The sequence below is a fragment of the Arthrobacter sp. 131MFCol6.1 genome (assembly GCF_000374925.1).
Taxonomy (GTDB): domain Bacteria; phylum Actinomycetota; class Actinomycetes; order Actinomycetales; family Micrococcaceae; genus Arthrobacter.
Window position 1 is genome coordinate 1 of record NZ_KB895542.1, and the last position, 114,614, is coordinate 114,614.

A 114,614-nucleotide genomic window follows, 5' to 3' on the forward strand; every position below is an offset into this window, starting at 1 on the left:
CGGAGTGGTTCCTTGCAGCGCGTGGAGTAAACCCGCGATCCGCCTATGGGCAGCCGGCAACGGCCACGCCCGACATTGCTAGACCAGCGGTAGTCTCCAGCCGAACACCTCGTCCTGCGGTACTCAATCCGCGCATATCAGTCTGACCGCGCCGTCGCCTTTGACACGCTGACTACCCCGCCAGACCAACCGGCATCCCAAAAGGAAGCGGTCCCGGACAACCCAGTCCGGGACCGCTTCCCCACGCCCTTGACAGACGAACACCACATATCAGGCGGCGGCGCGGGCCCGTTTCCGGGTCACGGAGTTCTTCCGGGCCGTGTGCAGCATGTCCACGGTCAGTACCAGCAGCGCCAGCCAGACGACGCCGAAACCGGCCCAGCGGTCCGGTGTCATGGTTTCCTTGAACACCACGAGCGCCACAATGAACTGCAGGACGGGGGCGAAGTACTGCAGCAGGCCGATCGTCGTCATCGGCAGACGGCGCGCTGACGCGCCGAAGAACAGCAGCGGCACCGCGGTGATGACGCCTGATGCCACCAACAGCCAGAAATGTCCCGCACCGTGTGCGGCCAGAGTTGCCGCCCCGCTGACCGCGAGGAAGATCATGGTCGCGGCAGCTACGGGCGCCAGCACGATCGTCTCCACGGTGAGGCTCGTGATCGCCTCCGCCCGCGGGCCCACGCGCTTCTTGACGAATCCGTACAGGCCAAAGCTCAGCGCGAGCGTCAGCGCGATCCAGGGGAGCTTGCCGTAGGAGACCGTCAGCACCCCGACGGCCACGAAGCCGATGCCGACGGCGGCCCACTGGAGCGGCCGCAGCTTCTCCTTCAGGACGAAGACCCCCAGCAATACGGAGACCAGCGGGTTGATGAAGTAGCCCAGGGAGGCCTCGACGGCCTGGCCGGTGGTCACGCCGTAGGTATACGTCAGCCAGTTCACCGCGATCAGGGCAGCGGCGATGGACAGCGGCCCAATCACAGTGCGGTCCCGGAAAGCAGCAGCCAGAACCCGCCAGGACCGCGTGACGGTGATGAGCAGGACGCAGAACAGGAGCGACCAGACCACCCGGTTGGCGACGATCTCGACCGCGCCGGCCGGCTGCAGAACGTAGAAGTACAGGGGCAGCAGCCCCCAGAGCCCGTAGGCGCCGATACCAAACAGGATTCCCGCCGTCGTGTCCTTGTCCACCGGTGCCGGTCCGGCCGGCCGGACCGGCGCCGGCCCGGCTTCAACGGCTGGGCCGGGCGGCGCTGTCAGTGGGACGGGGGAGAAGGATCCTTCGGGCTTAGGCACAAGACCAATAACACCACCTGCGCGGCGCCTATTCCTGCCAATCGGAGCACGAGCGGGCGGGGCACATTTAGAATAGGGGCCTGTGCGCTGTATCTACTGGCGCTGTCCCTAAGACTCAGAAGGGCTCCCGGTGTCCAACTCGGCCGAATCCACATCCTCTCGTCCCCTCCGTGTCGCGATTGTCGGCGCCGGCCCGGCCGGCGTCTACGCCGCGGACATCCTGACGAAGTCCAATGAGGTCAAGGACGGCGACTTCCAGGTCAGCATCGACCTCTTCGAGGCATATCCGGCGCCCTACGGCCTCATCCGCTACGGGGTGGCTCCTGACCATCCGCGGATCAAGGGGATTGTCAACGCGCTCCACAAGGTCCTGGACCGCGGCGACATCCGGTTCCTCGGCAACGTCACTTATGGCCGGGACCTGACGCTGCATGACTTCCGTGCGTTCTACGACGCCGTCATCTTCTCCACCGGCGCCATCAAGGACGCGGACCTGGATATTCCCGGGATCGGCCTGGAGGGTTCCTTCGGCGGGGCTGACTTCGTCTCCTGGTACGACGGCCACCCGGACGTGCCGCGGGACTGGCCGCTGGAGGCCAAGGAGATTGCGGTGATCGGCAACGGCAACGTGGCCCTCGACGTGGCCCGCATGCTGGTCAAGCACGCCGATGAACTCCTGGTCACCGAAATCCCGGACAACGTCTACCGGGCGCTCAAGGATTCGCCGGTCACCGACGTCCACGTGTTTGGCCGCCGCGGCCCGGCCCAGGTGAAGTTCACGCCGCTGGAGCTGCGCGAACTCAGCCACGCCAAGGACGTGGACATCGTCCTGTATCCGGAGGACTTCGAATTCGACGAGGCCTCGGACGAGGCCATTCGCAGCAACAACCAGATCCGGACGATGGTCAACACCCTGACGAACTGGCTCGTCGAGGAGCACGCCGAGGCCGAGGAACCGTCCTCGCGCCGGCTGCACCTGCACTTCCTGCACAGTCCCGTGGAAATCTATGGAACAACAGATGACGCCGCGAACCCCGGCAAAGTCGCCGGCGTCAAGTTCGAACGCATGCAGCTGGACGGCACCGGGAACGTCAAGGGCACCGGTGAGTTCCTCGACTACCCGGTCCAGGCCGTCTACCGCGCGATCGGCTACCACGGGTCGCCGCTGGATGAGCTGGAATACGATGCCCGCCGCGGCGTCGTCCCGAATGAAGGCGGCCGCGTGCTCGACGCCGAGGGCAACGCCGTTCCCGGAATCTACGCGACGGGCTGGATCAAGCGCGGCCCCGTCGGGCTGATCGGCCACACCAAGGGCGACGCGCTGGAGACCATCGGCTTCCTGCTGGAGGACCGGCTGACGCTTCCGCCGGCGCAGAACCCGGACCCGCAGGCCATCATCGACCTGCTCCATGAGCGCGGCATCGAGTACACCACGTGGGAAGGGTGGATCAAGCTCGATGCCCACGAGCTCGCCCTCGGCGCCGAGTGGTCCGCGGCGGAGTCCGCCAACGGGATCGAACGGGAGCGCATCAAGGTGGTGCCGCGCGAGGACATGATCGAGATTTCCCGCGGATAGGCTGTGACCACCGGAAGCGGCAGGCCGGTGCGTATCCAAACGCCCCGCGCCGAACTAGACTGGGCCGGACGAGGCGGCCTCTGGCACGCCGTCGAGCCCGTCCGGTGGGAGTTCAATGAGGAAACTGGTCCATCCCGCAGCACTGTTCCCGCCGGCAGGCGGGGTCACCGCAGCGCTGCGCCAGCAGCATGCCAGCGCCGGGCACGAGGAACTCGACTCGCAGGGGCTCGTTTCCCCGGAAGACCTGCGCCTGCCCGGGCTTAGCAGCCTGATCCAGGAGTCGTGGCGGCGTTCGGCGCAGCTGCGCGCCAACCCGGACAACCCCGAGGCGCCGCTGGCCATGGACCGCGAGGAACTCGAGGAATACCGCCGCCAGCATCCGCTGGCCGCCATCATGCCCGTGATCCACAAGCTTCTGGTCCTGCCCAGCCACGACAGCGGAATGCTGGTAGCCGTTGGGGACGAAGTCGGCAGGCTGCTCTGGGTGGAAGGGGATGCCGCCCTGCAACGCCGGGCCGAGGGCATGATGTTCGTCCCGGGCGCCGACTGGTCCGAAGCGACAGTCGGCACCAGCGCCCCCGGCACCGCGCTGGCCCTGGGCCGGGGAATCCAGATCTCCGGCGCCGAGCACTTCAAGCGCTCCGTGCATCCGTGGAGCTGTACGGCCGTGCCGTTCCACGATCCTGATTCCGGTGCCCTGCTGGGAGTCGTGGACATCACCGGCACCGAGTCGGCCGTGGCCCCGCATACGTTGTCGCTCGTAGAGGCGACGGTCGCCGCGGCCCAGGCGCATCTGCGGGTGGAGCGGCTGCAGCTGGCTGCCGCGAGCCAGTCCGCGCCGTCCCGGCGGCGGAACTCGGGGCCGAAAACGGCCGGGGGCCCGGGCGCCAACAGCCTCTACCGCAACAGCCTCCAGCTGCTCGGCCGCGACCAGGCGCTGCTCAGCATCGACGGGCGCACCGTGGCCCTGTCCGCCCGGCACAGCGAGATCCTGGCCCTGCTCAGCACCCACCCCGCGGGGCTCAACGCCGAGGAGCTCTGCGCCCTCCTGTACCCCGGGGATGCCTCCACCATGACGCTGCGCGCGGAGATGGTGCGGCTGCGCAAGGTACTTCAGCAGCTCAACCCCGGCGCCGTCCCGCAATCACGCCCTTACCGGCTGCCGCTGGACCTGGTTCCCGACGCCGGCCAGGTGCTGGACTGCCTGCAGCGCGGCGCCCACCGGATAGCGCTGGAAATCTACCGCGGCGCCGTGCTGCCCCGCTCCGAGGCGCCCGGCATCGTGCAGCTGCGGGACAGGGTCTCCGCGCTGATGCGCGAGGCTCTGCTGACAGACGGCAGCGCCGAATCGCTGTTGAAGTACGCCGCTCTGCCCGAAGCAAAGGACGACGTCGACGTCCGCAGCGCCGCGTTGAAGCTGCTGGCGCCGCGCTCGCCCAAGCGCGCCGCCGTCGTCGCCGACCTGGAACGGCTGGACCGCGAGCTGAGCGCCTGACCGGCGCGGCCGCCGGAATGCACCGCCAGTGACCTGGCTCACTTCGGTTGCAACCTGACTGCAACCTTCGCGCGCCTACGCTGGGTGCAACGGGGGCCGGAAGCGCCTTGCTACCCCCCATCTTGCACAGCAAAGGAGCTAGCAATGACTGTTTACGCCCAGCCCGGAACCGAGGGCTCGAAGGTCACCTTCAAGGACCGCTACGAAAACTGGATCGGCGGCGAATGGGTTGCCCCGGTCAAGGGCCAGTACTTCGAGAACATCACCCCCGTGACCGGCAAGGCCTTCTGCGAGGTGGCGCGCGGCACCGCCGAGGACATCGAACTGGCGCTGGACGCCGCCCACAAGGTCGCGCCGTCCTGGGGCAAGACCTCCGTGGCCGAGCGCGCCGCGATCCTGAACAAGATTGCCGACCGGATCGATGAGAACCTCGAGATGCTCGCCGTCGCCGAATCCTGGGACAACGGCAAGCCGATCCGCGAAACCCTCAACGCCGACATTCCGCTCGCCGCTGACCACTTCCGCTACTTCGCGTCCGCCGTCCGCGCGCAGGAAGGCCGGCTGTCCCAGCTCGACGACGACACCACCGCCTACCACTACCACGAGCCCCTCGGCGTCGTCGGTCAGATCATCCCCTGGAACTTCCCCATCCTGATGGCCGTCTGGAAGCTCGCCCCGGCGCTCGCCGCCGGCAACGCCGTCGTCCTAAAGCCCGCCGAGCAGACCCCGTCCTCGATCCTGGTGCTGATGGAGCTCATCGGCGACCTGCTGCCGGCCGGTGTCCTCAATGTGGTCAACGGCTTCGGCGTCGAGGCCGGCAAGCCGCTGGCCTCCAGCCCCCGCATCCGCAAGATCGCGTTCACCGGTGAAACCTCCACGGGCCGCCTGATCAGCCAGTACGCCAGCCAGAACCTGATTCCGGTCACGCTGGAGCTCGGCGGCAAGAGCCCGAACATCTTCTTCAACGACGTCGCGGACTCCAATGACGCGTTCTACGACAAGGCCCAGGAGGGCTTCACGCTCTTTGCCTTCAACCAGGGTGAAGTCTGCACCTGCCCCTCCCGAGCCCTCGTCCAGGAAGACATCTACGATTCCTTCATGGCCGACGCCGTGGCGCGGGTGGAGAAAATCATCCAGGGCAATCCGCTGGACACCGAAACCCAGCTTGGTGCCCAGGCCTCCAACGACCAGTTGGAAAAGATCCTCTCCTACATCGACATTGGCAAGCAGGAGGGCGCCAAGGTGCTCACCGGCGGCGCCCGGGCCGAAATGCCCGGAGACCTGGCCGGCGGCTACTACGTCCAGCCGACCATCTTCGAGGGCCACAACAAGATGCGGATCTTCCAGGAGGAAATCTTCGGACCGGTGGTGTCCGTGACCCGTTTCAGCGACTACAACGACGCCATGGGCATCGCCAACGACACCCTGTACGGCCTCGGCGCCGGCGTCTGGTCCCGCAATGGCAACGTTGCCTACCGCGCAGGCCGCGAGATCCAGGCCGGCCGCGTGTGGGTCAACAACTACCACGCCTACCCGGCGGGGGCCGCGTTCGGCGGGTACAAGTCCTCCGGCATCGGCCGCGAGAACCACTCGATGATGCTGGACCACTACCAGCAGACCAAGAACCTCCTGGTCAGCTACAACGAGAACAAGCTCGGCTTCTTCTAAGCCGCACTGACCCGGGCGGGGCGGATCGTGCATGATCCGCCCCGCCCGCACCACTTGTGCACCTACACGGAGGGACGCCGGCTCACTGCACATGCCCTTAAGCCACACCCAAGTTTGATGACGCAAGGATTTCGCTATGACGACGACAACGACGACGACGACAATGCAAGCCGCGGTAGTTACCGAATTCGGCAAGGACCTCCAGATCCAGACCCTCCCCGTTCCCGTGCCGGGCCGCGGCGAGGCACTGGTCAAGGTCCTCACCACCGGGGTCTGCCACACCGACCTGCACGCCGCGGAGGGAGACTGGCCGGTCAAGCCCTCACCGCCGTTCATTCCCGGCCACGAAGGCGTCGGCGAGGTCCTTGCCCTCGGCGAGGGCGTCACGGATCTGGCCGTCGGCGATTTGGTCGGCAACGCGTGGCTCTGGTCGGCCTGCGGCGACTGCCAGTACTGCCGGACCGGCTGGGAAACCCTGTGCGAGGCGCAGCAGAACGCCGGCTACAGCGTCGACGGTTCCTTCGGCGAGTACATGCTGGTCGACAGCCGCTTCGCGGCCAGGATCCCGGCCGGCTCGGACCCCGTCGAGGTCGCACCTGTGCTCTGCGCCGGCGTGACGGTCTACAAGGGCCTGAAAATGACCGAGGCCCGGCCCGGCCAGTGGGTCACCATCTCCGGGATCGGCGGACTCGGCCATATCGCTGTCCAGTACGCCGTCGCCATGGGGCTGCGGGTCGCGGCGGTGGACATCGCCGATGACAAGCTCGCCCTGGCCAAGAAACACGGCGCCGAGCTGACCGTCAACGCCCTGCACGAGGACCCGGCCGAAGTCATCCAGCGCGAAACCGGAGGTTGCCATGGAGTCCTGGTCACGGCAGTGCACCCGTCAGCATTCGGCCAGGCGATCGGGATGGCCCGGCGCGGCGGAACGATCGTATTCAATGGGCTGCCGCCGGGGGACTTCCCGGCGCCGATCTTCGAGATTGTGCTCAAGGGCCTGACCGTCCGCGGCTCCATCGTCGGAACCCGGCAGGACCTGGAGGAAGCACTCGACTTCTACGCCCAGGGAAAGATCCACCCCACGGTATCCACGAGGGAACTCTCCGAAGTGAACGCCGTCCTCGACGAGATGAAGCACGCCAAGATCGACGGCCGTGTGGTCATCAAGTACTGACAAGGAAGGACGCTGATGCCTGACACCAAGCTCCATGCGGCAGTGACCCGCCCGGGCGAGGATTTCTCCCGGGTGGCGCTCACCCCGGAAGCGGTGGAGCTGCTGCGCAAGCTCTGGCTCCAGCACGGACCGCTGATGTTCCATCAGTCCGGCGGCTGCTGCGACGGTTCCTCGCCCATGTGTTATCCGGCGGGGGAGTTCATCACCGGGGACTCGGACGTGCAGCTGGGCCTGTTCGACATCTCCGACGGCCTGCAGCCGCAGCCGATCGACTTCTGGATGTCCAAGGAACAATTCAACTACTGGAGCCACACGCACCTGACCGTCGACGTCGTTCCCGGCCGGGGGAGCGGGTTCTCGGTGGAAGCGCCGGAAGGCAAGCGGTTCCTGATCCGCTCGACGCTGATGGAAAACTGGCCGGTCTAGGCGGTCCGGATGCTCTGATACGGAGCAGCTGCGCGCAAGCGGGCCGTGCAGGGGAAACCCGCACGGCCCGCTTTTGCGTCTCACTATGTGGGATAAAAATGGCCGTCCAGTGGATGGACACTACAATGGATAGGTCTGTTTCCAAACCAGTTATCGAGATTGCGGACTTTTCTAATGAACCTTTTCCGGACCAAATCCATCGAGCAGTCCATGTCCGACGCCGATGAACCCGGACGCAAGCTGAAGCGCTCGCTAAGCACGTGGGACCTCATGATCATGGGGGTCGCGGTAGCCGTGGGCGCCGGGATCTTCTCGGTCGGTGCCAAGGCCGCCGCGAACTTCGCCGGGCCCGCCGTCACCATCTCCTTCGCGATTGCTGCCGTCACCTGCGCGCTCGCCATCATGTGCTACGCCGAGTTCGCCACGGCCATCCCGGTGGCAGGCTCCGCCTACGTCTTCACGTACGCGACCATGGGTGAGATCCTGGCGTGGATCATCGGCTGGAACCTGATCCTCGAACTCTTCACGGCCGGCGCCGTGATCGCGAAGTACTGGGGCATCTACCTCAGCAAAGTCTTTGCGCTCATGGGCGTGGACATCCCGCCGTCGATTTCCCTGGGCGGCGTGGACCTCTACTGGGGCGCCTTCCTGATTGTTGCCATCTTCACCGTGCTGCTGGTCCTGGGGACCAAGCTTTCCGCCCGTGTCGGCAACATCTTCACGCTCATCAAAATCGCAGTGGTCCTCTTCGTGATCGTCGTCGGCTTCACGTACGTGAAGTTCGAGAACTACGCCCCGTTCGTCCCGGCCTCCGAGCCGACCGGGGGCACCGGAACCGCGGATGTCCTCAAGCAGTCCTTCTTCGGCTTCCTGACCGGCGCGGCCCCGGCCCAGTACGGAACCCTCGGGATCTTCGCCGGCGCCGCCCTGGTCTTCTTCGCCTTCATCGGCTTCGACGTCGTCGCCACCTCGGCCGAAGAGGTCAAGAACCCGCAGAAGACGCTGCCCCGCGGCATCTTCGGCGGCCTGGCAATCGTCACCGTGCTGTACATCCTGGTGTCCCTGGCCCTGACCGGCATGGTGTCCTACACCCAGCTCGCCGAGGCCAAGAACCCGACGCTCACCACCGCCTTCGAGGCCGTCGGCAACACCGACGCCGCCAAGGTCATCGCCTTCGGCTCCCTCGTGGGCCTTACCACCGTGATCATGGTGCTCCTCATGGGCCTCTCCCGCGTGGTCCTCGCGATGAGCCGCGACGGGCTGCTGCCGCGCTCCCTGTCCAAGACCAGCACCATTCGTGCGACGCCGGCCCGCCTGCAGATCATCTGCGGTGCCGGAGTGGCACTCGTCGCCGGCCTGACCAACGTGGACCTGCTCGAGGAAATGATCAACATCGGGACCCTGTCCGCCTTCGTCATGGTGAGCCTCGGCATCCTGGTGCTGCGCAAGAAGCGCCCGGACCTGAAGCCGGCCTTCCGTGTCCCGTTCGGCAAGGTGCTCCCGATCGTCTCCGCCGTCCTGTGCCTGTACCTCATGACGAACCTGGCCGTGGAAACCTGGATCTTCTTCGCCATCTGGCTCGTGATCGGTATTGCGATCTACTTCGCCTACGGCCAGCGCCACTCCCGGCTGAACGAAAAGTTCGCGGAGGCCCGCGCCTCGGTGAACGGCCCGGGCGCGGCAAGCGCTGCCGGAGTGTCCGCGGAGGACGACGAGGACGCGCTCACCCGCGCCTGACTCCTGAACGAGCGGCCCCGCCACATCGAAGTCGCCGGAGCAGTGCGGATTCGCTGGAAATTTCCGGCGTAGTCGCACGGCTCCGGCGACTTCGGCGTTCGGGCGGCGCTCCCTAAGATGGACACATGGCCCGCCCAGCAAGACCGGAACGCAAATCAGAGTTGCTGTCGGCAATTCTCGATTACCTCATGGACAAGACCCTGGCGGAGCTGACCTTTCGGAGCCTTGCCGACGGGCTGGGCGTCAGCAGCTACGTCCTGGTGTACCACTTCGGGCACCGCGAACAGCTGATCAACGAGATCATCCGCGGCATCGAATCCCGGCTCGACAGCATCCGCGCCACCGACGTCAGGGACATCGACCGGGACGCGTGGCGGGCCTTCCTGCTTGACTCCTGGCAGTGGACCATGGCGCAGCGCAACCGGCACCTGGCCCGGCTTGAATTTGAGGCCACGGCGCAGGACATTGTGGCGGCGGTGCCGCGCGGCACTGCGCAGGAGCACTTCCGGATGCTGCACGAGAAGGCCCGGGACTGGCTGGTCATCCAGGGCATCCAGCCGGAATTTGCAGACACGGACGCCCGCCTGTTCACGGCCGCGTTCTACGGGCTGCAGTTCGATTTCGTCGTCAACAACCAGCCCGAGGAAGCCAGCAAGGCCTTTGAGCTGATGATGCTGGTCTTCTTCAACAACCTCGACAGGCGCCTCGCCACCGACGGCCAGCACATCTGAGCTGAACCTCAGGGAGCGGCGTAGCGGCCCTCCCATTCCACGAGGGGACGCAGTTCCTCCCAGCGCCGGGCTATTTCCTCGACCGCCCCGGGCCCGGCAAGCCAGCCGGGCTGGCCCACGTTGACCCCGGCCGTGAGGGATTTGTGCTTGAGCAGCCCGGCCCTCGGATGGTCCTTGTCGAAGCCCCGCGGCACCGTCTTCAGCCGTTCGCCCTCCACCGCGAACCCTGCCGCCTCGACGTTCCGCACGATCGCCTGCAGGGCATCGCCGCTGTCGGGATCGTCCACGGCCAGGCGAAAGCGTGCCAGCTGGGCCGGAGTGTGGGTGTGGCAGCCGCCGCCGATCAGGAGGCCGTCGGCGCTGAGCTGGATATAGAAGCCCACGCCCTCGTCCACCGCAGCGAAGGCCCCCTGCGCGGTCTTATAGGGTGACTTGTCGGGCGAGAACCGGACATCCCGGTTGGGGCGAAAGAGCTTGGCCGGGCCGAATCGTGGCTCCAACTCGGCCAGCAGCTGGGTCAGTGGCCCCTTCACCGCGGCATCGTAGACAGGCTTGTGTTCCAGCCACCAGTCCCGGTTGTTGTTCTGTTCAAGATCGGCGTAGAACCGGAAGGCGTCACTTGGAATGCCTGCGAATGGAATGCCTGCGGATGGAATGCCTGCGGATGCGGTCATGCCCAAATCCTACGGAGCCGCGGCGCACGGTGGCGAGGGGCACGAGCACCCATGTGGATAACGGCAAAACGCCCCGCCACGGAAATCCGTGGCGGGGCGTCCTGTTGGCTCCAACGGTCACTGACGGCCGGTCACTGAAGGCCGGTCACCGAAAGCCGGTCACTGAAGGCCGGTCACTGGCCGCCAAAGCGGCCGTCAAGGCCGGCCAGTCAGGCAACCTTCGACGCAACGATCAGACCTTGTTGGCGGCCTCGGCGTCGGACTCAACCTGGCCGGCACCGAGGTTGGCGCGCAGCTTGGCGCCGAATTCGGCGTCGACGTTGGTCCAGTACTGGATGGCGCGTTCCTTGATGTCGGCGTTCTTGACGCCGCTGACGGCGCCGGTGACGGTCTCCAGCAGGCGGGCCTTCTCGCCGTCGTTGTACACCTCGCGGTACAGCGTGCCGGCCTGGCCGAAGTCGCCGTCCTCGGCGTGCAGGGAGTGCGCGGAGAGCGTGAGCTCGCCGTCGTTCTCCCAGCCGCCGCCTGCAACGCCGGGCTCAACGGCAGCCGGGCCGCCCACGGAGTTCGGTGCGTACACGGGAACTGACGGGGCGTTGAAGTGGTAACGCCCGGCGCCGTCCTGGCTGTAGTTGTTGACCTGGCTCTTGGGCAGGTTCACCGGGAGCTGGGCGTGGTTGGTGCCGACGCGGTAGCGGTGCGCGTCCGCGTAGGAGAAGATGCGGGCCTGCAGCATCTTGTCCGGGGAGGCGGCGATGCCGGGCACGAAGTTCGACGGCGCGAAGGTGGCCTGCTCGATCTGCGCGAAGTAGTTCTCCGGGTTCTTGTTCAGCTCCATGGTGCCGACCTTGATCAGCGGGTAGTCCGCGTGCGGCCACACCTTGGTGAGGTCGAAGGGGTTGAAGCGGTACGTCTTGGCGTCCTCGTACGGCATGACCTGGACGTGGAGGTCCCAGGAGGGGAAGTTGCCGGCGGCAATGTTTTCCTGGAGGTCGCGGATGTAGAAGTCGCCGTCGGCGCCGGCGAGGGCCTCGGCCTCGTCACCGGTCATGGACTTGACGCCCTGGTTGGACTTGAAGTGGTACTTGACCCAGAACCGCTCGCCCTCGGCGTTGATCCACTGGTAGGTGTGCGAGCCGTAGCCCTGCATTTCACGCCAGGAGGCCGGCAGGCCACGGTCACCCATGAGCCAGGTGACCTGGTGGGCGGACTCGGGGGAGAGGGTCCAGAAGTCCCACTGCATGTCGGCGTCGCGCAGGTGGCTGCCGGGGAGGCGCTTCTGGGAGTGGATGAAGTCCGGGAACTTGATGCCGTCGCGGATGAAGAACACCGGAGTGTTGTTGCCGACGAGGTCATAGTTGCCCTCGGTGGTGTAGAACTTCACGGCGAAACCGCGGGGGTCGCGCCACGTGTCGGGGGAGCCTGCCTCGCCGGCAACGGAGGAGAAACGGATGAGCATGTCCGTCTCAACACCGGGCTGGAACAGTGCGGCCTTGGTGTACTTCGAGACGTCCTCTGTGGTCTTGAAGGTACCGAAGGCGCCACCGCCCTTGGCGTGCACGACGCGCTCCGGGACGCGCTCGCGGTTGAACTGCGCGAGCTTCTCGATCAGGTAGTGATCGGTCAGGATGATCGCGCCGTCGGCGCCGACGGACTTGGAGTGGGCGTCGGAAGTGACGGGAGCCCCGGACTGTGTCGTGGACACGGCGGGCGCAGAGATGATCTCAGTCATAGTTCTCCTTGGGTTGGGTTTCTTAGTTTCGTTCGGAGGGAAGCTGTTGGGTGCGCTGGCAGTCCTGGCAGATGCCCTGGTACAGCACGTCCGCGATCTGGATGGTCATGGGCTTGGCGTCCGGGTTCCAGTGCGGGGTCAGGCAGGGCGCGTGGCCGACGGCGCATTCGACGTCCTCCACCCGGCCGCAGCTGATGCACACGGCATGGTGGTGGTTGTCCCCGACCCGTGTCTCGTACAGCGCGGGCGAGTGCGGGGGCTCAAAACGGCGCAACATGTGCAGATCGGTGAGATCACCGAGGACCACATAGACCGACTGGGCGGTCAGGTCCGGCAATTCCTGCCGGGCGGCGGCAAGGATTGCCTCCGCCGGCGAATGCGGGTGATGTTCGACGGCGGCCAGCACGGCCAGGCGCTGCTTGGTCACCCGGCGGCCGTGGGCACGCAGGGCGGCTGCCCATGCGTCGTGGGTGCCCGAGGAATCCGTCATACCCTCATTCAAGCACTTATTATGACTGCCTCACAATAAGGCGGGGCTAATAATGTCCGGCCGTGTCACAAGGTACTCCCGGTTCGCCACTAGAGTTGCCCGGTGGGGACATTGTTGGCGGACATTGCGCCGTTGCGTGAAAGTCCGGCCTTCCGCCGTCTGTGGCTGGGGTCCGCCGTCTCCGCCCTGGGCAGCCAGCTGACCCTGGTGGCGGTCAGCCTGGAGGTCTACCGGCTGACCCAGGACAGCCTCTACGTGGGGCTGCTGAGCCTCTTCGCCCTGGTGCCGCTGGTCTTTGGAGGCCTCCTGGGCGGTTCGATCGCCGACGCCCACGACCGCCGCACGGTAGCCCTCCTGGCCTCGTCCGTCCTCTGGCTGACCACCGCCGCGCTGGCCCTTCAGGCATGGCTGCAGCTGGGCAACGTGTGGCTGCTCTATGCGCTCGTGGCGGTGCAGAGCGGTGCCCAGGCCATCAACCAGCCGGCCCGCAGCGCCATCATCCCGGTGCTGGTGCGCAAGGAGTTGCTGCCGGCGGCGAATGCCCTGAGCATGATGATTTTCGGGCTGACCATGACCGCCGGCCCGCTGCTGGCCGGCGTGCTCGTGGCGTCGGTCGGGTTCGGCTGGACGTACACGATCGACGTCGTCAGCTTTGCGTTTGCGTTCTGGGCTCTCCTGAAACTGCCTTCCATGCCGCCGGGCGAGCACGCCAGACCGGCCGGGCTGCGTTCCGTGGTGGAGGGTTTCCGTTTCCTGGGCACCCGGCCCAACCTCCGCATGACGTTCGTGATCGACCTCGTGGCCATGGTCTTTGCCCAGCCCCGGGCGCTCCTGCCGGCCATCGGCGCGTTGATGATCGGCGGCGGTGAGGCCACGGTGGGGATCCTGTTGGCCTCGATGGCCGTGGGGGCGTTCCTGGCCGGCCTGTTCTCGGGGCCGCTGGGCGGCGTCCGCCGGCAGGGCGCCGCGGTGGTGTGGTCCGTGATGGGCTGGGGCGGCTCGGTGGCGGCCTTCGGCCTGGTGGTGGTCCTGGCCGGTCATTCCGGCGACGACGGCGTGGGTGTGTGGCTTTTGCCGGCCGCCCTGTGCTGCGCGCTGGCCGGCATCGCGGATTCCGTGAGCGCCGTCTTCCGGACCACCATCCTGCAGGCCTCCACCCCGGACCACCTGCGCGGGCGGCTGCAGGGCGTCTTTGTGGTGGTGGTTGCCGGCGGACCCCGGATCGGGGACATGCTGGCAGGCGGCGCGACTAAACTTTTGAACGAGGGCTGGGTCCTGCTGCTCGGCGGCATGTTGTGCATAGCCGTGGCCTGGACATTGGCCCGCCAGCAGTGCGGATTCCTGCGGTACGACGCGCGGAACCCGGTACCGTAGCGGTTCGTTTTCCTTGGTAGGTCAGTGAAATACAGGGCATCAGCTTGCAGTACACGGATCAGGAGGACCAGTGCACAAGCATCACAACGGACTGAAGACCGCGGCGCTGTTCGGCGTGCTGTGGGCGGTCCTGCTGGGCCTGGGGGCGTTCATCGCCGCGGGGACCCGCAGTGCCGCGCCGATCTGGATCATGGCCCTGATCGGCGTCGCCACCACGGCCTACGGGTACTGGAACAGCGACAAGCTCGCCATCCGTGCCATGCAGGCCTACCCCGTCACGGAGGCCGAGGCGCCCCAGCTGTACCAGATCGTCCGCGAGCTGTCCGGCCGGGCCAATCAGCCGATGCCGCGCATCTACGTCTCGCCCACCATGGCGCCGAATGCCTTCGCCACCGGCCGGAACCCGCAGAACGCGGCCGTCTGCTGCACCGAAGGCATCATGCGGCTGCTGGATGCCCGCGAACTGCGCGGCGTCCTCGGCCATGAACTGATGCACGTCTACAACCGGGACATCCTGACGGCGTCGGTGGCCGCCGCCGTCGCCGGCGTCATCACCTCGGTGGCGCAGATGATGCTGCTGTTCGGCGGCGGGGACCGCCGCAACGCGAACCCCTTCGCCGCCATCGCCATGGCACTGCTGGCCCCGTTCGCCGCGTCCCTGATCCAGATGGCCATCTCGCGTACACGGGAGTACGACGCCGACGAGGACGGCTCGTCGCTGACCGGAGATCCGCTGGCGCTCGCCTCCGCCCTGCGCAAGATCGAGCAGGGCGTGCAGCTGGCCCCGCTGCCGCAGGATCAGCGGCTGGTCAACGCCTCGCACATGATGATCGCCAATCCGTTCAAAGGCGGAGGCGTGGCCAAGATGTTCTCCACCCACCCGCCGATGGCCGAACGGATCGGGCGGCTGGAGCGGATGGCCGGCCGGCAGCTCCACTGAAGCTGGCTGCGGGTCTGGCGATGCGCGAATAATTCCGTGACACGCAAAAGGGCTGGCGACACCGGAATACCGGTGTCGCCAGCCCTTTTGCGCGTCGTGCGGAACTTTGCGCCGCGGACGGGCAGCTAGCTGCGGAAGTTCACGAACTGCAGGTCGGCCTCGTCGAAGCCCTTCAGCAGGTTCATGGTCTCCTGCAGGTCATCGCGGGACTTCGACGTCACGCGGAGCTCGTCGCCCTGGATCTGTGACTTGACGGACTTGGGGGCCTCGTCCCGGATCAGCTTGTTGATCTTCTTCGCGAGGTCCTGGGCGATGCCCTCCTTGATGGAGGCCTCGAGCCGGAATTCCTTACCGGAGGCGTAGGGCTCGCCGGTGTCGAGGGATTTGAGCGAAATGCCGCGTCGGATGAGCTTGGACTGCAGCACATCGAGCACTGCGAGCACGCGTTCCTCGGAGTTGGCCTTCATCAGGATCTTCTCGCCGCTGAAATCGACCTCGGCGCCGACGCCCTTGAAGTCGTAGCGCTGGGCAATTTCCTTCTGCGCCTGGTTCAGCGCGTTGGCGACTTCCTGCTTGTCTACCTTGCTGACGACGTCGAACGTGGATTCGCCTGCCATGACTTTCCTCCTGATGGTTGCCGGGTGCCTGCGTGGGGCCGGGATGTCTGCATTCCAGACTAGTACGGATGCCCCCGAAGTGGCGGCCGGGCTTGCGTCCCGGGTTTCACAGTCCGCTCATGGCTCAATCACGGCGGGAACGAAGCCGGGCTGGCCAGAGTTGCAAGAGTTGGAACCGCTGCTGAAAGGCAAGAACATGCACCAAAAGGCCGTCCGCTACGTAAACCGCACCACCGCCGCCGCTGCCAGCACCCTGGCCGCGACGGCGAGCTCCGTTGCCGCCGCCGCGCTGGCGGCGTCCATCATCCTGAGCCCGGCTGCCGACGCATCAGTCCGCATGGACGGGGTCCACACGGACCTGGCCCGTGCCGTCCAGCTGAACCAGGTCACCGCCGAGCAGGCGGCCCGATTCGAGGCAAGGCTGGCGGGGCGGATTCTCGGCGAGGCCTGAAATTCCGCGGATTTTGGCCCATTTTTGGCCCTTTTTTGATCCACTGAAGCGCCGATTCGATTCTTCGGCGGAAGTTCTGTAAAGTTGTCTTGCCCGCGGGTGCTGGAAGCGGAACGGACTGGAAACAGGCGTTCCGGGACTGGAAACCGCGAGTGATCTTCTTTTGAAGTTCGGCAGATTACCCGAGCGGCCAAAGGGGGCTGACTGTAAATCAGCTGGCAACGCCTACGGGGGTTCGAATCCCTCATCTGCCACCCTTGGAAAAGCCTCCGGAACCATTAGGTTCCGGAGGCTTTTTCTTTGTCCCCGGCTCAATGGCCCGGCTCCACGGTGCAAAGGCCTGTCTCAAGGCCCTGCTCAGTCGATCGGTGGATTTGGAATGGCCACCGTCGCACCGGCGGGCGGAATCCATTCGCCGCCCGTCAACAGGTCCAGGTTGGCTATCCGCAGGGCATAAAGCGGAACGCCGTAGCGGCTCGCGATGCCCGCGGGAGTGTCTCCGGCGCTCGCCCGGTACAGGAGCCGTCCCTGTCCGTCCTGCCCGGTCACGCTGCCGCCGGCCCCCAACTGGGGCACGTCCACCCCTCTGAGGTCGATGATCGCTCCGGCGGCAACGGACTCCGCTTCGTTGAAGCTCCTGAGGATCTCCGGAGTCATCCGGAAGTGGGCGGCGATGCCCTCCCAGGTGTCGCCGTCGACGGCCGTGTAGCGCATCGGCTGGAGGAATCCGTTCAATTCGGTCGTCCCCTGCAGGCCTCCGGACGCCGGGGATGTTGCGGGGGCGGACACCGCCGGCCGCCCCGCCGACACTCCGCCCGGGGCATCCGTGCCGGAAGAACAGGCTGCCAACAGAATGGCGAGAGCCGCCGCGAGAACCGCGGCAAGAAGAACTGCGGCGGCCGGCCGGACCCGATGTGCACCGGAATCGAGATTCACCCTGGGTGTCCTGACGCTCGGGGCCTCCCCCCGAGGCCCGTTGCGCCAATTATTCCACACGTTTTATGAAACCTCGCGTACCGGCAGGCAGCGCCCGCACGTTCGGTATAGTGCCGGTCATGGACGACAAAGCGATCTTGCACACCTACCTGCGCACCCGGCGCCAAGACCTCCTCGGGAAGCTCGAAGGCCTCAGCGAGTACGACGTGCGCCGGCCCCTCACACCCACGGGCACCAACCTGCTGGGACTGGTCAAGCACGTGGCCAGCGTCGAACTCGGCTACTTTGGCGAGGTCTTCGGCCGTCCCAGCGAGCTGAAGCTGCCGTGGTTCGCCGACGACGCGGAGCCGGATGCCGACATGTGGGCAGCCCCCGGCGAGACGCGGGAGCAGATCACTGAGCTGCACCGGCTCTCGGCGGCCCACAGCGATGCCACCATCGAGGACCTTCCGCTCGACGCGCCCGGTGTGGTTCCCTGGTGGCCGGACGAGCGCAAGCACGTGACCCTGCAGCAGATCCTCGTGCACATGTGCGTGGAGACCGCCCACCACCTTGGACACGCCGACATCCTGCGCGAACTCATCGACGGCAGCGCAGGCCAGCGTCCGGGGGATCCGAACCTTTCGTCGCGCACCGCCGAGGGGTGGGCCGTGCACCGGGCCCGCATCGAGGCAGCCGCCGTCGCTGCCGAAGCGGGAGCGGCAGGCCGCTAGTAAGGCCGCTAAAACGGGCACGTAGCGGCAGCCAACAGCAGCCGGCGAACACGGCCGCGACGGATTGCCGCCGACGCCGCATCGTTTCTGCAAGCAAAATCTCAGTTTTCGGTGCGGAGCCATCGTAGTGTAGTCCGGTCCGCTGTTGAAGAAGAAGGAGCATTCGTGAAGTCGTTTGCCTGTGGTGATGTGGTTCCCGGTTGTGACGCCCGCTGGGTGTGCAGCACCGACGATGAAATTCTGGTCAATGTGGCCGCCCACGCGGCGTCCGCACATGGGCTGGAGGAGCTGCCGGCCGACGTCGTGCAGTCGATCCACAGAGCCATCGTTCCCGTTAGTTGATTCACGAGGCAGGCGGCCTCCCGCCCGACGCCGGGGCCGCACCGGGCCCGGACTGGGAGGAGCAGCTGGCGGCCGCCTGCCGGGGTGTCGGCCTTTCCGCGGCCTACCAGCCCATTGTTGATACCGCGCGCGGCACAGTGGTGGGCTATGAGGCCCTCGCCCGGTTTCCGGGTTTCGCCGAAAAAAATCCTGAGGTGTGGTTCGCCGCCGCGCACACGCATGGCCTGGCGGCCGAGCTCGAGGCCGCAGCCTTGCGGGCGGCGCTCGCGGCGCGCCCCACCCTGCCGCCGAACTGCTTCCTGACCCTCAACGTCTCACCGGAGCTGCTGCTGACGGAGGAGATCCGTGGCATCTGGCGCGGCCAGGGCAATCTCGGCGGGCTGGTGGTCGAGCTGACGGAGCAGACCCCGATCAACTCCTATCTGGAGCTCGAGCCCGACCTCAACCAGCTGCGCGCCGCCGGCGCGCTGATCGCCGTCGACGACGCCGGTGCCGGCTACGCCGGGCTCCGGCACCTCCTGGCCTTGCGGCCCTCGCTGATCAAGCTCGATCGTGAGCTGATCCAGGATGTTGACCGGGACGAGGCCAAGCGTGCCCTGATCTCCATGCTCGGAACCTTCGCCAGCCGCGTCGATGCCTGGATCCTGGCCGAGGGAGTGGAGCGCGTTGAGGAACTGGACGCCCTCGTTGCCCTCGGCGTGCCCCTGGTTCAGGGGTACTGCCTGGCCCGGCCCGGTCCGGCGTGGGAACAGATCGATCTTGACGTTGCCCACCGTCTGGCGTCCAAACCCCCGGCCACGCAGCGGAGCATCATCCGGGACATCGTGGAACCCGCGACGACGGCCGCCACCACTGCGACGGCGGCGGCCGCGTTTGATGACAACCCCGCCCTGCAGTCAGTGGTGCTGATGGGCGAGCATTTGCGGCCCGTTGCGGTGCTCGACCCCTCCGCGGCGGCCCTGGGCGTGGTGAGCCCGGGAATGCGGGTCAACCTGGACACGCCGCTCAGCGAGGCCCTGGCGCGTTCCATGACGCGGACCCAGGCCAGCCGGTTTGACCCCCTGCTGGTGACCGACAACGCCGGCCGCTTTGCCGGCGTCGCGCGCATGGAACGGATGATTACGGCGCTGGCAGCTCACAGCTAGCCCGTCGGGCCCGGACCGCCGGGTTCTCCTTCCAGCGGCTGGTATTCCAGCAGCTGGTCTGTGGCGGGATCGGGCAGGCCATCGAAGTAGCGGTCCAAGACGTCCCGGAACACGGGTTCGCCGGGCGCGGCGCGCCGGAACAGCGTCATGGACGAGTGCAGCTTCCGGGTGTCGATGCCGCCGAAAATTTGCACCGCGGACCGCCCCTGAAGGTCGGCCACTGCGGCGGCAGCCTCCCGGAGCCGCGGGCCAAGGACGCCGTGCCGGCAATAGGCACGGGCCTCGGCCAGGGAGGAGATGGCGTACTTGCGGGCGGTTTCGCTGCGGCCCAGGCCCGCGAGCTGGGGGAAAACGAACCACATCCAGTGACTCCTCTTCATGCCCGACCGCAACTCCGCCAGGGCGTGCCCGTAGGTTCCGCCGGCATCTTGGGCCGCCACGAACCGTTCAAGATCGTAAGGGTCTTCCATGCCCGCTAGGCTACGTCCCCCGGTGCCGGAGTGACAGCACCGCGACAGGCCGCCCGCGGGCGAAGGGGTCATTCGGCCGGGCCTAATGTGCCGGTCCCGGGCGTATCGTGTCCCCCATGGCGAATGTCTTGGAGATGGTCGGCGTTGTGAAGCGGTTCGGGCCCGTGGTCGCCCTGAACGGGTTGGATTTTTCAGTCGAGGCGGGCGAGGTCCACGGCTTCCTTGGACCGAACGGTTCGGGTAAGTCGACAACGATTCGCCTGCTGCTGGGCATGCTTCGCGCCAGCGCGGGCTCCATCCGGGTGCTGGGCCTGGACCCGTGGCACGACGTCGCGAGCCTCCACCGGCGCCTGGCGTACGTCCCCGGGGATGTGGCGTTGTGGCCCAACCTGACCGGAGGGGAGGTCATCGACCTCCTCGGCCGCCTCCAGGGCGGCCAGGACCTGGCCCGGCGGGCCCAGCTGTTGGACCTCTTCGACCTCGATCCCACGAAGAAGTCCCGGGCCTACTCCAAAGGCAACCGGCAGAAGGTGGCCCTGGTCGCTGCGCTGGCCACCGACGCTGAGCTGTTCCTGCTGGACGAGCCCACCAGCGGCCTGGACCCCCTGATGGAGGAGGCCTTCCGCGGCTGTGTCCGGGAACTGCGGAACCAGGGCCGCACGGTACTGCTCAGCAGCCATATCCTCAGCGAGGCCGAGGCGCTTTCGGACCGCGTGAGCATCATCCGTGAGGGCCGGGTGGTGGAGACCGGGCGGCTTGATGAACTCAGGCACCTGACCCGTACCTCCGTCACTGCCGATCTCGCGGCGGTACCGGCAGGCCTGGATGCCCTGCCAGGCGTCCACGATGTCGTCGTCACGAACCACCGCGTCAGCGCCCAAGTGGAACCGTCCGGCCTGGCCCCGTTCATGCGGGCGCTGACCGATGCGGGACTCGTCGCGCTGACCAGCCAGCCGCCCACCCTGGAGGATCTCTTCCTGCGCCACTACGGCGCGGCGGTGCCCGTGGCCGCGGCAGGGTCGAGCAGCGGGGGCACCGCTGATGCGTGAAACGCTGGCGGGGACCGGAGTCCTGATCAGGCTCGGGCTCCGGCGCGACCGATGGCTGTTGCCGGCGTGGATCGCCGGATTCGCCGCGACAACGTATTCAACCGCGGTGGCCGGCGCCGAGCTCTACCCCGATGTCGGGAGCCGGGTCGAGGCCGCGACGGCCCTGAATGCCACGGCCTCGCTAGTAGCCCTCTTCGGCAGGGTCTACGACCCCTCATCCCTCGGTGCGCTGTCCCTCATCAAGTACACGGCGTTCATGGCTGCCATCCTGGCCGTCCTCATGGTGTTCATCACCGTCCGCCATACCCGCAGCGACGAAGAGTCCGGGCGGCTCGAGCTCCTGGGCGGCGGCCGGCTGGGCCGGGACGCGCCGCTCGCGGCCGCCCTCGCCATCAGCTTCGGAGCCAGCATTGTCCTGGGGCTGGTCACGGCGGTGTCTTTGGCAGCCGGCGGGCTTCCGGCCGCCGGCTCGATCGCGTTCGGACTGGGCTGGGCCGCCACCGGCATGGCGTTCAGCGCCGTGGCCGGGGTCACCGCCCAGCTGACGGCCAGCGCGCGGGCGGCCACGGGAATGAGCCTCGGCGTCGTTGCCGTGACCTATGCGCTGCGGGCGGTGGGGGACCTCGCCGAACCGGGGCCCTCCGCCCTGTCCTGGCTTTCGCCGATCGGCTGGAACCAGCAGATCCGGGCCTTCGCCGGGGACCAGTGGTGGGTGCTCGCCCTGCCACTGGCACTGTGCGCCGCACTCGTGCCCGTGGCGCTGGCCCTCCGCGCCCGCCGGGACCTCGGCTCCGGCCTGCGCCAGGAGCGCCCCGGCCCGGCACGCGGCTCGCTCCGCGGGGTCGGGGACCTCGCCGTGCGGCTCCAGTTCCGGCTGTTGGCGGCCTGGGCGGTCGCCTTCGTGGTGTTCGGCGTGGTGATCGGATCGCTGGCCGGCAACGTCACGGATTTGCTGAGTTCGCCCAACGCTCAGGACCTGATCAGGATGCTGGGCGGAACCCAGGCCATGACGGATGCCTTCATTGCCGCGGAGATCAGCATCATGGGACTGCTGGCCGCTGCCTACGGACTGTCCGCGGCCAGCCGGCTCCGTGACGAGGAGACGGACGGCCACGTCGAGGCGCTGCTGGGCACCGCCACCACCCGGCCGCGGTGGGCCACCAGCCATTTCGCCCTGGCGCTGGCCGGCGTCGCCGTGCTCATGCTGCTGGCCGGAGTGTCCGTCGGGGCCGGCGCAGCCACCGTCCTGGCCGATGCCAATCAACTCGGCCGCGTCACCCTGGCCGCTGCCGCCCAGATCCCCGCTGCCTGGGTCATGACCGCAGTGGTGCTGGCGGTGTTTGGCTGGGCGCCCCGGCTCACGGGGACGGTCTGGGCTCTGCTGCTGCTGTTTGTTGCCCTGGGAGAGTTCGGCGTGCTGTGGAACGCCCCGGAGTGGCTGATGGAGCTCTCCCCATTCCGGCATTCGCCGCTGCTGCCCTTGGATTCCGGCGCAGTCGGCCCGTTGCTGGGACTCACTGTGACGGCCGCTGCGCTCGCTGCGCTGGGATACGCCGGCTGGCGCCGCCGGGATCTGGCCCCGTGAGCGGAACAGACCCACCACTACTCGCCAATAGAGGGCAGCGGTAATATCAGATTCGAGAGTTCCTGGCGCATTCCGGCACTGACCGGACGCCACTCTCGGGCCGGGTCGGAGGGCGGGATGCAGGACGCATACGGGCTATACACCCCGACCACGCTGGTGGAAATCGGGCTTCTGCTGGCGACATTTATCCTCTGCTCCCTGATTGGCACCGAGCGGCAGGTCCGGCAAAAGGTCGCTGGCTACCGCACCCACGTCCTGGTCGGGCTCGGATCGTGCACGTTCACCCTGATCTCCGCCTACGGCTTCGCCGCCGTCCAGACCGGGGGCACCGTGGACCCGTCCCGTATTGCAGCCCAAATCGTCAGCGGCATCGGTTTCCTCGGCGCCGGGGTGATTTTCAAGGGACGGAACGTTGTCCGCGGCCTGACGACGGCCGCCAGCATTTGGGTTTCTGCCGCCGTCGGCATGGCGTGCGGGGCCGGAATGCTGTCCCTGGCTGTTTCGCTGACCGCTTTCCACCTCATCACGTTGTACGTCGTCTCTCCGGTGATCAGGAAGATCCCGACCCCTGACGCGCACCGGGTCCTGCACCTGGGCTATGCCGACAACAAGGGCGTGCTGCGGCAAGTGCTGGAGATCGCCACCAACATGGGGTTCAGCTCCTCAATCCTGAGCATCAATAAGGCGGGCGATGAACAAAAGCCAATCGTCCTCATGGACATCCGCTTCCATGGTCATCTTCCGCTGCGGGAACTCGTCCCCTACCTCCTGGATGTGCCCGGCGTGCAGAGTGTGAACGTTCGCGACACCGACCCGAACGAGGACGACGATGACGCCAGCGCTTGAGAATCCGCCGCCACGCACACCACCGAAACTCCCGTGACTGCCGCACGCTGATTGAAGCCGATCGGGGATGACCGTTAGAGTCTGCGGATGACCGAGAACACCGTCGCTTTGACGGATACCGTGGGCGTGCGGGTGCTGCGCAGGTCCGACGCCGGACCTTTGGCCGACGCCTACCTGCGGAACCGGGAGCACCTGGCGCCCTGGGAACCGCTGCGGTTTGAGGAATTCTTCACCGCCGAGGGACAGGCGGCCAGCATTGAATCCAAGCTCGGGTTGTTCATCGCGGGAACGGACGTGCCCTGGGTCCTCGTGGAAGGTTCCCGCATCATCGGGGTGATCAACCTCAGCGGGATTGTCCGGGGGCCATTCCTCAGCGCCCACCTCGGCTACTGGGTGGACAAGGACATGACGGGGCGGGGAATTGGCTCGGCCGCGGTGGAGTTCGCCCTCCAAACCGCGCGCAACGAACTGGGACTGCACCGGCTGCAGGCCTCTACCCTCCCGCACAACGCCGCGTCCCAGCGGATCCTGAAGCGGGCTGGCTTTGCGGAGATCGGTTTGGCAGCCCAGTACCTGCGGATCGCCGGATCCTGGCAGGACCACGTCCTGTTCCAGCGGATACTGTTCTGATGGCTGATATTCCGGTTACACCTGGTCCGGTTGCACCAGTTCCAATTGCGCCGGCGGACTTTGGTGCCCTGCACCATGTAGAACTCTGGGTGCCGGACCTGCAGCGGGCCAGGGACCAGTGGGGCTGGCTGCTGGCCCGGCTGGGCTACGAGGCCTACCAGGACTGGGCCCACGGGTGCAGCTGGCGCCGCGGGGCGACGTACATCGTCGTCGAGCAGTCCCCGGCACTGACCGGAACCGCGCACGACCGCAAAGCACCGGGCCTGAACCACCTCGCGTTCAGCGCGGGGACCCGGGCAGACGTGGACGCCATAGCGGCGGAGGGCCCGAGCCACGGTTGGGCGGAGTTATTTCCGGACAAGTATCCGCACGCGGGCGGCCCCGATCACTTCGCCGCCTACCTCGTGAATGCGGACGGCTATGAAGTGGAGCTGATCGCGGCCGCCTGATCGCGTCGGTGCCCTACGGGTTGGTTGTCGGCGGTGCCTGTTCAGCCTTGAGTTCCTCGCCGTGGGCGATGATCGCGTAGATGATCAGCACGTCCATGGCGATGACGATGACGGACCACCACGGCTGCGCCGGAATGAGCATCAGTTGAACGACCGCGCTGAAGCCGGCAACGACGACACCGACGACTCGAGCCCACGTTGCACCGGAGAAGAGCCCGACGGCGGTGAGGATCAGGAGCACCCCGAGGGCGACATTCCACCAGCCCCAGCCCTTCGCATCGAAGAGGAACAGGGTTCCCGGGGTCGACAAATAGTAGGTGTCGGGACCGGTGAGAGCGACGAGGCCTTGAAGGCCGCTGAAAACGCCGTTGATGATCAGAATCACTCCGGCGAAACGGACCCAGCCGGTCCAGCCAGTCGAAGCAACAGGATGATGGGCAGTAGTCATAGTGCCGACCGCTTTCCGTTGAATGCTCTGCCGTCGGCCTCATGGTCGGCGCAGTCGTGTCGTGAAACTAGTACCGATTCCGATTATGTTCCTCAGCCTCCGCGGCGGTCAATCGGCACAGGAACTTTGGCGCCGCCGCGGCCGTCGCATTGCGATTGCCCTGGATCCGGGTACGTTGAAGCATGACCATCCTGCTTGTTGGCGGCGGCCCTGACACCGTGACCGTTCCTGCCGTCTTCGACCGGTTCGTCAAGGAACTCCGGCGCCGGGCCCCCGGCAGGATTTCCCGCGTCGCTATGGTTCTCTTTGACCATGAGGGCAGCTCTGAATATTTCCTGCCTGCCTATGTGGAGCCGCTGGAGTCCCGGACAGCCTGCGAGGTCGTCCCGGTCCTCCTCGGCTTCAACCGGGGCGCGGACCCCGCCGCGTTCGACGACGTCGACGGCATCGTCGTCGGGGGCGGGCCGACGCCGGGCTATCTGGAAGGCCTGCTGCCGTCCGCGCACCCCATCCGCAGTCTGGTCTCTGACGGTGTGCCGTATATGGGATTCTCAGCCGGCGCGATGGTGGCGCCAGTACGGGCGATCGTGGGCGGCTACCGAATCCGCGGCACCGAGGTCTGCCCGGCGGATTGGTCGGAGGGTCTGGATGAAGTGGAGATCCGCGACGGGCTGGGCCTGGTGCCCTTCGCCGTCGACGTGCACGCCGCGCAGGCGGGGACCCTCGGCCGGGCCGTTGGGGCGGTGGCAAAAGGTCTCGTGGACCGCGCGGTCGCCGTGGATGAGAACACTGCCCTGGTCCTGCACCAGGCGGACCTGGAGGAGCTGGACGTGATCGGCGCCGGGAACTGCTGGACGATTCGCGGCGCCGGCGCCAAAGCCACCGTCTCGGTTCTGTCAGCGCACAGCTAAGTTCCGAAACCACCCCTTGGCACGCTTGTTACTCGCGGGTAACATATGATTCATGCATCTCCTGTTCCGGACCCTCCTGCTGCTGTTCACGTCCTCACGCCGCCCACCGCTGAGCATCTGGGACAGCTCCTCGCTGCCGCTGCGGGTACTGCCCACGGACATCGACATCGCCATGCACGTCAACAACGGCATGTACTTCTCGCTCATGGACCTCGGGCGCTTCGACCTCATGGCCCGCAGCGGCACCTGGAAAAAGATGCGCCGCCGGGGCTGGACCCCGGTCGCGGCGGGGGAGACCATCGCGTTCCGCCGTTCGCTGCAGCTCTGGCAGCAGTACACGATCGAATCCCGGATTATCGGCCTGGACTCGAAAGCCATCTACTTCGAGCAGCGGATGGTGGTGGACGGCGAGGTCTACGCGCGCGCCTATATCGCCACCCGGCTTCTGAGCAAGGGCAAGCCCGTCAGTCAGGAGGACATCATCCGCGAGTTCGGCGCCCCGCCGGCGGATCTGGAGCTGCCCCAGTGGATCCACGAATGGCGCGAAACCAACGCCCTGCCCGGCGCCAGGCGTCCGGCCCCGCACGCCTGGGCGTGACCCGCGGCCGCCCCCGCCCGGATGTGCCAACAGCGAAATGCCGGGGACAATCCACGGCTGCTCCCGTACCGTTGACTCATGGCTACCGTAGACATCACAGGTGAACAGTTCGCATCGACAGTCGAGGATAACGACATTGTCCTCGTCGATTTCTGGGCCGAATGGTGCGGCCCATGCAAGCAGTTCGGCCCCACATACTCGGCGATCTCCGAGAAGCACCCGGACGTCGTCTTCTCCAAGGTCGACACCGAAGCCGAGCAGCAGCTCGCCGCCGAGGCCGGCATCACGTCGATTCCCACGCTGATGGCCTTCCGCGAAAAGGTCCTGGTGTTCTCGCAGCCTGGCGCCCTGAACGCGCAGCAGCTCGAGCAGGTGGTCGACGCCGTCAAGGCCCTGGACATGGAAGAAGTCCACGCCCACGTGGCCCGGTCCCAGGCCGAGGCCGCCGCAGCCGCGGCCAAGCAGGACGGCACCCAGATCCCGGAAGCCTGAACCTCCACGGCTTAATCCCACGGCTTTAAAGCAACGCGGGGTCACTCCGCGCCCATAAATCCCTTAGGGATGGGCGCGGAGTGACCCCGCGTTGTGGTTGGAAGGGCGGGTTAGAGCTTTTCCAGCTTGACCGGCTCTGCCAGCAGTGCGCTGAGGGATTCGTTCAGGTCCTGGACGGCCGTGCCCTTGGAGTGCTTGTCCAGGTCCGCCTGGCTGGCCCACCGCTCGGTCAGGACGAGCTTGTCCTCGCTGGCCTCGGTGAGCTCGTAGCGGATGCAGCCGGGCTCGTTGACCACCTCGTCAATCGCGATGTCCAGGGCGAGCTTCACGCGGAAGAATTCGCCGTCGTTGGGGATGAAAATGGCCTGAAGGTCAACGGGTGCACTCATGGCAATCACCCTACCGGGCCGCCGCGCAGGCGCAGGAACATGACCCAAGATTTCATAGGACTTCCAAGCTTTGCTCTTCTTTTGCCTCCGCACTGTTGGTAGCGTCACACCATGCTTGCTTACACAGCCGGGGACACTGACGTCCCGCTGCTCGAGGAAACCGTTGGCGCGAACTTCGAACGGATCGCGGCGCGGTTCCCGTACCACGATGCCCTGATCGAGGCGGCCGCGGTGCCCGGCGAAGAGGCCCGGCGGTGGAGCTACACCAAGCTCAACGACGACGTCGACCGCCTGGCGCGTGCGCTCCTCGCCTTGGGCGTGACGAAGGGCGAGCGGATCGGCATCTGGAGCCCCAACTGCGCCGAATGGACCATCCTGCAGTACGCCACCGCGAAGGTCGGGGCGATCCTGGTCAACGTCAACCCCGCCTACCGCAGCCATGAGCTCGAGTTCGTGGTCACGCAGAACGGCATGCGCATGCTGGTCACCGCGCCGTCGGACAGGAACAGCGACTACACCGTGATGGCGCGGCAGGCGCTGGCGGCGTGCCCGGACCTGCGCGAGCTGGTCTTCCTCCCGGACGCCGGCTTGGACGGGCTGACCGCCGGCGAGCCCGGCACGGAGGCGGAGCGCACCTATGCCGAGCTGCTCAAGCGGGCCGACGACGTCGGGCACTCCGAGCTGAAGGCGCGGATGGCGGAACTGGACCCGCATGATCCCATCAATCTGCAGTACACCTCCGGCACCACGGGGTTCCCGAAGGGCGCCACGCTGACGCACCACAACATCCTTAACAACGGCTCTTCGATCGGCGAGCAGCTGGGCTACACGGAACACGACCGCGTGGTGATCCCGGTGCCCTTCTATCACTGCTTCGGCATGGTGATCGGGAACCTCGCGGCGCTCAGCCACGGGGCCGCCACCATCATTCCCGGCCGGTCGTTCTCGCCGGCCGCGGCGCTGGAGGCTGTGCAGGACTTCGGCGGAACCTCGCTGTACGGCGTGCCCACCATGTTCATCGCCGAGCTCGCCCTGCCGGACTTCGCCTCCTACGACCTCTCGACACTGCGCACGGGCGTCATGGCCGGCTCGCTGTGTCCCATCGAGGTGATGAATCGGGTCATCACGGAAATGAACATGAAAGACGTCGCGATTTGCTACGGCATGACGGAGACCTCGCCGGTGTCCACGATGACCCGGAGCGTGGACACCATGGCCCAGCGCACCGAGACCGTGGGCCGGACCATGCCGAACCTGGAGAGCCGGGTCGTGGATCCGGTCACGGGCGAGGTGCTGGAGCGCGGCGGGATCGGCGAACTCTGCACGCGCGGCTACGCCGTGATGCGCGGGTACTGGAACCAGCCGGACAAGACAGCCGAGGCGATCGATGCCGACGCCTGGATGCACACCGGGGACCTCGCCCGGATGGACGCGGACGGGTACATCGTGATCGAAGGCCGGATCAAGGACATGGTGATCCGCGGCGGCGAGAACGTCTATCCGCGCGAAATCGAGGAATTCCTCTACACCCACCCGGACATCCAGGACGTGCAGGTGATCGGTGTCCCGGACGCGAAGTACGGCGAGGAGCTGATGGCCTGCGTCATTTTGAAGCCGGGGGCCGCGCCGATGGACGCCGCCAGCCTCGCCGAGTTCTGCCGCGGCAAGCTGGCGCACTACAAGATCCCGCGCTACGTGGATGTCCGGGAGAGCTTCCCGATGACCGTCTCCGGCAAGATCCGCAAGGTGGACATGCGCCAGGAGGCCGCGGCCCGGCTGGGCCTCCAGGCCGACGCTTAACCACATCGCGGGGTCACTTACGGCCCATCCGGCGGCTCCGGAAGGGCCGTAAGTGACCCCGCGATGCGGCGATTCCTGAGGGCCTGTGGATAACCTCAGCGCCGAGGATGATCTGCGGTCACAATGGTGCGCATGGTCCGCATCGTGCCTCTCCCCGGAAGCCTCGTCCAGACACCGTTCACCGTGTATGAGTCACGCGCGCTGGGCGTCCGGCCCAAACGTCTGCGGGCCCATGATTTGTCCGACGGCGGCCGCCTCATCTATCTGCCCGCCGGCCGGCACCTCGAGATCGCCGAACGCGCCCGGGTCCTCGCCGCCGCCACCCCTGGCGCCTGGGTTTCCCACGAAACCGCGGCAGTGCTGACCAGCCTCGGACTGCCACCGTGGATGGGCGAATGCCCGACCATCCACCTCAGCAAGCCCCATGAACTGCCCAGGGTCCGCCGGGCCGGGGTCACAGGCCACCGCGTGCGGTGCATCCCCGGCGAGCTGACCGAGGTCGACGGCATCCCGGTCACCGCACCACCCCGGACCTGGCTGGATCTGGCGGCGGAACTGCCGCTCAACTACCTCATTGCCTTGGGCGACCAGCTCATCCGGCAGCCCCGGCCCAGCCTCGAACTGAGGTCGGAACCTTACGCCTACAAGGACGGCCTGCGGCTGCTGATCCGCCAGCATCCCAACATGAAGGGCGTCGAGAAGGCCCGGCTGGCCCTGGCGGAGATGCGGGTGGGAGCAGACTCCTTCCCGGAGACCTTCCTGCGGCTGGCGCTGCTGGATGCGCGGCTGCCGGAACCGGAGCTGCAACTGAGGCTTGATCCGGATGACCGGCGCTCGCCGGCTGCTGACTTGGGGTACCGGAGATTCCGGCTCGCCGTCCAGTACGACGGCGCTCCTCACCTCACCCGCGAACAGCAGTCGAAGGATAACCGTCGCGACGAGGCCTTCCGCAGCGCGGGTTGGGCGTACTTCAAAGCCAACGCCGATGACCTCGCAGAGGGTTTCGAGTCCATGATCGCCAGGATCAAGCGGTCGCGAATCCGCCCGGTCTGAGACAACGCGGGGTCACTTAGCGCCCATGAAAGCGCGGCGGATAGGCCGTAAGTGACCCCGCGCTGCTTTCAGTGGCCGCGGTGGTCCTGGATGGTCATGCGCGGGCCGAAGGTCGGTTTCCGGAAGCCGCTCAGCCCGAGCATCCTGACCACCCGCTGCCGGTGCCCCGCCCAGGGGGCCAGCAGCCTGAGCATGCCGGCGTCGTCCGTCCTGCGGCCGGTCAGGGCGGCGCCCACGTAGGCCGCAAGGTGGTAGTCGCCCACCGAAATGGAGTCCGGGCAGCCGTGCGTGCGCTGCACCACCTCCGCCGCCGTCCACACCCCGATTCCGGGCAGGGTCTGCAGCTTGGCCGCCGCCTCCGCGGCGGGAAGTGCGGCGAGCCGTTCCAGCGCGACGGCGGAACGCAGCGCCCGCATGACGGTGCCCGAACGCTGCGGGCCCACGCCGGCCTTGTGCCATTCCCAGGACGGGATGTGCAGCCACTGCGCTGCCGTCGGCTGGACCAGGAGATTGGCGGGCGCGACGGTGCCGGCACCCGGAGCCGCCGTCCCGAAGCGGTACATCAGGTAGCGGTACCCGCGGCGGGCCTCGATAACGGTGACCTTCTGCTCGAGGATGGTCGGCACCAGTGAGTCGATCATCCGCCCGGTTGCAGGCAGCCGGATCGCGAGGTTCCGGCGGCGGGCTTCGACCACCATGCGCGGGAGGGTGGCGTGGAATGCGGGCTCGTCGAAGCCGGACCAGTCGTCCTGGTTCCCGAGCATGCGCGGGACGGAATCGACGGCGTCCCCCGCTCCGGGACCCCAGGCCTGCGCGTCCACGGCAGGGTCCGCCCGCGTCCCGGCCGTTGCCAGGCGCACGGTGGCCGGACCGTGCGGCGTCGTGAACGCGAACCAGATCCCGTCCGGGGCGGTGCGGATGGACGGGTCGCCGTGGCCGCGCAGCAGCGGGCCGATGGTTTGCCTCAAGTCGAACGGGCCGCCCGGGTGCCACCGCAACGAGGCGTCCGCCGCGGCGGCAATGCCTGCGGGGGCGTCTGCAAGGCTCATTCGAATATGTTCCCACGGCCCGCTGACAGGGGAGGCATCCGCGGCACGGACGCCCGGGCCGTAGGGCCCTTAACCTCCGGCGCTGCCGGGGCTAAAATCCGGCTGTGGCGTGGTGTGTCCGCGCCCGCCTCTTGGCCCCGAATCCTTGTTCTTAGGAGAGTGTGATGGCTGGTGGAGTGGTACATTTCGAAATCCCTGCAGACGACGAGGGCCGCGCACGGGACTTCTACAGTTCGGCGTTCGGCTGGGAGCTAAGCCAGGTGCCGGAGATGAGCTACGCCATGATCAAGACGACGCCGACGGATGCCAACGGCATGCCCTCCGTACCGGGCTCCATCAACGGCGGCATGTTCCGCCGCGAAGGCGACCTCACATCCCCCGTGGTCACGGTGGACGTCGATGACATTGACGCGGCGTTGGAGAAGATCAAGTCCCTGGGCGGCAGCACCGTCTTGCCGCGGGAGGCGATCGGCACCATGGGCTGGGCCGCCTACTTCCGGGACACCGAAGGCAATGTGGTCGGTCTCTGGCAGAGCGCCCCGCGTGAGGGCGGCGCCGGAGTAGCGAACGCCGGGAACGACATCGGCGCCTGACGCGGCGGCGCACGGCAGCCGGGCCTCAGTACGTCCACCTCACTGCATCCCGGTGGTGAGCCACAGCGCCACGACCGCCAAGGGGACGGTGAGGACGACGGCGGCCACACCGGCCAGGGCGAAGCCTCCCCAGCGGATCTCGACGTTCAGGGAGCGGAGCCGTTCGTGCCACAGCAGCGTGGCCAGGGACGCCCACGGGGTCACCAGCGGGCCCAGGTTCACGCCGATCAGCAGGGCCGCCAGCCGGGCCGGGGAGCCGCCCACGGGTTCCAGAGCCAGATAGGCGGGGAGGTTGTTGACCGCATTGGCTGCCCCGGCGCCCAGGCCGGCGAGCTGCAGGAGCGCCGGCAGGCTCTCGCCCGTGCCGGCGATCCCGGTCAGGAACTGGGTGAGCCCGTTGGCGTGCAGGGTCTCCACCACCATGAACAGTCCGGACGTGAGCATCAGCGGGCGCCACGGAATCATGGACCAGCGCAGGGCGGAGCGCCGCCGCCAGAGGAAAAGCAGGAGCAGGGCCGCAGCCGCCGCGAGCGCCGGGATCTGCACCGGCACCCCGGACACAAGCGCCGGCAGCAGGACCACCATGACCCCCGATGCCGCGTACAGCAGGACCCGGTCCCGGACCTTATGGACCGGCTGGGGGCCGTATTTGCCGCGCAGGTCCTTCCGGAATGCCAGCCACAGGAGCACCAGCGGCACGAGGATGCCCACGAGGGCCGGGGCCCACACGAGCGAGGCGAACGCGGCGGGGCTGAGGTTGAGCCGCTCCTGCGCGAGCAGGTTGGTCAGGTTGGAGACCGGCAGCAGCAGCGAGGCCGTGTTCGCCAGCCACACCGTGGTCAGCGCGAACGGGAGCGGCGGAATGCGGGCGTGAATGGCCAGCAGCACGACGACGGGAGTCACCAGCACCGCCGTCGTATCCAGCGACAGGAACACCGTGGAAACGGTGGCGAGGGCGATCGCGAGGAACCACAGCAAGAGGACCCGGCCGCGGCCCAGGGCGGCCAGCCGCTCCGTGGCGACGCGGAAGAGCCCGGCCTCATCCACCAGCTCGGTGACAAGGGACATCGCGACCACGAACGCCAGTATCGGCACGGTGCGTGCTGCCAGCGCCTGGAAGGCGGGGACCGGCAGCAGCCCGGACGCCAGCGCCGCGCACCCGGCCAGCAGCATGCCCGCGGGCAGCGCATAGCTCCTGAACTTCTTCAGCCGGGCGATCCTCTTCACGGCCATATCCTCGCACCTGCCGGGACCGCGGCCGCGCCGACGTGCCCGCCGCGCCGGAGACGGTAACTTTGTACCTATGAAGTACGCCCAGTCCGTCCTGGACCTCATTGGCCATACGCCGCTCGTCAAACTCAACCACGTGACCGATGGCATCGCAGCCACGGTCCTGGTGAAGCTCGAATACCTGAACCCCGGCGGTTCGATCAAGGACCGCATTGCGGTCAAGATGATCGAGGAGGCCGAACGAACGGGCCAGCTCCTGCCCGGCGGCACGATCGTGGAGCCCACCTCGGGCAACACCGGCGTCGGTTTGGCGCTCGTGGCGCAGCAGAAGGGCTACCGCTGCATCTTCGTCGTGCCGGACAAGGTCGGCGAGGACAAGAGGGCGGTGCTCCAGGCCTACGGCGCGGAAGTGGTGGTCACGCCCACCGCCGTCCCGCCGGACAGCCCGCAAAGCTACTATGGCGTCTCCGACCGGCTCGTGACCGAAATCCCGGGGGCCTACAAGCCGGACCAGTTCTCCAACCCCGCCGCCCCGGCCAGCCACTACGAAACCACCGGCCCTGAGATCTGGCACGACACCGACGGCCGCATCACGCACTGTGTGATCGGCGCCGGGACCGGCGGCACGATCACCGGCACCGGCCGGTACCTCAAGGAAGTCTCCGCCGGGCGGACCGGGGCCGAGGGCGGCGTCGTGAAGATCATCGGCGCGGATCCCGCCGGCTCTGTGTACTCCGGCGGCACGGGACGCCCGTACTTTGTCGAGGGCGTCGGGGAGGACATGTGGCCGGCCAACTATGACAAGTCCGTCCCGGACGACGTCATTGCCGTCAGCGACGCTGACTCCTTCGCCATGACGCGCCGGCTGGCGCGCGAGGAAGGCCTGCTGGTGGGCGGTTCCTCGGGCATGGCCGTCGTGGCCGCCATGGAGGTCGCCAAGGACCTGCCGGCCGACGCCGTCGTCGTGGTCATCCTGCCGGACTCCGGCCGCGGCTACCTGGCGAAGATCTTCAACGACCAGTGGATGCGCTCCTACGGCTTCCTGGCCGGCGGGGACGAAGCGTCGGTGGGCGAGATCCTCAAGGCCAAGACCGGTGAACTCCCGGACCTCGTGCACATCCACCCGAACGAGTCCGTCCGCGATGTCATCAACATCATGAACGAGTACGGCGTCTCGCACATCCCCGTCCTGTCGCAGGAACCGCCCGTCGTCATGGGCGAGGTGCTGGGCGCCGTGGACGAGCGCACCCTCACGGCCAAGCTCTTCCGCGGCGAGGCCAAACTCTCGGACAAGATTTCCGAACACATGGAGGCCCGGCTCCCCGTGATCGGCTCGCTCGAATCGATCTCGACCGCCCGCGAACTCCTCTCCGATGCCGACACCCTCATGGTGACGTTTGTCGGCGCTCCGGTGGGGATCCTTACCCGCCACGACCTCCTCGCGTACCTCAGCAACTGACCAGTTCAAGGAGTCCCATGTCTGTGCCTGAAAGCCCGTCCTCGAAAAACCAGGGTTTCAACACCCGCGCCATCCACGCCGGCCAGGCGTTTGAGCCCCGCACCGGGGCGGTGGTGCCCCCCGTGCACTTCTCCTCGACCTATGCCCAGGACGGCATCGGCGGGCTGCGGGCCGGTTACGAATACGGCCGGGGCACCAACCCCACCCGTGACTCGCTGCAGGAGCAGCTGGCGGCCCTGGAAGGCGGGAGCGCCGCGTTCTCCTTTGGCTCCGGCCTGGCCGCCGAGGACTCGATGATCCGCGCCCTCACCCGCCCCGGTGACCACATTGTGCTCGGCAACGACGCCTACGGCGGCACGTACCGGCTCATCAGCCGGGTCCTGGGGGAGTGGGGCATCGGTAACACCCCGGTGGACATGTCCGACCTCGACGCCGTCGCAGCCGCCGTCGCGGCAGGCGGCAGCGCCGACGGCGGCGGCAAGACCCGCCTGGTGTGGGTGGAGACCCCGTCGAACCCGATGATGAAGATCACCGACATCGAGGCGCTCGCGAAGGTGGCGCACGACGCCGGCGCGCTCCTCGTGGTGGACAACACCTTCGCCTCCCCGTACCTGCAGACCCCGCTCGCCCTCGGCGCCGATGTGGTGGTGCATTCCACCACCAAGTACATCGGAGGCCACTCCGACGTCGTCGGCGGCGCGATCGTGGTCAACGACCCGGACCTCGCGGAGAAGATCGGCTTCGTACAGTTCGCCGTCGGCGCCGTGTCCGGGCCGATGGACGCCTTCCTCACCACCCGCGGCCTGAAGACCCTCGGGGTGCGCATGGACCGGCACAGCGACAACGCCCAGGCCGTGGCCGAATGGCTGCTGCAGCGCCCCGAGGTCGAGGCCGTGCTCTACCCGGGCCTGCCCTCCCACCCGGGCCACGAGCTGGCCAGGAAGCAGATGAAGAAGTTCGGCGGCATGATCTCCGTGCAGTTCAAGGGCGGCGAGGCCGCGGCGCGCAAGGTGGCCGAGTCGACCTCCGTGTTCACCTTGGCCGAGTCCCTGGGCGGGATCGAATCGCTGATGAACTACCCGTCCGAAATGACCCACGCCTCGGTCAAGGGCACCGAACTGGCGGTCCCGGTCAACCTGATCCGGCTCTCGTGCGGCATCGAGGACGTGGAGGACCTGATCGCCGACCTCGACGCCGCGATCTCCTCCCTGGCCTCCGGCAGCTAGCTGCACCCGCAGCTGATGCGCAGCTGACCTGGCGCCCGCATCCTTCCGCCGGCCCACCCTAGCTTTCTCTAAGAGAGTCAGCTAGGGTGGGCCGCATGGCACTTCGATCAGACTGGTCCCAGCGGACCTGCAGCATGGCCCGCGGCCTCGACATCCTGGGCGATCCCTGGAGCGTGCTCGTCCTGCGCGAGGTGTTCTTCGGCAACGGCCGCTTCGAGGCCATGAAGGCCCGGCTGGGGGCGGCGGATTCCGTGCTCACCAAGCGGCTCGCCGGGCTCGTCGCCGCCGGGCTGCTCACCCGGCGGCCCTACGACGACGGCGGCCGCACCCGCCAGGAATACGTCCTCACCGCCATGGGCGAAGACGCCCTGCCGGTGCTTAACGCCGTCGTGATCTGGGCCGAAAAGCATCTCCCGGCCCCGTCCGGGCAGGCCCACATGTTCGTCATCCACAGCGGCTGCGGGGAGAGGACCTCCTCGGCTGACACGTGCACGGCCTGCGGGGAACCGCTGACGGCCGCCAACACGAGCTGGCACAGCCTTTCCCGCACCACGGACCCCGTGCCGCTGGCCTCGGCCGGCACCGGGACCCCTGTCCAGAACGGAACCGCCGCATGAGTGCCCCCGAAACCACCCTGACCCCGGCGCCGGTCCGCCGCCGCATCCACCCAGCATGGATCGTTGCCGCCGTGGCTTTCCTCGCGCTCGTCGGCGCGGCAGGGTTCCGGGCAGCCCCGGGTGTGCTGATGGTGCCGCTGCAGAACGAGTTCGGCTGGTCCACCACCGTGCTCTCCGCCGCGGTCAGCATCAACCTGGTGCTTTTCGGGCTCACGGCGCCGTTCGCGGCAGCGCTCATGGAACGCTTCGGCATCCGCGCCGTCACGGCCGTGGCCCTGGTGCTGATCGGCGCCGGCAGCGCGCTGACAGTGCTCGTGACCCAGTCCTGGCAGATCCTGCTGACGTGGGGGCTGCTGATCGGGCTCGGCACCGGGTCCATGGCGCTGGTCTTCGCCGCGACCATCGCCAACACCTGGTTCGCCAAGAGCCGCGGCCTGGTAATCGGCATCCTCACCGCCGGCAGCGCCGCCGGACAGCTTGTGTTCCTGCCCTTTATCGCGGCCCTGGCCCAGGACCCGGGCTGGCGGCAGGCTTCGCTCCTCATCGGTGCCGGCGCGCTGGCCGTGGTGCCGCTGGTGCTGATGTTCCTGAAGAACTCCCCGGCCGAGGTTGGCGTGCTGCCCTACGGGGCGACGCCGCCGGCCGCCGACCCGAACGCCGCCAAGGAGTCCAGCGGGCCCGAACCGACGGGACCGGCCGCCGGGCAGGACGCGCAGGAGCCCCGCCGGAACGCCGCGGTCCGTGCCCTGCAGGTCCTCAAACGGGCCAGCAAAGTGCGTACCTTCTGGGCCCTGGTGGCCGGCTTCGCGATCTGCGGCGCGACGACCAACGGGCTGATCGGCACCCACTTCATCCCCTCCGCCCACGACCACGGCATGCCCGAAACCACCGCGGCGGGCCTGCTCGCCGTCGTCGGCCTCTTCGACATCATCGGCACCATCGCCTCCGGGTGGCTGACGGACCGCTTCAACCCCCGGATCCTGCTTGCCGTGTACTACCAGTTCCGCGGGATCGGGCTGCTGGTCCTGCCGCTGCTGCTCAGCGCCACCGTCCAGCCCAGCATGATTGTGTTCGTGGTCATCTACGGCCTGGACTGGGTCGCCACGGTCCCGCCGACCGCCGCGATCTGCCGCCAGGTGTTCGGTGCCGACGGGAGCGTCGTGTTCGGCTGGGTGTTCGCTGCCCACCAGCTCGGCGCGGCCGCCGCGGCCCTGGCGGCCGGGGCGGTCCGGGACGCCACCGGCCAGTACACGTATGCCTGGTTTGCCGCCGCTGCCATGTGTACCATCGCCGCCGTCATCAGCGCCACCATCCGCAAGGACGCCCGGAAGCCGGAGTCCGTCCCGGTTCCGGCGTAGCTGTTCTGTAGACTGACCCGACAGCGAGGGCGCGTTTGCGCCGCCCTGGACGGAACCGACCAAACGGCCAGCGTCTACATCAGCAGCCCGATGGGGGAATTCATGTCAGTGCCCGCTTCAGACCACCGCCCGGCGCGGCACTCACCCGTCGTGCACCTGTTACGGCTCTCCGTCATCCTGGCCATCGCCGCGGTGGGGTACTTCATCTGGATCTCGCTCGGAGTCTGGGGCAAGCACGGCCTGGACTTCAGCGTCTACTGGTACGGCGGCAAAATCCTCAACGACGCCGGCGCGGCACCCTCAGCCCTATATGCGGGCAACGTGGACTGGGCCGGCGGACCGACGCTGATGTTTACCTACCCGCCATTCGCCGCCATCCTCTTCGGCCTTTTGGCCCGGCTGCCCCTGGCGGCGGCGCTGACCCTGTTCAACGCCGCCGGCGCCGGCGTGGCGGTCCTGGCCGCGGTCCGTACGGTCCGGTACTGGAACGCTAAAGCCTCCTGGCGCGACACCTTCCGGGCTCCGGGCAACGGATGGGCCGCCGCCGTCCTGGTCCTGGCGGTCCTGAACCTGGGACCCTGGCGCGAGACCCTGGTGTTCGGTCAAATCAACGCCCTGCTGATGGGCCTGATCGCCGTGGACCTGCTGGCCCGCAACCGGCGCTGGGCCCGCGGTTTCCCCGGCAGCGGCTTCCTGGTGGGCGTCGCGGCCGGCATCAAGCTGACGCCCCTGGTGTTCGGGCTCTACTACCTGGTCCGCAAGGACTGGCGCGGGCTGGGCAATATGGCCGCCGGCTTCTCCGCCACCGTGGTGGCCGGCTGGCTGCTCCGGCCCGCCGAATCCCTGCAGTTCTGGCTCCAGATGCTGCCGGACACCTCCCGGATGGGCGGAGCGGGCTATGTGGACAACCTGTCCATTAAGGGCGCCCTGCTGCACTTCGGGGTCCCGGAAGCACACGTCACCGTGCCATGGCTGCTGCTGAGCCTGGCGGTTGTGGCCGTGGGTGCCGCCGTGATCAAGGCCGCCAGCGATCAGGGCGCCCGCGTCGTGGCCGTATCGGCGACGGCGCTCACCATGCTGCTGATCAGCCCGGTTTCGTGGTCCCACCACTGGGTGTGGGTCGCGGCGGTCTTTCCGGCTTTCGCCTGGACCCTGCGGGAAGCTCCGCGCCGGTACGTCGGGATGCGCTGGACCATGGGAGGCGTGCTGGGCCTGTCGATCCTCGTGTTCCTGTTCTCGCCCAAGACCATCGGCACGGCCCTCGGCGCCGAAAACCTCGACATCCAGACGCCCGGGATGTGGATCATGGCCTCCAGCGCCGGCGTCTTCTGCGCCCTGGCCCTGCTGGTGTGCTGGCTTGTGGCCCTCCGGCGGGACCCGCTGGGACCGGAGACCGACCTTGCCCCCGAACCGGTTGCTGAACGCGACGTCCGGGCCGCCGTCCCCACTTCCCCAGTCTCCTCGTAGGCGCCGCGCTTAGTAGGCCGCGCTGAGTACACGCCACGCCGGCTGCCGCCGCTAGGCTGTTCGGCATGAGCTCCCCTGACGCACGTAAGACGGCCCTGGTCACCGGGGTCGGCCGCCTTGCCGGAATCGGCGCAGGCATCGCGCGCCGCCTCGCTGCGGACGGCTGGGACCTCGTGCTGACGTACTGGCAGGACTACGACGCCCGGATGCCGTGGGGAGTCCAGCCGGACGACGTCGAACGCCTCGCCGCCGAGCTCCAGGCGACCGGCGCCGCCGTCGTGGCTCTGCCGGCGGATTTCCAGGACCCGCGCGCCGTGGACCGGCTGATGTCCGCTGCCGCGGCGGAGGCCGGAACCCTGCAGGGACTGGTGCTCAGCCACGCCGAATCCGTGGACACGTCCATCCTGGACACATCCTTGGAGAGCTTCGAGCGGCACTTTGCGGTCAACACCCGGGCCAGCTGGCAGTTGATTGCCGCATTCGCCCGGCAGGCCGGTCCCGACGGCGGGGCCATCGTGGCCCTGACCAGCGACCACACCGCCTTCAACCTGCCCTACGGGGCATCAAAGGGCGCCCTGGACCGGATCGTGATTGCCGCCGCCCGGGAGCTCGGCCCGCTCGGGATCAGCGCCAACGTCCTGAACCCGGGACCGGTGGATACCGGTTGGATGGATGAGCCGCTCCGTGACGAACTGGCCCGGCGGCACCCTGGCGGCCGGCTGGGCACACCGGCGGACGTGGCCGGCACCGTCGCGTTCCTGCTCTCGCCCGAGGGCCGCTGGATGTCCGGGCAGCTGGTCAAAGCCGACGGCGGATTCTCCGCCTGAGCCGCTGGGACCGCGGTGACGCTCTGATTCATGGAGCGTGTGTGGTGTTGGGACAGCGTCCCGTGGCGGCCGGATCCGGTCAGCCGGCGCTCAGCCGGGCGAGGGCTGTTGCCAGTTCCGTGGCGCCTCCCTGGAGGAGGCAGGCCGTCTCCCCTGCCCGGGCGTTGCGTCCGGACCGGAGGTCGGCATCAATGAGGTCGGCGATGAGTTCGAGCCGGCACGCACCGGCTTTGGATGCGGACCAGGACAGGCTTTGGGCGGCGAGGCGCGCGTCCTCCCAGTCCCCGACGGCCAAGGCCTGGTGGATCTTTTCGACCCGGTGGGGAAGCATGAGTTGGAATGTGCTGACGAAGTCGTGGAACCTCCAGGACTGGCGCGTCCCTGTGCTCTCCTGAAGTCGGTTGCGGTCCAGGACGAGTGCCGCGCTGATGCGGGCGCGGTACCGGCGGGGTCCCTGGCCAGCGGCGGAAATGTCCCGGTCGTTCACGTCCGCGCTGGCCGTGGCGTGACGTGCCGGAAGGAGCCGAAGCGTCCACGCGGCTGGCTTTGCATTGAGACTCATGATGTCCCCCTTTACTTGGCAGCCTGCCCGACCCGCCGGGCATTTGGCTGCCTCCGGTCCGGTGGCGATGGCACCACTGTACGAATGCGCCCCAGGGAGAACACGAGTGCTGGCTACCCGAAAACCCGGCAGTCACCACTTGTTTCCCTTGCCTCATCCGTATCGCGCGACCGGTCGGACCAGGAAACACTGCCGTGGCACGCCCCCGGGCTTAGCGGAAGGCGGGGAGACCCGTAATGTGCTGGCCCAGGATCAGGGTGTGGACCTCGTCGGTGCCTTCGTAGGTGCGGACGGATTCCAGATTGGCGGCGTGCCGCAGCGGGGAATGGTCCAGCGTGATGCCGTTGCCGCCCAGAATGGTGCGCGCCTCCCGGGCAATGGCGAGCGCTTCCCGCACGTTGTTCAGCTTGCCGAGCGAGATCTGCTCCGGACGCAGCCTGCCGGCGTCCTTGAGCCGGCCCAGGTGCAGGGCCAGGAGCGTGCCCTTCTGGATCTCCAGGACCATGTTCACGAGTTTCTCCTGCGTCAGTTGGTACCCGGCCAGCGGCTTGCCGAACTGCAGCCGCTCCTGGGAGTAGGCCAGGGCAGCCTCGTAGGAATCCCGGGCGGCACCCATCGCACCCCACGCGATCCCGTACCGGGCCTCGTTGAGGCAGGAGAACGGGCCGCGCAGCCCGCGCGCCGCCGGCAGCAGCGCCTCCGGGCCCAGCCGGACGGCGTCGAACGTGATGTCGCACTGGATGGAGGCGCGCATCGAGAGCTTCTGACCGATCGGTGTCGCGGTGACGCCCGCGGTGCCGGCGGGGACGAGGAAGCCGCGCACGCCGTCGTCGGTCATGGCCCACACCACCAGCACGCCGGCCACGGAGGCGAGCCCGATCCAGCGTTTGGCGCCGTCCAGGATCCAGCCGGCGTCGTCGCCGGAGCCGTCGCGGCGGGCGAAGGTCTTCATCGAGGCAGGGTCCGAGCCGGCCGTGGGTTCGGTCAGGGCAAACGCGCCGATCAGCTCGCCGGCGGCCATCCGGGGGAGCCACTCCTGCTTTTGGTCCTCGGAACCCCACTTGTGGATGGCCGTCATGGCGAGGGAGCCCTGCACGGAGACGAACGTGCGGACGCCGGAATCGCCGGCCTCGAGTTCCATGGCCGCGAGGCCATATTCGACGGCGGAGCGGCCGGGGCAGCCGTAGCCCTCCAGGTGCATGCCGAGCACGCCGAGCTCGCCAAGTTCCGGGGCGAGCTCGAGGGGGAACACGGCGTCCTCGTACCAGCCGGCGATACCCGGCCGGATCCGCTGGTTCGTGAAATCGCGGACGCGCTCGCGCACGGTGCGCTCCTCGGCGCTCAGCAGGGAATCGATGGCCAGGACATCGGAGACGTCGGAAAGGTTGGCCTCAGTGCTCATGCCAGCTTCGTTGCTCATGCCAGCATCCTACGGCCGCACCTGCAGTGGCGTGCCGGCGGCGGGCTGGTGCTGGAGAAAGTAGCCCCGCGTGGACGGCGCGAAACGGCAGACGGCGGCCAGCGCCACGCCCAGCCCCAGGAGCAGCACGCCACTGATGAAGGCCCCGCCGACGCCGAAGATCTGCGTGTCACCGTAGTCCGGATCCCACATCTGCACCGCCGAGACGAAGAATGCCGCAGTCAGCATAAGAGCGCCGAGCAGGGGCATGACGCCGCGGAACCAGAAGTTCCGGGCCGAGCCGCGCAGGGTCGCGCGGAAGTACCAGACGCAGGCGAAACCGGTCAGGGCGTAGTAGAACGCGATGAACAAGCTGATCGAACTGATGGAGTCGGCGAGCAGGTTCTCGCTCAGGACGCTCATCAGGACGTAATAGGCGACGGCCGCGGCACCCATAACCTTGGTGGAATACCCCGGCGTCTGGTGGCGCGGGTGGACCTCGCCGAACCTGCGCGGCAAGGCTCCGTGCACGCCCATCGACAAGGTGCCGCGGGCCGTGGGAAGGATGGTGGTCTGGGTTGAGGACAGCACCGACGCCAGGACGGCGACGACGATCAGCCAGCCCCAGGGGCCCAGCACCACGTCCTTCATGGCGAGGAAGACATCGTCCTGGTTGGCCTCGTTGCCCAGCCCTATGCCTTCCGTGCCCACCGTGGCATACATCATCACCAGGAGGGCCACAGAGACGTAGATCGCCACGAGGACTAGCGCCGAAATGACGGCGCCGCGGCCGGGCGTGGTGGCAGGGTTCTCGGTCTCCTCGTTCACCGCAAGGCAGGTGTCCCAGCCCCAGTAGATGAACAGGGCCAGCAGGGCTCCGTGCACCACCGCGCCGGGATCGACGAACGCACCGGCGGGGTTGAACCACTCAAGGTCGAAGGCTTGGCCGGTGGCCCCGCCGGGCACCCCTCCCGCGATCCGGAAGATGATTGCCATCGCGAAGATGCCCAGCGAGAGGTACTGCACGTAAGTCAGGACCCGCTGGACATGTTCCCCGAGGCGGATGCCGCGGTAGTTCACAAGGGTCATGAACACGATGAACAGCACGCCGGTGGCGGTTACCACGAGGCTGTTTCCGGCCAGCGAACCGTCGCCGATCAGCAGCCACAGGTACTGCCCGGCGACCTGGGCGAGATTGGCCAGGACCACGACGCCGGCCAGGGCCACGCCCCACCCGCCCAGCCAGCCGGCCCAGGGACCGAACGCCCGGCCGGCCCAGATGAAGGTGGTCCCGCAGTCCGGCATGGCGCTGTTGAGCTCACGGAAGGCGAAGGCGATGAAGAGCACGGGCACGAAGCCCAGCAGCAGGATCAACGGAGTGTAGTTGCCGCTCACAGCCACGATCAGTCCCAAGGTCGCCGCGAGCGAATAGACCGGCGCGGTGGAGGCCAGCCCCAACATGACGGAGTCGCCGAGATCCAGGATCCCGGCGCGCAGTCCCTTGGCGGGAACTGCCGCCTGACCCCCGGTACCGCCGGCCGTCGTCGTGGTTCCGGTGCTCATAGGGCAATACCTGCCTTGCTGGAGTGGGCCTGGTTCGAGGTCGGGGCGGGCGCGTCAATCGTGTTGGGCACGAAGCGGCAGAAGTAGTCGGTGATGGGCCCGTCCGATTCGCGGATGCCGCAACCGACGGATTCGCCGTCGACCACCCAGAGGCCGAGCACCGGGCGGTTGCCGTCGAAATCGGGAAGGGCGTGGAACTGCTGGTAGCACCAGCCTTCCCGGCCATAGCCGCCGGGCTGTTCGAGGTCGATGCCGGCGGCGTGGATCCTGATGTTGTCCCCTTCGCGGCCGTGCAGCGGCTTGGCCACCCACTCCTTGAGCGGCCCGGGGCCGTCAAGATAGGCCGGAAGCAGGTTGGGGTGGTCCGGGTAGAGGTGCCAGAGCGCCGCGAGCAGGGCCTTGTTGGACAGAAGCATCTTCCAGGCCGGCTCCACCCAGCGCGGATTGTGGGCGCGCTGCAGCAGCCGCTGCCCGAACGGCTCCTTCATCATCAGTTCCCAGGGGTAGAGCTTGAACATGGTGCTGATCATGAAGTTGTCCAGGTCCACGAAACGGTTAAGGTTCGGATCCCAGCCGATGTCGGACATGTTGATCCCGATGGTGGTCCAGCCGGCCTGGCTCGCGACGTCCCGCATGTAGGCCGCCGTCATCCAGTCTTCTCCCGATTCTTCCGCCTCGGAGTGGGCGACGTGGAGCGTGCTCATGCCGGTGCGGTACTGCAGCCTCTTCCACTGCCGGATGAGGGCTTCATGGATGCCGTTCCACTGGTCCTTATCGGGAAAGACGTCCTGCAGCCAGAACCACTGGGCGACGGCGGCCTCAATGAGTCCGGTAGGGGTGTCCGCGTTGTACTCCAGCATCTTGGCCGGGCCGCCCCGGCCGTCGTAGACGAAGTCGAAGCGGCCGTAGACGTCCACATCGCCGGCCTGCAGCGATGCGGCCGCGAGTTCCAGCGCCTGCGGCCCGATCCCGATGTTGCCCATGGCGCCGGTGGCGAGGAACTTCGCGGCCTCGAGGCACATGCGGTGCATGTCCTCCGCGGCCTGTTCGAGGGTCTCCACTTCGTCCATGGTGAATTCGTAGTAGGCGCCTTCGTGCCAGTACTCGACGTTCGTGCCGTCGGGCAGGGCCGTGGTGGAGAAAACCAGGCCCTGTGCTTCAATCCGCTCTTTCCAGTCCGGCCGCGGCGCGGATCCCAGTCGTTTCATCCCTAGCCTCCTGTGCTTCCGCCCTTGGCGCTGCCGCCGAAGCCGCCCCTGCTGACCGTGCCGCCGGTGGGGCTGTACCCCGTGGACGCCTTGGCCCCGGTGGGAACGGTCCTGCTGTAGCTGGGGTAGCCCGACCGGTTCTGGCCCAACCCGGGCACGCTGGCGCCGCGGGAGTAGAAGTACCAGGCGTAGATGCCGGAGCTGCGGCCGTCCGTGCTGCTGTTGTTGCACTGGGCATCATCGACCCGCTCGCCGGTGTCGTCGTTGAAGCACACCTGCGCGTAGTCGGCCTCGTCCTCGTTGCTGGCCACCATGGCGGTGATCGTGCCGGCCAGGAGCGCCGTGACGCCCAGCCCGACGACGACGGTACGGCGCTGCAGGCGCTTCTTCCGCGCCGCCGCGCCGGCCAGGCCGCGCTCGCGTTCCATGGCGAAGGGGTCAATGACGGCGGGGGCCGTGGCGTCTGCCGGAAGTCCCGGCGCGGGCTGGCCGGACTGGTTCTGCAGCTCGGGCCGGAGCTCAGGCTGTGGAATCTGCCACGGAGGCTGCTTCCGGTCCGGCCGCGGCGCGTCCGGGTGCTCGTCGTTTCGGCCCAAATGTGTCCCCTCACGTCTGGCCGCAGGATATCCCGCGGAAGGCTTGCCTTCTTTTCCCGACGCCAGCCTAACCGGCCTCCGGATCGTGGGCGATGGAAAGGGCCAGCCGTGTCTGCAGCGGGCGCGGGGGAAGCGTACCGGCGCTGGGTCCCGGGCCGCGGGCGCGCCGCGGGCCTACACTGGTGCCATGGAAACCGCATCCGTGCTTGCTGTCTGCAGGGTTCACCAGCTGCTCGATGATCCCGGCAGCGTCGGGGTCACCGCGATCGACAAGCGCCCGGTTGATGGACCGGTGAAAGTCCACAAACTTGGCCTGCGCGGTGATGTCCAGGCCAGCAGGATCCACCACGGCGGCGAGGACCAGGCACTCTACGCGTATTCGCAGGACGACGCCGACTACTGGGCCGGCGAGCTCGGGCGGGATATGCCGGCGGGCATCTTCGGTGAAAACCTGCGGATCACGGGCCTCAACGCCTCCAATGCCGTAATCGGCGAACGGTGGAAGATCGGACTGGACGTCGAGGTGGAAGTCACCTCCCCGCGCATCCCCTGCGCCACCTTCCAGCGGCGGATGGGCGAGCCGCACTGGGTCCAGCGGTTCACCGAGGCGGGCCGGGTGGGCACCTACCTCCGGGTGGTCCGGACCGGCAGCATTGAAGCCGGAGACCACATCCACAGGCTCTTTGTCCCCGCCCACGGCGTGACGATCGCCAAGTGGTTCACCGATCCCACCCTGGAGGACATGGAGGCACTGCGCGACGCCGACGCCGACGGCCAGATCCGCCTGCAGCCCGAGTACCACCAGAGGTTCGAGCAGCTGCAGCGCCGTCTGGGGGTCTAGGCGTGGGGGCCGGTGTGCGCAAGCTCACCAGCCGCCGTCGGCCTCTCAATTACCACTGTTCTGTTCGATGCCCTACACTTGAAATATCCCCCACTCCGGAAATCCCTTATTCCTGCCCAATTCTTGAGGCAGGACTGGCAAGTGTTGGGGCCCGCAAATGTGATGCGGGCATTTTCATAGGGAGAGCCGGCAAAAGAAAACGCTGTACAGACTGCTGGGATAGCAGCCAAGAGATGCAGCGGGAAGTCCTGCCACGGGATTGCGAAAGCGCCGGACTTCTGTGACCCGCCGGTCAACCGTACGCCCGGCACTCGTGTCACGCGTACTGCGGCTCCGCTCACCTCGGGTTGTGCCGCTTGGCCCCTATGGATGAGGAAATTTCACCTATGCCCGAAAATCAGAACAACTCCGTCGACACCGAACTCGCCACCGCGACTAGCCAGGGCGACGTCGAGACTTCTGAAACGGCTGCCCCCGCAGCCGGCTCCGCCCCGGAATTCACCGAGGCTCCTGCGAACTTTGTAGCACCGGCCGCCGAGACTGCCGAAGCTGCCCCGCAGGCTGAGACCAAGACCGAGGCCACCTCCGCCCCGGCAAAGGACGAGGACGCCGAGGAAGAAGGCGTCAAGTTCGTAGACCTCGGAATCGATGGCCGTGTCCTCGCCGCCCTGCAGGACGTCGGCTACGAGAAGCCGTCCCCGATCCAGGCAGCAACCATCCCGCTGCTGCTCGAAGGCCGCGACGTCGTGGGCCTGGCCCAGACGGGCACCGGTAAGACTGCAGCATTCGCAGTACCGGCGCTGTCCCGCCTGGCCGAGCTCCACGACCTCAACGGCCCGTCGCGCAAGACCCAGGCCCTGGTGCTGGCTCCCACCCGCGAGCTCGCGCTCCAGGTTGCCGAGGCCTTCACCTCCTACGCCAAGCACATTGACGACTTCACCGTCCTCCCGGTGTACGGCGGCTCCGCCTACGGCCCCCAGCTCGCCGGCCTGCGCCGCGGCGCCCAGGTTGTTGTCGGTACCCCCGGCCGCGTCATCGACCACATCGCCAAGGGTTCCCTGGACCTGTCCGAACTCCAGTACCTCGTCCTGGATGAGGCCGACGAGATGCTCCGCATGGGCTTCGCCGAAGACGTTGAGCAGATCTTCCAGCAGACCCCCGCGGGCCGCCAGGTTGCGCTGTTCTCCGCCACGATGCCGAGCCAGATCCGCCGGCTCTCCAAGCAGTACCTGAACAACCCGGCCGAGGTGCAGGTCAAGTCCAAGACCACCACGGGCGCCAACACCCGCCAGCGCTACCTGCAGGTCATGGGCCCGCACAAGCTCGATGCACTGACCCGCATCCTCGAGGTCGAAGAGTTCGAGGGCGTCATCGCCTTCGTCCGCACCAAGATGGCCACCGAGGACCTCGCCGACAAGCTGCGCTCGCGCGGCTTCCAGGCTGCCGCCATCAACGGCGACATCCCGCAGCAGCAGCGTGAGCGCACGGTCGAGGCCCTGCGTGACGGCAAGATCGACATCCTGGTCGCCACCGACGTTGCCGCCCGCGGCCTGGACGTCGAGCGCGTCAGCCACGTGGTCAACTACGACATCCCGCACGACACCGAGTCCTACGTCCACCGCATCGGCCGCACCGGCCGCGCAGGCCGTTCCGGCGACGCGATCCTGTTCATGACGCCGCGCGAGAAGTACCTGCTGCGTTCCATTGAGAAGGCAACCCGCCAGCCGGTGGAGCAGATGCACCTGCCCACGGCCGAGACCGTCAACACGCTGCGCCTGGGCAAGTTCGCCGAGCGCATCACGGAGACCCTCGCGTCCGAGGACGTTGCAGCGTTCCGCGACCTGATCTCCTCCTACGAGGAAGAGCACAACGTGCCGGCCTCGGAGATCGCCGCCGCACTGGCCGTCATGGCCCAGGGCGGGCAGCCGCTGCTGGTCAAGGAACTGCCGGCAGCGCCCGAGTTCCAGAAGCGCGAGCGCTCCAAGGACGGCTTCGGCTCACGCGGCCCGACCCGCACCCTGACCGAGGGCAACGCCACTTACCGGATCGCCGTCGGACGCCGCCAGCGCGTCATGCCGGGTTCCATCGTTGGCGCCATTGCCAACGAAGGCGGCATCTCCTCGGCCCAGATCGGCGGCATCGACATCCGCTCGGACCACTCCCTCGTGGAGCTCCCGGCGGACCTGAGCGCCGATCAGCTCAAGGCACTGTCCCGCACCCGGATCGGCGGCGAGCTGATCCACCTCGAGCTCGACAACGGCCGCAAGCCGGCCGGGGACCGCGGCTCCTACCAGGGCAACCGTGGCGGCGACCGCGGCGGAGACCGTGGCGGCTACTCCGGCGGCAGCGGCAACTTCAAGGGCAACGGCGGCTTCAAGCGCGAATTCCGCAAGGGCGACGGCGAGCGGTCCTCCGCTGACCGTGGCGGCCGCTCCTTCAGCGAGCGTTCCGAGCAGCGCACCTTCGGCGCGGACACCCGCAAGCCCCGCACCGAGGGCGGCTTCAAGCCCCGCAACAAGTGGTAACCACTAGCGCCATCTGAGAACGGGCCGGCTCCCTGAGCCGGCCCGTTTTTGTTTAAGCCTTCCGCCCCCGTGTTCGCTTGGTCACAGCCGCGGCCGCCGGCCGGTCCCGGGACCCGATCCGGGCTCCCCGGACCGCGCTGGGCGCCCGGATTTCCGCTGTTTCCGGCCGGTCCGACGTCGTTCGGCCGCCGATTTGTTGGTGGGCGAATCTTCCGGTAGAGTATTTACTCGTTGCCCCCCTAGCTCAGTGGTAGAGCGCGTTCTTGGTAAGAACGAGGTCACCGGATCGATTCCGGTGGGGGGCTCTGAATGAGGGCCTGTGTCAAGGCGGTTTTTGACCGGCTTAGCGCAGGTTTTCCTCATTTACGGCGGTGTAGCTCAGTTGGTTAGAGCGCACGACTCATAATCGTGAGGTCGGGAGATCGAGCCTCCCCACCGCTACAGACAAAACCCCCGGAATCCTTGAGATTCCGGGGGTTTTTCTGTCTCTCCGAGCGGACAAGGGTCAGGCACAAGGCGCGGCACCACCGCTTGGCGCGGTGCCGGTGGATGCCGGCTGCACCGCACATGACGCCAAAGTGAACAGGATGAGGGCCAGTACTCCGGCTATCCCGACGTTCTTCCTCATGGCCGCGTCATACGGCTGGTGGCCAGTCATGCCTACGGCAGACGTATGCCTCCCGTGGCGGGCAGATACACCCAAACCGGTCATGATTGAGAGCCCCACCCACGGTCCGTTACGCCCCGCTGGTACAGTCAGCGGCACTGAACAGATTTGGGGGAACTGATGAGGCTAGAGGGCTACCACGTAGTGCTGATGTTAGGGACGGTGTTGACGGTGGCCGCTGTCGTCGTCGGCGTGACGCTCCTCATTCGGTGGGCCTTGCGCAAGAGATGATCACTTCAAGTCCGCCCAGGTGTAGCCTCACCGTACCTGTGCAGCATCTGACGGTTGGGGATATCAGTGGACCTTATTGGCACCATCATGGCCCCGTTCAAATGGCTGGTCTCAGCCATGATGGCGGGCTTCCATGACGGACTCAGCGCCATCGGCATGCTGGCGGCCAGCGGCTGGACGTGGACGCTGTCCATCATCGGGCTCGTGCTGGTCATCCGCGCCGCCCTGATCCCGGTGTTCCTCAAGCAGGTCAACGTCCAGCAGCGCATGAGGCGGTTGCAGCCTGACCTGAAGAAGCTCCAGGACAAGTACCGGGGCAAGACCGATCCGGTTTCCCGCCAGGCCATGGCGCAGGAACAGATGGCCCTCTACAAGGCGCACGGCACCAACCCGTTCTCGGCCTGCCTGCCCCTGCTGATCCAGATGCCCTTCTTCTTCGCGCTGTTCCAGATGCTGTCCGGCATCAGCGCCGCGGCCGGCCAGGGCGAAGGCGTCGGAGCCATGAGCGCCGAGCAGGTCGTGCAGTTCGACCAGTCCACGATCTTCGGCGCCCCGCTCTCGGCCTCGCTGCTGCACGGCGGCGGCAGTCCACTCTCGGTGTGGGTCCTCTCCATTGCGATGATCCTGGCCATGACGGCTTCGCAGCTGATCACGCAGCGGCAGATCATGGCCAGGAGCTTGTCCGACGAGGCCGTTGCGACTCCGCTCATGGCCCAGCAAAAGGTGCTGCTGTACAGCCTGCCGGTCGTCTTCGGGGTGGGCGGAATCGTGTTCCCCATCGGCGTCCTGATCTACTGGACCACCACCAACCTGTGGACCATGGCGCAGCAGTTCGCTGTCCGGTGGGACAGAATGGGACCATGACGCGCATCGCAATCATCGGCGGCCACGGCAAGGTGGCTTTGGAACTGTCCAGGATCCTCGCGGCGGAAGGGCACGGGGTCACCTCCTTTATCCGCAACCCGGACCATGCGTCCGACGTCGCGGCCACGGGCGCCACGCCAGTGCTGCTGGACGTGGAGAACGCGACGACGGCGCAGATCGCCGAGGCACTCCGCGGACACGACGCCGTGGTGTGGTCGGCCGGCGCCGGCGGCGGCAGCCCCGAGCGGACCTACGCCGTGGACCGCGACGCCGCGATCCGTTCCATGGACGCCGCGGCGGAAGCGGGCGTCAACAGGTACGTCATGGTGTCTTATTTCGGTGCCGGGCCGGACCACGGCGTCCCCGCGGACAACGGCTTCTTCGCCTACGCCGAGGCCAAGGCCGCAGCGGATGAGTACCTGCGCGGTTCAGGCTTGGACTGGACCGTCCTGGGCCCCGGAACGCTGACCGCGGGACCCGGCAACGGGATGATCGACGTCGACCCCGCCGATACGTCGGACGGCACCGAAACCGCCCGGGCCAACGTCGCCCTGGTGGCGGCGGCGGTCCTCGGACTGCCGGCCACGATCGGGCGCACCATCGAGTTCCGGGACGGCACACTCCCGCTCGCGGCAGCGCTGGACCCGTTGGACTAATCCGGCGGGCCAGCCCGCGAAGAGAACGAGCCGGACCCGACCCGTCAGGCCGGGGCGGGGAGGGCCAGCTCCAGGGCATGCGCCTCGACGTAGTCCAGGGCGTGCCGGACCGCGCCCGCCGTGACGATCGCGTCGCCCAGCGGTGAGACCGTCACCCGCGGGGGAGTCGCGGTGAAACGGGGGAGCAGCGCTGTGATGCCCGGCAGGAGCGCCCCGGCGGACTCGGCGACGGCGCCGCCGATCACCACCTGCTCGGGGTTGATCAGGCTCGCGATCGAGGCGATGACCCGTGCCATGCGCTCCGAAATCCGGTCCAGGATGGCCAGGGCCGCCGCATCACCCGCGGCCGCGTCCGCGAAGACGCGCGGCGCGCTGGCCGGACCGCCCGCGGAGGGTCCGCCGCCGGCCGCCGACCACTGCCGCACCAGGGCGGCGATGCCGTCGCTGGAGCCAACGCCCTCCACCATGTCCAGATAACCCATCTCGCCGGCGGCCCCGCCGCGGCCGTGGAGCAGGCGGCCGGATTCCATCACGCCGGCGCCCAGGCGTTCGCCCGCCAGGAGCACCACCAGATCATCCACGCCCACGCCGGACCCGCGCCAGCGCTCACCGAGCGCGGCCAGGTTGGCGTCGTTCTCCAGGAGCACCGTCCAGCCGTGCAGCTCCTTCAGCGCGGAGCGGAGCCCGACGTCGAACAGGCTCCAAAACCGCTGCGTCACCAGAACGTTGCCATCGCGGTCCACCGGCGCGGCGATTCCGGCGCCGACGGCCAGAACCCTGCCCGGGTCCGCCCCCGCTGCTTCCAAGGCCTGGCGGCAGGCGAGGTCGACGACGCCGATCCGCTCCTGCGCGGGGATGTCCGCCGCGCGGAAGCTCCCGCTGGAACGGCCGATCACCGTGCCGCGGAGGTCGGCCACGGCGGCGGTGGTGGTCGCGGCACCAATGTCCAGGCCCAGCACAAAGCCCGCTTCCCGGTTGAAGGCAAACCGCCGGGCCGGCCGGCCCTTCCGCGGATTGCCGGGGTCTGTGGGCTGGTCCTGCTCCACGATCCAGCCCCGGCTGATCAGGTCCTCGCAGACGGCGATGACCGAGGCCCGGGTCAGTCCGGTCAGGGCCATCAGCTCGGTTCCGGTGGCAACCTCGGCGCCGCGGATGTGGCGCAGCACGGCCTGGGCATTGACGCGGCGCAGCAGCTGCGGCGTGGCGGCGGCTGCGTGCGGCATCACTTCTTGACCTCTTCTGTCCCCGGACCCATAATTGTTCAGGCAATATATTTAGCTTGTATCTAAATTACCAGAAGCCCTCCCAGACCCGAAGGAATCTCCTTTGACCAACACCGCCACGCTGGCCACCCTGTCCGGTTCCGACCTCGCCGCCGACCCCAACTGGTGGCGCCAGGCATCGGTGTACCAGATCTACCCCCGGAGCTTTTCGGACTCCAACGGTGATGGTTTGGGCGACATCAAGGGGATCACCGCCAAGGTCCCGTACCTGAAGGAACTCGGGATCGACGCCGTCTGGCTCTCCCCGTTCTACCCCTCGGCCCTCGCCGACGGCGGCTACGACGTCGACGACTACCGCGACGTGGACCCCAAGCTCGGCACCCTGGCGGACTTCGACGAGATGTCCGCCGCGCTGCACGCCGCCGGCATCAAGCTCATCGCCGACATCGTCCCCAACCACTCCTCGAACCGGCACGAATGGTTCCGGGAGGCCCTGGCCTCCCCGCGCGGCTCCGCCGCCCGCGACCGCTACATTTTCCGCGACGGTCTCGGCGAGAACGGCGAGCTCGCGCCGTCGGACTGGGAATCCGTCTTCGGCGGCCCCGCCTGGGAGCGGATCACCGAGCCCGACGGCACGCCCGGCCAGTGGTACATGCACATCTTCGCGAAGGAACAGCCGGACCTGAACTGGGCCAACCGGGAAATCCGCGACGACTTCCTCAAGACGCTCCGCTTCTGGTCCGACCGCGGTGTGGACGGCTTCCGCGTCGACGTCGCCCACGCGCTGACCAAGGACCTCACCGAGCCGCTGATCTCCAAGGTGGAGCTCAGCGCCGCCAACACCGGAACGGACGGCTTCCCGGACGGCTCGCACCCGTTCTGGGACCGCGATGAAGTCCACGAGATCTACGCCGAATGGCGCGAGGTGTTCAACGAGTACAACCCGCCGCGCACCGCCGTCGCCGAGGCCTGGGTGCACGCCACCCGCCGCGCCCGTTACGCCAGCCCGGAAGGCCTGGGCCAGGCGTTCAACTTCGACCTCCTGCAGGCCGACTTCGACGCCGGCGAGTTCCGCGAAATCATCGCCCGGAACCTTGCCGAGGCCACGGAATCCGGTGCCTCCTCCACCTGGGTCTTCTCCAACCACGACGTCGTCCGCCACGCCACCCGCTACGGCCTGCCCCAGGGCGGCGGCAAGCACGCCCAGGGCCAGGACGGCAAGGGCTGGCTGCTGGCCGGCGCCCCCGTTGAGGAACTCGACGTCGAACTCGGCCTGCGCCGGGCCCGTGCCGCCACCTTGCTGATGCTGGCCCTGCCGGGCTCGGCCTACCTGTACCAGGGCGAGGAACTGGGACTGCAGGAAGTCGCGGAGATCCCCGACGCCGAGCGCCAGGACCCCACCTTCTTCCGGAACAAGGGCGTGGAGATCGGCCGCGACGGCTGCCGCGTGCCGCTGCCCTGGGCCCCGGAGGGCACCTCGTTCGGCTTCGGCGCCGGCGGCGCACACCTGCCGCAGCCGGCCTGGTTCAGCCGCTACGCGGTGGCGGTCCAGGACGGCGTGGAGGGCTCCACCCTCGAGCTCTACCGCAAGGCCCTGAAGCTGCGCCGCGAACTGCAGACCTCCGAGGAACTGCAGTGGCAGGAATCCGGCAGCGCCGACGTCCTGCGCTTCAGCCGCCCCGGCGGCTGGCAGACGGTGACCAACTTCGGCGACGCGCCGGTTGATCTGCCGACCGGCGAGGTGCTGGTCAGCAGCGGCCCGCTGGACGGCGGACAGCTGCCGGCCAACACCACCGTCTGGCTGCGGTGATCCCCGCACCGCAGGCTTCGTCCGGCACGGCCGCCGACGCCGGGAACCTCCCCCAAGAACTCGTCTACGGCTGCATGGGCCTGGGCGGCGACTGGTCGGCCGAGCCGTACTCCTCCGCGCACGTGGACGAGGCGGCCGCGGCCGTCGAAGCCGCCATGAACGCGGGCATCACGCTGTTCGACCATGCGGACATCTACACCAACGGCAAGGCCGAAGCCGTCTTTGGCGAGGTCCTGGCCCGGACCCCCGGGCTGCGGGAGAAGATCCGGCTGCAGACCAAGTGCGGCATCCGGCTCAATGAGCAGGGCCTGGAGGCCTACTACGACCTCAGCCGGGACGGCATCCTGGAGCGGGTCAACGAAAGCCTGGCCCGGCTCCGGACGGACTACGTCGACGTGCTCATGCTGCACCGCCCCGATCCCCTGATGGACCCGGCGGAGGTGGCCTCCGCCGTCGGGCAGCTCATGGCCGAAGGCAAGGTGCGGGCCGTGGGCGTGTCCAACATGTCGGGCCCGCAGATCGAGATGCTGCAGGACCGGCTCGAGGTGCCCGTGGTGGGCAACCAGCTCGAAATGAGCCTGCTGAAGCGGGCGTGGCTGGAAAGCACGGTGCTGGTCAACCATGCGGAGGGCACGGACTACAGTTTCCCGCACGGGACCGTGGAGCATTGCGTCCGGAACGGCATCCGGCTGCAGGCGTACGGGTCGCTGGCCCGCGGCCTCTACACCGGGGCGCCGGCGGCCGCGCGGACGCCGGGCGAGGAGGCCGCCACCTCTCTCGTGGCCGCCCTGGCCGCCGAGAAGGGGACCACGGGGGAGGCGATCGTGCTGGGCTGGCTCATGAGGCACCCTGCCGGGATTGCGCCCGTGATCGGCACCGCGAACCCGGACAGGATCCTCGCCTGCGCCGGTGCCGCCGAGGCCGCCGCGGCGATGACCCGCGCCGAGTGGTACGGCCTCTGGGTCGCGGCCCGGGGAAGCAACATCCCCTAGCCAGTCCCGCCCCCTCCCGCCCCACCCAACTGGCCGGCCGCCTGGCCGTTGTGAGCCCTGAAAACGGCTTCTGCTGCCGGCCAGTTGGGCAGGGATGTGATTTTGGTCGTAATGGTCGCCCCTGAGGGCCGGATCGCTTAGCGGCAAGTGCCCCCGGGCGACTAGCGTAGATGCATGACCTCTACGACCACCGCCGAATCACTTCGGCCCCAACGCAACATCCCGGCCGACATCGCCCGCTCCTGGCTGCTGGTTAATGCGATGAAGACCGACCTCTTCGACCAGTCCGCCGTCTCCCGGGCCGATGCGATCATCCTTGACATCGAAGACGCGGTGGACCCCTCCCAGAAGGACACCGCCCGCGCCAACGTCGTGAACTGGCTGACCGCCGGCGGCAGCGCGTGGGTCCGGATCAACGACGCCACCAGCCCGTTCTGGGCCGACGACCTCGCCGGCCTGCGCGGCACCCCCGGCCTGCTGGGCATCATGCTGGCCAAGACCGAATCGGCCGACCAGGTGACCGAGAGCTTCCACCGGATGGACGGCAAGACCCCGGTGATTCCCCTGGTCGAGTCCGCCGTCGGCATCGAGGAAGCCAACAACATCGCCAAGGCCCAGGGCGCGTTCCGCCTGGCCTTCGGCTCGGGCGACTTCCGCCGCGACACCGGCATGGCGGCCACCGCGGAAGCCATGGCCTACCCACGTGCCAAGCTGGTTGTGGCCAGCCGCGTGGGCAACCTGCCCGGCCCCATCGACGGACCGACCGTCGGCACGAACCACCCGATCCTGCGCGAACAGACCGGCATCACCGTGATGATGGGGATGACCGGGAAGCTCTGCCTCGCGATCGACCAGACCCCGGTCATCAACGAGGTCATCAGCCCCACGCCGTCCGACGTCGCGTGGGCCACGGACTTCATGGCCGACTTCGAAGCCAGCGGCCGCGTCATCCGGGACGGCTCCGACCTGCCGCGCCTGGGCCGCGCCGAAAAGATCATGAAGCTCGCCGTGGCCTTTGGCGTGCAGCCGGCCCTGTAACCGCCACACCACTTCAGGAGACCCCGTGACTGATACCCGCTATCTGGTTCACGGGGTCTTTTGGGATTCTCCGGCGCCCGGGCCCGTCGCGGCGCCCGGCGGCAGGCCTCCGGCGATGCGCCTGCAGGACCCGGACGGCACCATCACCGCACTGCCGCTCGACGCCGGCACCCGCCTCGGTTTCCGGCTCGCCGCCGCGGGGAAACATTGCCTTGGGCATCACTTGGTGCACGGACCCGCGGACCGGGACCACGTCCTGTGCCCCGACCAGGCAGCCGCCGCCAAGGGCAGCCAGTGCGGGCGGTGCTTCGTCCTGGACGACTCCCGGCTGATCCACGACTTCCACCGCGGCGGCCGGGTCCCGCCGGGCCTTCGCGCGTACCTGATGCAGCCGCACTGGCTCTACGTCGCCACCTTCGCCAACGGGGCCAGCAAGGTCGGCACCGCGTCCCACCTGCGCAAATGGAACCGGCTCGCCGAGCAGGGCGCCGTCGTCGCCCGGTACGTTGCCCGTGCCGAGGACGGCCGCGTGGTCCGTCTCCTTGAGGACATGATCACGCGCGAGGCCGGGCTGCCGCAGCAGGTCCGCGCTGCCGCCAAGGCCGCTGCGCTGCTCGCCCCGGCAGCCGCCGTCGACCTCGACGCCCTGAACGGACGGCTGGCGGGGGAGGTCCGGACCCTGCTCGCCGGTGCCGGCGGGGAGGGCTTCGCGGTGGTGGATGAGCGGTGGGTCCGGCCGGAACTCTCCGCGAAGGCCTGCGCCCCGGCCGCCCGGCATGCCTATCCGCACGATCTGGGGGCCGGAGCGCACGGATTCCGGATCGACTCGCTGAGCGGCGGCATCGCGGTCGCGACGCTGGATGGGAGCGGACTGGAATTCGTGGTGAACCTGGGCCAGCTCAAGGCCCGGGTGATCGAACTCGGTGACCACGGCTCGGACGTCCCGGCCGTGCAGGAATCCCTGTTCTGACGCCGGAATTGCCCCGTGACGCGCAAATTACCGGACGCGCCCGCATTCCGGCGTCGCCAGGCAATGTGAGTGTCGCCAGGAATTGTGCGGCTCGCGGCGTTGCCCGCCCGCCCCGGTAGACTGGCACGGTGCTGAATGAATTCTGGGCCACCGCGTCAACCGCCTACAAGGTGCTCGTCTTCGGCGCCATGGGCCTGATCGGCGTCGGCATCATCCTCAGCGTGGTGGGCAACAGCACCGGCAACCAGGCGCTGGCCCTCGCCTCACTGGCAGTGATCGGGCTGGGCCTGATCCTGCACATTGCCGGGCTTGTGGTCCGAGGCCAGGCGATCCGGAAGAACCTCAAGCGCTAGCGGCCGCGTTCCGCACCACGTGGCTCCGGGCATGTTCGACGGAGTCCGGGAGGGATGTGAACAGGTGCTTGTGATGCCGCAGTGAGCGGATGACCCCCACATTGGTCACGAGCTCCAGGTGCTGCGGCTGGACCCCCTTGAGCAGGACCGTGACCCCGCGCAGCTCCAGCGCGGAGACTACTTCGACGAGCATGTGGGCGCCGGTGGCGTCCAGCATCCGCAGTTGGGACAGCCGGATGATGGCCACCTGGATGTCCCTGACCTGGCTGATCTCCTGCAGGACCCGCTCCGCGGCGCCGAAGAACATGGCACCATCCAGCCGGAAGATTGCGATGTGCTCGTCGCCCGGAACCGGCGGCCCCGGGATGTCCTCGCGCCGGACCCCGCTCAGGGAAGCGAACGTCCGCAGCGTGAACACGGCTGCCGCGGCGAGTCCGATCTGGATGGCCACGATGAGATCGAAGGCGACGGTGATGAGGGCTGTGATGACGAACACTGCGGCGTCGGCCCGGGTGGAGCGCAGGATCGCCGTCACGGTGTGCCGCGAGACCATGCGGGTGGCCGTGACCATGAGGATGCCGGCCAGCGCCGCCAGCGGGATCCTGCCGACGAGCCCCGCCGCCAGGTAGATGATGGCCAGCAGGACCAGGGCGTGCACCACCGCGGAGAGCCGGGTCTTGGCCCCGGAACGGACGTTCACGGCGGTCCGGGCGATCGCGCCGGTGGCGGGCATGCCGCCGAAGAATCCGGCAGCGATCGAGGCCAGCCCCTGCCCGGTGAGCTCCCGGTCCGGGCTGTACGCGCCGGACGGACGGCCGTCGGGGCCGACCATGCCGGCGGCCACCCGGGCCGAGAGCAGGGATTCGATGGCCGCAAGCGTCGCGATGGACACGGCAGGCATCAGCAGTCCGCCCAGCGCGGCCGGATCGACCGAGGGCATCGACGGCGCCGGCAGGGAGTGCGGAAGCGCGCCGATCCGAGGTATGTCCAGCGCCAGCATCTCCGACACCGCGGTGGTGAGCAACACCGCAATCAGGCTCGCGGGCAGGGACCTGTTGAGCTTGGGCAGCAGGTACATCACGGCCGCGACACCCGCCACCACCGCGAGCGTCTGCAGCACAGTGGGCATCGTAGCCTGTGACGCGCTCTCGACCGCGGCCAGGAGGGTGTTGTGACCCGGCGTTCCCTCGGTGCCCGTGGCCAGCGGAACCTGCTGGAGGAAAATGATGGCGGCGATGCCGAGCGTGAAACCCTCCACGACCGGCCACGGGATGAACGCGACGGCCCGGCCCAGCCCGCTGGCTCCCAGGATCATGACGAGCAGCCCGGCCAGTACAGAGACCAGGGCTATGCTGCCGACGCCGTGGGCGGCGACCACCGGGGCCAGGACTACCACCATGGCGCCGGTCGGGCCGGAGACCTGGACATTGGATCCGCCCATGACGGCGGCGACAAGTCCTGCCACCACCGCGGTGATCAGTCCGGCCTCCGCCCCGACGCCGGAACTCACCCCGAAGGCCAGCGCCAGGGGGAGCGCCACAATGCCCACCGTGATGCCGGCGAACAGGTCCGTCTTCCAGGCAGACCGCAAGAGCTCGTAGTCGCGGCGGGACGGCAGAAACCGGGCGAGGCGTCCCCGTGCCGTGCGGGATGTCGTGGACGGGTCTGCTGCCTGCGCCGCGCTCACGGTGCTGTGTTGTCGAGGGGGGCGGCACTGTCGACGCCGCCCGCACGGTCGAGGTGGCCTGCCGGCAGCTCCTGCGCTATCCGGAGCTGTTCGCTGGAACCGGCCAGCGTGTCTAGCAGGAAGACCCGGGCGATCGCGAGCAGCTCCTTGATCTTGGGATGAGCCAGCCGGTAGGTCACCACATTCGCCGTCCGGACCGACGTCACCACACCGTTCCGGCGCAGCGTCCCCAGATGCTGGGACAGGTGCGAGGGCTCCAGCCCCGTCTCGGCGAGCAGGTAACTGACCGGCGCTGACGTGTCCGGTGCCGCCGCCAGGAGCTCGAGGATCCGGATTCGGGCCGGGTGGGCCAGGGCCTTGAACAGGTTGGCCTTGATTTCGTACAGGGGGGTCTGCGCGGCGGAGATCATGGCAGGAGGACACTTTCTCGCATCCGTCCGCGGCGCGGCCCGGCGGGACAGCGCGGCCGAACGGATTGATGGATTGATGTTTTCATCATATCGCCCGCGTCAAGACCCGCCGGAGCGCCCGGCAGTACCGCCCGGGCCCCGGCACGCACCCCGTCACGAAGCCGGACGGCCCCGGGCGTGGCGATAGGCTGGAACCATGACAATCAATCCGGACCTGCAGGGGCGCAGCTACCCTGCCGCAGAGGTGTATGACGTCGGCCGCGAGAAGATCCGCGAGTTCGCGCGCGCGGTCAAGGCCACCCACCCCGCCCACTTCGATGTTGCCGCCGCCGAGGGGCTGGGTCACAGCGACCTCGTCGCGCCGCCGACCTTCGCCATCATCGTCGCGCAGCGCGCCGACGCGCAGCTGATCGAGGATCCGGAGTCCGGGATCGACTTCTCCCGCGTGGTCCACGCCGACCAGCGGTTCACCCACCACCGCCCGATCGTCGCGGGCGACCGGCTGGTCGCCGAACTGCACGTCGACGGCGTCCGCGCCATGGGCGGCGGAGCCATGATCACCACCCGCTCGGAAATCTTCGCCCTTGCCCCCGGCGATGCCACCGACGCCGCCGGCGTCCGGGAGCCGGTCGCCACCGCCACCTCGTCCATCCTGGTCCGCGGAGAGGGACAGTAGCCATGAGCACAGCATCTTTTGCTCCCAAGTTCGCGGAACTCACGGTCGGCCAGGACATCGGCAGCCGCAGCATTACCGTCACCCGCACCGACCTCGTCAAGTACGCCGGCGCATCCGGTGACTTCAACCCGATCCACTGGAACGAGGCCTTCGCCACCGGCGTCGGCCTGCCGGGCGTGATCGCCCACGGCATGTTCACCATGGGCGCGGCCGTCCAGCTCGTGACCGACTGGGCCGGGGATCCCGCCGCCGTCGTCGACTTCCAGACCCGTTTCACCAAGCCGGTGCCCGTCGCTGACACGACGGGAACGCCGGAGGCCGGTGCCGTGATCGAGGTCAGCGGGGCCATCGGGGCGCTCGACGCCGACGCCGGCACCGCCCGCGTCGACCTCACGGTCGTCTCGGCCGCCCAGAAGGTCCTCGTCAAGGCCCAGGCCGTCGTCAGGCTGGCCTAGCCGATGCCGTTTCTGTGAATCTGGCTGCAGTGACCAAGGAAGTCTTCGTCCCGCCCGCCGAGATCACGCACTGGCGGAACGCCGTGGTGGTCGCCTACGCCGCGAGCGGTATCGCCTTTTCCACGTGGGTGTCCCGGCTGCCGGCCATCCGCGACGGCCTGGACCTGACGCCCGGCACGATCGGGCTGCTCCTGCTCTGCATGACGGCGGGATCTTTCGTGTCCGTGTCCGCCTCGGGCCTGATTGTCCTTCGCCTTGGCTCCAAGCGCACCATCCGGATTGGCAGCATCATGGTCGGGTTCGGGCTGGCGCTGGCAGGCTTCGGCACCTCCGTGCTCGCCAGCCCGGTGGCGGTGGCCGCGGGACTGGCCATCATCGGGCTGGGCACCGCCAGCTGGAATACCGCGTCCAATGTCGAAGGTGCCGCGGTGGAACGCGCCGTCCGGCGGCACATCATGCCCCGGCTGCACGGTTCCTTCAGCCTGGGCACAGTGGCGGGCGCCGGGCTGGGCGCCTGGGCTGCCGCCGCCGGGATCCCCGTCTTCCTGCACCTGGCCGCGGCGGGCCTGCTGGTGGCCGGCTCGGTGACCACCGCGGCGGCCTGGTTCCGGGCGGACATCACGCCGGTCGAGGGGGAGCAGCCCTTCAAGGCATCCGGGACAGATACCTTCGAGGACCCCTCCACCGGGCCCATCCCGATCGTCCGGCAGACTGACGCGGTCCCGGAGCCGCCGCTGGACAACAAACGCCTCATCGCCCAGGCCTGGCGTGACCGGCGCACACTGCTGCTGGGCGTGCTGGTCCTCGGGCTGGCCCTGGCCGAAGGAGCGGCGGGGGACTGGGTGGCGCTGGCGCTGGCCGACGGCCACGGCCAGACCGACGCCGCCGGAGCCGCCGGGTACGGGCTGTTCGTCACCTTCATGACCATCGGCCGGTTCGCCGGCACCCTGGTCCTGGACCGCTTCGGCCGGGTCCCGGTGATGCGCTGGTGCGCCGCACTGGCGGTTCTGGGCCTCGGCCTGTTCGTCTTCGCCCCGGTACCGTGGCTGGCCTACGTGGCCTTGGCCATCTGGGGACTCGGCGCCTCACTTGGCTTCCCGGTCGGCATGTCCGCCGCAGCCGACGATCCCGTCAAGGCCGCCGCACGGGTGTCCGTGGTGTCCACGATCGGCTACGGAGCGTTCCTGTGCGGGCCGCCGCTGCTGGGGCTACTGGCCGAGCACGTCGGGATCCTCCACTCGCTGCTGGCGGTCATGGTGATGCTGATCGTCAGCTTCATGCTCTCCCCAGTGGCCCGCAAACTCCCCGCGCCCGCGCCCGTGCCGGGACAGTAGAGCTAGCCAAGTGCGGCCGGCACCGGCTTAGGCGAGCGGATGATCCCGGCTAGGCTGGTCAGGTGACCCAGATCCAACTCTCCGCCCTGACCACCTCCGCCGTCGGCGGCCCTGCCGGCAGCTACATCGAGGCCCGCAGCGAGGCCGGGATTATCGACGCCGTGCGCACGGCGGACGCCGCAGGCGAGTCCCTGCTGATCATCGGCGGCGGCTCCAACCTGCTGGTGTCCGACGACGGGTTCCCCGGCACGGTGCTGAAGATCGCCTCGGAGGGTTTCACCGTGGACGCCGAGGACTCTTGCGGCGGCGTGGCAGTGGTGGTCCAGGCCGGCCACAACTGGGACGCCTTCGTTGAACACGCCGTGAAGCATGCCTGGTCCGGCGTCGAGGCGCTCTCCGGGATCCCCGGCGCCACGGGCGCCACCCCCGTGCAGAACGTCGGCGCCTACGGGGCCGACGTCTCCCAGACGATCGCCGCGGTGCGCACCTGGGACCGGGAACGCAACGCGGTGAAGACTTTCACGAATTCCGAACTCAAGTTCGGCTACCGGGACTCCATCCTGAAGCAGACCACCGTCAACGGCTCACCGCGCTACGTGGTGCTCACCGTGGAATTCCAACTCCCGCTCGGCCGGATGAGCGCCCCGGTCCGCTACGCCGAACTCGCCCGGGTGCTCGGCGTCGAGCAGGGCCGGCGGGCCTACTCCACCGACGTCCGCCGCGAAGTGCTGCGGCTCCGGGCGTCCAAGGGCATGGTCTGGGACGCGAACGACCGTGACACGTACTCCACGGGCTCCTTTTTCACGAACCCGATCGTGGCCGAGGACGTCGCGGCACGGCTGCCGCAGGAGGCCCCGCGGTACCCCGCCGGTGCGGACGGGCTGACCAAGCTCTCGGCGGCCTGGCTGATCGACCAGGCCGGGTTCGCCAAGGGCTTCGGCCTGGACCCGGACAGCGTCTCGGGCGGCCGGGCCTCGCTGTCCACCAAGCACACCCTCGCCATCACCAACCGGGGAGGGGCGAGCGCGGCGGACATGCTGGCCGTCGCGCGGGAGGTCCGCCACGGCGTCGTCGAACGTTTCGGCATTGAACTGCACCCGGAGCCGCTGCTGATCGGCGTCGATCTCTAGGGAAAGACCCGCCCCAAGAACTCTAGGGAAAGACCGGCCACAAGAAAACGGCCGCAGGCCGGGCCACCGCCGGCGGGGCGCCTCAGCGCTCCGGCTACGGTTCCGTGTGGCGGGGGGCCACCTTGCTAAAAAGCATGAAGGTAAAACCGGAGGCTGCGGCCCCGAGCAGGAAGACTTGGCAGAACGCCACGGACTGGACGCTAGGCCCGCTTTGCAGCACCAGTCCGGCGCACGCAAATGCCACGGCGCCGGCGAGGAATGCCAGGGAGCCGAGCAGGAAGGCCTGTACGGTGGCCGGAAATTCGCTGCCGTAGTCGAGCTGGAGCTCCCGGCTCTGCGGGGCGATCCTTCCGTGCTTCACGGCCGCCTGCACCCGTGCCTGAGACCGTGCCTGAGACCGTGCCCGAGACCGCGCCTGAGACCGTGCCCGCGGCTGCAACGCCGCAGCCGTGACGAAGCTGGCCACGGACAAAGCCATGGACAACGTGGCCACCAACTGCAGGGTGCTCATCATGGGCGAAAGCCGGGTACCGCTGGCGATGGCGACGGCGAGCCCGGCAGCCATGCCGGCGGCGCTGGAGGCCCAGCCCAGCAGGGCCAGCTTCCGGCACAGGGGCCGAAGCAGCGGCCACACCTCACTCATAGTCATGATTCAAGGGTAGGGAAGCCTGCTGGATGGCGGCTGGGAGCAGCCGGGCAACAACCCGACAGCCAGCGCATGCGACATACCATGGTTCCATGGCAGCAGTGACGGGCATCCGCCGGCTTACCCCCGGGATTATCGGCAGGTTGCGGCTGGCCGCCCAGGGACTGCTGGGACCAGGGTTCCAGTCCGTCCCGCAAGCCGTCCGCGGCATGACAGCGATGCAGGCCCAGGACCTGCAGGCCGTTCTCTGGGCCGTCGGCCAGCGTGTGCCGGGTTCCCGCACCGCGGACGTCCGCGGCGCGCTGGACCGGGCGGAGATCGTCCGTTCGTGGCCGATGCGCGGCACCTTGCACGTGCTGGCGCCCGAGGACTTGAAATGGATGCTGGCCATCACCTCGGAACGGCTGATCCAGGGCCTGGCCCGGCGCCACCGGGAGCTCGAGATCACTGACACGGACGTGGATGCCGCGGCGGGGTCCGCGTTGCGGCTGGTCTCCGCGGGGGCGGCCAGCCGGGCGGAGCTGTTCGAGGCCTTCGAACGGGCCGGCCAGTCCACCGCGGGCCAGCGCGGCATCCATCTGCTCGGGGTCCTGTGCCAGCGGGGTTTGCTGGTGCAGGGGCCGCTGTCAGGCAACCAGCAACTGGTCGTGGCGTTCGGCGACTGGATCACCGAGTCGCGGATCCTGGACCGCCAGGACGGCATCGCCGAGTGGCTGCTGCGCTACTTTCGCAGTCACGGCCCCGCTACGGAACGTGATTTTGCCTGGTGGGCCGGCATTCCGCTGACGGAAACCCGGGCTGCCCTGGCGCGGGTGTCGGACCAGTTGGCGGAGCTGGAGTTTGAGGGGACCAGCTACTGGCTCTCTCCAGAGACAGCCGCGCTGCTCGACGACGGCGTCCCCGGTCAGCGCACGGTTCTGGCGCTGCCGGGGTTCGACGAATTCCTGCTCGGCTACGCGGACCGGTCCCTCGTGCTGCCGCCGGAGCACGCCGACAAGATCGTCCCTGGCGGCAACGGCGTGTTCAAGAAGACCATCGCGGCCGGCGGCGGCGTGATCGGCACCTGGGTCGGGCCGCCGGGCGGCCGGGGAGCCGGCGTCGTGCCCGAACCCTTCGACGCCGTTAACGGGCTGCGGCCTGCCGCCCAAAAATCTTTTGGGCTGCAGGCCGCGAAATACCGCAGATTCCTGGGTGCCTGAACAGGCGACTGAACCGGTGCCTGAAGGCGTGTCTGAGCGTCCGCCTGAAGGCGTGTCCCGGACGGTCCCTAGAGGTTTCCGGTGGCGATGCGGAGCATGCGCCGCAGCGGTTCCGCGGCGCCCCACAGCAGCTGGTCGCCCACCGTGAACGCGCTGATGTACTGCGGGCCCATCTCGAGCTTGCGGATCCGGCCCACCGGAATGTCCAGGGTGCCCGATGCCGCCACGGGCGTGAGCTCGGCCATCGAGGCTTCCTTGGTGTTCGGCACCACGCGGGCCCACTGGTTGTCGGCGTCCACGAGCTTCTCGATCTCGGCGACCGAGAGGTCCTCGCGCAGCTTCAGTGTCAGGGCCTGGGAGTGCGAGCGCATCGCACCGATCCGGACGCACAGGCCGTCCATGATCACGCGGTTCCCGGCGGAGGTGCCCAGGATCTTGTTCGTCTCCACCCCGGCCTTCCATTCCTCCTTGGACTGGCCGTTGCCGAGGTCCGCGTCGATCCAGGGGATCAGCGAACCGGCGAGCGGGACGCCGAACTGTGTGGCGTCGATGCCGGTGCGCTGGTGCGCCAGGACCTTCCGGTCGATCTCCAGGATCGCCGACGCCGGGTCGTCCAGTTCGGTGCTCACCTCGGCGTTGAGGCTGCCGAACTGGTTCAGCAGTTCACGCATGTGGCGCGCCCCGCCGCCGGATGCCGCCTGGTACGTCATGGACGTGCCCCATTCGACGAGGTCGTTCTTGAACAGCCCGCCCAGACCCATCAGCATGCAGGACACGGTGCAGTTGCCGCCGATGTAGTCCTTCACCCCGCCGGAGAGGCCGGCGTCGATGACGTCCCGGTTGATGGGGTCCAGCACGATGATGGAGTCCTCATTCATGCGCAGCGTGGAGGCGGCGTCGATCCAGAGGCCGTCCCAGCCGCGGCTGCGGAGCTCGCCGTGGACCTGCTTGGTGTAGTCCCCGCCCTGGGCGGTGACAATAATGGGCAGCTTCGCCAGCGTCTCGAGGTCGAACGCGTCCTCGAGCTTGCCGGCTGTGCCCGCAGCGGCGCCGGCTATGGCCGGTGCGGCACCGCCCGCGTTCGAGGTGGAGAAGAAGACCGGGTTGATGTTGGCGAAGTCGCCCTCGTCCTGCATGCGCTGCATCAGGACGGAACCGACCATGCCACGCCAACCGACCAGGCCGACGGACGGGGTAGCTGCTGTAGTCATGGGCCCAGTTTAGACTTCACCGGCGCCCGGGCGCAGTCGGTTACGTCACGCGTTCTAGTCGCCGCGCGGCTCTTCCAGCAGCGCCGCCTTGCGCCGGCGCAGCGCGAAGACCGCCCCGAATGTGAAGACCTGGGTCACCACCACCAGCACGATCGCCCCGAGGATCTTGTTGCCGCCCAGGATCATGGTCAGCCCCACGATCGCCGAGAGCAGGGCGAGCAGGGGCAGGAGCATGTACCCCAGGACAAAGAGTGTCTCGGGTTTGCGGAGCATTACTTGGCCTCCGTCCGGCGCCACAGCGTGATCCGGTAGCGGGTGCCGTTGGCGGAGGTCAGCCAGCCGTTGGCCGGGAGGCTGGCGGAGGCGGTCCAGTCGTAGCCGAGGTCGGGAGCGAAGGTGTCCCCTTCGGCGGTGGTGTCGATGGTGGTGACGACGGCGACGTCGGCAAGGTCCAGGGCCTGGGCAAAGATTTCGCCGCCGCCAATGATCCACACGGTCTCGTGGCCGTCCACGAACTGGGATTCAAGCAGGGCGTCATCGAGCGAGGCGACCGCGACGGCGCCCTCCGCGCCCGGGGTGTCCCGCCAGGTGGCCTGGCGGGTGATGACGATGTTCGTCCGGCCGGGCAGCGGGCGGTACTTGTCCGGGAATGACTCCCAGGTCTTGCGTCCCATGATGACCGGGTGGCCGGTGGTGAGGCGGCTGAAGTGCGACAGGTCCTCGGGCAGGTGCCACGGCATGGCGCCGGCCTTGCCGATCACCCCGGTGCTGGTCTGGGCCCAGACCAGCCCTAGGCCGGTGGTGGACGCGCGGAGTTGCTCGGTGAAATCGCCGGGCTGCAGGTGCGGGGTGTTTTCGTTGCTCATACGGCTATCGGGGCCTTAATCGTCGGGTGGTGCCGGTAGCCGACCACCTCGAAGTCCTCGAGGGTGTAGTCGAAGATGGAGTCCGGCTTGCGGGTGATGTTCAGCTGGGGGTAGTCGTAGGGCTCGCGGGCGAGCTGCTTGAGGACCTGGTCCATGTGGTTGTCATAAATGTGCACATCCCCGCCCGTCCAGACGAATTCTCCCGGTTCCAGGCCGGTCTGCTGCGCGATCATGCGTGTCAGCAGGGCGTAGGACGCGATGTTGAACGGGACGCCCAGGAACGTATCCGCCGACCGCTGGTACAGCTGGCAGGAGAGCTTGCCGTCGGCCACGTAGAACTGGAAGAACGCGTGGCACGGGGGCAGGGCCATGTCCTTGAGTTCGGAGACGTTCCAGGCCGAGACGATGTGCCGGCGCGAGTCCGGGTTGGACTTCAGGTTCTCGATGAGTTCGGCGATCTGGTCGATGTGGCCGCCGTCGGGCGTGGGCCAGGAACGCCACTGGACCCCGTAGACGGGACCGAGTTCGCCGTCGGCGTCGGCCCATTCGTCCCAGATGGTGACGCCCTGGTCCTGCATCCATTTGACGTTCGTGTCGCCGCGGAGGAACCAGAGCAGCTCCACGGCCACGGACTTGAAGTGCACCCGCTTGGTGGTGATGAGCGGGAAGCTCTTGCTCAGGTCAAAGCGGAGCTGGCGGCCAAAAACGCTGAGGGTGCCGGTGCCGGTGCGGTCCGATTTGTGCGTGCCGTGCTCGAGGACGTCGCGCAGGAGGTCTTCATAGGGCGTAGGGATGCTCACCGTCCCAGTCTACTGAGAACTCGCCGGCTCTCCTTATTTGTGTGACCGTCCCTGCCTCGCCCGGAGGACCGCCAGCAGTGCCGCGTCGTCGAGCCCGGCAGCACGGGCTATCACCCACCGCAGAACGGCGTAGACCAGCAGGGCGGCGATTGCGGGCCGAGCAGCAGTAGCGGCGGCACGTTCCACAGGACCGGCATGGAATCCCCCAAGATTCAGCAGTAATGTACCAAGCTATTGATACAAACTAGGCTTGGGGCCCCCGGGGTCAAGAACCATCAGTCGTCGAACGGCTTGAACCGCTCCACGGCAACCACTTTTTTCTTGCTCCCGCGCGCGACGTGGCAGACCACAATCTCGCCCGGCGCCAGGAACGGGTCCGAGGACGGCAGCAGATCCCGCAGCCGGGAGCTCATGTGTTTTGCCAGCTGCTTCAGGACGGTCGGCAGGGCCGGGCGGTGCGTACACAGAGCCACGGCCCGCTGCTTGTCGAACAGCCCCTCGACGACGGCTGCCGTCTTGTGCGGGCTGCGGCCGTGCCGGTGCTCGGTAAGGGCCTCGTTGAGCTTGACCTTGGCGTCGGCCGCCTTGGCGTAGGGAGCGATGGTGGCCACGCACCGCAGCCACGGGCTTGAAACGATCCGCGCGGGCTTCCACGCCTGCAGGAGCCGCCCCACCGCCTGCGCCTGCCGCATGCCGGTGGCGGCCAGCGGGCGGTCGCCCTCGGCCTTGGTCCAGGAGGAACGGGGCTTGGCCTTGGCGTGGCGCACGATCAGCAGCGGCCAGGTCTCCAGCTCCCCGCGGTCGTGGGCGTTCACCAGGTGCTGCAACGGTTCGATGTCACCCGGGTTGCTCAGCAGACGGGCGGCCTTCTCGGGCGGGCACCACATGACGCTGTCGACTTCGGTGCCGTCCGGTATCAAGACGGCGCCGTCGACGTCGACCGCCCAATAGTGGACCACCTTCAGCCCGGCCGCCACGTGGTAGTGGATGGGCGGAAGCGGGATCCCCAGCGGAGCGGAGAGCCCGATCTCCTCCTCCACCTCGCGCACGGCGCACTCCGGGATGGTCTCGCCGGGGTCGATTTTGCCCTTCGGCCAGGACCAGTCGTCATAGCGCGGACGGTGGATCAGCAGGACCTCGAGCTGGTCATTGTTTACCGAATTGAGGCGCCACGGGATGGCGCCCGCCGCCGTGACGGAAATCTCTTCGCCGGGTTGGTCAGCCTGGTCCGCAACCAGTGCATCGCTGCTCACACTCACGATCCCTACCGCAGGCTGGTCGAGCGCTGGCGCGAGCGGGAAGCGAGCAGCCAGGACTGCACGTCCTTGAGGTCCTGGCCGTCTTCCGCCAGGTGGTGGCGGGTCCATTCGCCCTGCTTGTCCAAATGCCAGCTGGCGGTTTCGGGCACCATGTAGCGGTTGAGCAAGTCCAGGACATAACTCGTGTCGTCGCCGCTCGTCAGCTGCACGAGGGCCTCCACCCGGCGGTCTAGGTTGCGGTGCATCATGTCGGCCGAGCCGATGTAGACCACCGGGTCGCCGCCATTTGCGAAGGCGAAGACGCGGGAGTGCTCCAGGAAGCGGCCCAGCACGGAGCGGACCGTGATGTTCTCGCTCAGCCCGGGAACGCCGGGCCGCAGGGAGCAGATGCCGCGGACAATGACGTCCACCTGCACCCCGGCCTGGGACGCGCGGTACAGGGAATCGATGATGGCCTCGTCCACCATCGAATTGACCTTGATCTGGACACGGGCGGGGATGCCGGCCCGGGCGTTCCTGATCTCGGTTTCGATCCTGTCGATCAGCCCGGAACGGACCGAGCGCGGCGCAACGAGCAGCCTCTTGAACGTGGACTTCGGCGCGTAGCCGGAGAGCTGGTTGAACAGCTTGGACAGGTCCTCGCCGACCTGTTCGTTCGCCGTCAGTAGGCCCAGGTCCTCGTAGTAGCGGGCCGTGCGCGGGTGGTAGTTGCCGGTGCCGATGTGGCAGTAGCGGCGCAGGCCGTCCACTTCCTGGCGGACCACGAGGGAGAGCTTGCAGTGGGTCTTGAGCCCCACGATGCCGTACACCACATGGACGCCGGCCTGTTCTAGTTTCCGGGCCCAGGAGATATTCGCCTGCTCGTCAAAGCGCGCCTTGATCTCCACGAGCGCCAGGACCTGCTTGCCGGCCTCGGCGGCGTCGATCAGAGCATCGACAATCGGGGAGTCACCGGAGGTGCGGTACAGGGTCTGCTTGATGGCCTGGACTTTGGGGTCCGCAGCCGCCTGTTCCAGGAACGCCTGGACGGACGTGGAGAAGGAGTCGTACGGGTGGTGCAGGAGGATGTCCCGGCGCCGCATGGCGGCAAAGACGTTGGCCGCCTTGGACGTTTCCGATTCGTTGAGGTAGCGCGAGGTGTGCGGGACGTGCTTGGGGTAGTGCAGGTCCGCCCGGTCGATCCCGGCAATCACCGAGAGCCCGCGCAGGTCCAGCGGCGCCGGGACGGAGTACACCTCGGATTCCTCGACGCCGAGCTCGCGGATCAGCAGGGCACGGATGTTCGGGTTGATGTCATTGGTGACCTCAAGCCGGACGGGCGGGCCGAACCGGCGGCGCAGGAGTTCCTTCTCCAACGCCTGCAGCAGGTTTTCGGCGTCGTCCTCTTCAACCTCGACGTCCTCGTTGCGGGTCACGCGGAAGATGTGGTGTTCCAGGACCTCCATGCCGGCGAACAGCTGGTCCAGGTGCACGGCGATCACTTCTTCGAGCGCGATGAACCGTGCCACCCGGCCGGGAACGGAGCCGGCGCGGGCGCCGTCGATGGAGATCAGGCGCGGGAGCTGGTCAGGGACCTTGACGCGGGCGAAGAGCTCCTTGTCGCTGACCGGGTTGCGGACCACCACGGCCAGGTTCAGGGACAGCCCGGAGATGTAGGGGAACGGGTGCGCCGGGTCCACGGCCAGCGGGGTCAGGATCGGGAAAACCTTTTCCGCGAACATGGCGCTGAGCTGGTCCTTGGCCTGCGAGTCGAGTTCCTCCCAGTGCATCAGGTGGATGTGCTCATAGGCCAGCGCCGGGCGGATCTGTTCGGCGTAGACCCGGGCGTGGCGCTGCTGCAGCCGGTGGGCCTCCTCGCCGATCTGCTCCAGGACCTGCATCGGGCTCAGCCCGGCAGGGGAGGGGACGGCAAGCCCCGTCGCGATCCGCCGCTTCAGTCCGGCCACCCGGACCATGAAGAACTCGTCCAGGTTGGAGGCGAAGATGGACAGGAAGCTGACCCGCTCCAGCAGGTACAGGTTGGGGTCCTCGGCCAATTCCAGGACCCGGGCGTTGAAGGCAAGCCAGCTCAGTTCCCGGTCCAGGAACCGGTCGGGGCTGATGTCGCCTTCCGGCTCCAGGTTCGGCGCGAACTCCGGAATGTCGATCCGGTCCTGCGTGGCGCGTGAGGCCGGCACTTCGGAGGAGCCAAAGCGGGCACGTACCGGACGCGCCCCCTTTTCCGGCGTTGCTGGTTCAGACGTGGATGTCCGGGCGGTATCCCGTGGCATGGTGTCTCCTCAATGCTGGCGCGATGTAGCTTCAACCTTACAAGCAATCACGGCCGGATGACCCCAGATTTCGGCCCGGCCGGGGCGGTCATCCGCCGACTTGACTAACGCCGTCCGGCGCGGGAGTGGCGGCCGGTGTTTGCGGCTGCGGCAGCGGCGCGTACATCACATCGACATCCCAGCGGGTGAATCCGAGCCGGCGGTAGAGTGCGACGGCGGGTGTGTTGTCGGCGTCGACGTAGAGCATGACGGCGCGGAGCCCCAGGCCCTGCAGATGCCGGATGCCGGCGACCGTGAGGGCCTTGCCCAGCCCGGACCCCTGGGCATCGGGGGTCACGCCCACCACATAGACCTCGCCCATGGCGGGGTGATCGCCGTGCCGGGGGTGCACCTTGGTCCAATGGAATCCCAGGAGCCGGTCCGCCGGGCCGACGGCCAGCAGGAAGCCTGCGGGATCAAACCACGGTTCGGCCATCCGGGCGTCCAGATCGGCCCGCGTCATGTTGCCCTGCTCCGGGTGGTGGGCGAAGGCGGCCTTGTTGGCGGCCAGCCAGGCGTCCTCGTCCCGGCCGGGCACGAAGGCGCGGAGCTGTACGCCCTCCGGGAGGTGGACCTCCGGCAGGGCCGCCGCTGCTGTCATCAGCCGCATTTTCCACAGCTCACGGACGGCGCCGTAGCCGTAGCGGGCTGCGAGGTCGGCCGCGGCCTGGTGGTTTCCATGGGACCAGGCTTTCAGGCCGGCGAAGCCGCGGACGCTTTTCAGTTCGCCCACCAGGCGGTCGCCCACGCCCTGGTTGCGATAGCTGGGGTGGACGGCGACCTCCAAGACCCCGGTGCCGTCGGGCTCCTCGATGACGACGGCGACGCCGGCGAGGTCCTGCGCCGTCGCGGGATCCGACTTGTCGTCCGGGGCGTAGAGGGCCAGGGCAAGCACCGAGTGCTCGCCCGCATCGGCGGCGCGCAGCGTGACAAGGGTCTGTTCGGACAGTGGCGGATTGCCGTCGGACTCTTCCGCCGCGGCGACAAGGGCAGCGACGTCCCGCAGCAGCGCGCCGTCCACGGTTCCTTTGACAGTATGTACGGGCCAGTTTTCCGGGTGCGCAGGGCTCATGGTGCAAGGCTATCGGGTGCATGGCGGTCGGCGGCCGATTTTGATGAACTCCGGACGGCCGCGTATAGTCGTTTCTCGTCCGGCGTTGAGCCAGATGCGAGGGGGATCCACCACTGGGGTGGCCTCGATACGTTCGACCCGTATGTCCTCCACTCAGAAGTACTGAGAAGTACTGATAAATACTGAGAAGTTCCGTGCCGAGGGATCGGTGCACCAAGAAAGCCCCGGACTCTGGATTCCAGAGTCCGGGGCTTTCTGCGTTCAGTGCTTTGGGCACCGGCGCCTGCTTACCGGCGCTGCCGGGTCCTGGCGGCTGCAGTGCGCTCAGGCCTCGGTGAGTTCGTCCTCGGGCTGGCGGACCAGGGTCAGGCGGTAGCCGACGTTGCGGACGGTGCTGATCAGGTTCTCGTGGTCGGCGCCCAGTTTGGCCCGCAGCCGCCGGACGTGGACATCCACGGTGCGGGTGCCGCCGTAGTAGTCGTAGCCCCAGACTTCGGTCAGCAGCTGCTGGCGGGTGAATACCCGGCCGGGGTGCTGGGCCAGGTATTTCAGCAGTTCAAATTCCTTGAAGGTCAGGTTGAGCGCGGCGCCGTTGACCCGTGCGGTGTAGCTGGCCTCGTCAATCACGACGCCGGCGGCCCGGATTTCGGTCGGCACGTCCTCTTTCTCCGGGACGGCGCGCGCGATCCCGAGCCGGATCCTGGCTTCGACTTCTGCCGGGCCCGCCGATTCCAGGAGGATGTCGTCCACGGCCCACGCCGAGGAGACCGCGGCCATGCCGCCCTCGGTGAGAATCAGCATCAAAGGGGCGCTGAGGCCGGTGGCCTTGAGCAGCTGGGTGAGGGAACGTGCGCCGACCAGGTCCTTGCGGGCATCCAGCAGGACGATGTCGCAAGGGTCGGTCTCGAGCAGGGCAGTGGGCTCGGCCGGAAGGATGTGCACCCGGTGGTTCAGCAGTTCCAGAGCAGGCAGGACGTCCACGGATGTTCCCGTGCTGTTCGTCAATAGCAGGATGTGCGACATTGTTCCTCCAAGGGGTGTCCGCGCATCATTGAGCGTCTTGTTGCTGATGCTGAGTATACCTAAAGGCCCCATTCCGGCCATGGTCCCGTCACCTCCAGCCCCTCCTTTTGCGACACATACCGGTCACATAGGGCAGGATTGAACCGTCAGGGCCCGCGGCCCGTCGAAATTGAGCCGAGTCGAATTGGGGTCCGCAGTGAGCGAAGGTCTGGCCATGGTGGGTCTGCCGATGGCGAGCAGACAGTGAAGCCGTGGAGCGTCGGGATCATCGGCCTGGCAGGTCTCGCGGCTATTGTCGCCGGCGCCTATTCCTCGCCGGAGGTCCTCCTGGCAGTCGCGGCGCTCGCCGCCGCAGGCATCGGTATCGGCTGGCCCTACTTTCTCGGCATCCCCGCCAAGAAGACCCTCGCGGTCCTGATTGGCCTGCCCGGTGTGGGGTCGGCGGTGGCTGCGACGTATCTCCCGGCTCCCGGCTTCCTGGACTGGACGCCGTCGTTCATGGCCGTCGGGGTCATAGCAATCTTCGTCATGCAGCTGATCCGGGGCACCGGCCAGGCCCAGCGCCTCGAATCCACCCTGGGCTCGTGCGCGGGTGTCCTGCTCTCCTGCCTCGGCGCCGGCTGGATTGCGAGTTCGCGCTTCAATGGGGTCCGCGAAATGATCCTCGTGGCAGCCATCAGCGCTGCGATCGCCCTGCTGGCGGGGCTGATCCGCTGGCCGGACCGGATCGTGGCGCCGCTGGGCATCGTGAGCGCCGGCCTTGCCGGGCCGCTCGCCGGCCTGGTGTTCTCCGACATCGCCGTGCTGCCGGCCGCGCTCGTCGGCGTCGTCGTGGGGGCGGTGCTGGTGAGTTTCCGCCGCCTCGTCATCCTCAACGGCGAGGGCCTGAATATTTTGGCGGCCGTGGGCATGGGGCTCGGGCCGGTGTCTGCGGTCGGTTCCCTGGCCTACTTCATAGACAAACTACTCATCTACTAAGCGTTAGGATGGCATCATGTCCGTACTTGCATATGAGATCTTTTTCCTTGTCCTGCTTGGCGTGGCCAGCCTGTCCATGGCGTGGTTTGCCGGCTTTGTCGTGTACCGCCTCTTCAAAGGCCAGAAGTAACACGTTCCAGACCCCGTAGCTTCCAGAGGTAGATGCTGTGCCGATTGAAATCCCTACTGATCTGACCCCCGAAATCGTTCCGCTGTCCTGGCTCATTGGTGAGTGGGAGGGCAGCGGCCGGCTGGGGGCCGGGGACGAGGACTCCGAGCACTTCCTGCAACACGTCTCGTTCACGCACAACGGCCTGCCGTACCTGCAGTACCGGGCCGAGAGCTGGCTGACCGACGACGAGGGCACCAAGCTGCGTCCCCTCACCGTCGAGACCGGCTTCTGGGCGCTGGAACGTAAGCAGCGTGACGAGGACGGCGGCCCCGGCCTGATCCCGGCGGACATCGTCCCCGTGCTCAAGAGCGCCGACGAGGTGGAGGCCCTGCGCAACAGCGACGGCGGTTTCGACATCTCGGTCTCCATCGCCCACCCCGGCGGAATCTCGGAGCTGTACTACGGCCAGATCAAGGGGCCCCAGATCCAGCTCAGCACCGACATGGTGATGCGCGGCAGCCACTCCAAGGAGTACACGGCGGCCACCCGGATCTTCGGGCTCGTGGAAGGGAACCTGCTGTGGCGCTGGGACGTGGCCACCGGCAAGAATTCGACGTCGGGCGGCGGCCTGGAGGCCCACGCATCGGCCATCCTCGCCAAAGTAGGCTAATTACCCGGTCTCACTGATTTTTCCGTTGTCAGCATCGACCCAGGAGAAATGCCGTGAACGACGCAGTCACCACAACAGCCGCCAGCACAGCCCCCAGTAACGCCAGCTACGCCGACCTCAAAGCCGTGTTCTTCAACGGCACGCTCAAGAGGTCCCCGGACGTGTCCAACACCCAGGGCCTGATCGAGGTCAGCCGCCGGATCATGGAGAAGCAGGGCGTCACCACCCGCGTGATCCGCACGGTGGACCACGACATCGCCAGCGGCGTCTACCCGGACATGCGCGAACACGGCTGGGCCACTGATGAATGGCCGGAACTCTACCCGGCCGTCCAGGAAGCGGACATCGTCGTCGTCGCCGGGCCCATCTGGCTGGGGGACAACTCCTCGCAGACCAAGAAGCTCATCGAGCGCCTCTACGCCCACTCCGGGCAGCTGAACGCGAAGGGCCAGTGGGCCTACTATCCGAAGGTGGGCGGCTGCCTCATCACCGGCAATGAGGACGGCATCAAGCATTGCGCCATGAACGTCCTGTACAGCCTCCAGCACATCGGCTTCACCATCCCGCCGCAGGCCGACGCCGGCTGGATCGGCCCCGTCGGGCCAGGACCGAGCTACCTTGACGAGGGGTCCGGGGGGCCGGAGAGCGATTTCACCAACCGCAACACCACCTTCATGACCTGGAACATGCTGCACCTGGCGCGGATGCTCAAGGACGCGGGCGGCATTCCCGCCTACGGAAACCTGCCCGACGCCTGGAAAGCCGGCACCCGCTTCGACTTCGAAAATCCGGAATACCGCTAGGGCCGGCCTGCCCCGCAGTGGGGCCGGAATACGCACAGAGCTAAGGACGTTCCTTTCAATATGACTATCAAAAGCCCCCTGTTGTCGCGCCCGGCCGCGGTTGAGGCCGGCGGCGCCGACTCCGGCGTCGCCGCCCACTACGGCGAGCCGCTCCGGGAGCAGCGGGCGCTGGCCGCCGGCACCGCCGTCGTCGATCTCTCACACCGCGGCGTGGTGACGGTCAGCGGCCCGGACCGCCTGAGCTGGCTCAACACCCTGTCCTCCCAGCAGCTCACCTCCCTGGCCCCGGGCCAGTCCACCGAACTGCTGTTGCTGAGCGTGCAGGGCCGGATCGAATTCGACGCCCGGGTGGTGGACGACGGCGCGACCACCTGGCTGATTGTCGAGGCGGCCGAGGCGGCCCCGCTCGCCGAATGGCTGAACGAGATGAAGTTCATGCTCCGGGTCGAGATCGCGGACGTCTCCGCGGACTGGGCCGTACTCGGCTCCACCCACCGCATCCCGGAATGGGCTGCGCTGCAGGTCTGGGAAGACCCGTGGCCGCACGTCGGTGCCGGCGGCTACTCCTACGCGGTGGTGGGCGAGGGCGCCCATCCAGGACTGGAACGGCCGTGGTTTGAGTACCTGGTCCCCGCGGACGAGCTGGTCGCGACCGTGGGCGACCGTGCCCTCGCCGGCACCATGGCGTCCGAGGCGCTGCGGATTGCGGCGTGGCGGCCCCGGTGGGGCGCGGAAACGGACGACAAGACCATCCCGCATGAGCTCGATCTCCTGCGCACTGCCGTGCACCTGGCCAAGGGCTGCTACAAGGGCCAGGAGACGATCGCGCGCGTCCACAACCTGGGCCACCCGCCGCGCCGTCTCGTGTTCCTCCAGCTCGACGGTTCCCAGCACACCCTGCCCGCGGCCGGCAGCGAGGTGCGTGCGGGCGAGCGCAAGGTGGGCGCCGTGACCTCCGTGGCGCAGCACTACGAGATGGGCCCCGTGGCCCTGGCCGTGATCAAACGCTCCGTCGCCCCGGACGAGGTCCTGACCGTCGTGGACGGGGACGAGCCCTACTCCGCGGCCCAGGAAGTCATTGTGGCTCCCGACGCCGGCCAGGTGGTGGGACGCCAGACCGGCTTCCTGCGGGGCACCCGATGAGCGGCGGAGGCGCCGCGCCCGACGACGAGACACTCGCGCTGGCCCACGCGCTCTTCGACGCTGCCCGCGAGGGCAACTCCGCGCTGCTGGGCAGCTACCTGGCCGCCGGCGCCCCGGCCACGCTGACCACTTCCTCCGGCGACTCGCTGGTGATGCTGGCGGCCTACCACGGCCACGCCGGCACTGTCCGGCTGATCCTGGACCACGGCGGCGACGCCAACACGCCGAACGACCGCGGCCAGACCCCGCTGGCCGGTGCTGTCTTCAAGGGCTACACAGACGTGGCCCGGGAACTGCTGGAGGCCGGGGCCGACCCTGACGCCGGTACCCCCACCGCGCGGGCCGCCGCGCAGATGTTCGCCCGGACGGACATCCTGGCCCTCCTCGGCTGACCAAACCCTGGCCGGAACCGTTGCCCGGCCCGCCCGGGGCCGGAAGGATTGCCGCCAAATACTCCACGTGGAATAATCTTCAGTGGAGTAACCGCCGTTTAGTCCGAAGAGGACACTCTTAGACCGAAAAGGACTGCACCATGGCCCGGGCAACCGCCTTGACACCCCTGGGTGTCGCCGCACTTTCCCTGCTCGTGGAAGAACCGATGCATCCCTACGAGATGTACCAGCTCCTGATCGCACGGCACGAGGACCGGCTGGTCAAGGTCCGGCCGGGAACGCTCTATCACGCCGTCGGGCGGCTCGAAGAACAGGGGCTGGTCGCAGCGACGGGAACGGACCGGGGAGGCAACCGTCCGGAGCGCACCACGTACACCATCTCGGCTGCCGGCCGCGAAGCGTTCACGAAGTGGCTGCAGGACATGCTCGCCGCCCCGGTCAACGAATACCCGGCCTTCCCGCTGGCCATCTCCGAGGCCTACAACCTCCCCGCCGGCGTCGTCGTCGAACTCCTCGACCGGCGCCTTCAGGCGTTGCAGGAGCAACTCGATTTCCTGGTCTCCGGCGAGGAACTGCTCGCGAAGAAGGGCGTGGAGCGCAAGTACTGGATCGACGTCCAGTTCCAGCAGAGCACGCTGCGCGCCGAAATCGCCTGGATCCGCAGCCTTCAGGACCAGCTCCGCTCCGGCGAACTGCCGTGGTGACCCCCGCGCAGGACCACGGCCGGGACCCGGCCGCCCTCACACACAGCCCATCCACCGTTTCACACCAGCCCCTAAGGAACCGCATGGAAAACGTAGCCCGGCCATGGCCGGCACTCTGGTCCCTGGTGATCGGCTTCTTCATGATCCTGATCGACACCACCATCGTCTCGGTGGCCAACCCCAGCATCATGGAGGGCCTCAACACTGACATCAACTCGGTGATCTGGGTGACCAGCGCCTACCTGCTCGCCTATGCCGTGCCGCTGCTCATCACAGGTCGCCTGGGGGACCGTTTCGGACCAAAGAAGCTCTACCTCTCCGGGCTCGTCGTCTTCACCATGGCATCGCTGTGGTGCGGCCTCTCCGGCAGCGTCGAGATCCTCATCGCGGCCCGTGTGGTCCAGGGCCTCGGCGCCGCCATGATGACGCCGCAGACCATGGCCGTCATTACCCGGATCTTCCCCCCGGACCGCCGCGGCGCGGCCATGGGCATCTGGGGTGCCACGGCGGGCGTCGCCACGCTGGTTGGCCCGATCCTCGGCGGCGTGCTGGTGGACGGCCTCGGCTGGGAATGGATCTTCTTCATCAACGTTCCCGTCGGGATTGTCGGCTTCATCCTCGCCCAGCGTTTCGTCCCTTCGCTGACCACCCACCCGCACAAGTTCGATATTCCCGGTGTGCTGCTCAGCGCCCTCGGCCTGTTCCTCCTGGTCTTCGGCATCCAGGAGGGCGAAACGTACGACTGGGGCACCATCGCCGGCCCCATCACCGTCTGGGGCCTGATCATCAGCGGCATCGCCGTGCTGGTGGTCTTTGTCCTGTGGCAGCGGTTCAACACGGGTGAACCGCTGCTGCCCCTGTCCCTTTTCAAGGACCGGAACTTCTCGCTCGCAAACATTGCGATCACCACGGTGGGCTTCACCGTCACCGCGTTCAGCCTGCCGCTGATCTTCTACTACCAGATCGTCCGCGGCCTGACCCCCACACAGTCGGCACTCATGATGGTGCCGATGGCGCTGATCTCGGGCGGCCTCGCCCCCGTCGTCGGCCGGATCATCGACAAAGTCAATCCGAAATTCATCACCGCGACCGGCCTGGTCCTGATGTCCGTGGCGCTGTTCTGGAACGCGCTGCTCATGCACCCCGATACCCCCATCTGGCTGTTCCTGCTGCCGAGTGCGGTGCTGGGCTTCGCCAACGCGGGCATTTGGGCGCCGTTGAGCTCCACCGTCACCCGGAACCTGCCGCCGCGGCAGGCCGGAGCCGGCTCGGGCGTCTACAACACCACCCGCCAGATTGGCGCCGTGCTCGGCAGCGCCGCCATCGCCGTCCTCATCCAGGCGCGGCTGGCGGCCGAACTTCCGGCCCGGCCCGCCGGAGAGGCCAGCCCGATGGGCTTCGGCGGTGCCCTGCCCGCGGAGCTCCAGGAGGGGTTCTCGACGGCGATGGGCCAATCCATCCTGCTGCCGGCGGCGGTCATCCTGCTCGGCGCAGCCGTGGCGCTCTTCTTCGCCAAGCCCAAGCCGGTCCAAGGTTGGGGCGAACCCGGCTCTGCCGCGGCTGCGGGAACGGGCACAGCAGACACGGGCACGGCAGACGCGGACAAGGCCGCCGCGGGCACAGCAGACGCGGACAAGGCCGCCTCGGGCACGGCAGACGCGGACAAGGCCGCCGCGGAACGCGGCTAGCCTGGCGGCATCCGGATCAGCCCAGCAGCACGCTGGTCTGGATGCCGCCCGCGGAGAATCCCAGGCTCCGGGCCAGCGCCAGCGACCCCTTGTTGCTGACTTCTGAACGCCACTGCAGCGTCAGGCCGGCGGCGAGGGCCTCGTGGGCGGCTATCGAGGCGGCCAGCTTGCCCAGGCCATGGCGCCGCCATTCGGGCGCAACCAGCACGCCCATGTGGGCCAGGAGCCCTTCCCATTCGGCATACGCCCCGCAGGCCACCGGTGTCCGGCGCCCGTCTTCCAGATGCAGGACGGTGAAGCGGTGTTCAAGGTCGGCGAGGCCCACCTCGTTGACGTCGTCGGGCGGGCAGAACGTCTCCAGTTCGATCGCTTCCGGGTTCCCGTGCGAGACCGTCAGTTCCCCGGAGGGCTGCTGGAGGGGGAGGTCGTCGGCGAAGAAGAGTGCGGCGGCGCCGAGCCCGTGGCCCCCGTGCCCGCGGGTGATGGTCAGCAGCGTCACGTGCTGGGCCAGTTCCTCGTCGGAGAGACCGTCGGCGGCGTCCAGCGCCCATTGCGGGCCCACCAGGGCGGAGTTGCCGAACAGGCGGACGAACTGCAGGGACCGGGCTGCGTCGTCCGCCCGGGTGAGCCGCACGCCGGCGGCGGCCGCGAAGGCGCCGTCGTCGAACCCCAAGCGGCGCGCCCATGCGAGCTGGACAATTTCGGCGGAACCGGGCTCAAGAGTCATGAATCAACCCTACCCACCGCGGCCGGGCTTCCGGCCGCACGGGCCGGCCGTCCGCACTCCTGCCTGCGGGCAGGGCCTGATCCGGCCCCCGCCGGCGGCCAGCCTAGCCAAAGAGGACGGCGGCCTCGTCGTAACGGCTCTGCGGAACGGACTTGAGGTTGCCGAGAGCGGCGTCGAAACCGACGTGCACAATATCCGTGCCGTGCAGCGAGACCATGGTGCCCCAGCGCTTCTCCACCACCGAGTCGATGGCGGCCATGCCCAGGCGGGTGGCCAGGACGCGGTCGAACGCCGTCGGGACGCCACCGCGCTGGATGTGGCCAAGGACCGTCGCGCGGGTCTCGATGCCGGTGCGTGCCTCGAGCTCGGGCGCCAGCATTTCGGCGATGCCGCCGAGGCGCGGGCGGCCAAAGGTGTCGAGGCCTCGCTCCGAGTGCGGGGATTCCTGGCCCTCGGGCACGAACCCCTCGGCGACGACGAGCAGCGGGGCACGGCCACGGTCGTGGGCGGAGACGACCCACTCGGCGATCTGTTCCATGGAGGCCTTCTGCTCCGGGATCAGGATGGCGTGGGCGCCCGAGGCCATGCCGGCGTGCAGGGCGATCCAGCCCACATGCCGTCCCATGACTTCGGCAATCATGCAGCGGTGGTGGGACTCTCCGGTGGTGCGCAACCGGTCGATTGCCTCGGTGGCGATTTCCACGGCCGTGTCGAAGCCGAAGGTGTAGTCCGTGGCGTCGAGATCGTTGTCCACCGTCTTGGGCACGCCCACGATCTTGAGACCGGCGTCCGTGAGCCGCTTCGCGGCGGCCAGGGTGCCCTCACCGCCGATGGCGATGATGGCATCGATCCCGAGCCGGTCCATGTTGGCTTTGATGACCTCGGGGCCGCCGCCGTTCTCAAACGGGTTGGTGCGGGACGTGCCGAGGATGGTGCCGCCCTGCTTGGCGATGCCGCGGACCATGGTGCGGGGAATCTCCACGATGTCGCCCTCGACGACGCCACGCCAGCCATCCTTGAATCCTACGAACTGCTGGCCGTGGACTGCGATTCCTTTGAGGACGGCGCCACGGATGACGGCGTTCAGGCCGGGGCAGTCTCCGCCGCTGGTGAGGATTCCAATTTTCATGTCTTGGCTCAAATCCTGGTTTGAAGGGGTACAGGCAGAGCGCCACGCTGAGCTCACCCTAGAGTCTAGTGGCGGGTGTGGGGCAGGACACAAACGGTTACAAAAGGTGCCCCCGCCGTGGAGGCGGGGGCACCTTTTCGTGGTGCGGCGCAACTGCCGGGCGCCGGTAGCCGCCGGGCCGGGACGGCCACTGACGGTCGGCCCGTGACGGATGTCAGGGCCGGGAGGAACGCTTCGAGAGGAAGCTTTCGAGGACGATTGCGTTGCGCTGGTCCGGGAGGAGGAGCCAGGCCGCGACGTAGAACACGAACGCCGGCCCGGGGAGCAGGCTCAGGAGCAGGTAGGCGATCCGGACATAGGCCACATCAACGTTCAATTTGGCGGCAATCCCGCCGCAGACGCCGCCAACCCAGCGCTGCGGACCACGTTTCAGGCCGAGGCCCCGGATGGTGTCGAAGAATTTATCCATGGGTCAAGACTTCCCTGTAGTCGACTTATTGTCACGCCTGCGAGCCGAGACCAGGCCGCCCACGACCAGGGCGGCCCCGGCCCCGATCATCAGGCCGATCAGCACATAGGTGCCGTTCAGGGCCACGAGGCCGAGCCCGGAAATGATGATCAGCGCGGCCAGTGCCACCACTATCAGTCCCCAGACCACTGTGCCCACCCGGGCGGGGGACGCGGCTTCCGGGTCCTGCCCGACGTCGGCCGGCCGCGAGTCGTCATAGATGCTCATGTCAGTTGCCTTCCTTGATGGTCACGTTGCTGACGGTGCCGGAGATCTCCAGGACCAGCCGGGCGCCCGGCTTCGAGGCGTTGTAGTCGCTTTGCTGCTTCGTGATGCCGCCGCGGTCTTGGTTGCCGTCGTGGAGGTTGCCCATGGTCATGTCCGCCTGGACGTGCACTGGGACAGTGGTGGGGATGACGACGGTGAGGTTGCTGGCCGTCGCGTCGATCGGAACTACGACGTCGGAGTCCAGGGGCGGATTCAGCGCCAACTTGGTCAGGTCGGCGGTTCCGGCGCCTCCGGTGATCTCGAAGCCGCCTTGGGCCTGTTCAATGCTCGCGGGCGTCCAATCGGCGTTCTGGAAGCGGAACCTGTCCCCGTGCGGGACCACGCTGAAGATCGCGCCGATCAGCAGGGCCACGACCGCGAAGAAGCCCAGGATCCCGGAGGTCCGTCCCCGCAGCCCCGCGACGAGGATCCCGAGACCCAGGATGGCCGCGCCGAAGGCCCAGACCAGCGCATTGCCGGCATCGCCAAGATCGATCACGTTGGCGGCGTCGAGGGCCTTGATGCCGCCGCCCACCAGGAGGGCGGAGCCGACGGTGATGGCCACCGCCGGAGTGCCCGGGCCTAGGTTGCGCGCGGCCGGAGGGGGCGGTGTGGCGCCGGACCCCGGGCCATAGCCGCCCGGGGGAACGGGGCCGGGCGGGATGGGGCCGGACGCTAGGGGTCCCGACGGCGGAGGCGGACCCCAGTCCGGGCCGGCGCCGGTGGCTCGAGAGCTGTCAGCGGGGTGGCCATATGCCTGGCCGCCGCCGTGCGGGAAGCTGCCTGCGGATTGCGGCCCGGCGTTGGTGCGGGGGTTGACCGCAAAAGCCCCGCCGCCGGCCGGGCTGCCGGAGTCGTAACGCGATGACATGGGAGTGGCTCCGTTCCGGATCTTGTTGCGTTGGGTCAGGTAGTAGACGAGGTAGATGGCGCCGCCCACCCAGAAGACGGTCCAGACGAAGGCGCCGAAGCCGTAGCGGTCCCAGCCCCAGACCCCGGTGCCCAGGCTGGGGAAACCGATGACCGAGGTGATGAGGGCGCCGGTCATGCCGGCCGTCCACCGGCCTGCGGCGGCCTCCTGGACGTGAATGCGGCCGTCAGGCTCAGGCAGCAACGCCCAGGCCAGGCCGTAGGCGAGCACGCCAACTCCGGCGAAGACGGTCAGGACAATCAGGACACCGCGGATAATCAGCGGGTCGACGCCGAGCCGGTGGGCTATGCCACTGGCTACGCCGCCGATCCAGCGGTCGCGTCCGCGGTAGATGCCCTGGCTGCGGATCCAGTCGAAGAAATTCTGGGTTTGCCGGCCGGGCAACGGTCCATTCGGGTCCCCGGGCGGGTAAAGCGGCGGCGGCTCCGGCGGCGCGCCGCCCGGCCCGGCGAAGGCCGGGGTGGGCTGGCCCGTGACTGGAAGTTCTGGGTCCGGAAGTTCCGTGGCGGGACGTTCCGGGTTTGGAAGTTCCGGGTTTGGAAGTTCCGGTTCTGGAAGTTCCGGGTGGGATCGATCCGTGGCCGGCCGGTCTGCGGAGGCCGTGCCTTCATCGGGGTGCGGAGTGTGCGGGTTCATACTTCGATCCTTCCCGTTCCCGGCGCCGGGCTCTACTGGGGAACACCCTGAACGGTCCCTGAGTGGCCCCCGGGTTGGGCCCTCAAACGCGTCCGGGGAACCCTGATCCATGCTTGGATTGATGCATGACAACCGCGCCCGCCCGCCCGCCGCTGGTCCGCAGCAGCGATCGCGTGATTGCCGGCGTGTGCGCGGGCCTCGCCAACCACCTGGGCTGGCCGGTGCGGATGGTCAGGATCGGCATGGTGGTGGCTGCGCTCGCTGGCGGGGCCGGTGTGGCCTTCTACGCCTGGCTCTGGATCATGGTCCCCACGGCGGATGAAAGCGCCCGGCGCAACGCCCGCCGCCCGGCGTCGCCCATCGCTCCGGCAGTGAGCCTCCCGGAGACCCCCGACGTCGCAAAGAGGCCCGACGCGCCCGACGCGCCGGGAGCACCTGATCCCCGTGGCACGCCCGCAACGGAGCCGACGGGGCCCGGGCGGACCAAATTCTCCGGCATGCCGTTCGGCAAGGAGATCCTGCTGGGCGCAGGCCTGCTGCTGGCCGCCGGGATCCTGATCGCACGCCTCCTGGGTGTTGACGTGCCGCTGGGCACCCTGATCCCGGTCGCGGCCATCCTGGGCGGAGCCGCGATCGCCTGGATGCAACTGGACGAGACCCGCCGGGCAGGGCTCGTGGACAAGACCAAGGCGGACCAGGCCGGCGGCTGGGCCCGCCTCGCGGCCGGGCTCGCCCTCGTCGTGGCCGGAGTGCTGGTTATGGTTTCCGGCTCGGGGTCCTGGGAGCAGACCTGGCTCGCCCTCCTGGCCTCGGTGGCCGTGCTGGGCGGCGTGGCCCTGGTGCTGCTGCCATGGGGGCTGAAGTTCTGGCGCGACCTGGAAACCGAGCGCGCGGGGCGGGTCCGCGCCACCGAGCGTGCCGAGATCGCCGCCCACCTCCATGACTCCGTGCTGCAGACCCTCGCCCTGATCCAGCGCCGTGCCGGCAACGAGCACGATGTCATCAGGCTGGCCCGCGCGCAGGAGCGCGAACTGCGGGGCTGGCTGTACCGGGACGCCGACAGGGAATCCGGCCAGCTGTCCGACAGCATCAAGGCCGCCGCCGCAGAGGTTGAAGACGCCCTGGGACACGCGGTTGAGGTGGTCAGTGTGGGGGACTGCGTCATGTCCCAACGCCACGAGGCCCTCGTCCAGGCATCCCGCGAGGCCATGCTGAACGCCGCCCGGCACGGCGGCGGCGCCGTGTCCGTGTACCTGGAAGTCACCGACGCCGCCGCGGAAGTTTTCGTCAAGGACCGGGGCCCGGGCTTCGACCCTGATTCCGTTCCCCCGGACCGGCTCGGCGTCCGGGAATCGATCATCGGCCGGATGAACCGCCACGGCGGCACCGCCGCCATCATCAGCAGCCCGGACGGTACCGAGGTGCGGCTCCGGCTGCCCGTCACCGCCGCCGCATCTGCCGCTGCCAACAACGCCAACGGAGAGGCCAAACCGTGACCAGCCCCGCATCAGGAAACCCTGCGCCAGGAAGCCCTACACCGGGAAAGCCTGCACCGGTCCGGGTGGTGATCGTGGACGACCACGCAATCTTCCGCTCCGGGTTGAAAGCGGACCTGGACCCGGACATCGTCGTCGCGGGGGAGGCCGGAACCGTGGAGGAGGCAATCGCCGTCATCGCAGTCCAGCGCCCCGACGTCGTGCTGCTTGACGTCCACCTTCCCGGCGGCCGGGGTGGCGGCGGACGCGAGGTCCTGGCCGGCTCGGCGCCGCTGCTGGGCGCCACGCGGTTCCTGGCCCTGAGCGTCTCCGACGCGGCGGAAGATGTGGTGTCCGTGATCCGGGCCGGCGCACGCGGCTATGTCACCAAGACAATTTCCGGCGCGGAGATCAGCGGCGCCGTCCGCCGCGTGGCCGGCGGCGACGCCGTCTTCTCACCCCGGCTCGCGGGCTTCGTCCTGGACGCGTTCGGCACGGCCCCCGCGGACATCGCCGACGACGAGCTGGACAAGCTCTCGGCACGGGAGCTCGAAGTGATGCGCCTTATCGCCCGCGGCTACAGCTACAAGGAGGTGGCCAAGGAACTGTTCATCTCGATCAAGACCGTTGAAACCCACGTCTCGGCCGTGCTCCGCAAGCTGCAACTCTCCAGCCGCCACGAGCTGACCCGCTGGGCCGCCGAGCGCCGCCTGCTTTAACCCAAGGATGCGCTATCACGTAGGGTCCTTATGCCGCGGCGATAAGAACCCTACGTGATAGCGCATCGGGGGGGTCTGGGGTGGGCTACTTGGCCTTGCCGAGGAAGTCCTGCAGGCGGCCGACGCCCGTGGCCAGGTCGTCGTCGCCGAGCGCGTAGGACAGGCGCAGGTAGCCGGACGGGCCGAACGCCTCGCCGGGAACCACGGCCACTTCGACCTCGTCCAGGATCAGCGCCGCGAGTTCGGCAGAGGTGGCCGGCCGCACCGGTCCGTTCGCGGACGGGAACTCCTTGCCGAGCAGCGCGCGGACGTCCGCGTACACGTAGAAGGCGCCCTTCGGCGTCGGGCAGTCAACGCCGTCAATTGCGTTCAGGCCCGCGACGATCGCCTTGCGGCGGCGGTCAAATGCCACCTTCATCTCGTCGACGGCGGTCAGCGGGCCGGATACTGCCGCGAGGGCTGCCATCTGCGGAATGTTGGAGACGTTGGACGTGGCGTGCGACTGCAGGTTGGTGGCGGCCTTGATGACGTCGGCCGGCCCGATCATCCAGCCCACGCGCCAGCCGGTCATGGCGTAGGTCTTGGCAACGCCGTTGAGGATGACCACCTTGTCGCCCAGCTCCGGGACGGCCGTGGCGATCGAGGTGAACGGCACACCGTCGTAGGTCAGGTGCTCGTAGATCTCGTCAGTGACAACCCAGAGGCCCTTGGACGCTGCCCACTGGCCGATCTCCCTGACCTGCTCCGGCGAGTACACGGCGCCGGTGGGGTTGGACGGGGAAACGAAGAGCAGGATCTTGGTGCGCTCGGTCAGGGCCGCTTCCAACTGGTCCACGGTGACCAGATAGCCCTGCTCCGGGCCCGCGAAGACCTCCACCGGCACGCCGCCGGCCAGCCGGATGGCCTCCGGGTAGGTGGTCCAAAACGGGGTGGGAACAATGACCTCGTCGCCCGGATCCAGCAGGGTGGCGAAGGTGTTGTAGACGGCCTGCTTGCCGCCGTTGGTCACCAGCACCTGGGACGCCGCCGCCTGGTACCCGGAATCACGGAAGGTCTTGTCCGCGATGGCCTGCTTCAGCTCGGGAAGCCCGCCGGCGGGGGAGTAGCGGTGGTACTTCGGCTGGCTGGCGGCCTCGATAGCGGCCTGCACAATATAGCCGGGGGTCGGGAAATCGGGTTCCCCGGCACCGAAGCCGATGACCGGCCGGCCGGCTGCCTTCAGCGCCTTCGCCTTGGCATCGACGGCCAGAGTGGCGGATTCGGCTATGGCGGAAATGCGCTGGGAAATGCGGGCAGCAGACATGGGCGGGTCCGTTCTTCGCTAGCAGCTGGAAGGCTGGATATGGGATTCGACGAAATCTACTCTATGCTGTTCAGCGGATCCCCCGGGGTGCCTGAACCCGAATGTGACTGGCGGCTGTCAGTTGGTTTTCGCAGGCACGCAGGGGTCCGGAAGAGGGCCGGTTCGACGTAGGCGCAGTTGTTGCGTAGACTGGTTCTCCGGTGTTGAAAACACGATGATGGCCTGCGCCTCAGGGAAGCCTGTGGGACGCGTCGGCCGGAGCGAATTTTCTCCCCGAAGGGTAGTGGCGCAATTGGTAGCGCAGCGGTCTCCAAAACCGCAGGTTGCAGGTTCGAGTCCTGTCTGCCCTGCGCATGCTGTTCCGGATCATCCGGAACCAGCGCAGCAACCATGGTTCAGTTCAGAGCCGGGTATCCGATCATTGCGAGGATGAGTGAGGACCAGGTGACCGAAACAGCTGCCAGCAGCTCCAAAGGCCGCCCCGCCAAGAATGCCGCCAAGCCCGGCTTCTTCGCTCGTATCGCGATCTTCATCCGCCAGGTCATTGGCGAACTGAAGAAGGTCGTCGCACCGACCCGTAAAGAACTGATCAACTACACACTCGTGGTACTGGTGTTCGTGACCATCATGATGGTGATCGTCACCTTGCTGGACCTGGCCTTTGGGACCGCGGTCAGCTGGGTCTTCGGCGGCAGCGCCCCCACGGACAGCTAAGGCGACCGGTCCGCAGACTGCGTGGATTCCCCGGGAAACCGGAGATTCCGCGGGGTGTGCGGAATTGAGTCATTTAAATAGGCATGTTAGGCAATGAGGAAGCAGGAGACCAAGTGTCTGAGCAGGAGCTCGAGGTAACTGAGACTGAGCTGGATAAGAGCCAGGACGCCGCGGTGGAAGCCGCGGGAGAATCCGAGGCTGTGTCTGCTGCGCCCGAATCCGACGTCACTGACGAGGCCGTAGCCACGGAAGCGGCAGACGACGCAGAAGCAGGCGACGCTGACGACACCGACGCTGATGAGACTGACGCTGACGACGCCGACGTGCTGGCAGCGGCGGCCGCCAAGGCCGACGTCGACCCCGCCGACGAGTTCAAGGCCAAGCTGCGCCGCCAGGAGGGTGACTGGTACGTCATCCACTCCTACGCAGGCTACGAGAACCGCGTCAAGGCCAACCTTGAGACCCGCATCCAGACCCTGGACATGGAAGATTACATCTTCGAAATCCAGGTTCCGATGGAGGAAGTCGTTGAGATCAAGAACGCTCAGCGCAAGGTCATCAACCGCGTCCGCATCCCCGGCTACGTCCTGGTCCGCATGGACCTGACGGACGCTTCCTGGGGCGCCGTCCGCCACACCCCCGGTGTCACCGGCTTCGTGGGCAACGCCCACAACCCGGTCCCGCTGCGCCTCGACGAGGTCTTCTCCATGCTCGCGCCGGTCTTCGAAGAAGAGCAGGCCGAGAAGGGCAAGCCGGTCAAGCACGCCGCCGCCCAGGTCGACGTCGACTTCGAGGTTGGCGAGTCGGTCATCGTCAAGGAAGGCCCGTTCGAGACCCTCCCCGCCACGATCTCCGAGATCAAGATCGATTCCCAGACCCTCGTGGTGCTGGTGTCCATCTTCGAACGCGAGACTCCGGTCACCCTGGCGTTCAACCAGGTCAGCAAGATCTAGCTGAACCGTAAGATCCAGCTGGACTACAAGAATTCGCCCCGGGCTGCCCGCTTAGCAGCCACGGGGCGGCCGGCCGCCTCGCCATGGCGGCCACCAACCTGAGGCACGCTCCTGTGCCCCAGGACGTATTTGAGAGAAGGACCTACATTGGCTCCCAAGAAGAAGGTCACCGGCCTCATCAAGCTGCAGATCCAGGCAGGTGCCGCTAACCCGGCCCCGCCGATCGGTCCTGCGCTTGGCCAGCACGGTGTCAACATCATGGAATTCTGCAAGGCGTACAACGCTGCGACGGAAGCCCAGCGCGGCAACGTTATCCCCGTGGAGATCACGGTCTACGAAGACCGTTCCTTCACGTTCATCACCAAGACCCCGCCGGCTGCAGAGCTCATCAAGAAGGCTGCAGGCGTCGCCAAGGGTTCGGCTACCCCGCACACCGTCAAGGTTGCCAAGCTGACCCAGGCCCAGGTCAACGAGATCGCCACCACCAAGATGGAAGACCTCAACGCCACCAGCCTCGAAGGCGCAGCGAAGATCATCGCCGGCACCGCCCGCTCCATGGGTATCACCGTCGAGGGTTAATTCCCCACCGCTGATGCGCCGGGATCGGGAAACCGGTCACGACGCCGTCAGCACCGCCGGCCAGCCGGCACCACCTAAACAATGAAAAGCGGAATTCCGGAACGGATACACCAGCCGGAATACCGCCTGTGGCAGGGCCCAGCGCGGTCCGCAGACCACAACTGCACAAGGAGAAATAAGCAGCATGGCAAAGCGCAGCAAAGCATATGAGGCAGCCGCGGCCAAGATCGACGCGGAGAAGTTCTACGCGCCGTTCGAGGCAGTGACGCTCGCCAAGGACACCAACCCGTCCAAGTTCGACGCCACCGTTGAGGTCGCTTTCCGCCTCGGCGTTGACCCGCGTAAGGCCGACCAGATGGTCCGCGGCACCGTCAACCTGCCGCACGGCACCGGTAAGGTCGCCCGCGTCCTCGTCTTCGCAACGGGCGACAAGGCTGAGGCTGCAATCGCAGCCGGCGCCGACTTCGTTGGTTCCGATGACCTGATCGAAAAGATCGCCGGCGGCTGGACCGACTTCGACGCCGCCGTCGCCACCCCTGACCTCATGGGCAAGGTTGGCCGCCTCGGTAAGGTCCTGGGTCCGCGTAACCTGATGCCGAACCCGAAGACGGGCACCGTGACCGCTGACGTCGCCAAGGCCGTCAACGACATCAAGGGCGGCAAGATCGACTTCCGCGTCGACAAGCACTCGAACCTGCACTTCATCATCGGCAAGGTTTCGTTCGACGCCATCAAGCTGGCCGAGAACTACGCAGCCGCACTGGAAGAGGTCCTTCGCCTCAAGCCGTCCGCTTCCAAGGGCCGCTACATCCAGAAGGCCACCGTGGCCACCACGTTCGGCCCGGGCATCTCGGTTGACCCCAACGTCACCAAGGTCCTGACCGAGGTCTAGTCCTCACCGGATCAACGGATCCGTCAGCCACGCTGACGTCGCCGGTTCCAGCAAAAGGCCGTCCCGCAACTGCGGGGCGGCCTTTCGCCGTCCTGCCCCGGGGACCCCGGGAGTCCGGGAATCCCGGGCGTCCGGGACCCTTGGAGCCGCCGGACTTGCCGGTTAGGCTGTCCCGGTGACTACGCCGTCGTACCTCATCGAGGAACTCTCCCTGCCCGCCAGCCTTGCTCCCGCTGACCCCGATGCCGCTGATACGGCGGAGTTCCTCGAATTCAAGGACCTCTGCGATGAACTCATCCTGCAGACCTGGGGCAACCTGGACCGGGCATCGTCCGCGGCGGCCCGCCTGCAGTACTGGCGGGACACTGCGTACTCCCGGCTGCGGCTCTTCTTCGTCCGCGTCGACGGACGCATGGCGGCCAACTCCTGGGTCCGCTGCGAACTGCAGGAGAACCTGGGCAGTGCGCTGCTGCACGTGAGCGTCCTGGATGCTTTCGCGGGGCGGGGGATCGGCAGGGCACTGCTGGAGCACGCCGAGGCACTGGCCGCCGCCGACGGGCGGACAATCCTGCAGACCTTCACCGAGCACCCGGCCGATTTCGACGTCGATGGCCCCAACCTCATTAGGCCCGCCACGGGGACCGGGGCGCTGCCCGCCGGCGCGCCGGGAGTCCGTTTCGCCGGAAAAGCCGGCTACCGCCTGGAACAGGTCGAACGGTTTAGTGCGCTCGACGTCCCGCCCGCTGCGGACCTCGACGCCCTGGAACGGGACGCCCTGGCCCGCGCGGCGGACTACGAGCTGCTGCACTGGACCGATTCCTGCCCGGAGGAGCATGCCGCCCAGCTCGCGGTGCTGATGTCCCGGATGAGCACCGACGCCCCCTCCGGAGCGCTGAGCTACGAGCCGGAAATCTGGGACGTTGCCCGGGTCCGCCACGTCGAGGACACCTGGCGGCGGGCCGGCCAGTCCTCCCTCGTGGTGGCAGCACGGCACCGGTCCACCGGTGAACTGGCCGCCTATACCGTCCTGCAGACAACAGCCGACAAGCCATGGCTGGCCAACCAGGACGACACCCTGGTCGCGGTGGGCCACCGCGGCCACCGGCTTGGCATGCTCATCAAGATCCGCAACCTGCGCCTGCTGCGGGAGGCGTACCCCGCAGTCCGGCGCGTCCTGACCTATAACGCGGCCGAAAACGCTCACATGCTCGGCATCAACGTCGCGCTGGGCTTCAAGCCGGCGGGCTACGACGGCGAGTGGCAGCGGACCGCTGCCGCCGCGGGCGCAGCCGCCGCGGGCGCTGCCGCCGCGGGCGCTGCCGCCGGCAATGCGATCCGGAACTGACCGGACGCCGAACGGGGCAGAAACTGCCGGGCACCGACTGGAGCGGAAACTGCCCGGCGTCACCAATGGAACAGCGGCCCAAACCGGCATATGCTGGCGGTTGAAAGCCCGGCTTGAGCCGGGCCGTACCGATGGTGGGTGGCACAACGGCTGGGAAGATGCCCTCTATGGCAAACGATGTACGGATTGAGCAGCTGTGGATCCCCGATTCCCTTGACGCGCCCGATGCCGCCGACTTTCTCGCCGCCATCGAGGTGGGGCGCAGGGTCCGGATGCAGACCTGGGGCACCGACGACCTCGCCTACGCGCCGCAGGAAAAGCTTCTTGAGATGGCGGACCCCTACGAACGCCAGGTGATCCTCGTCGCCAAGATCGACGGCGTGATTGTCGGGACAGCGGACATCGCCCTGCCGCTCGTGGACAACCTCGATCTCGCCGAATTTACGCTCGACATCCTGCCCGAATTCCGGCGCCAGGGCGTGGGGAGGCAGCTGCTGGAGGCCGCCGAACATTTCGCCCGGGACGAGGGCCGCCACACGATCCTGATCGACACCAACCACCCGGGATCAACCCTGACGGACCCTGAGGCCGAACAGCTCGTGCCCGGCAGCGGTGTCGGGTTCGTCCCGTTGGGCAGCCGTGACGTGGAATTTGCCCGCCACACCGGCTACACCCTGCAGCACATCGAACAGTTCAGCTCCTGCGCGTTGCCGCTGGACACCAAACTCGTCGCCGACCTTGAGGCCGAGGCCGAGGAAGCCAATGCCGGCCGCTACCGTCTGCACCACTGGACGGACCGGTGTCCTGACCAGTGGCTCGAGGCCGTCGCCGCCCTGGAAAACCAGGCAGGCGAGGACGAAGTGCCGGGGCCGGATGCCCAGGAAATGGTGTTCGACGGCGGCATCCTCCGGGAAGCGGAGGAAGTCACCATTGCCCAGGGCCGCCGGACGGTGGTCACCGCCGTCGAGCACATCGCCAGCGGGACGCTCGTGGGCCTGACCACCATCAGTGTCCTGGCCCTGCGCCCGGACGTCGTCTTCCAGGACGACACCGTGGTCCTGCAGGAACACCGCGGCAACAAGCTCGGGCTGCTGATCAAGGTCGCCAACATGGAACGGCTCAGCGAACAGTTTCCGGACGCCCGTGTCCTGTACACGTGGAACGCCCCGGAGAACCGCTACCTCCTGAAGGTCAACCAGCAGCTCGGCTTCACGACGGCGGGCGTGACGGGTCTCTGGCAAAAGGAACTCCCCAACTTCGGACCAGCCGTCAGCTGAGGCTCCGGGCCGAAGTCCACCGCGACCCCACCGCGACCCCTGCCCGACCCCTGCTCGACCCCTGTCCGACCGCCGATTTGGAACACGCGCGCCGCGTCCCGTAAGCTTGGAGGACCAAAGACCGTCGGTTGTTGGAAATCCACTCTCCCAAGCAAGACTCACTTCTGCAGTCGCGCCGGGAGAGCGCAGTGGATTTCCGGACGAAGGACCCTGAACATAGGGCGGCCGGCGCAGGTGAACGAAGCAAAGCTCCGCGGTCATGGACCGCGTCGAGACAAGCCCCGTGCATCTGCGCGGGGCGTTTTTTAGTTTTAGCTCTTTTGAGCGGGGACCCGGACATACCGGCACTATCCCCGGAAGGAGGGTTATGGCAACGCCTAGCAAGGTTTCAGCAGTAGCTGAGATCACTAACGATTTCAAGGAATCGAACGCCGCTGTCCTGACCGAATACCGCGGGCTCACCGTTGCACAGCTCAAGCAGCTGCGTGTCTCTCTCGGCCAGGAAACCAAGTTCTCGGTCGTCAAGAACACCCTGACCGCCATTGCAGCCAAGGAAGCTGGTGTCGAAGCATTCGACGGTCAGCTCGCCGGCCCCACTGCAATCGCGTTCATCAAGGGTGACGCAGTTGCAGCTGCCAAGAGCCTGACGGATTTTGCCAAGGCCAACAAGCAGCTGGTCATCAAGACCGGTTACTTCGAGGGCAAGGCACTGAACGCCAGCGAAGTTGCTGCCCTGGCAGCACTCGAGTCCCGTGAGCTGCAGCTCGCCAAGGTTGCAGGGATCCTCAAGGCTCCTGCCGCCGCCGCTGCACGCATCATCGACGCACTGCGCCTCAAGCTTGAAGAAGAGAACGGTGCCCCGGCAGCAGCCGAAGCACCCGCCGCTGAAGAAGCTCCCGCAGCAGATGCAGCAGCCGAGGCCGAAGCACCGGCCGAAGCCGCAGCCCCCGAAGAGAACTAGTCCTCTTCTCCATAAGACTCCGGTGCGACAGCGAGCCTCAGGCCCGCCGGCACCACTATAGGAAGGACGCCACACCATGGCGAAGCTCACCAACGAAGAGCTCATTGAAGCTTTCAAGGAACTGACCATCATCGAGCTCTCCGAGTTCGTCAAGCTCTTCGAAGAGACCTTCGAAGTTACCGCTGCCGCTGTTGCCGTTGCCGGCCCCGCTGCCGGTGCTGCTGAAGAAGCTGAAGAGAAGACTGACTTCGACGTCATCCTCGAAGCTGCTGGCGACAAGAAGATCGCAGTGATCAAGGAAGTTCGCGCCATCACCTCCCTGGGCCTCAAGGAAGCCAAGGACCTGGTTGACAGCGCACCCAAGGCTGTTCTCGAAGGCGCCACCAAGGAAGCCGCCGAGAAGGCAAAGGCTCAGCTCGAAGAAGCTGGCGCCCGCGTTACCCTCAAGTAACACCCGCCGTCCGGATCAATCGCGGTCCGCACTGCTCGAAGGAAACCCCGTCCACTTAGTGGGCGGGGTTTCCTGCGTTCTGCGGCCGGACAGCGAGGTGGCCGCGCCGGAAACAGCCGCCGGTGAACTGTAACCAAGGATTCGGCAAAGTTTTTCTGATACCCCTGTCGCACTTGACGGCGCGACCCTAGACTTTGGATTTGTGCCCACCGGCGCCCAACGTCCAGGAGTTCACCCACAATGACGGACCCAAACACTTCCCCTTCCCGCCGCGCCATGCTCGCGGCAGCCCTCGTGGGCGGCGGAGCAGCCGCCGCTGCGCTGGCCGGAGCCCCGGCGGCACAGGCCGCCCCCGGCCAGGCAAGCCCAAAGAAGCCGTTCACCCTGACGGTGCTCGGCACCACGGACCTGCACAACAACGTCTTCAACTGGGACTACTTCAAGAACGCGCCCTATGCCGATGCCGCCGGGAACAAGATCGGAATCGCCCAAGCCGCGACGCTGATCAACGCCATGCGGGCCGAACGCGGCGCGGCCAACACGCTGACCATCGACGCCGGGGACACCATCCAGGGCACACCCCTGGCCTACTACTTCGCCAAGATCAACCCCGCCTCGGCAACCGTGAAACACCCCATGGCGCTGGCCATGAACGCGATCGGCTACGACGCCGTGGGGCTGGGCAACCACGAGTTCAATTACGGCATTGGACTCCTGCGCACCTGGGAGCGGCAACTGGACTTCCCTCTGCTGGGCGCCAACGTCCACGACGCCGTGACGGGCGGGCGCGCCTTCACCCCCTACGTCCTGAAGCGGATCAAGACCGGCAGCGGCTGGCTGACGGTCGGCCTGGTCGGCTTTGTGACGCCGGGCTGCGCGCTCTGGGACCGCGACAACGTCCAGGGCAAGCTCGACTTCAACGGCATCGTCGAAGAGGCCCGGACTGTCATCCCGCAAGTCAAGGCGGCCGGGGCCGACGTCGTGATCGTCACGAGCCATTCGGGGGCAACCCCCGGATCCTCCTACGGCGACGCCTTGCCCTTCCCCGAGAACGCATCCACCCAGCTTGCCGAGGAAGTCCCCGGCATCGACGCCATCCTGGTCGGGCACGCCCACCTGGAGATCCCCGAGCGCTTCGTCACTAACAAGGAGACGGGCAGGCAGGTGCTACTGACCGAGCCGCTCAAGTGGGGCATGCGCGTCTCCGTCATGGACCTCGAGCTCGCCAGGGACAAGGGGCGGTGGACCGTCACCGCGGCGCATTCGCACCTATTGGACGCCAAGACCGCCGACGCCGATCCCGCCGTCGTCCGGGCCGTCGAGTCCGGGCACGACGCCACGGTGAGCTACGTCAACGAGGTTATCGGGACCTCGACGGCGCCGCTGAGCACGGCCACCGCCTGCTGGGAGGACTCCGCCGCGATTGACGCCATCAATTACGTCCAGGCCAGCACCATCAAGGCCGAGCTCGCCAACGGTCCGGCGGCGGGGCTGCCCGTCCTGTCCATTGCGGCGGCCTTCTCCCGTGCCGTCGACGTCAAAGCCGGACCGCTGACCATCCGCGATGTCGCGGGGTTGTACATCTTCGACAACACGCTGCTCGCCATCAAGGTCACCGGAGCGCAGGTCAAGGCCTACCTGGAGTGGTCCGCGCAATACTTCAAGCCGGTGTCGGGCACCACGGCCAGGGCCCAGGACGTCACCAACGCCGTGACGGCCGTGGCCCCGAACGGCACGCCCGACTATAACTACGACGTCGTTTACGGACTCGACGCGCCGCTGAACTACGAGATCGACCTTGCCCGGCCGGTGGGGGACCGGATCGCCAACCTCAGCTACGGCGGCCAGGCGTTGCGGCCCGAGCAGGAATTCGCCCTGGCCATCAACAACTACCGGCAGAGCGGCGGCGGCAACTTCCCGGCCGTGAAGAGCGCGCCGGTGCTCTCGAACAGCCAGCAGGAGATCCGGCAGCGCATCATCGACTACGTAGTGGACCGCGGCACCCTGGACGTCGCCGTGTTCAGCCAGGCCAACTGGCGGCTCACCGTCAACGGGGCGCCGCTGACAGTCACCGCCTGACACCCGTTAAAACAGCAACGCGGGGTCACTTCGCGCCCATCCCGACCGTCCGGATGGGCGCGAAGTGACCCCGCGTTGCTTTTAACCCGGGCGGGCTAGTTGGGTTCGGTGATGTCGGCGACGACGGCGCCCAGCGCCGCCGTCAGGGCGTCCGCGTCCACGAACGCGCTGTAGCCATGCTCCCCGGCGCCCATGGAGATCCGCCGGCCCGTGATGGTCTGGTCGGCGTAGACCGGCCAGGGGCGGATGCTGCCGAGCGGTGTGATGGTCCCGCGCTCGTACCCGGTGGCCTCGAAGGCGGTATCCGCCGCCGGCAGCGAGAGCTTGTTGACGCCCAGCAGCGCCCGCAGCTTGGGCCAGGAAATCTGCCGGTCGCCGGGGACCAGGGCGAACAGGAAGCTGCCGTCCTTGTGCTTGACCACGAGCGACTTCACGATATCCGCAGGCCGGATCCCGAGGATGCCGGCCGCCTCCTCAAGGCTGCGGGCGGCGAGGCGCTCGACGACCTCGACGTGCAGCCCGCGTGCCGCGGCGTCGGCAAGGAACCGCTCGCGGCCGCTGGCCGTTTTCTGCTCTGGCATCGCGTCAAACCTTCCTGACTCCTGGTGGCAGTTGCCGGTCCGCCCCGTGTTCCCGGCCCGGGGCCGGGTGTTCCCGGGGCGCCGGTTGCCGGTTTTAGTCGCGGTACAGCAGCAGCGCCTCGCCCTGGCCGCCGCCGCCGCACAGGGACACGGCCGCCTTGCCGGTACCCCGGCGCTTGAGTTCGTGGGCCGCGTGCAGGGCCAGCCGGGCCCCGGAGGCCCCGATCGGGTGGCCCAGGGCGATGGCCCCGCCATGGATGTTGCACTGCTCCAGCGGATAGTTGAGGTCCTTCAGGGACTGCACCGCGACGGAACCGAAAGCCTCGTTGATTTCGATGAAATCGAGGTCCGCGGCGGACCAGCCGGCCTTGTCCAGGGCGTTCTTGATGGCGTTCGACGGCTGGGAATGCAGCGAGTTGTCCGGCCCGGCGACCTGGCCCGGCTTGCCAACCACCGCGAGGTACTCGAGGCCGTTGTCCTCGGCGAACTTCCGGCTGCTCAGCACCAGGGCCGCAGCGCCGTCGGACAGGGGAGAGGAGTTGCCGGCGGTGATGGTTCCGTCCGTGACGAACGCCGCGCGCAGGCCGGCCAGAGATTCAACGGTCGTGTCCGGCCGGATGCCTTCGTCGGAGGTGACGGCGATCGGATCGCCCTTGCGCTGCTTGACGCTCATCGCGGCGATCTCGCCGTCGAAGACTCCGTCTTTCGCGGCCCGGGCGGCACGCTGGTGCGACTGGGCCGCCACCTCGTCCTGGGAGGCCCGGTCGATGCCGAGGGTCAGGTTCTTGCTCTCGGTCGACAGTCCCATGGACTGCCCGTCGAAGGCGTCGGTCAGGCCGTCGTGCGCGGCCACGTCGAGTGCCTGGACCGTGCCGTACGCCCAGCCCTGCCGGGAGCCGGGCAGCACGTGCGGCGCCCGGGTCATGGACTCCTGGCCGCCGGCGACCACCACCGTGGCGTCCCCGCTGCGGATCATCCGAGCGGCGTCGATCACGGCGGTGAGGCCGGAGAGGCAGACCTTGTTGATGGTCACCGTCGGCACGTTCCAGCCGATGCCGGCCCCGATGGCGCTCTGGCGCGCAGGGTTCTGGCCCGCTCCGGCCTGCAGGACCTGGCCGATGATCACGCTGTCCACCTGGTCGGCCTTGACGCCGCTGGCGGCCAGGGCCGCGCGGATGGCGTGGGTGCCGAGCTCGACGGCGGTGAAGCTGGCCAGCTGCCCGTTCAGGCGCCCCTGGGGGGTGCGGGCGGCGGCGAGAATGACAACATCGTTGTTGTCCGCAGGATTGCTCATGGTGTTTTCTTCCGATCTACGTTCGACTTATGTCTACGTTATCGTGAGCCCCGTCACCTATCCATTCGGCAGGGTGGACGCCGTCGCCGCGGGGAGGCCGGGAAAATTCCGCCGAAACTTCGTGCTTGCAATCCCGCCGGAAGTGGGGTAGACAAGTAGGTTGCTTTGCCGTATCGTAGATATTTGCGTCTTCCCTGTTTACCTTCAGCCTTCATATAGCGGTGGGCTTAGCCTGACAGCTGTTCCATCAATGTGCCGTCTACCACGTGCACCAGCCATGGACAGCGCGGGTCCCGGGTCATATAGCGGAACCGGACTGGTAGCGCTGCGGAGTCATTCTGCAGAGTGCATAACGGGGGAGATCTGACAACGCCTGAAGGTCTGTGGAAGGATCCCTCTTGGTCGCCTCGAGCACCTCTAATGTAAACAACGCTACCGCTATCAATGCCGACAGCACCGACGGTGCAACCCGCCGGCTCTCATTCGCAAAGATTCACGAACCCCTTGATGTTCCGAATCTGCTCGCCCTGCAAACCGACAGCTTTGACTGGCTGGTCGGAAACGAACGCTGGCAGGCGCGCGTTGCGAAGGCCGTCGAAGAAGGCGACCTCAGCGTCGCCACCTCCTCGGGTCTGTCCGACATCTTCGAAGAGATCTCCCCGATCGAAGACTTCCAGGGCACCATGTCCCTGAGCTTCTCCGAGCCGGAGTTCGCTGACCCCAAATACACCATGGCTGAGTGCAAGGACCGGGACGCAACGTACTCGGCTCCGCTGTACGTCAAGGCCGAGTTCATGAACAACAACACGGGCGAAATCAAGCAGCAGACCGTGTTCATGGGTGACTTCCCGCTGATGACCGAGAAGGGCACCTTCGTCGTCAACGGCACCGAGCGTGTCGTCGTCTCCCAGCTGGTCCGCTCGCCGGGCGCCTACTTTGAGCGCACCGCCGACAAGACCAGCGACAAGGATATCTTCACCGCGAAGATCATCCCCTCCCGCGGCGCCTGGTTCGAGCTCGAAATCGACAAGCGCGACCAGGTCGGCGTCCGTCTTGACCGCAAGCGCAAGCAGTCCGTCACCGTGCTGCTGAAGGCCCTCGGCTGGACCGAAGGCCAGATCCTCGAGGAATTCGGCCAGTACGACTCCATGCGCGCCACGCTGGAGAAGGACGCCACCGAGACCCGCGAAGACGCGTTGCTGGACATCTACCGGAAGCTGCGACCGGGCGAGCCGCCCACGGTTGAGGCTGCCCAGTCCCTGCTGGACAACCTGTACTTCAACTCCAAGCGCTACGATCTGGCCAAGGTCGGCCGTTACAAGATCAACCGCAAGCTTGGCATCGACCGCTCCCTTGGCGACAAGGAAGCTTCGGTCCTGCACGTTGAAGACATCGTGGCCATGATCAAGTTCCTGGTTGCGCTGCACGCCGGTGAGAAGACCCTCATGGGCAAGCGCGACGGCCAGGACCACGAGCTCCGCGTCGAGATCGATGACATCGACCACTTCGGCAACCGCCGCATCCGCGCCGTCGGCGAGCTCATCGAGAACCAGGTCCGCACCGGCCTGTCCCGCATGGAGCGCGTTGTCCGCGAACGCATGACGACCCAGGACGTCGAGGCCATCACGCCGCAGACCCTGATCAACATCCGTCCCGTCGTGGCAGCCATCAAGGAGTTCTTCGGAACTTCCCAGCTGTCCCAGTTCATGGACCAGAACAACCCGCTCTCGGGTCTGACCCACAAGCGCCGCCTGTCCGCGCTTGGCCCGGGTGGTCTGTCCCGTGACCGTGCTGGCATGGAAGTTCGTGACGTGCACCCGTCCCACTACGGACGTATGTGCCCCATCGAAACTCCTGAAGGCCCGAACATTGGTCTGATCGGTTCGCTGGCTTCTTACGGACGCATCAACCCGTTCGGTTTCATCGAAACCCCGTACCGCCTTGTTGCCGAGGGTGTCGTCTCCGATGAGGTCAAGTACCTCACGGCCGACGACGAAGCCGAGGTCCTGATCGCACAGGCCAACGCACCGCTGGACGAGAACAAGCGTTTCGCGGAAGAGACCGTCCTGGTCCGTGCCCGCGGTGGTGGAGGCGAGCCCGTGCTGGTTCCCGCCGCCGACGTCGAGTTCATGGACGTTTCCCCGCGCCAGATGGTGTCCGTGGCTACCGCCCTGATCCCGTTCCTCGAGCATGACGATGCCAACCGTGCACTCATGGGTGCCAACATGCAGCGCCAGGCCGTGCCGCTGGTCCGTTCCGAGGCACCGTTCGTCGGTACCGGCATGGAGCGCGCCGCAGCCGTCGACGCCGGTGACGTTGTCATCGCGAAGAAGGCCGGCGTGGTTACCGAGGTCTCCGCTGAGCTGGTCATCATGCTCAACGACGACGGTACGGAAACCAACTACCGCATCAACAAGTTCGCCCGCTCCAACCAGGGCAACTGCTACAACCACCGTGTCCTGGTGAACGAAGGCCAGCGCCTGGAGGTCGGCGGCATCATCGCTGACGGCCCGGCAACGGACCAGGGCGAGCTCGCCCTCGGTAAGAACCTGCTCGTGGCATTCATGTCATGGGAAGGCCACAACTTCGAGGATGCCATCATCCTGTCCCAGCGCATCGTGGCCGAGGACGTCCTGTCCTCAATCCACATCGAGGAGCACGAGATCGATGCCCGCGACACCAAGCTTGGTGCCGAGGAAATCACCCGTGACATCCCCAACGTGTCTGAGGAAGTCCTGGCAGGCCTGGACGAGCGCGGCATCATCCACATCGGTGCCGAGGTTGAGGCCGGCGACATCCTGGTCGGTAAGGTCACCCCCAAGGGCGAGACCGAACTGACCCCGGAAGAGCGCCTGCTGCGCGCCATCTTTGGTGAGAAGTCCCGCGAAGTGCGCGACACCTCCCTGAAGGTGCCGCACGGCGAGTCCGGCACCGTGATCGGTGTCCGCGTCTTCGACCGCGACAACGACGACGAGCTGCCCCCGGGCGTCAACCAGCTGGTGCGCGTGTACGTCGCTGCCAAGCGCAAGATCACCGACGGCGACAAGCTCGCCGGCCGCCACGGCAACAAGGGTGTTATCTCCAAGATCCTCCCGATCGAGGACATGCCCTTCCTTGCCGACGGCACCCCCGTTGATATCGTCCTGAACCCGCTGGGTGTTCCGGGCCGCATGAACGTCGGCCAGGTGCTGGAAACGCACCTCGGCTGGGTTGCCAAGACCGGCTGGAAGATCGAGGGCGAGCCCGAGTGGGTCAAGCAGCTGCCGAACCTGCCGCGCGAGAGTGGCCAGACCACTGTGGCGACGCCGGTCTTCGACGGTGCGCGTGAAGAAGAAATCACGGGCCTGCTCGATTCCACCAACGTCACCCGCGACGGCGACCGCCTGATCAACTCCTCCGGCAAGACCCGTCTGTTCGACGGCCGCTCCGGCGAGCCGTTCCCGGATCCGATCTCGGTCGGCTACATGTACATCCTGAAGCTCCACCACCTGGTGGACGACAAGATCCACGCGCGCTCCACCGGCCCGTACTCCATGATCACGCAGCAGCCGCTGGGTGGTAAGGCACAGTTCGGTGGCCAGCGCTTCGGTGAAATGGAAGTGTGGGCGCTCGAGGCTTACGGCGCCGCGTACACGCTCCAGGAACTGCTGACGATCAAGTCGGATGATATCCACGGTCGTGTGAAGGTCTACGAAGCCATCGTCAAGGGCGAGAACATCCCCGAGCCGGGCGTTCCTGAGTCCTTCAAGGTCTTGATCAAGGAAATGCAGTCGCTGTGCCTGAACGTGGAAGTGCTTTCCACGGACGGAACCACAATTGAAATGCGTGACTCTGATGACGCAGTCTTCACGGCTGCGGAAGAACTGGGCATCGATCTGTCTCGTGCAGAGCCCAGTTCCGTAGAAGAGGTTTAGCAGGGGGTTTACCGGGAAAAGCACGCGGCCCCGCCGCGCTGACTTTTCCCGGTAGGCCACCTCCCTCTTCCCGTAACCCAAGACTTCAGAATTTAGAGAACAAGAGAGAACAGGGACCATATGTCCAGCGAATCCTCCTTCGGCCTCATGCAGATCGGCCTCGCCACCGCGGAAGACATCCGTGGCTGGTCGTACGGCGAGGTTAAGAAGCCGGAAACCATCAACTACCGCACGCTCAAGCCCGAGAAGGACGGACTCTTCTGCGAGAAGATCTTCGGCCCCTCCCGCGACTGGGAATGCTACTGCGGTAAGTACAAGCGCGTGCGCTTCAAGGGCATCATCTGCGAGCGGTGTGGCGTTGAGGTCACCCGTGCGAAGGTCCGCCGTGAGCGCATGGGCCACATCGAGCTCGCCGCCCCGGTCACGCACATCTGGTACTTCAAGGGTGTTCCCTCCCGTCTGGGCTACCTCCTTGACCTGGCACCGAAGGACCTCGAAAAGGTCATTTACTTCGCCGCCTACATGATCACAAGCGTCGACGCCGACAGCCGCCACGAAGAACTGCCCAACCTCCAGGTTGAGCACGACATCGAGAAGAAGCAGCTGATCGACAACCGCGACTCCGACATCGCCACGATCGCCCGCGACCTCGAGAACGAGCTTGCCCGTCTCGAAGGCGAAGGCGCGAAGGCTGCCGACAAGAAGAAGGCCCGCGACTCCGCTGACCGCCAGATGGCGAACGTCCGCAAGCGCGCCGACGCCGAAATCGAGCGCCTGGAGCAGGTCTGGGACCGCTTCAAGAACCTCAAGGTCGCAGACCTCGAAGGTGACGAAGGCCTGTACCGCGAACTGCGCGACCGCTACGGCATGTACTTCGAAGGCTCCATGGGTGCCGAGGCCATCAAGAAGCGTCTTGAGAACTTCGACATGCAGGCCGAGTCGGACATGCTGCGCGACATCATCGCCAACGGCAAGGGCCAGCGCAAGACCCGCGCCCTGAAGCGGCTCAAGGTGGTCAACGCGTTCCTGACGACCAACAACAGCCCGCTCGGCATGGTGCTGGACGCCGTCCCGGTGATCCCGCCGGAACTGCGCCCGATGGTCCAGCTGGACGGTGGCCGCTTCGCGACCTCCGACCTCAACGACCTCTACCGCCGCGTGATCAACCGCAACAACCGCCTCAAGCGCCTGCTTGACCTCGGTGCTCCGGAGATCATCGTCAACAACGAGAAGCGCATGCTTCAGGAAGCTGTTGACAGCCTCTTCGACAACGGCCGCCGCGGCCGTCCGGTCACCGGACCGGGCAACCGTCCGCTGAAGTCCCTGAGCGACATGCTCAAGGGCAAGCAGGGCCGTTTCCGCCAGAACCTCCTCGGCAAGCGCGTCGACTACTCCGGCCGTTCGGTCATTGTCGTCGGCCCGCAGCTGAAGCTGCACCAGTGCGGTCTGCCCAAGCAGATGGCCCTGGAGCTCTTCAAGCCGTTCGTGATGAAGCGCCTGGTTGACCTCAACCACGCCCAGAACATCAAGTCGGCCAAGCGCATGGTGGAGCGTTACCGTCCGCAGGTCTGGGACGTCCTCGAAGAGATCATCACCGAGCACCCCGTGCTGCTGAACCGTGCACCTACCCTGCACCGTCTCGGCATCCAGGCGTTCGAGCCGCAGCTTGTTGAAGGCAAGGCAATCCAGCTGCACCCGCTGGTTTGTGGCGCCTTCAACGCCGACTTCGACGGCGACCAGATGGCAGTCCACCTGCCGCTGAGCCCCGAAGCCCAGGCCGAGGCCCGCATCCTGATGCTCTCCTCGAACAACATTCTGAAGCCGTCTGACGGCCGCCCGGTGACCCTGCCGTCGCAGGATATGATCATCGGTCTCTACCACCTGACCACCAAGCGTGTCGGTTCAGCTGGCGAAGGCCGGATCTTCTCCTCGGTCGCGGAAGCCATCATGGCCTACGACCTCCACGAGCTGCACCTGAACTCCAAGGTCAAGATCCGCCTCGAGGGCTTCGTGCCCTACGCCGGCTGGGAAGCCCCGGAGGGCTGGGAGCCCGGTCAGACCGCATTGGTCGAGACCTCCCTCGGCCAGGTCATCTTCAACCAGACGCTGCCCGCGGATTACCCGTGGGTTGAGGATGTTGCCGACAAGGGCGAGCTGTCCCGGATCGTCAACGACCTCGCCGAGCGCTACCCGAAGGTGATCACGGCGGCCACGCTGGACAACCTGAAGGATGCCGGTTTCTACTGGGCCACCCGGTCCGGCGTGACCGTTGCCATCTCCGACATCGAGGTGCCCACGGACAAGCCGCGGATCCTCGCCGGTTACGAGACCATGGCCGCCAAGATCCAGGGCCAGTACGACAAGGGCCTGATCGACGACGACGAGCGTCGCCAGGAACTGATCGAGATCTGGAACAAGGCAACGAACGAGATCGCCCAGGCGATGCGTGACAGCCTGTCCCCGATGAACACCATCAACCGCATGGTGTCCTCCGGTGCCCGTGGTAACTGGATGCAGGTCCGTCAGATCGCGGGTATCCGTGGCCTGGTGGCCAACCCTAAGGGTGAAATCATCCCGCGTCCGATCAAGTCCTCCTACCGTGAGGGCCTCTCGGTGCTGGAATACTTCATCGCCACGCACGGTGCCCGTAAGGGTCTGGCCGACACCGCCCTGCGTACCGCCAACTCGGGTTACCTGACCCGTCGTCTGGTGGACGTTTCGCAGGACGTCATTGTCCGCGAGGAGGACTGCGGTACCGAGCGCGGCCTGATGACCGCCATCGCGGTGGCCGACGCCAACGGCGTCCTCGTCCTGGACGAGAACGTCGAGAACAGCGCCTACGCCCGCACCCTGGCCGTCGACGTCGTCGACTCCAAGGGCAAGGTCCTGGCAGCTGCCGGCACCGACTGCGGTGACGTCGTCATTGCCGAACTGTTCGCAGCCGGCATCACCGAGGTCAAGGTCCGCTCCGTACTCACCTGTGAGTCCAGCGTCGGCACCTGCGCCCTGTGCTACGGCCGTTCGCTGGCCACTGGCAAGACCGTCGACATCGGTGAGGCCGTGGGCATCATTGCCGCACAGTCCATCGGTGAGCCGGGTACCCAGCTGACCATGCGTACGTTCCACACCGGTGGTGCTGTTTCCGCCAGCGGCGGCGACGACATCACCCAGGGTCTGCCCCGTATCCAGGAGCTCTTCGAAGCCCGTACTCCGAAGGGTGTCGCACCGATTGCTGAAGCAGCCGGCCGCATCACCATCGAAGAGTCCGAGCGCCAGATGCGCCTGGTCATCACCCCGGATGACGGATCTGAAGAGATCGCCTACCCGGTGCTGCGCCGTTCACGTCTTCTCATCGAAGACGGCGATCACGTCAGCGTTGGCCAGAAGCTCATCAACGGCCCGGTCGACCCCAAGCAGGTGCTGCGCATCATGGGTCCCCGTGCCGCGCAGAAGTTCCTGGTGGACGAAGTCCAGGGCGTGTACCGCAGCCAGGGCATCGGTATCCACGACAAGCACGTCGAGGTTATCGTCCGCCAGATGCTGCGCCGCGTCACGGTCATCGAGTCCGGCGAATCGGATCTGCTGCCCGGCGAGCTCGCCGAACGCAGCCGTTTCGAAGAGGCCAACCGCCGCGTTGTGTCCGAGGGCAAGACGCCGGCATCCGGCCGTCCCGAGCTCATGGGCATCACCAAGGCGTCCCTGGCGACCGAGTCCTGGCTGTCCGCAGCTTCCTTCCAGGAGACCACCCGCGTCCTGACGCAGGCGGCCATGGAAGGCAAGAGCGATCCGCTGCTCGGCCTCAAGGAAAACGTCATCATCGGTAAGCTCATCCCGGCCGGCACGGGTCTCCCGCGCTACACCGAGGTCACGGTGGAACCCACTGAAGAAGCAAAGGCCAACCTGTTCACCGGCCCCAGCGCATTCAGTGACTTCTCCTACGACAGCCTGGGCGGCGACGGAGCTCCCGAGTTCCACGCCATCCCGCTGGATGACTACGATCTCGGCAGCGACTTCCGCTAACCGCCAGTTCGACGTCGGGCCCCGTCACCACTCCGCATTTCTGCGGAGCGGGGGCGGGGCCCTTCCGTTTGACCCCGTTCAACGATCGACTGCTGAGGTACGGCCCTTTTGGGGCTTCAAAAGGGCGGTATCGGAGCAATCGATGGGGGAGGGGCCGGACGTCGGGAGGACGCCTCCCGCCCGCCGATTAAGGGCTGGGACCCGTCCGTGTTAGACTTGAGACTAATTGTTATTGTGGCAGTGGATGAGTGCGCCGGTTGCAGCCGAAAGGTTCAACCAGGACGACGTTTCCGGTTTGCAGGGTTCTTGTGCAACGTATGCCACATTTTCGCATGCCTAGGGGCAGTTCGGGTCGAAAGTCCTTGGACCCCGGCGTGCGGTCCGACTATTAAGGCTTCGCCTCAGCTGCTCTGGAGAGAACTTCAAAGCTCGGGCGGCGAGGCGCAGCGACAAGAGAGCGGCCGCCAACGGCCGCTCCGGATAAAACGGAGAACACGAGAGTGCCTACGATTAACCAGCTGGTCCGCAAGGGCCGCACGCCTAAGGTCAAAAAGACCAAGGCTCCCGCGCTTAACGGCAGCCCGATGCGCCGCGGTGTTTGCACCCGCGTTTACACGACGACCCCGAAGAAGCCGAACTCGGCTCTGCGTAAGGTTGCTCGCGTGCGCCTCAACGGCGGCATTGAAGTCACCGCATACATCCCCGGTGTAGGCCACAACCTGCAGGAGCACTCCATTGTGCTCGTCCGCGGCGGCCGCGTGAAGGACCTTCCGGGTGTCCGCTACAAGATCGTCCGTGGCGCCCTCGATACCCAGGGTGTCAAGAACCGTAAGCAGGCTCGCAGCCGCTACGGCGCAAAGATGGAGAAGAAGTAATATGCCTCGCAAGGGTCCGGCCCCCAAGCGGCCGCTAGTTCTAGATCCCGTTTACGGCTCCCCGCTGGTCACCCAGCTCATCAACAAGGTGCTGGTTGACGGCAAGAAGTCCACCGCAGAGCGCATCGTTTACGGTGCACTCGAGGGTGCTCGCGCCAAGTCCGGCGGCGACCCCGTTGCAGCCCTCAAGAAGGCCATGGAGAACGTCAAGCCTTCGCTTGAGGTCCGCTCCCGCCGTGTTGGTGGCGCCACCTACCAGGTTCCCGTTGAGGTCAAGCCGGGCCGTTCCACGGCCCTCGCCCTCCGCTGGCTGGTTGGCTACTCCAAGGCCCGCCGCGAAAAGACCATGACCGAGCGTCTCCAGAACGAAATCCTGGATGCCTCGAACGGTCTCGGTGCCGCTGTGAAGCGTCGCGAAGACACCCACAAGATGGCCGAGTCCAACAAGGCCTTCGCACACTACCGCTGGTAATACTTCCCGGACGCCGCCGGCTCGACTGAGCCGGCGGCGAACGTGCAGTCCATCCGAAAGGGAGACACCGTGGCACAGGACGTGCTTACCGACCTTAGCAAGGTCCGCAATATCGGCATCATGGCCCACATCGATGCCGGCAAGACCACTACTACCGAGCGCATCCTGTTCTACACAGGTGTGAACCACAAGATCGGCGAAACGCACGACGGCGCTTCGACGACTGACTGGATGGAACAGGAAAAGGAACGCGGCATTACCATCACGTCTGCCGCCGTGACCTGCTTCTGGGAAAACAACCAGATCAACATTATCGACACCCCCGGCCACGTTGACTTCACGGTCGAGGTTGAGCGCTCCCTGCGCGTCCTCGACGGCGCAGTCGCCGTGTTCGACGGCAAGGAAGGCGTGGAGCCGCAGTCCGAGACTGTTTGGCGCCAGGCTGACAAGTACAACGTTCCGCGCATCTGCTTCGTCAACAAGATGGACAAGCTCGGCGCTGACTTCTACTTCACCGTCGACACCATCATCAGCCGCCTCGGTGCCAAGCCGCTCGTCATGCAGCTGCCGATCGGCGCCGAGAACGACTTCATCGGCGTCGTCGACCTCCTTTACATGCGTGCGCTGGTCTGGCCCGGCGACGCCAAGGGTGACGTCACCATGGGTGCCAAGTACGAGATCCGCGAGATCCCGGCTGACCTCCAGGCGAAGGCCGAAGAGTACCGCGCAACGCTCGTTGAGACTGTTGCCGAGGCCTCCGAGGAACTCATGGAGAAGTACCTCGAGGGCGAAGAGATCAGCATCGATGAGCTCAAGGCCGGCATCCGCAAGATGACGATCAACTCTGAGCTGTACCCGGTGTTCTGTGGTTCTGCATTCAAGAACCGCGGCGTCCAGCCGATGCTCGACGCAGTGGTGGACTACCTGCCGAACCCGCTCGACGTCCCGCCGATGATCGGTCACGATCCCCGCGACGAAGAGAAGGAACTTACCCGTAAGCCCTCCTCTGAAGAGCCCTTCTCCGCACTGGCCTTCAAGATCGCCGCGCACCCCTTCTTCGGCCAGCTCACCTTCATCCGCGTGTACTCCGGTCACGTGGAAGCAGGCTCGCAGGTGGTCAACTCCACCAAGGGCAAGAAGGAGCGCATCGGCAAGCTGTTCCAGATGCACGCCAACAAGGAAATGCCCGTCGAGGGCGCTACCGCCGGCCACATCTACGCAGCGATCGGCCTGAAGGACACCACCACGGGCGACACCCTGTGCGATCCGGCCAACCAGATTGTCCTCGAGTCCATGAGCTTCCCGGAGCCCGTGATCTCGGTAGCGATCGAGCCGAACACGAAGGGTGACCAGGAGAAGCTCTCCACGGCCATCCAGAAGCTCTCCGCTGAGGACCCGACCTTCCAGGTCTCCCTCAACGAGGACACCGGCCAGACCATCATCGCCGGCATGGGCGAGCTCCACCTGGACATCCTGGTGGACCGCATGCGCCGCGAATTCAAGGTCGAGGCGAACGTTGGCAAGCCGCAGGTTGCTTACCGCGAAACCATCAAGCGTGCTGTGGAGCGTCACGACTACACGCACAAGAAGCAGACCGGTGGTTCCGGCCAGTTCGCAAAGATCCAGATCGCGATCGAGCCGCTGGACACTTCGGGTGGCGAGCTGTACGAGTTCGAGAACAAGGTCACTGGTGGCCGCGTTCCGCGCGAGTACATCCCGTCGGTCGACGCCGGCATCCAGGATGCGCTTAACGACGGCGTCCTGGCCGGTTACCCGGTTGTCGGCATCAAGGCGACGCTGATTGACGGCGCTTACCACGATGTTGACTCCTCGGAAATGGCGTTCAAGATCGCCGGCCGTATGGCTTTCAAGGAAGCCGCACGCAAGGCGAACCCTGTCCTGCTCGAACCGCTGATGGATGTCGAGGTCCGCACCCCTGAGGAATACATGGGTGAAGTTATCGGTGACCTCAACTCCCGCCGTGGCCAGATGCAGTCCATGGAAGATGCCCAGGGCGTCAAGGTTATTCGCGCACACGTCCCGCTGTCCGGCATGTTCGGCTACATCGGTGACCTGCGCTCGAAGACCCAGGGCCGCGCTGTGTACTCCATGACGTTCAACAGCTACGCCGAGGTCCCGAAGGCAGTTGCCGACGAGATCATCCAGAAGAACCGCGGCGAGTAGTCCCTAGGACGCCTCGCAGCAACAAGAAACTCGGGTGCGTCTCCGCCAGCGGAGATACATCTGGTGCAAGTGGCCGGACTCCGGTCAGCTGTAGTCCGGCCAGGCCGGAGTCAGGCCGCCTGCACGAACAGGCTCTAGGCACTAGCATTAGTACCTGAATCTGCAATTTCATCAATCCAAAGCCCCCCAAGTAGACTTACTGGAGTTTCTGCCGCGACAAGCGCGGCCGAAGGGTAAGTCATTTGAAAACGTTCTAGGAGGAACCTGTGGCAAAGGCAAAGTTCGAGCGGACTAAGCCGCACGTTAACATCGGTACCATTGGTCACGTTGACCACGGTAAGACGACGCTGACGGCCGCCATTTCCAAGGTGCTGTACGACAAGTACCCGACTCTCAACGAGAAGCGTGACTTCGCGTCGATTGACTCTGCTCCCGAAGAGCGTCAGCGCGGCATTACCATCAACATCTCCCACGTTGAGTACCAGACCGAGAAGCGCCACTACGCACACGTAGACGCTCCGGGTCACGCTGACTACATCAAGAACATGATCACCGGCGCTGCTCAGATGGACGGTGCAATCCTCGTGGTTGCCGCCACTGACGGCCCGATGGCTCAGACCCGCGAGCACGTTCTGCTCGCCCGCCAGGTTGGCGTTCCCTACCTGCTGGTCGCGCTGAACAAGGCTGACATGGTTGACGACGAAGAGCTCCTCGACCTCGTTGAAATGGAAGTTCGCGAGCTGCTCAGCTCGCAGGGCTTCGATGGCGACGAGGCTCCGGTTGTTCGCGTTTCCGGCCTGAAGGCCCTCGAAGGCGACCCCGTCTGGGTCAAGTCCGTTGAGGACCTCATGGCAGCTGTCGACGAGTCCGTTCCGGACCCCGTACGTGACCGTGACAAGCCCTTCCTGATGCCGATCGAAGATGTCTTCACGATCACCGGCCGTGGCACCGTTGTTACGGGCCGCGCCGAGCGTGGAACCCTCGCCATCAACTCCGAGGTCGAGATCGTCGGCATCCGCCCGGTCCAGAAGACCACGGTTACCGGTATCGAGATGTTCCACAAGCAGCTCGACGAAGCATGGGCCGGCGAGAACTGTGGCCTCCTGCTCCGCGGTCTGAAGCGCGACGATGTCGAGCGTGGCCAGGTTGTCGTCAAGCCGGGTTCCATCACCCCGCACACCGACTTCGAGGCTAACGTCTACATCCTCTCCAAGGACGAAGGCGGACGTCACAACCCGTTCTACTCCAACTACCGCCCGCAGTTCTACTTCCGCACCACGGACGTAACCGGCGTTATCACCCTGCCGGAAGGCACGGAAATGGTTATGCCCGGCGACAACACTGAGATGACCGTTGCGCTCATCCAGCCGATCGCAATGGAAGAGGGCCTCGGCTTCGCTATCCGCGAAGGCGGCCGCACCGTTGGTTCAGGACGCGTCACCAAGATCATCAAGTAATTACTTGCCGATCTGATGCTTTGCCCCTGATCAGCCCGCCGTCCGGCAGCTGAACAGAGGATCGGGAACAGCCCCGCTGCACTTGCAGCGGGGCTGTTCCTTTTAAGTTCCTGATACCTTTGCAGGAAAGGAAGGGAGCTCACCATGGGCTGGCTTATTTTTCTGTTGATCGCCGCAGCCGTCGTCGTCGCGTTCTTTTGGGCGAAGAAGCATTTCCGCCAGGAAATCGAGCGCGCCAAGCGCATCAACCGGTCAAACCGCAACCAGTAGCCGCGGCGGCCGGGCGGGACTCAGGCCCGGCGTGCCCGCGCGAGGGCCTGGTACCAGTAGTACGAGTCTTTCGGCGTGCGCTTGAGGCTCGTGAAATCGACGTGCACCAGGCCGAAGCGCTGCGAGTAGCCGGCCGCCCATTCGAAGTTGTCCATCAGCGTCCAGACGTAGTAGCCGAGCAGCTCGACGTCGTGAGCCACGCCCCCGGGGGAAGTGGCCTCCACCGCCTGGCTGAGGTGCGCGGCGAGGTAGCTGATCCGCCCGGCGTCGGGGATGGGACCGGTGACGTGGTCCGGTTCGGGGAAGCTCGCCCCGCTCTCGGTGATGTAGAGCGGCGGCAGCGAGGCCCCGTACCGGTCCTTCAGCTCCCGGAGCAGGATCCCCAGGTGGTCCGGAGCGACCGGCCAGCCGAATCCCGTGCGTTCGTACTCCGGGAACGCGGCCATGTGGAACGGAACTTTGAGCATCGCCTCCGCGGTTGCCGAAGGGCTGTCGACGCCGCGCCCCGTGGCCACCTTGACGGGATAGTAATAGTTCAGGCCATAGAAATCCAGCGGCTGGTGGATCGTGGCCAGGTCCGCGTCGCTGATGCTCCGCATTGAACGGAACCACGGCCGGGCGATCAGCGGCAGCCGGGGAAAGCGGCCCAGGAGGATCGGGTCAGCGTAGAGCCGGTTCAGCACGAAGTCGAACACCCTGGCCAGCAGCCGGTCCGTTGGCGAACCGGAGGCAGGCCGGACGGGGGAATGCAGGTTCGTGACGCCGACGGCGCCGGCGACACCCTCCGCGCGCAACGCCTGAACCGCCAGCCCGTGCCCCAGGAGCTGATGCCGCACCGACGGCAGGGCATCGAAGAGCAGGTCGCGGCCGGGCGCGTGGACGCCCAGGGCGTAGCCGTTCAGGGTAACCGAGGCGGGCTCGTTCAGCGTCACCCACTGAGCCACGCGGTCGCCGAACCGCTTGCCTGCGGCCGCGCTGTACTCGGCGAACCGCTCCGCCGTCGAACGGTCCATCCAGCCGCCCCGGTGCTCGAGGGGCAGCGGCGTATCCCAGTGGTAGAGGGTGGCCATGGGGGAGATGCCGGCGGCGAGGAGCCGGTCGATCAGGCGGTCGTAGAAGTCCAGGCCGGCCGCATTGAAGCGGCCGCTGCCCTCGGGCTGGACCCGCGGCCAGGAGATCGAGAAGCGATAGGAATCGATCCCGAGATCGCGCATCAGTTCGATGTCTTCCTCGGCGCGGTTATAGTGGTCGCAGGCGACGGCGGGGGAGTGCCCGTGCAGGATGTTGCCGGGCTTTTCGGCAAAGGCGTCCCAGCCCGAGGGCCCGCGGCCGCCGGCGGCGAGGCTCCCCTCGATCTGGAAAGCCGCGGAGGAGACACCCAGGGTGAATCCCGGGCTCAGGCGCGCGGCGAGGGCCTGAACTGCCACAGAGTCCTGCACAGTCATGCCCCCATCATCCATTCGACGGCGATTCAGGACAATGGCCCTCCGGCAGGGATTGCACCTGCAGTGATTGCACTACGGCGATTGCAGTGCAGTGATTGCACTACTGCGATTGCATTGCTGCAGCGGGCTGATTCGCTTCTGCCCGAATATTCCGGCATACTAGATGAGTTGTTCAAGCGCTCTTTCGCGTCCCGATCCGGATAATGCCGGGTGCCAGGGTCCAAGTGAGAGACCAAACATAACCCACTCCCCATGGAATTGCGGACGCGTACGTGTGAAAACATGCGACACGCCCGACCGCGGGGGTCGGTTGCGTCGGCAGGTTGAGGAACCCGGATCCTTCCGGATTCAGCTTGTGCGGCGGGTGGTAGTTACGACTTCAAATGCTTCGGCAGCCATACAACTAGTAAGTGAACAGGGCAGCCCTAATCAGGGGAAGCACAGACTGAAAGAGAGTCAGGCGACATGGCGGGACAAAAAATCCGCATCCGGCTGAAGTCATATGACCACGAGGTCATTGACGTTTCAGCACGGAAGATCGTTGAGACGGTCACGCGCGCAGGCGCAACTGTAGTTGGCCCCGTGCCGCTGCCGACGGAGAAGAACGTTTACTGCGTTATCCGCTCTCCGCACAAGTACAAGGACAGCCGCGAGCACTTTGAAATGCGCACGCACAAGCGTCTTATCGACATCATCGATCCCACGCCCAAGGCTGTTGATTCGCTCATGCGTCTCGACCTGCCGGCCGACGTGAACATCGAAATCAAGCTGTAGGGAGGTGCTGAGAGACTATGACCGCAACCCGTAACGTAAAGGGCCTGCTGGGCACGAAGCTCGGCATGACCCAGGTCTGGGACGAGAACAACAAGCTCATCCCCGTCACTGTGGTCCAGGCTGACTCGAACGTCATCACGCAGCTGCGCAATGCAGAAACTGATGGCTATGTCGCCGTTCAGATCGGCTACGGCCAGATCGATCCCCGCAAGGTCACCAAGCCGCTGGCTGGTCACTTTGAAAAGGCAGGCGTC

At 67.1% G+C, this 114,614-nt stretch carries 108 protein-coding genes and 4 tRNA genes (1 of these 112 running past the window's edge); 75 read left to right on the plus strand and 37 right to left on the minus strand.

The features are described 5' to 3' along the window. Positions 1-270 precede the first annotated feature (270 nt). Complete coding sequence (gene rarD, locus C566_RS0106655; protein ID WP_442852619.1) at positions 271-1,305, minus strand: EamA family transporter RarD; 1,035 nt, start codon at positions 1,303-1,305, stop codon at positions 271-273. A 121-nt stretch (positions 1,306-1,426) separates the two neighbouring features. Between rarD and C566_RS0106660 the strand changes: the two genes are divergently transcribed. The 7 genes from C566_RS0106660 to C566_RS0106690 all read left to right on the plus strand — a co-directional run bounded on the left by C566_RS0106660 (position 1,427) and on the right by C566_RS0106690 (position 10,103). Next, entirely contained in the window at positions 1,427-2,872 is a 1,446-nt protein-coding gene (locus C566_RS0106660; RefSeq protein ID WP_018773557.1) for an FAD-dependent oxidoreductase, read from the plus strand. 115 nt (positions 2,873-2,987) lie between these two features. Beyond that, the gene (locus C566_RS0106665) at positions 2,988-4,367 is read left to right on the plus strand and encodes a GAF domain-containing protein (RefSeq protein WP_018773558.1); all 1,380 of its coding nucleotides are present in this window, start codon (positions 2,988-2,990) and stop codon (positions 4,365-4,367) included. Between the two features lie 144 nt (positions 4,368-4,511). Continuing rightward, on the plus strand, positions 4,512-6,035 hold the full coding sequence (exaC, locus tag C566_RS0106670; protein ID WP_018773559.1) for an acetaldehyde dehydrogenase ExaC: 1,524 nt from the start codon (positions 4,512-4,514) through the stop codon (positions 6,033-6,035). 163 nt (positions 6,036-6,198) lie between these two features. Then, a complete protein-coding gene (gene adhP / locus C566_RS0106675; RefSeq protein ID WP_018773560.1) occupies positions 6,199-7,209 on the plus strand; it encodes an alcohol dehydrogenase AdhP in 1,011 nt (336 codons plus the stop codon). Positions 7,210-7,224: 15 nt separating this feature from the next. Then, positions 7,225-7,635 carry a DUF779 domain-containing protein gene (locus C566_RS0106680; protein WP_018773561.1) on the plus strand — a complete coding sequence of 137 codons (411 nt, stop codon included), beginning with the start codon at positions 7,225-7,227 and terminating at the stop codon, positions 7,633-7,635. A gap of 174 nt (positions 7,636-7,809) precedes the next feature. Continuing rightward, positions 7,810-9,372 carry an amino acid permease gene (locus tag C566_RS0106685; protein WP_018773562.1) on the plus strand — a complete coding sequence of 521 codons (1,563 nt, stop codon included), beginning with the start codon at positions 7,810-7,812 and terminating at the stop codon, positions 9,370-9,372. A gap of 125 nt (positions 9,373-9,497) precedes the next feature. Next, positions 9,498-10,103 carry a TetR/AcrR family transcriptional regulator gene (locus C566_RS0106690; RefSeq protein WP_026266455.1) on the plus strand — a complete coding sequence of 202 codons (606 nt, stop codon included), beginning with the start codon at positions 9,498-9,500 and terminating at the stop codon, positions 10,101-10,103. An 8-nt stretch (positions 10,104-10,111) separates the two neighbouring features. Here C566_RS0106690 and C566_RS0106695 read toward each other — a convergent pair whose 3' ends face one another. From C566_RS0106695 to C566_RS0106705, 3 genes are all read right to left on the minus strand, one after another. After that, a complete protein-coding gene (locus tag C566_RS0106695; RefSeq protein ID WP_018773564.1) occupies positions 10,112-10,777 on the minus strand; it encodes a DUF2461 domain-containing protein in 666 nt (221 codons plus the stop codon). A 232-nt stretch (positions 10,778-11,009) separates the two neighbouring features. Next, positions 11,010-12,509 carry a catalase gene (locus C566_RS0106700; RefSeq protein ID WP_018773565.1) on the minus strand — a complete coding sequence of 500 codons (1,500 nt, stop codon included), beginning with the start codon at positions 12,507-12,509 and terminating at the stop codon, positions 11,010-11,012. Positions 12,510-12,531: 22 nt separating this feature from the next. Next, positions 12,532-12,999, minus strand: coding sequence for a Fur family transcriptional regulator (locus C566_RS0106705; protein ID WP_018773566.1), 468 nt, complete (start codon positions 12,997-12,999; stop codon positions 12,532-12,534). 102 nt (positions 13,000-13,101) lie between these two features. Between C566_RS0106705 and C566_RS0106710 the strand changes: the two genes are divergently transcribed. After that, positions 13,102-14,373, plus strand: a complete 1,272-nt coding sequence (locus C566_RS0106710; protein WP_026266457.1) for an MFS transporter — start codon at positions 13,102-13,104, stop codon at positions 14,371-14,373. A gap of 70 nt (positions 14,374-14,443) precedes the next feature. After that, complete coding sequence (gene htpX, locus C566_RS0106715) at positions 14,444-15,313, plus strand: zinc metalloprotease HtpX (RefSeq protein ID WP_018773568.1); 870 nt, start codon at positions 14,444-14,446, stop codon at positions 15,311-15,313. A gap of 125 nt (positions 15,314-15,438) precedes the next feature. Here the strand turns inward: htpX and C566_RS0106720 are convergent, their stop codons facing one another. Continuing rightward, positions 15,439-15,930 carry a YajQ family cyclic di-GMP-binding protein gene (locus C566_RS0106720; RefSeq protein WP_018773569.1) on the minus strand — a complete coding sequence of 164 codons (492 nt, stop codon included), beginning with the start codon at positions 15,928-15,930 and terminating at the stop codon, positions 15,439-15,441. 196 nt (positions 15,931-16,126) lie between these two features. Between C566_RS0106720 and C566_RS0106725 the strand changes: the two genes are divergently transcribed. Both C566_RS0106725 and C566_RS0106730 read left to right on the plus strand, forming a co-directional pair. After that, complete coding sequence (locus tag C566_RS0106725) at positions 16,127-16,381, plus strand: hypothetical protein (protein ID WP_026266458.1); 255 nt, start codon at positions 16,127-16,129, stop codon at positions 16,379-16,381. Positions 16,382-16,553: 172 nt separating this feature from the next. After that, positions 16,554-16,635: transfer RNA gene (locus C566_RS0106730), tRNA-Tyr, on the plus strand. Positions 16,636-16,738: 103 nt separating this feature from the next. Here the strand turns inward: C566_RS0106730 and C566_RS0106735 are convergent. Beyond that, on the minus strand, positions 16,739-17,116 hold the full coding sequence (locus C566_RS0106735) for a LysM peptidoglycan-binding domain-containing protein (RefSeq protein WP_155846796.1): 378 nt from the start codon (positions 17,114-17,116) through the stop codon (positions 16,739-16,741). A gap of 320 nt (positions 17,117-17,436) precedes the next feature. On the opposite strand from C566_RS0106735, the gene C566_RS0106740 reads away from it, so the two are divergent. From C566_RS0106740 to C566_RS0106750, 3 genes are all read left to right on the plus strand, one after another. Further along, complete coding sequence (locus C566_RS0106740; RefSeq protein ID WP_018773572.1) at positions 17,437-18,030, plus strand: DinB family protein; 594 nt, start codon at positions 17,437-17,439, stop codon at positions 18,028-18,030. Between the two features lie 165 nt (positions 18,031-18,195). Further along, positions 18,196-18,372 (plus strand): DUF1059 domain-containing protein, encoded by a 177-nt coding sequence (locus C566_RS22305; protein WP_079550056.1) that lies wholly within the window; start codon positions 18,196-18,198, stop codon positions 18,370-18,372. Further along, the gene (locus tag C566_RS0106750) at positions 18,369-19,517 is read left to right on the plus strand and encodes an EAL domain-containing protein (RefSeq protein WP_018773574.1); all 1,149 of its coding nucleotides are present in this window, start codon (positions 18,369-18,371) and stop codon (positions 19,515-19,517) included. Before C566_RS22305 ends, C566_RS0106750 begins: the two co-directional genes overlap by 4 nt. Here the strand turns inward: C566_RS0106750 and C566_RS21015 are convergent. Beyond that, on the minus strand, positions 19,514-19,987 hold the full coding sequence (locus C566_RS21015; protein ID WP_043466369.1) for a DUF1810 domain-containing protein: 474 nt from the start codon (positions 19,985-19,987) through the stop codon (positions 19,514-19,516). The genes C566_RS0106750 and C566_RS21015 overlap by 4 nt on opposite strands. A 116-nt stretch (positions 19,988-20,103) precedes the next feature. On the opposite strand from C566_RS21015, the gene C566_RS0106760 reads away from it, so the two are divergent. The 5 genes from C566_RS0106760 (at position 20,104) to C566_RS0106780 (ending at position 24,546) form a co-directional block, all read left to right on the plus strand. Next, positions 20,104-21,036 carry an ABC transporter ATP-binding protein gene (locus C566_RS0106760; protein ID WP_026266459.1) on the plus strand — a complete coding sequence of 311 codons (933 nt, stop codon included), beginning with the start codon at positions 20,104-20,106 and terminating at the stop codon, positions 21,034-21,036. After that, on the plus strand, positions 21,029-22,621 hold the full coding sequence (locus tag C566_RS0106765; RefSeq protein WP_018773577.1) for an ABC transporter permease: 1,593 nt from the start codon (positions 21,029-21,031) through the stop codon (positions 22,619-22,621). Before C566_RS0106760 ends, C566_RS0106765 begins: the two co-directional genes overlap by 8 nt. A 117-nt stretch (positions 22,622-22,738) precedes the next feature. Beyond that, positions 22,739-23,467 carry an MgtC/SapB family protein gene (locus C566_RS0106770; RefSeq protein WP_018773578.1) on the plus strand — a complete coding sequence of 243 codons (729 nt, stop codon included), beginning with the start codon at positions 22,739-22,741 and terminating at the stop codon, positions 23,465-23,467. An 87-nt stretch (positions 23,468-23,554) separates the two neighbouring features. Next, a complete protein-coding gene (locus C566_RS0106775; protein ID WP_018773579.1) occupies positions 23,555-24,097 on the plus strand; it encodes a GNAT family N-acetyltransferase in 543 nt (180 codons plus the stop codon). Positions 24,098-24,141: 44 nt separating this feature from the next. Further along, complete coding sequence (locus C566_RS0106780; RefSeq protein ID WP_026266460.1) at positions 24,142-24,546, plus strand: VOC family protein; 405 nt, start codon at positions 24,142-24,144, stop codon at positions 24,544-24,546. 13 nt (positions 24,547-24,559) lie between these two features. Here the strand turns inward: C566_RS0106780 and C566_RS0106785 are convergent, their stop codons facing one another. Next, the gene (locus tag C566_RS0106785) at positions 24,560-24,994 is read right to left on the minus strand and encodes a DUF7144 family membrane protein (protein ID WP_043422659.1); all 435 of its coding nucleotides are present in this window, start codon (positions 24,992-24,994) and stop codon (positions 24,560-24,562) included. Positions 24,995-25,176: 182 nt separating this feature from the next. Here C566_RS0106785 and C566_RS0106790 point away from each other — a divergent pair, with 182 nt between their 5' ends. The 3 genes from C566_RS0106790 (at position 25,177) to trxA (ending at position 26,995) form a co-directional block, all read left to right on the plus strand. After that, complete coding sequence (locus C566_RS0106790; RefSeq protein ID WP_018773582.1) at positions 25,177-25,905, plus strand: Type 1 glutamine amidotransferase-like domain-containing protein; 729 nt, start codon at positions 25,177-25,179, stop codon at positions 25,903-25,905. A gap of 52 nt (positions 25,906-25,957) precedes the next feature. Further along, positions 25,958-26,503: an acyl-CoA thioesterase gene (locus C566_RS0106795; RefSeq protein WP_018773583.1), complete on the plus strand. Its 546-nt coding sequence runs from the start codon at positions 25,958-25,960 to the stop codon at positions 26,501-26,503. A 78-nt stretch (positions 26,504-26,581) separates the two neighbouring features. Beyond that, positions 26,582-26,995: a thioredoxin gene (trxA, locus tag C566_RS0106800; RefSeq protein ID WP_018773584.1), complete on the plus strand. Its 414-nt coding sequence runs from the start codon at positions 26,582-26,584 to the stop codon at positions 26,993-26,995. 110 nt (positions 26,996-27,105) lie between these two features. Here the strand turns inward: trxA and C566_RS0106805 are convergent, their stop codons facing one another. Further along, positions 27,106-27,384 (minus strand): putative quinol monooxygenase, encoded by a 279-nt coding sequence (locus C566_RS0106805; RefSeq protein WP_018773585.1) that lies wholly within the window; start codon positions 27,382-27,384, stop codon positions 27,106-27,108. Positions 27,385-27,495: 111 nt separating this feature from the next. Here C566_RS0106805 and C566_RS0106810 point away from each other — a divergent pair, with 111 nt between their 5' ends. Together C566_RS0106810 and C566_RS0106815 are read left to right on the plus strand one after the other, a co-directional pair. Then, the gene (locus C566_RS0106810) at positions 27,496-29,184 is read left to right on the plus strand and encodes an AMP-binding protein (protein ID WP_018773586.1); all 1,689 of its coding nucleotides are present in this window, start codon (positions 27,496-27,498) and stop codon (positions 29,182-29,184) included. A gap of 132 nt (positions 29,185-29,316) precedes the next feature. Further along, on the plus strand, positions 29,317-30,237 hold the full coding sequence (locus C566_RS0106815; protein WP_026266461.1) for a hypothetical protein: 921 nt from the start codon (positions 29,317-29,319) through the stop codon (positions 30,235-30,237). 68 nt (positions 30,238-30,305) lie between these two features. Here the strand turns inward: C566_RS0106815 and C566_RS0106820 are convergent, their stop codons facing one another. Then, on the minus strand, positions 30,306-31,286 hold the full coding sequence (locus tag C566_RS0106820; RefSeq protein WP_018773588.1) for a DNA-3-methyladenine glycosylase family protein: 981 nt from the start codon (positions 31,284-31,286) through the stop codon (positions 30,306-30,308). Between the two features lie 164 nt (positions 31,287-31,450). Between C566_RS0106820 and C566_RS0106825 the strand changes: the two genes are divergently transcribed. Then, on the plus strand, positions 31,451-31,879 hold the full coding sequence (locus C566_RS0106825; RefSeq protein WP_018773589.1) for a VOC family protein: 429 nt from the start codon (positions 31,451-31,453) through the stop codon (positions 31,877-31,879). 39 nt (positions 31,880-31,918) lie between these two features. Here C566_RS0106825 and C566_RS0106830 read toward each other — a convergent pair whose 3' ends face one another. Continuing rightward, positions 31,919-33,112: an SLC13 family permease gene (locus C566_RS0106830; RefSeq protein WP_018773590.1), complete on the minus strand. Its 1,194-nt coding sequence runs from the start codon at positions 33,110-33,112 to the stop codon at positions 31,919-31,921. A gap of 70 nt (positions 33,113-33,182) precedes the next feature. On the opposite strand from C566_RS0106830, the gene C566_RS0106835 reads away from it, so the two are divergent. The 6 genes from C566_RS0106835 (at position 33,183) to C566_RS0106860 (ending at position 40,063) form a co-directional block, all read left to right on the plus strand. Next, positions 33,183-34,568, plus strand: coding sequence for a cystathionine beta-synthase (locus tag C566_RS0106835; protein WP_018773591.1), 1,386 nt, complete (start codon positions 33,183-33,185; stop codon positions 34,566-34,568). 17 nt (positions 34,569-34,585) lie between these two features. After that, positions 34,586-35,794: a cystathionine gamma-synthase gene (locus C566_RS0106840; protein WP_018773592.1), complete on the plus strand. Its 1,209-nt coding sequence runs from the start codon at positions 34,586-34,588 to the stop codon at positions 35,792-35,794. Positions 35,795-35,889: 95 nt separating this feature from the next. Continuing rightward, the gene (locus tag C566_RS0106845) at positions 35,890-36,411 is read left to right on the plus strand and encodes a winged helix-turn-helix transcriptional regulator (protein ID WP_026266463.1); all 522 of its coding nucleotides are present in this window, start codon (positions 35,890-35,892) and stop codon (positions 36,409-36,411) included. Further along, positions 36,408-37,769 carry an MFS transporter gene (locus tag C566_RS0106850; RefSeq protein ID WP_018773594.1) on the plus strand — a complete coding sequence of 454 codons (1,362 nt, stop codon included), beginning with the start codon at positions 36,408-36,410 and terminating at the stop codon, positions 37,767-37,769. Before C566_RS0106845 ends, C566_RS0106850 begins: the two co-directional genes overlap by 4 nt. A gap of 102 nt (positions 37,770-37,871) precedes the next feature. Beyond that, positions 37,872-39,236: a glycosyltransferase 87 family protein gene (locus tag C566_RS0106855; RefSeq protein WP_051082275.1), complete on the plus strand. Its 1,365-nt coding sequence runs from the start codon at positions 37,872-37,874 to the stop codon at positions 39,234-39,236. 65 nt (positions 39,237-39,301) lie between these two features. Beyond that, positions 39,302-40,063, plus strand: a complete 762-nt coding sequence (locus tag C566_RS0106860) for an SDR family oxidoreductase (protein WP_018773596.1) — start codon at positions 39,302-39,304, stop codon at positions 40,061-40,063. 79 nt (positions 40,064-40,142) lie between these two features. On the opposite strand, the gene C566_RS0106865 is transcribed toward C566_RS0106860, so the two are convergent. From C566_RS0106865 to C566_RS0106885, 5 genes are all read right to left on the minus strand, one after another. After that, positions 40,143-40,625, minus strand: a complete 483-nt coding sequence (locus C566_RS0106865; protein ID WP_026266464.1) for a hypothetical protein — start codon at positions 40,623-40,625, stop codon at positions 40,143-40,145. Positions 40,626-40,836: 211 nt separating this feature from the next. Further along, positions 40,837-42,045 (minus strand): acyl-CoA dehydrogenase family protein, encoded by a 1,209-nt coding sequence (locus tag C566_RS0106870; RefSeq protein WP_018773598.1) that lies wholly within the window; start codon positions 42,043-42,045, stop codon positions 40,837-40,839. A gap of 9 nt (positions 42,046-42,054) precedes the next feature. Then, the gene (locus tag C566_RS0106875) at positions 42,055-43,587 is read right to left on the minus strand and encodes an APC family permease (protein ID WP_018773599.1); all 1,533 of its coding nucleotides are present in this window, start codon (positions 43,585-43,587) and stop codon (positions 42,055-42,057) included. Further along, positions 43,584-44,795: a glutathionylspermidine synthase family protein gene (locus tag C566_RS0106880; protein ID WP_018773600.1), complete on the minus strand. Its 1,212-nt coding sequence runs from the start codon at positions 44,793-44,795 to the stop codon at positions 43,584-43,586. The genes C566_RS0106875 and C566_RS0106880 overlap by 4 nt, the downstream gene beginning before the upstream one ends. 2 nt (positions 44,796-44,797) lie before the next feature. Continuing rightward, positions 44,798-45,391, minus strand: a complete 594-nt coding sequence (locus tag C566_RS0106885; protein WP_018773601.1) for a hypothetical protein — start codon at positions 45,389-45,391, stop codon at positions 44,798-44,800. Positions 45,392-45,578: 187 nt separating this feature from the next. Between C566_RS0106885 and C566_RS0106890 the strand changes: the two genes are divergently transcribed. The 6 genes from C566_RS0106890 (at position 45,579) to C566_RS0106920 (ending at position 51,175) form a co-directional block, all read left to right on the plus strand. Continuing rightward, entirely contained in the window at positions 45,579-46,232 is a 654-nt protein-coding gene (locus C566_RS0106890) for an MOSC domain-containing protein (protein WP_018773602.1), read from the plus strand. A gap of 386 nt (positions 46,233-46,618) precedes the next feature. Further along, positions 46,619-48,757 (plus strand): DEAD/DEAH box helicase, encoded by a 2,139-nt coding sequence (locus C566_RS0106895; protein WP_018773603.1) that lies wholly within the window; start codon positions 46,619-46,621, stop codon positions 48,755-48,757. Positions 48,758-48,990: 233 nt separating this feature from the next. Beyond that, a tRNA-Thr gene (locus C566_RS0106900) sits at positions 48,991-49,062 on the plus strand. Between the two features lie 62 nt (positions 49,063-49,124). Next, positions 49,125-49,198 (plus strand) — tRNA-Met (locus C566_RS0106905). Between the two features lie 523 nt (positions 49,199-49,721). Next, a complete protein-coding gene (yidC, locus tag C566_RS0106915) occupies positions 49,722-50,519 on the plus strand; it encodes a membrane protein insertase YidC (RefSeq protein ID WP_018773605.1) in 798 nt (265 codons plus the stop codon). Then, positions 50,516-51,175 (plus strand): NAD(P)H-binding protein, encoded by a 660-nt coding sequence (locus tag C566_RS0106920; RefSeq protein WP_018773606.1) that lies wholly within the window; start codon positions 50,516-50,518, stop codon positions 51,173-51,175. Before yidC ends, C566_RS0106920 begins: the two co-directional genes overlap by 4 nt. A 44-nt stretch (positions 51,176-51,219) precedes the next feature. On the opposite strand, the gene C566_RS0106925 is transcribed toward C566_RS0106920, so the two are convergent. Further along, positions 51,220-52,398, minus strand: a complete 1,179-nt coding sequence (locus C566_RS0106925; protein WP_018773607.1) for an ROK family transcriptional regulator — start codon at positions 52,396-52,398, stop codon at positions 51,220-51,222. 103 nt (positions 52,399-52,501) lie between these two features. Between C566_RS0106925 and C566_RS0106930 the strand changes: the two genes are divergently transcribed. The 5 genes from C566_RS0106930 to C566_RS0106950 all read left to right on the plus strand — a co-directional run bounded on the left by C566_RS0106930 (position 52,502) and on the right by C566_RS0106950 (position 57,561). After that, positions 52,502-54,208, plus strand: coding sequence for a glycoside hydrolase family 13 protein (locus C566_RS0106930; RefSeq protein ID WP_018773608.1), 1,707 nt, complete (start codon positions 52,502-52,504; stop codon positions 54,206-54,208). Beyond that, positions 54,205-55,200, plus strand: a complete 996-nt coding sequence (locus C566_RS0106935) for an aldo/keto reductase (protein ID WP_018773609.1) — start codon at positions 54,205-54,207, stop codon at positions 55,198-55,200. Before C566_RS0106930 ends, C566_RS0106935 begins: the two co-directional genes overlap by 4 nt. A gap of 174 nt (positions 55,201-55,374) precedes the next feature. Next, positions 55,375-56,238 carry an HpcH/HpaI aldolase/citrate lyase family protein gene (locus C566_RS0106940; protein WP_018773610.1) on the plus strand — a complete coding sequence of 288 codons (864 nt, stop codon included), beginning with the start codon at positions 55,375-55,377 and terminating at the stop codon, positions 56,236-56,238. Between the two features lie 25 nt (positions 56,239-56,263). Then, on the plus strand, positions 56,264-57,208 hold the full coding sequence (locus tag C566_RS0106945) for a DUF2797 domain-containing protein (RefSeq protein WP_026266467.1): 945 nt from the start codon (positions 56,264-56,266) through the stop codon (positions 57,206-57,208). Between the two features lie 128 nt (positions 57,209-57,336). Beyond that, positions 57,337-57,561, plus strand: coding sequence for a DUF3188 domain-containing protein (locus C566_RS0106950; protein WP_018773612.1), 225 nt, complete (start codon positions 57,337-57,339; stop codon positions 57,559-57,561). On the opposite strand, the gene C566_RS0106955 is transcribed toward C566_RS0106950, so the two are convergent. Further along, positions 57,551-59,248 (minus strand): SulP family inorganic anion transporter, encoded by a 1,698-nt coding sequence (locus tag C566_RS0106955; RefSeq protein WP_018773613.1) that lies wholly within the window; start codon positions 59,246-59,248, stop codon positions 57,551-57,553. The two genes, C566_RS0106950 and C566_RS0106955, sit on opposite strands and share 11 nt — an antisense overlap. Beyond that, positions 59,245-59,658, minus strand: coding sequence for an ArsR/SmtB family transcription factor (locus C566_RS0106960; RefSeq protein ID WP_018773614.1), 414 nt, complete (start codon positions 59,656-59,658; stop codon positions 59,245-59,247). The genes C566_RS0106955 and C566_RS0106960 overlap by 4 nt, the downstream gene beginning before the upstream one ends. A 196-nt stretch (positions 59,659-59,854) precedes the next feature. Between C566_RS0106960 and C566_RS0106965 the strand changes: the two genes are divergently transcribed. The 4 genes from C566_RS0106965 (at position 59,855) to C566_RS0106980 (ending at position 63,253) form a co-directional block, all read left to right on the plus strand. Next, on the plus strand, positions 59,855-60,334 hold the full coding sequence (locus C566_RS0106965) for an FAS1-like dehydratase domain-containing protein (RefSeq protein ID WP_018773615.1): 480 nt from the start codon (positions 59,855-59,857) through the stop codon (positions 60,332-60,334). Positions 60,335-60,336: 2 nt separating this feature from the next. Beyond that, positions 60,337-60,789 (plus strand): MaoC family dehydratase, encoded by a 453-nt coding sequence (locus C566_RS0106970; protein ID WP_018773616.1) that lies wholly within the window; start codon positions 60,337-60,339, stop codon positions 60,787-60,789. A gap of 29 nt (positions 60,790-60,818) precedes the next feature. Beyond that, on the plus strand, positions 60,819-62,123 hold the full coding sequence (locus C566_RS0106975; RefSeq protein ID WP_018773617.1) for an MFS transporter: 1,305 nt from the start codon (positions 60,819-60,821) through the stop codon (positions 62,121-62,123). A gap of 62 nt (positions 62,124-62,185) precedes the next feature. After that, entirely contained in the window at positions 62,186-63,253 is a 1,068-nt protein-coding gene (locus tag C566_RS0106980; RefSeq protein ID WP_018773618.1) for a UDP-N-acetylmuramate dehydrogenase, read from the plus strand. 94 nt (positions 63,254-63,347) lie between these two features. Here the strand turns inward: C566_RS0106980 and C566_RS0106985 are convergent, their stop codons facing one another. Next, positions 63,348-63,902 carry a hypothetical protein gene (locus tag C566_RS0106985; RefSeq protein WP_155846798.1) on the minus strand — a complete coding sequence of 185 codons (555 nt, stop codon included), beginning with the start codon at positions 63,900-63,902 and terminating at the stop codon, positions 63,348-63,350. 89 nt (positions 63,903-63,991) lie between these two features. Here C566_RS0106985 and C566_RS0106990 point away from each other — a divergent pair, with 89 nt between their 5' ends. Further along, entirely contained in the window at positions 63,992-65,098 is a 1,107-nt protein-coding gene (locus C566_RS0106990; protein WP_026266468.1) for a winged helix DNA-binding domain-containing protein, read from the plus strand. A gap of 68 nt (positions 65,099-65,166) precedes the next feature. Here C566_RS0106990 and asd read toward each other — a convergent pair whose 3' ends face one another. The 8 genes from asd to C566_RS0107030 all read right to left on the minus strand — a co-directional run bounded on the left by asd (position 65,167) and on the right by C566_RS0107030 (position 73,638). Continuing rightward, on the minus strand, positions 65,167-66,309 hold the full coding sequence (asd, locus tag C566_RS0106995) for an aspartate-semialdehyde dehydrogenase (protein WP_026266469.1): 1,143 nt from the start codon (positions 66,307-66,309) through the stop codon (positions 65,167-65,169). A gap of 54 nt (positions 66,310-66,363) precedes the next feature. Continuing rightward, positions 66,364-66,582 carry an NF038396 family protein gene (locus tag C566_RS0107000; RefSeq protein WP_018773622.1) on the minus strand — a complete coding sequence of 73 codons (219 nt, stop codon included), beginning with the start codon at positions 66,580-66,582 and terminating at the stop codon, positions 66,364-66,366. Beyond that, a complete protein-coding gene (locus C566_RS0107005) occupies positions 66,582-67,175 on the minus strand; it encodes a dihydrofolate reductase (RefSeq protein ID WP_018773623.1) in 594 nt (197 codons plus the stop codon). The genes C566_RS0107000 and C566_RS0107005 overlap by 1 nt, the downstream gene beginning before the upstream one ends. Further along, the gene (locus C566_RS0107010) at positions 67,172-67,975 is read right to left on the minus strand and encodes a thymidylate synthase (protein WP_018773624.1); all 804 of its coding nucleotides are present in this window, start codon (positions 67,973-67,975) and stop codon (positions 67,172-67,174) included. Before C566_RS0107010 ends, C566_RS0107005 begins: the two co-directional genes overlap by 4 nt. Before the next feature lie 275 nt (positions 67,976-68,250). After that, positions 68,251-69,228, minus strand: coding sequence for an NUDIX hydrolase (locus C566_RS0107015; protein WP_018773625.1), 978 nt, complete (start codon positions 69,226-69,228; stop codon positions 68,251-68,253). Between the two features lie 11 nt (positions 69,229-69,239). Beyond that, positions 69,240-71,504 (minus strand): RNA degradosome polyphosphate kinase, encoded by a 2,265-nt coding sequence (locus C566_RS0107020; protein ID WP_026266470.1) that lies wholly within the window; start codon positions 71,502-71,504, stop codon positions 69,240-69,242. Between the two features lie 88 nt (positions 71,505-71,592). Beyond that, on the minus strand, positions 71,593-72,615 hold the full coding sequence (gene mshD, locus C566_RS21020; protein WP_051082265.1) for a mycothiol synthase: 1,023 nt from the start codon (positions 72,613-72,615) through the stop codon (positions 71,593-71,595). Between the two features lie 324 nt (positions 72,616-72,939). Further along, complete coding sequence (locus C566_RS0107030) at positions 72,940-73,638, minus strand: winged helix-turn-helix transcriptional regulator (RefSeq protein ID WP_018773628.1); 699 nt, start codon at positions 73,636-73,638, stop codon at positions 72,940-72,942. 243 nt (positions 73,639-73,881) lie between these two features. Here C566_RS0107030 and C566_RS0107035 point away from each other — a divergent pair, with 243 nt between their 5' ends. From C566_RS0107035 to C566_RS0107070, 7 genes are all read left to right on the plus strand, one after another. Continuing rightward, positions 73,882-74,616 (plus strand): hypothetical protein, encoded by a 735-nt coding sequence (locus C566_RS0107035; RefSeq protein ID WP_018773629.1) that lies wholly within the window; start codon positions 73,882-73,884, stop codon positions 74,614-74,616. A 167-nt stretch (positions 74,617-74,783) separates the two neighbouring features. Then, positions 74,784-75,398, plus strand: coding sequence for an FABP family protein (locus tag C566_RS0107045; RefSeq protein WP_018773631.1), 615 nt, complete (start codon positions 74,784-74,786; stop codon positions 75,396-75,398). A 53-nt stretch (positions 75,399-75,451) separates the two neighbouring features. Beyond that, positions 75,452-76,201 carry a flavodoxin family protein gene (locus tag C566_RS0107050; RefSeq protein ID WP_018773632.1) on the plus strand — a complete coding sequence of 250 codons (750 nt, stop codon included), beginning with the start codon at positions 75,452-75,454 and terminating at the stop codon, positions 76,199-76,201. Positions 76,202-76,261: 60 nt separating this feature from the next. Continuing rightward, a complete protein-coding gene (gene ygfZ, locus C566_RS0107055; protein WP_018773633.1) occupies positions 76,262-77,344 on the plus strand; it encodes a CAF17-like 4Fe-4S cluster assembly/insertion protein YgfZ in 1,083 nt (360 codons plus the stop codon). After that, complete coding sequence (locus tag C566_RS0107060; RefSeq protein ID WP_018773634.1) at positions 77,341-77,736, plus strand: ankyrin repeat domain-containing protein; 396 nt, start codon at positions 77,341-77,343, stop codon at positions 77,734-77,736. The genes ygfZ and C566_RS0107060 overlap by 4 nt, the downstream gene beginning before the upstream one ends. Positions 77,737-77,876: 140 nt before the next feature. After that, a complete protein-coding gene (locus tag C566_RS0107065) occupies positions 77,877-78,440 on the plus strand; it encodes a PadR family transcriptional regulator (protein ID WP_018773635.1) in 564 nt (187 codons plus the stop codon). 83 nt (positions 78,441-78,523) lie between these two features. Further along, entirely contained in the window at positions 78,524-80,128 is a 1,605-nt protein-coding gene (locus C566_RS0107070; RefSeq protein ID WP_018773636.1) for a DHA2 family efflux MFS transporter permease subunit, read from the plus strand. A 16-nt stretch (positions 80,129-80,144) separates the two neighbouring features. On the opposite strand, the gene C566_RS0107075 is transcribed toward C566_RS0107070, so the two are convergent. The 5 genes from C566_RS0107075 to C566_RS0107095 form a co-directional block, all read right to left on the minus strand. Next, entirely contained in the window at positions 80,145-80,855 is a 711-nt protein-coding gene (locus C566_RS0107075) for a GNAT family N-acetyltransferase (RefSeq protein ID WP_018773637.1), read from the minus strand. A 103-nt stretch (positions 80,856-80,958) separates the two neighbouring features. Next, positions 80,959-81,984, minus strand: coding sequence for a 6-phosphofructokinase (locus C566_RS0107080; protein ID WP_018773638.1), 1,026 nt, complete (start codon positions 81,982-81,984; stop codon positions 80,959-80,961). Between the two features lie 214 nt (positions 81,985-82,198). Beyond that, positions 82,199-82,453: a PspC domain-containing protein gene (locus C566_RS0107085; protein WP_018773639.1), complete on the minus strand. Its 255-nt coding sequence runs from the start codon at positions 82,451-82,453 to the stop codon at positions 82,199-82,201. 3 nt (positions 82,454-82,456) lie between these two features. Next, positions 82,457-82,720 (minus strand): hypothetical protein, encoded by a 264-nt coding sequence (locus C566_RS0107090; RefSeq protein WP_018773640.1) that lies wholly within the window; start codon positions 82,718-82,720, stop codon positions 82,457-82,459. Between the two features lies 1 nt (position 82,721). Continuing rightward, positions 82,722-84,326: a PspC domain-containing protein gene (locus C566_RS0107095; RefSeq protein WP_018773641.1), complete on the minus strand. Its 1,605-nt coding sequence runs from the start codon at positions 84,324-84,326 to the stop codon at positions 82,722-82,724. Between the two features lie 125 nt (positions 84,327-84,451). Here C566_RS0107095 and C566_RS0107100 point away from each other — a divergent pair, with 125 nt between their 5' ends. Continuing rightward, positions 84,452-85,822 carry an ATP-binding protein gene (locus C566_RS0107100; protein WP_018773642.1) on the plus strand — a complete coding sequence of 457 codons (1,371 nt, stop codon included), beginning with the start codon at positions 84,452-84,454 and terminating at the stop codon, positions 85,820-85,822. 65 nt (positions 85,823-85,887) lie between these two features. Then, positions 85,888-86,520, plus strand: coding sequence for a LuxR C-terminal-related transcriptional regulator (locus C566_RS0107105; protein WP_018773643.1), 633 nt, complete (start codon positions 85,888-85,890; stop codon positions 86,518-86,520). Positions 86,521-86,605: 85 nt separating this feature from the next. On the opposite strand, the gene C566_RS0107110 is transcribed toward C566_RS0107105, so the two are convergent. After that, a complete protein-coding gene (locus tag C566_RS0107110) occupies positions 86,606-87,823 on the minus strand; it encodes a pyridoxal phosphate-dependent aminotransferase (RefSeq protein ID WP_018773644.1) in 1,218 nt (405 codons plus the stop codon). 277 nt (positions 87,824-88,100) lie between these two features. Here C566_RS0107110 and C566_RS0107115 point away from each other — a divergent pair. The 10 genes from C566_RS0107115 (at position 88,101) to C566_RS0107160 (ending at position 97,074) form a co-directional block, all read left to right on the plus strand. Next, positions 88,101-88,173 (plus strand) — tRNA-Trp (locus C566_RS0107115). Positions 88,174-88,252: 79 nt separating this feature from the next. After that, entirely contained in the window at positions 88,253-88,537 is a 285-nt protein-coding gene (gene secE, locus C566_RS0107120; RefSeq protein ID WP_026266472.1) for a preprotein translocase subunit SecE, read from the plus strand. Between the two features lie 113 nt (positions 88,538-88,650). Beyond that, positions 88,651-89,490 (plus strand): transcription termination/antitermination protein NusG, encoded by an 840-nt coding sequence (gene nusG, locus C566_RS0107125; RefSeq protein ID WP_018773646.1) that lies wholly within the window; start codon positions 88,651-88,653, stop codon positions 89,488-89,490. Between the two features lie 147 nt (positions 89,491-89,637). After that, positions 89,638-90,069: a 50S ribosomal protein L11 gene (gene rplK, locus C566_RS0107130; RefSeq protein ID WP_018773647.1), complete on the plus strand. Its 432-nt coding sequence runs from the start codon at positions 89,638-89,640 to the stop codon at positions 90,067-90,069. Between the two features lie 184 nt (positions 90,070-90,253). After that, on the plus strand, positions 90,254-90,961 hold the full coding sequence (gene rplA / locus C566_RS0107135; protein ID WP_018773648.1) for a 50S ribosomal protein L1: 708 nt from the start codon (positions 90,254-90,256) through the stop codon (positions 90,959-90,961). A 175-nt stretch (positions 90,962-91,136) separates the two neighbouring features. Further along, positions 91,137-92,306, plus strand: coding sequence for a GNAT family N-acetyltransferase (locus C566_RS21025; protein ID WP_018773649.1), 1,170 nt, complete (start codon positions 91,137-91,139; stop codon positions 92,304-92,306). 167 nt (positions 92,307-92,473) lie between these two features. Next, positions 92,474-93,583 (plus strand): GNAT family N-acetyltransferase, encoded by a 1,110-nt coding sequence (locus C566_RS0107145; protein ID WP_018773650.1) that lies wholly within the window; start codon positions 92,474-92,476, stop codon positions 93,581-93,583. Positions 93,584-93,950: 367 nt separating this feature from the next. Next, positions 93,951-94,544 (plus strand): 50S ribosomal protein L10, encoded by a 594-nt coding sequence (gene rplJ, locus C566_RS0107150; protein WP_018773651.1) that lies wholly within the window; start codon positions 93,951-93,953, stop codon positions 94,542-94,544. Between the two features lie 76 nt (positions 94,545-94,620). Then, entirely contained in the window at positions 94,621-94,995 is a 375-nt protein-coding gene (gene rplL / locus C566_RS0107155) for a 50S ribosomal protein L7/L12 (RefSeq protein ID WP_018773652.1), read from the plus strand. A 240-nt stretch (positions 94,996-95,235) separates the two neighbouring features. Then, positions 95,236-97,074, plus strand: a complete 1,839-nt coding sequence (locus C566_RS0107160; RefSeq protein WP_018773653.1) for a bifunctional metallophosphatase/5'-nucleotidase — start codon at positions 95,236-95,238, stop codon at positions 97,072-97,074. A gap of 95 nt (positions 97,075-97,169) precedes the next feature. Here C566_RS0107160 and C566_RS0107165 read toward each other — a convergent pair whose 3' ends face one another. Both C566_RS0107165 and C566_RS0107170 read right to left on the minus strand, forming a co-directional pair. After that, entirely contained in the window at positions 97,170-97,655 is a 486-nt protein-coding gene (locus tag C566_RS0107165) for an aminoacyl-tRNA deacylase (protein WP_018773654.1), read from the minus strand. Between the two features lie 94 nt (positions 97,656-97,749). Further along, entirely contained in the window at positions 97,750-98,949 is a 1,200-nt protein-coding gene (locus C566_RS0107170) for an acetyl-CoA C-acetyltransferase (RefSeq protein WP_018773655.1), read from the minus strand. A gap of 398 nt (positions 98,950-99,347) precedes the next feature. Between C566_RS0107170 and rpoB the strand changes: the two genes are divergently transcribed. The 7 genes from rpoB to C566_RS23310 all read left to right on the plus strand — a co-directional run bounded on the left by rpoB (position 99,348) and on the right by C566_RS23310 (position 112,141). After that, complete coding sequence (rpoB, locus tag C566_RS0107175; RefSeq protein ID WP_018773656.1) at positions 99,348-102,863, plus strand: DNA-directed RNA polymerase subunit beta; 3,516 nt, start codon at positions 99,348-99,350, stop codon at positions 102,861-102,863. Positions 102,864-102,983: 120 nt separating this feature from the next. Continuing rightward, on the plus strand, positions 102,984-106,883 hold the full coding sequence (locus C566_RS0107180; protein ID WP_018773657.1) for a DNA-directed RNA polymerase subunit beta': 3,900 nt from the start codon (positions 102,984-102,986) through the stop codon (positions 106,881-106,883). Positions 106,884-107,383: 500 nt separating this feature from the next. Then, on the plus strand, positions 107,384-107,758 hold the full coding sequence (gene rpsL, locus C566_RS0107185; protein WP_018773658.1) for a 30S ribosomal protein S12: 375 nt from the start codon (positions 107,384-107,386) through the stop codon (positions 107,756-107,758). A gap of 1 nt (position 107,759) precedes the next feature. Next, complete coding sequence (gene rpsG, locus C566_RS0107190) at positions 107,760-108,230, plus strand: 30S ribosomal protein S7 (protein ID WP_011692813.1); 471 nt, start codon at positions 107,760-107,762, stop codon at positions 108,228-108,230. Positions 108,231-108,299: 69 nt separating this feature from the next. Next, the gene (fusA, locus tag C566_RS0107195; protein ID WP_018773659.1) at positions 108,300-110,414 is read left to right on the plus strand and encodes an elongation factor G; all 2,115 of its coding nucleotides are present in this window, start codon (positions 108,300-108,302) and stop codon (positions 110,412-110,414) included. A 266-nt stretch (positions 110,415-110,680) separates the two neighbouring features. After that, positions 110,681-111,871, plus strand: coding sequence for an elongation factor Tu (gene tuf / locus C566_RS0107200; RefSeq protein WP_018773660.1), 1,191 nt, complete (start codon positions 110,681-110,683; stop codon positions 111,869-111,871). Between the two features lie 144 nt (positions 111,872-112,015). Further along, complete coding sequence (locus C566_RS23310) at positions 112,016-112,141, plus strand: hypothetical protein (protein ID WP_018773661.1); 126 nt, start codon at positions 112,016-112,018, stop codon at positions 112,139-112,141. A 20-nt stretch (positions 112,142-112,161) separates the two neighbouring features. On the opposite strand, the gene C566_RS0107210 is transcribed toward C566_RS23310, so the two are convergent. Further along, entirely contained in the window at positions 112,162-113,586 is a 1,425-nt protein-coding gene (locus tag C566_RS0107210; RefSeq protein WP_018773662.1) for a GH1 family beta-glucosidase, read from the minus strand. Between the two features lie 465 nt (positions 113,587-114,051). Between C566_RS0107210 and rpsJ the strand changes: the two genes are divergently transcribed. Continuing rightward, positions 114,052-114,360: a 30S ribosomal protein S10 gene (gene rpsJ, locus C566_RS0107215; protein ID WP_003803825.1), complete on the plus strand. Its 309-nt coding sequence runs from the start codon at positions 114,052-114,054 to the stop codon at positions 114,358-114,360. 17 nt (positions 114,361-114,377) lie between these two features. Then, positions 114,378-114,614, plus strand: partial view of a 50S ribosomal protein L3 gene (gene rplC, locus C566_RS0107220; RefSeq protein ID WP_003803812.1) — the start only. It continues 414 nt past the right edge of the window; the window shows 237 of its 651 coding nt (coding positions 1-237); its start codon is at positions 114,378-114,380; its stop codon lies off the right edge, out of view.

Bases quoted from the DNA above. Each gene is read 5' to 3' on its own strand.
- C566_RS0106665 (WP_018773558.1), top strand. From the start codon at position 2,988: ATGAGGAAACTGGTCCATCCCGCAGCACTGTTCCCGCCGGCAGGCGGG.
- exaC (WP_018773559.1), top strand. From the start codon at position 4,512: ATGACTGTTTACGCCCAGCCCGGAACCGAGGGCTCGAAGGTCACCTTC.
- adhP (WP_018773560.1), top strand. From the start codon at position 6,199: ATGCAAGCCGCGGTAGTTACCGAATTCGGCAAGGACCTCCAGATCCAG.
- C566_RS0106680 (WP_018773561.1), top strand. From the start codon at position 7,225: ATGCCTGACACCAAGCTCCATGCGGCAGTGACCCGCCCGGGCGAGGAT.
- C566_RS0106685 (WP_018773562.1), top strand. From the start codon at position 7,810: ATGAACCTTTTCCGGACCAAATCCATCGAGCAGTCCATGTCCGACGCC.
- C566_RS0106690 (WP_026266455.1), top strand. From the start codon at position 9,498: ATGGCCCGCCCAGCAAGACCGGAACGCAAATCAGAGTTGCTGTCGGCA.
- C566_RS0106695 (WP_018773564.1), bottom strand. From the start codon at position 10,777: ATGACCGCATCCGCAGGCATTCCATCCGCAGGCATTCCATTCGCAGGC.
- C566_RS0106700 (WP_018773565.1), bottom strand. From the start codon at position 12,509: ATGACTGAGATCATCTCTGCGCCCGCCGTGTCCACGACACAGTCCGGG.
- C566_RS0106705 (WP_018773566.1), bottom strand. From the start codon at position 12,999: ATGACGGATTCCTCGGGCACCCACGACGCATGGGCAGCCGCCCTGCGT.
- C566_RS0106720 (WP_018773569.1), bottom strand. From the start codon at position 15,930: ATGGCAGGCGAATCCACGTTCGACGTCGTCAGCAAGGTAGACAAGCAG.
- C566_RS0106725 (WP_026266458.1), top strand. From the start codon at position 16,127: ATGCACCAAAAGGCCGTCCGCTACGTAAACCGCACCACCGCCGCCGCT.
- C566_RS0106740 (WP_018773572.1), top strand. From the start codon at position 17,437: ATGGACGACAAAGCGATCTTGCACACCTACCTGCGCACCCGGCGCCAA.
- C566_RS21015 (WP_043466369.1), bottom strand. From the start codon at position 19,987: ATGGAAGACCCTTACGATCTTGAACGGTTCGTGGCGGCCCAAGATGCC.
- C566_RS0106760 (WP_026266459.1), top strand. From the start codon at position 20,104: ATGGCGAATGTCTTGGAGATGGTCGGCGTTGTGAAGCGGTTCGGGCCC.
- C566_RS0106765 (WP_018773577.1), top strand. From the start codon at position 21,029: ATGCGTGAAACGCTGGCGGGGACCGGAGTCCTGATCAGGCTCGGGCTC.
- C566_RS0106770 (WP_018773578.1), top strand. From the start codon at position 22,739: ATGCAGGACGCATACGGGCTATACACCCCGACCACGCTGGTGGAAATC.
- C566_RS0106775 (WP_018773579.1), top strand. From the start codon at position 23,555: ATGACCGAGAACACCGTCGCTTTGACGGATACCGTGGGCGTGCGGGTG.
- C566_RS0106785 (WP_043422659.1), bottom strand. From the start codon at position 24,994: ATGACTACTGCCCATCATCCTGTTGCTTCGACTGGCTGGACCGGCTGG.
- C566_RS0106790 (WP_018773582.1), top strand. From the start codon at position 25,177: ATGACCATCCTGCTTGTTGGCGGCGGCCCTGACACCGTGACCGTTCCT.
- C566_RS0106795 (WP_018773583.1), top strand. From the start codon at position 25,958: ATGCATCTCCTGTTCCGGACCCTCCTGCTGCTGTTCACGTCCTCACGC.
- trxA (WP_018773584.1), top strand. From the start codon at position 26,582: ATGGCTACCGTAGACATCACAGGTGAACAGTTCGCATCGACAGTCGAG.
- C566_RS0106805 (WP_018773585.1), bottom strand. From the start codon at position 27,384: ATGAGTGCACCCGTTGACCTTCAGGCCATTTTCATCCCCAACGACGGC.
- C566_RS0106810 (WP_018773586.1), top strand. From the start codon at position 27,496: ATGCTTGCTTACACAGCCGGGGACACTGACGTCCCGCTGCTCGAGGAA.
- C566_RS0106815 (WP_026266461.1), top strand. From the start codon at position 29,317: ATGGTCCGCATCGTGCCTCTCCCCGGAAGCCTCGTCCAGACACCGTTC.
- C566_RS0106820 (WP_018773588.1), bottom strand. From the start codon at position 31,286: ATGAGCCTTGCAGACGCCCCCGCAGGCATTGCCGCCGCGGCGGACGCC.
- C566_RS0106825 (WP_018773589.1), top strand. From the start codon at position 31,451: ATGGCTGGTGGAGTGGTACATTTCGAAATCCCTGCAGACGACGAGGGC.
- C566_RS0106830 (WP_018773590.1), bottom strand. From the start codon at position 33,112: ATGGCCGTGAAGAGGATCGCCCGGCTGAAGAAGTTCAGGAGCTATGCG.
- C566_RS0106835 (WP_018773591.1), top strand. From the start codon at position 33,183: ATGAAGTACGCCCAGTCCGTCCTGGACCTCATTGGCCATACGCCGCTC.
- C566_RS0106840 (WP_018773592.1), top strand. From the start codon at position 34,586: ATGTCTGTGCCTGAAAGCCCGTCCTCGAAAAACCAGGGTTTCAACACC.
- C566_RS0106845 (WP_026266463.1), top strand. From the start codon at position 35,890: ATGGCACTTCGATCAGACTGGTCCCAGCGGACCTGCAGCATGGCCCGC.
- C566_RS0106850 (WP_018773594.1), top strand. From the start codon at position 36,408: ATGAGTGCCCCCGAAACCACCCTGACCCCGGCGCCGGTCCGCCGCCGC.
- C566_RS0106855 (WP_051082275.1), top strand. From the start codon at position 37,872: ATGTCAGTGCCCGCTTCAGACCACCGCCCGGCGCGGCACTCACCCGTC.
- C566_RS0106860 (WP_018773596.1), top strand. From the start codon at position 39,302: ATGAGCTCCCCTGACGCACGTAAGACGGCCCTGGTCACCGGGGTCGGC.
- C566_RS0106865 (WP_026266464.1), bottom strand. From the start codon at position 40,625: ATGAGTCTCAATGCAAAGCCAGCCGCGTGGACGCTTCGGCTCCTTCCG.
- C566_RS0106870 (WP_018773598.1), bottom strand. From the start codon at position 42,045: ATGAGCAACGAAGCTGGCATGAGCACTGAGGCCAACCTTTCCGACGTC.
- C566_RS0106875 (WP_018773599.1), bottom strand. From the start codon at position 43,587: ATGAGCACCGGAACCACGACGACGGCCGGCGGTACCGGGGGTCAGGCG.
- C566_RS0106880 (WP_018773600.1), bottom strand. From the start codon at position 44,795: ATGAAACGACTGGGATCCGCGCCGCGGCCGGACTGGAAAGAGCGGATT.
- C566_RS0106890 (WP_018773602.1), top strand. From the start codon at position 45,579: ATGGAAACCGCATCCGTGCTTGCTGTCTGCAGGGTTCACCAGCTGCTC.
- C566_RS0106895 (WP_018773603.1), top strand. From the start codon at position 46,619: ATGCCCGAAAATCAGAACAACTCCGTCGACACCGAACTCGCCACCGCG.
- C566_RS0106920 (WP_018773606.1), top strand. From the start codon at position 50,516: ATGACGCGCATCGCAATCATCGGCGGCCACGGCAAGGTGGCTTTGGAA.
- C566_RS0106925 (WP_018773607.1), bottom strand. From the start codon at position 52,398: ATGCCGCACGCAGCCGCCGCCACGCCGCAGCTGCTGCGCCGCGTCAAT.
- C566_RS0106940 (WP_018773610.1), top strand. From the start codon at position 55,375: ATGACCTCTACGACCACCGCCGAATCACTTCGGCCCCAACGCAACATC.
- C566_RS0106960 (WP_018773614.1), bottom strand. From the start codon at position 59,658: ATGATCTCCGCCGCGCAGACCCCCCTGTACGAAATCAAGGCCAACCTG.
- C566_RS0106965 (WP_018773615.1), top strand. From the start codon at position 59,855: ATGACAATCAATCCGGACCTGCAGGGGCGCAGCTACCCTGCCGCAGAG.
- C566_RS0106970 (WP_018773616.1), top strand. From the start codon at position 60,337: ATGAGCACAGCATCTTTTGCTCCCAAGTTCGCGGAACTCACGGTCGGC.
- C566_RS0106985 (WP_155846798.1), bottom strand. From the start codon at position 63,902: ATGACTATGAGTGAGGTGTGGCCGCTGCTTCGGCCCCTGTGCCGGAAG.
- C566_RS0106990 (WP_026266468.1), top strand. From the start codon at position 63,992: ATGGCAGCAGTGACGGGCATCCGCCGGCTTACCCCCGGGATTATCGGC.
- asd (WP_026266469.1), bottom strand. From the start codon at position 66,309: ATGACTACAGCAGCTACCCCGTCCGTCGGCCTGGTCGGTTGGCGTGGC.
- C566_RS0107000 (WP_018773622.1), bottom strand. From the start codon at position 66,582: ATGCTCCGCAAACCCGAGACACTCTTTGTCCTGGGGTACATGCTCCTG.
- C566_RS0107005 (WP_018773623.1), bottom strand. From the start codon at position 67,175: ATGAGCAACGAAAACACCCCGCACCTGCAGCCCGGCGATTTCACCGAG.
- C566_RS0107020 (WP_026266470.1), bottom strand. From the start codon at position 71,504: ATGCCACGGGATACCGCCCGGACATCCACGTCTGAACCAGCAACGCCG.
- mshD (WP_051082265.1), bottom strand. From the start codon at position 72,615: ATGAGCCCTGCGCACCCGGAAAACTGGCCCGTACATACTGTCAAAGGA.
- C566_RS0107030 (WP_018773628.1), bottom strand. From the start codon at position 73,638: ATGTCGCACATCCTGCTATTGACGAACAGCACGGGAACATCCGTGGAC.
- ygfZ (WP_018773633.1), top strand. From the start codon at position 76,262: ATGACTATCAAAAGCCCCCTGTTGTCGCGCCCGGCCGCGGTTGAGGCC.
- C566_RS0107060 (WP_018773634.1), top strand. From the start codon at position 77,341: ATGAGCGGCGGAGGCGCCGCGCCCGACGACGAGACACTCGCGCTGGCC.
- C566_RS0107065 (WP_018773635.1), top strand. From the start codon at position 77,877: ATGGCCCGGGCAACCGCCTTGACACCCCTGGGTGTCGCCGCACTTTCC.
- C566_RS0107070 (WP_018773636.1), top strand. From the start codon at position 78,524: ATGGAAAACGTAGCCCGGCCATGGCCGGCACTCTGGTCCCTGGTGATC.
- C566_RS0107075 (WP_018773637.1), bottom strand. From the start codon at position 80,855: ATGACTCTTGAGCCCGGTTCCGCCGAAATTGTCCAGCTCGCATGGGCG.
- C566_RS0107080 (WP_018773638.1), bottom strand. From the start codon at position 81,984: ATGAAAATTGGAATCCTCACCAGCGGCGGAGACTGCCCCGGCCTGAAC.
- C566_RS0107085 (WP_018773639.1), bottom strand. From the start codon at position 82,453: ATGGATAAATTCTTCGACACCATCCGGGGCCTCGGCCTGAAACGTGGT.
- C566_RS0107090 (WP_018773640.1), bottom strand. From the start codon at position 82,720: ATGAGCATCTATGACGACTCGCGGCCGGCCGACGTCGGGCAGGACCCG.
- C566_RS0107095 (WP_018773641.1), bottom strand. From the start codon at position 84,326: ATGAACCCGCACACTCCGCACCCCGATGAAGGCACGGCCTCCGCAGAC.
- C566_RS0107100 (WP_018773642.1), top strand. From the start codon at position 84,452: ATGACAACCGCGCCCGCCCGCCCGCCGCTGGTCCGCAGCAGCGATCGC.
- C566_RS0107110 (WP_018773644.1), bottom strand. From the start codon at position 87,823: ATGTCTGCTGCCCGCATTTCCCAGCGCATTTCCGCCATAGCCGAATCC.
- secE (WP_026266472.1), top strand. From the start codon at position 88,253: ATGAGTGAGGACCAGGTGACCGAAACAGCTGCCAGCAGCTCCAAAGGC.
- rplA (WP_018773648.1), top strand. From the start codon at position 90,254: ATGGCAAAGCGCAGCAAAGCATATGAGGCAGCCGCGGCCAAGATCGAC.
- C566_RS0107145 (WP_018773650.1), top strand. From the start codon at position 92,474: ATGGCAAACGATGTACGGATTGAGCAGCTGTGGATCCCCGATTCCCTT.
- rplJ (WP_018773651.1), top strand. From the start codon at position 93,951: ATGGCAACGCCTAGCAAGGTTTCAGCAGTAGCTGAGATCACTAACGAT.
- rplL (WP_018773652.1), top strand. From the start codon at position 94,621: ATGGCGAAGCTCACCAACGAAGAGCTCATTGAAGCTTTCAAGGAACTG.
- C566_RS0107160 (WP_018773653.1), top strand. From the start codon at position 95,236: ATGACGGACCCAAACACTTCCCCTTCCCGCCGCGCCATGCTCGCGGCA.
- C566_RS0107165 (WP_018773654.1), bottom strand. From the start codon at position 97,655: ATGCCAGAGCAGAAAACGGCCAGCGGCCGCGAGCGGTTCCTTGCCGAC.
- C566_RS0107170 (WP_018773655.1), bottom strand. From the start codon at position 98,949: ATGAGCAATCCTGCGGACAACAACGATGTTGTCATTCTCGCCGCCGCC.
- C566_RS0107180 (WP_018773657.1), top strand. From the start codon at position 102,984: ATGTCCAGCGAATCCTCCTTCGGCCTCATGCAGATCGGCCTCGCCACC.
- rpsG (WP_011692813.1), top strand. From the start codon at position 107,760: ATGCCTCGCAAGGGTCCGGCCCCCAAGCGGCCGCTAGTTCTAGATCCC.
- C566_RS23310 (WP_018773661.1), top strand. From the start codon at position 112,016: ATGGGCTGGCTTATTTTTCTGTTGATCGCCGCAGCCGTCGTCGTCGCG.
- C566_RS0107210 (WP_018773662.1), bottom strand. From the start codon at position 113,586: ATGACTGTGCAGGACTCTGTGGCAGTTCAGGCCCTCGCCGCGCGCCTG.
- rpsJ (WP_003803825.1), top strand. From the start codon at position 114,052: ATGGCGGGACAAAAAATCCGCATCCGGCTGAAGTCATATGACCACGAG.